This is a genomic window from Sulfitobacter sp. PR48 (assembly GCF_028807335.1).
Classification (GTDB): domain Bacteria; phylum Pseudomonadota; class Alphaproteobacteria; order Rhodobacterales; family Rhodobacteraceae; genus Sulfitobacter.
The window spans coordinates 115,344-227,643 of record NZ_JARAMM010000002.1; the positions used below are offsets into that span (position 1 = coordinate 115,344).

General features: G+C 61.3%; 110 protein-coding genes, 2 tRNA genes and 2 riboswitches (2 of these 114 only partly in view). Of the genes, 63 read left to right on the plus strand and 49 right to left on the minus strand.

Annotation, left to right across the window (positions count from 1 at the left end; genetic code table 11):
* Positions 1-1,146, minus strand: partial view of an aminotransferase class V-fold PLP-dependent enzyme gene (locus tag PVW51_RS03260; RefSeq protein ID WP_274573600.1) — the 5' portion only. Its footprint begins 126 nt before the window's first position; 1,146 of the gene's 1,272 nt are visible here — the first part of the coding sequence; it begins with the start codon at positions 1,144-1,146; the stop codon falls past the left edge of the window.
* Positions 1,147-1,279: 133 nt separating this feature from the next.
* Between PVW51_RS03260 and PVW51_RS03265 the strand changes: the two genes are divergently transcribed.
* Positions 1,280-2,125, plus strand: a complete 846-nt coding sequence (locus PVW51_RS03265) for a formate/nitrite transporter family protein (RefSeq protein WP_274573601.1) — start codon at positions 1,280-1,282, stop codon at positions 2,123-2,125.
* A 36-nt stretch (positions 2,126-2,161) separates the two neighbouring features.
* On the plus strand, positions 2,162-3,055 hold the full coding sequence (locus PVW51_RS03270; protein WP_338019738.1) for a YihY/virulence factor BrkB family protein: 894 nt from the start codon (positions 2,162-2,164) through the stop codon (positions 3,053-3,055).
* Between the two features lie 28 nt (positions 3,056-3,083).
* Here the strand turns inward: PVW51_RS03270 and PVW51_RS03275 are convergent, their stop codons facing one another.
* Positions 3,084-3,812: a Crp/Fnr family transcriptional regulator gene (locus PVW51_RS03275; protein WP_269362478.1), complete on the minus strand. Its 729-nt coding sequence runs from the start codon at positions 3,810-3,812 to the stop codon at positions 3,084-3,086.
* 88 nt (positions 3,813-3,900) lie between these two features.
* Between PVW51_RS03275 and PVW51_RS03280 the strand changes: the two genes are divergently transcribed.
* Positions 3,901-4,275, plus strand: coding sequence for a hypothetical protein (locus PVW51_RS03280; protein ID WP_274573602.1), 375 nt, complete (start codon positions 3,901-3,903; stop codon positions 4,273-4,275).
* Here the strand turns inward: PVW51_RS03280 and PVW51_RS03285 are convergent.
* The 3 genes from PVW51_RS03285 to PVW51_RS03295 all read right to left on the minus strand — a co-directional run bounded on the left by PVW51_RS03285 (position 4,232) and on the right by PVW51_RS03295 (position 5,856).
* On the minus strand, positions 4,232-4,600 hold the full coding sequence (locus PVW51_RS03285; protein WP_274573603.1) for a phage holin family protein: 369 nt from the start codon (positions 4,598-4,600) through the stop codon (positions 4,232-4,234). The two genes, PVW51_RS03280 and PVW51_RS03285, sit on opposite strands and share 44 nt — an antisense overlap.
* Positions 4,601-4,915 carry a DUF883 family protein gene (locus tag PVW51_RS03290; RefSeq protein WP_274573604.1) on the minus strand — a complete coding sequence of 105 codons (315 nt, stop codon included), beginning with the start codon at positions 4,913-4,915 and terminating at the stop codon, positions 4,601-4,603.
* 131 nt (positions 4,916-5,046) lie between these two features.
* Complete coding sequence (locus tag PVW51_RS03295) at positions 5,047-5,856, minus strand: response regulator (protein WP_269362482.1); 810 nt, start codon at positions 5,854-5,856, stop codon at positions 5,047-5,049.
* A 107-nt stretch (positions 5,857-5,963) separates the two neighbouring features.
* On the opposite strand from PVW51_RS03295, the gene PVW51_RS03300 reads away from it, so the two are divergent.
* The 4 genes from PVW51_RS03300 to PVW51_RS03315 all read left to right on the plus strand — a co-directional run bounded on the left by PVW51_RS03300 (position 5,964) and on the right by PVW51_RS03315 (position 8,645).
* Positions 5,964-6,128 carry a NepR family anti-sigma factor gene (locus PVW51_RS03300; RefSeq protein ID WP_205388149.1) on the plus strand — a complete coding sequence of 55 codons (165 nt, stop codon included), beginning with the start codon at positions 5,964-5,966 and terminating at the stop codon, positions 6,126-6,128.
* Positions 6,121-6,678 carry an RNA polymerase sigma factor gene (locus tag PVW51_RS03305; protein WP_114273925.1) on the plus strand — a complete coding sequence of 186 codons (558 nt, stop codon included), beginning with the start codon at positions 6,121-6,123 and terminating at the stop codon, positions 6,676-6,678. Before PVW51_RS03300 ends, PVW51_RS03305 begins: the two co-directional genes overlap by 8 nt.
* 2 nt (positions 6,679-6,680) lie before the next feature.
* Complete coding sequence (locus PVW51_RS03310; protein WP_274573605.1) at positions 6,681-8,399, plus strand: sensor histidine kinase; 1,719 nt, start codon at positions 6,681-6,683, stop codon at positions 8,397-8,399.
* A 108-nt stretch (positions 8,400-8,507) separates the two neighbouring features.
* On the plus strand, positions 8,508-8,645 hold the full coding sequence (locus tag PVW51_RS03315) for a hypothetical protein (protein WP_269362484.1): 138 nt from the start codon (positions 8,508-8,510) through the stop codon (positions 8,643-8,645).
* Between the two features lie 75 nt (positions 8,646-8,720).
* Here the strand turns inward: PVW51_RS03315 and PVW51_RS03320 are convergent, their stop codons facing one another.
* Positions 8,721-9,272 (minus strand): cupin domain-containing protein, encoded by a 552-nt coding sequence (locus PVW51_RS03320; RefSeq protein WP_269362485.1) that lies wholly within the window; start codon positions 9,270-9,272, stop codon positions 8,721-8,723.
* Between the two features lie 192 nt (positions 9,273-9,464).
* Between PVW51_RS03320 and gabT the strand changes: the two genes are divergently transcribed.
* Entirely contained in the window at positions 9,465-10,877 is a 1,413-nt protein-coding gene (gabT, locus tag PVW51_RS03325; protein WP_114273922.1) for a 4-aminobutyrate--2-oxoglutarate transaminase, read from the plus strand.
* A gap of 99 nt (positions 10,878-10,976) precedes the next feature.
* Here the strand turns inward: gabT and PVW51_RS03330 are convergent, their stop codons facing one another.
* Positions 10,977-12,593: an FMN-binding glutamate synthase family protein gene (locus tag PVW51_RS03330; RefSeq protein ID WP_274573606.1), complete on the minus strand. Its 1,617-nt coding sequence runs from the start codon at positions 12,591-12,593 to the stop codon at positions 10,977-10,979.
* A gap of 408 nt (positions 12,594-13,001) precedes the next feature.
* Here PVW51_RS03330 and PVW51_RS03335 point away from each other — a divergent pair, with 408 nt between their 5' ends.
* The 6 genes from PVW51_RS03335 (at position 13,002) to PVW51_RS03360 (ending at position 23,390) form a co-directional block, all read left to right on the plus strand.
* Positions 13,002-13,961: a TAXI family TRAP transporter solute-binding subunit gene (locus PVW51_RS03335; protein WP_274573607.1), complete on the plus strand. Its 960-nt coding sequence runs from the start codon at positions 13,002-13,004 to the stop codon at positions 13,959-13,961.
* Between the two features lie 113 nt (positions 13,962-14,074).
* The gene (locus PVW51_RS03340) at positions 14,075-16,825 is read left to right on the plus strand and encodes a TRAP transporter permease (RefSeq protein ID WP_269362488.1); all 2,751 of its coding nucleotides are present in this window, start codon (positions 14,075-14,077) and stop codon (positions 16,823-16,825) included.
* 163 nt (positions 16,826-16,988) lie between these two features.
* Positions 16,989-18,101, plus strand: coding sequence for a carbon-nitrogen hydrolase family protein (locus PVW51_RS03345; protein ID WP_274573608.1), 1,113 nt, complete (start codon positions 16,989-16,991; stop codon positions 18,099-18,101).
* A gap of 76 nt (positions 18,102-18,177) precedes the next feature.
* Positions 18,178-20,916: an aminotransferase class I/II-fold pyridoxal phosphate-dependent enzyme gene (locus tag PVW51_RS03350; protein WP_269362490.1), complete on the plus strand. Its 2,739-nt coding sequence runs from the start codon at positions 18,178-18,180 to the stop codon at positions 20,914-20,916.
* 17 nt (positions 20,917-20,933) lie between these two features.
* Positions 20,934-22,391 (plus strand): biotin carboxylase, encoded by a 1,458-nt coding sequence (locus PVW51_RS03355; protein WP_114273916.1) that lies wholly within the window; start codon positions 20,934-20,936, stop codon positions 22,389-22,391.
* A gap of 27 nt (positions 22,392-22,418) precedes the next feature.
* Complete coding sequence (locus PVW51_RS03360) at positions 22,419-23,390, plus strand: C45 family autoproteolytic acyltransferase/hydolase (protein ID WP_114273915.1); 972 nt, start codon at positions 22,419-22,421, stop codon at positions 23,388-23,390.
* Between the two features lie 124 nt (positions 23,391-23,514).
* On the opposite strand, the gene PVW51_RS03365 is transcribed toward PVW51_RS03360, so the two are convergent.
* Positions 23,515-24,075 (minus strand): type 1 glutamine amidotransferase domain-containing protein, encoded by a 561-nt coding sequence (locus tag PVW51_RS03365; protein ID WP_269362491.1) that lies wholly within the window; start codon positions 24,073-24,075, stop codon positions 23,515-23,517.
* 154 nt (positions 24,076-24,229) lie between these two features.
* Here PVW51_RS03365 and PVW51_RS03370 point away from each other — a divergent pair, with 154 nt between their 5' ends.
* From PVW51_RS03370 to PVW51_RS03385, 4 genes are read left to right on the plus strand one after another with little or no spacing between them, the layout of a single operon-like run.
* Entirely contained in the window at positions 24,230-24,892 is a 663-nt protein-coding gene (locus tag PVW51_RS03370) for a paraquat-inducible protein A (RefSeq protein ID WP_269362493.1), read from the plus strand.
* Positions 24,835-25,494: a paraquat-inducible protein A gene (locus PVW51_RS03375; RefSeq protein ID WP_269362494.1), complete on the plus strand. Its 660-nt coding sequence runs from the start codon at positions 24,835-24,837 to the stop codon at positions 25,492-25,494. The genes PVW51_RS03370 and PVW51_RS03375 overlap by 58 nt, the downstream gene beginning before the upstream one ends.
* Complete coding sequence (locus tag PVW51_RS03380; protein ID WP_274573609.1) at positions 25,487-27,934, plus strand: PqiB family protein; 2,448 nt, start codon at positions 25,487-25,489, stop codon at positions 27,932-27,934. The genes PVW51_RS03375 and PVW51_RS03380 overlap by 8 nt, the downstream gene beginning before the upstream one ends.
* A 3-nt stretch (positions 27,935-27,937) precedes the next feature.
* On the plus strand, positions 27,938-28,504 hold the full coding sequence (locus PVW51_RS03385; protein ID WP_274573610.1) for a PqiC family protein: 567 nt from the start codon (positions 27,938-27,940) through the stop codon (positions 28,502-28,504).
* A 48-nt stretch (positions 28,505-28,552) separates the two neighbouring features.
* Here PVW51_RS03385 and PVW51_RS03390 read toward each other — a convergent pair whose 3' ends face one another.
* From PVW51_RS03390 to PVW51_RS03425, 8 genes are all read right to left on the minus strand, one after another.
* Positions 28,553-29,536: a type II secretion system F family protein gene (locus tag PVW51_RS03390; RefSeq protein ID WP_274573611.1), complete on the minus strand. Its 984-nt coding sequence runs from the start codon at positions 29,534-29,536 to the stop codon at positions 28,553-28,555.
* An 8-nt stretch (positions 29,537-29,544) separates the two neighbouring features.
* Entirely contained in the window at positions 29,545-30,507 is a 963-nt protein-coding gene (locus PVW51_RS03395) for a type II secretion system F family protein (protein WP_274573612.1), read from the minus strand.
* Positions 30,507-31,898 carry a CpaF family protein gene (locus PVW51_RS03400; RefSeq protein WP_274573613.1) on the minus strand — a complete coding sequence of 464 codons (1,392 nt, stop codon included), beginning with the start codon at positions 31,896-31,898 and terminating at the stop codon, positions 30,507-30,509. The genes PVW51_RS03395 and PVW51_RS03400 overlap by 1 nt, the downstream gene beginning before the upstream one ends.
* Before the next feature lie 4 nt (positions 31,899-31,902).
* Entirely contained in the window at positions 31,903-33,183 is a 1,281-nt protein-coding gene (locus PVW51_RS03405; RefSeq protein ID WP_274573614.1) for an AAA family ATPase, read from the minus strand.
* Positions 33,184-33,193: 10 nt separating this feature from the next.
* Positions 33,194-33,820, minus strand: a complete 627-nt coding sequence (locus PVW51_RS03410) for a TadE/TadG family type IV pilus assembly protein (protein ID WP_274573615.1) — start codon at positions 33,818-33,820, stop codon at positions 33,194-33,196.
* Positions 33,817-34,302, minus strand: coding sequence for a TadE/TadG family type IV pilus assembly protein (locus tag PVW51_RS03415; RefSeq protein WP_274573616.1), 486 nt, complete (start codon positions 34,300-34,302; stop codon positions 33,817-33,819). Before PVW51_RS03415 ends, PVW51_RS03410 begins: the two co-directional genes overlap by 4 nt.
* Complete coding sequence (locus PVW51_RS03420) at positions 34,299-35,759, minus strand: TadE/TadG family type IV pilus assembly protein (protein WP_274573617.1); 1,461 nt, start codon at positions 35,757-35,759, stop codon at positions 34,299-34,301. The genes PVW51_RS03415 and PVW51_RS03420 overlap by 4 nt, the downstream gene beginning before the upstream one ends.
* 125 nt (positions 35,760-35,884) lie before the next feature.
* The gene (locus PVW51_RS03425; RefSeq protein ID WP_274573618.1) at positions 35,885-36,082 is read right to left on the minus strand and encodes a Flp family type IVb pilin; all 198 of its coding nucleotides are present in this window, start codon (positions 36,080-36,082) and stop codon (positions 35,885-35,887) included.
* Between the two features lie 604 nt (positions 36,083-36,686).
* Between PVW51_RS03425 and PVW51_RS03430 the strand changes: the two genes are divergently transcribed.
* On the plus strand, positions 36,687-37,271 hold the full coding sequence (locus tag PVW51_RS03430; RefSeq protein ID WP_274573619.1) for a helix-turn-helix transcriptional regulator: 585 nt from the start codon (positions 36,687-36,689) through the stop codon (positions 37,269-37,271).
* The gene (locus PVW51_RS03435) at positions 37,268-37,771 is read left to right on the plus strand and encodes an A24 family peptidase (RefSeq protein ID WP_274573620.1); all 504 of its coding nucleotides are present in this window, start codon (positions 37,268-37,270) and stop codon (positions 37,769-37,771) included. Before PVW51_RS03430 ends, PVW51_RS03435 begins: the two co-directional genes overlap by 4 nt.
* A gap of 56 nt (positions 37,772-37,827) precedes the next feature.
* On the opposite strand, the gene PVW51_RS03440 is transcribed toward PVW51_RS03435, so the two are convergent.
* Positions 37,828-38,391 (minus strand): HdeD family acid-resistance protein, encoded by a 564-nt coding sequence (locus PVW51_RS03440; RefSeq protein WP_269362516.1) that lies wholly within the window; start codon positions 38,389-38,391, stop codon positions 37,828-37,830.
* A gap of 202 nt (positions 38,392-38,593) precedes the next feature.
* On the opposite strand from PVW51_RS03440, the gene PVW51_RS03445 reads away from it, so the two are divergent.
* Positions 38,594-39,271 carry a response regulator transcription factor gene (locus tag PVW51_RS03445; RefSeq protein WP_269362517.1) on the plus strand — a complete coding sequence of 226 codons (678 nt, stop codon included), beginning with the start codon at positions 38,594-38,596 and terminating at the stop codon, positions 39,269-39,271.
* The gene (locus tag PVW51_RS03450) at positions 39,258-40,625 is read left to right on the plus strand and encodes a sensor histidine kinase (RefSeq protein ID WP_274573621.1); all 1,368 of its coding nucleotides are present in this window, start codon (positions 39,258-39,260) and stop codon (positions 40,623-40,625) included. Before PVW51_RS03445 ends, PVW51_RS03450 begins: the two co-directional genes overlap by 14 nt.
* Positions 40,626-40,678: 53 nt before the next feature.
* Here the strand turns inward: PVW51_RS03450 and PVW51_RS03455 are convergent, their stop codons facing one another.
* The 8 genes from PVW51_RS03455 to PVW51_RS03490 form a co-directional block, all read right to left on the minus strand.
* Complete coding sequence (locus tag PVW51_RS03455; RefSeq protein WP_274573622.1) at positions 40,679-42,211, minus strand: DHA2 family efflux MFS transporter permease subunit; 1,533 nt, start codon at positions 42,209-42,211, stop codon at positions 40,679-40,681.
* Entirely contained in the window at positions 42,208-43,212 is a 1,005-nt protein-coding gene (locus tag PVW51_RS03460; protein WP_274573623.1) for an HlyD family secretion protein, read from the minus strand. Before PVW51_RS03460 ends, PVW51_RS03455 begins: the two co-directional genes overlap by 4 nt.
* 76 nt (positions 43,213-43,288) lie before the next feature.
* On the minus strand, positions 43,289-43,810 hold the full coding sequence (locus tag PVW51_RS03465) for a DUF1269 domain-containing protein (protein WP_269362526.1): 522 nt from the start codon (positions 43,808-43,810) through the stop codon (positions 43,289-43,291).
* An 85-nt stretch (positions 43,811-43,895) separates the two neighbouring features.
* Positions 43,896-44,678, minus strand: coding sequence for a 3-hydroxybutyrate dehydrogenase (locus PVW51_RS03470; RefSeq protein ID WP_269362528.1), 783 nt, complete (start codon positions 44,676-44,678; stop codon positions 43,896-43,898).
* A 28-nt stretch (positions 44,679-44,706) separates the two neighbouring features.
* Positions 44,707-45,069 (minus strand): STAS/SEC14 domain-containing protein, encoded by a 363-nt coding sequence (locus tag PVW51_RS03475; RefSeq protein WP_269362530.1) that lies wholly within the window; start codon positions 45,067-45,069, stop codon positions 44,707-44,709.
* A gap of 32 nt (positions 45,070-45,101) precedes the next feature.
* Positions 45,102-45,845 carry an acetoacetate decarboxylase gene (locus PVW51_RS03480; protein WP_274573624.1) on the minus strand — a complete coding sequence of 248 codons (744 nt, stop codon included), beginning with the start codon at positions 45,843-45,845 and terminating at the stop codon, positions 45,102-45,104.
* Positions 45,842-46,972: a patatin-like phospholipase family protein gene (locus tag PVW51_RS03485; RefSeq protein ID WP_274573625.1), complete on the minus strand. Its 1,131-nt coding sequence runs from the start codon at positions 46,970-46,972 to the stop codon at positions 45,842-45,844. Before PVW51_RS03485 ends, PVW51_RS03480 begins: the two co-directional genes overlap by 4 nt.
* A 435-nt stretch (positions 46,973-47,407) precedes the next feature.
* Positions 47,408-47,493, minus strand: a tRNA-Leu gene (locus PVW51_RS03490).
* Between the two features lie 172 nt (positions 47,494-47,665).
* Here PVW51_RS03490 and PVW51_RS03495 point away from each other — a divergent pair.
* The 14 genes from PVW51_RS03495 (at position 47,666) to PVW51_RS03560 (ending at position 65,032) form a co-directional block, all read left to right on the plus strand.
* Complete coding sequence (locus PVW51_RS03495; RefSeq protein WP_269362541.1) at positions 47,666-48,652, plus strand: complex I NDUFA9 subunit family protein; 987 nt, start codon at positions 47,666-47,668, stop codon at positions 48,650-48,652.
* Positions 48,652-49,452, plus strand: coding sequence for an undecaprenyl-diphosphate phosphatase (locus tag PVW51_RS03500; protein WP_274573626.1), 801 nt, complete (start codon positions 48,652-48,654; stop codon positions 49,450-49,452). The genes PVW51_RS03495 and PVW51_RS03500 overlap by 1 nt, the downstream gene beginning before the upstream one ends.
* 157 nt (positions 49,453-49,609) lie before the next feature.
* The gene (locus tag PVW51_RS03505) at positions 49,610-51,046 is read left to right on the plus strand and encodes an NAD(P)-dependent oxidoreductase (protein ID WP_274573627.1); all 1,437 of its coding nucleotides are present in this window, start codon (positions 49,610-49,612) and stop codon (positions 51,044-51,046) included.
* A 110-nt stretch (positions 51,047-51,156) separates the two neighbouring features.
* Entirely contained in the window at positions 51,157-51,603 is a 447-nt protein-coding gene (locus PVW51_RS03510; RefSeq protein WP_274573628.1) for a GFA family protein, read from the plus strand.
* Positions 51,596-52,012, plus strand: coding sequence for a GFA family protein (locus tag PVW51_RS03515; RefSeq protein WP_274573629.1), 417 nt, complete (start codon positions 51,596-51,598; stop codon positions 52,010-52,012). The genes PVW51_RS03510 and PVW51_RS03515 overlap by 8 nt, the downstream gene beginning before the upstream one ends.
* Positions 52,009-52,680 (plus strand): hypothetical protein, encoded by a 672-nt coding sequence (locus PVW51_RS03520; protein WP_274573630.1) that lies wholly within the window; start codon positions 52,009-52,011, stop codon positions 52,678-52,680. The genes PVW51_RS03515 and PVW51_RS03520 overlap by 4 nt, the downstream gene beginning before the upstream one ends.
* Before the next feature lie 14 nt (positions 52,681-52,694).
* Positions 52,695-57,224, plus strand: a complete 4,530-nt coding sequence (gene gltB / locus PVW51_RS03525) for a glutamate synthase large subunit (RefSeq protein WP_274573631.1) — start codon at positions 52,695-52,697, stop codon at positions 57,222-57,224.
* Between the two features lie 138 nt (positions 57,225-57,362).
* A complete protein-coding gene (locus PVW51_RS03530) occupies positions 57,363-58,277 on the plus strand; it encodes a Hint domain-containing protein (protein WP_274573632.1) in 915 nt (304 codons plus the stop codon).
* Positions 58,278-58,327: 50 nt separating this feature from the next.
* The gene (locus tag PVW51_RS03535; RefSeq protein WP_269362553.1) at positions 58,328-59,029 is read left to right on the plus strand and encodes an SGNH/GDSL hydrolase family protein; all 702 of its coding nucleotides are present in this window, start codon (positions 58,328-58,330) and stop codon (positions 59,027-59,029) included.
* A 19-nt stretch (positions 59,030-59,048) separates the two neighbouring features.
* The gene (mtgA, locus tag PVW51_RS03540; RefSeq protein ID WP_274573633.1) at positions 59,049-59,780 is read left to right on the plus strand and encodes a monofunctional biosynthetic peptidoglycan transglycosylase; all 732 of its coding nucleotides are present in this window, start codon (positions 59,049-59,051) and stop codon (positions 59,778-59,780) included.
* Between the two features lie 58 nt (positions 59,781-59,838).
* The gene (fzlA, locus tag PVW51_RS03545; RefSeq protein WP_114273884.1) at positions 59,839-60,504 is read left to right on the plus strand and encodes an FtsZ-binding protein FzlA; all 666 of its coding nucleotides are present in this window, start codon (positions 59,839-59,841) and stop codon (positions 60,502-60,504) included.
* A 61-nt stretch (positions 60,505-60,565) separates the two neighbouring features.
* Positions 60,566-61,594 (plus strand): tRNA epoxyqueuosine(34) reductase QueG, encoded by a 1,029-nt coding sequence (gene queG / locus PVW51_RS03550; protein ID WP_274573634.1) that lies wholly within the window; start codon positions 60,566-60,568, stop codon positions 61,592-61,594.
* Positions 61,595-61,675: 81 nt separating this feature from the next.
* On the plus strand, positions 61,676-63,682 hold the full coding sequence (locus tag PVW51_RS03555) for a hydantoinase/oxoprolinase family protein (RefSeq protein WP_274573635.1): 2,007 nt from the start codon (positions 61,676-61,678) through the stop codon (positions 63,680-63,682).
* Between the two features lie 111 nt (positions 63,683-63,793).
* Positions 63,794-65,032 carry a SulP family inorganic anion transporter gene (locus PVW51_RS03560; RefSeq protein ID WP_338019740.1) on the plus strand — a complete coding sequence of 413 codons (1,239 nt, stop codon included), beginning with the start codon at positions 63,794-63,796 and terminating at the stop codon, positions 65,030-65,032.
* Between the two features lie 82 nt (positions 65,033-65,114).
* Here the strand turns inward: PVW51_RS03560 and msrA are convergent, their stop codons facing one another.
* Positions 65,115-65,624 (minus strand): peptide-methionine (S)-S-oxide reductase MsrA, encoded by a 510-nt coding sequence (gene msrA / locus PVW51_RS03565; RefSeq protein ID WP_274573637.1) that lies wholly within the window; start codon positions 65,622-65,624, stop codon positions 65,115-65,117.
* Positions 65,621-66,064 (minus strand): peptide-methionine (R)-S-oxide reductase MsrB, encoded by a 444-nt coding sequence (gene msrB / locus PVW51_RS03570; RefSeq protein ID WP_269362562.1) that lies wholly within the window; start codon positions 66,062-66,064, stop codon positions 65,621-65,623. Before msrB ends, msrA begins: the two co-directional genes overlap by 4 nt.
* Before the next feature lie 133 nt (positions 66,065-66,197).
* On the opposite strand from msrB, the gene PVW51_RS03575 reads away from it, so the two are divergent.
* Positions 66,198-66,716 (plus strand): glutathione peroxidase, encoded by a 519-nt coding sequence (locus PVW51_RS03575; RefSeq protein ID WP_274573639.1) that lies wholly within the window; start codon positions 66,198-66,200, stop codon positions 66,714-66,716.
* A 21-nt stretch (positions 66,717-66,737) separates the two neighbouring features.
* Positions 66,738-67,364, plus strand: a complete 627-nt coding sequence (locus PVW51_RS03580) for a class I SAM-dependent DNA methyltransferase (protein WP_274573640.1) — start codon at positions 66,738-66,740, stop codon at positions 67,362-67,364.
* 1 nt (position 67,365) lies between these two features.
* Here the strand turns inward: PVW51_RS03580 and PVW51_RS03585 are convergent, their stop codons facing one another.
* The 4 genes from PVW51_RS03585 to arsC all read right to left on the minus strand — a co-directional run bounded on the left by PVW51_RS03585 (position 67,366) and on the right by arsC (position 70,454).
* Positions 67,366-68,622, minus strand: a complete 1,257-nt coding sequence (locus PVW51_RS03585; protein ID WP_269362568.1) for a glycosyltransferase family 4 protein — start codon at positions 68,620-68,622, stop codon at positions 67,366-67,368.
* Positions 68,623-68,717: 95 nt separating this feature from the next.
* The gene (locus PVW51_RS03590; RefSeq protein ID WP_274573641.1) at positions 68,718-69,473 is read right to left on the minus strand and encodes a class II aldolase and adducin N-terminal domain-containing protein; all 756 of its coding nucleotides are present in this window, start codon (positions 69,471-69,473) and stop codon (positions 68,718-68,720) included.
* A gap of 109 nt (positions 69,474-69,582) precedes the next feature.
* Positions 69,583-70,005 carry a VOC family protein gene (locus tag PVW51_RS03595; protein WP_274573642.1) on the minus strand — a complete coding sequence of 141 codons (423 nt, stop codon included), beginning with the start codon at positions 70,003-70,005 and terminating at the stop codon, positions 69,583-69,585.
* A 29-nt stretch (positions 70,006-70,034) separates the two neighbouring features.
* A complete protein-coding gene (arsC, locus tag PVW51_RS03600) occupies positions 70,035-70,454 on the minus strand; it encodes an arsenate reductase (glutaredoxin) (protein ID WP_114273874.1) in 420 nt (139 codons plus the stop codon).
* A gap of 87 nt (positions 70,455-70,541) precedes the next feature.
* Here arsC and ade point away from each other — a divergent pair, with 87 nt between their 5' ends.
* The 3 genes from ade (at position 70,542) to PVW51_RS03615 (ending at position 74,285) form a co-directional block, all read left to right on the plus strand.
* The gene (gene ade, locus PVW51_RS03605; RefSeq protein ID WP_274573644.1) at positions 70,542-72,338 is read left to right on the plus strand and encodes an adenine deaminase; all 1,797 of its coding nucleotides are present in this window, start codon (positions 70,542-70,544) and stop codon (positions 72,336-72,338) included.
* A gap of 66 nt (positions 72,339-72,404) precedes the next feature.
* A complete protein-coding gene (locus PVW51_RS03610; RefSeq protein ID WP_269362577.1) occupies positions 72,405-73,865 on the plus strand; it encodes an AMP nucleosidase in 1,461 nt (486 codons plus the stop codon).
* A gap of 129 nt (positions 73,866-73,994) precedes the next feature.
* Positions 73,995-74,285, plus strand: a complete 291-nt coding sequence (locus tag PVW51_RS03615) for an HU family DNA-binding protein (protein WP_067297928.1) — start codon at positions 73,995-73,997, stop codon at positions 74,283-74,285.
* 55 nt (positions 74,286-74,340) lie between these two features.
* Here PVW51_RS03615 and PVW51_RS03620 read toward each other — a convergent pair whose 3' ends face one another.
* Entirely contained in the window at positions 74,341-74,709 is a 369-nt protein-coding gene (locus tag PVW51_RS03620) for an antibiotic biosynthesis monooxygenase family protein (RefSeq protein WP_274573645.1), read from the minus strand.
* Between the two features lie 102 nt (positions 74,710-74,811).
* Between PVW51_RS03620 and PVW51_RS03625 the strand changes: the two genes are divergently transcribed.
* From PVW51_RS03625 to PVW51_RS03635, 3 genes are all read left to right on the plus strand, one after another.
* Complete coding sequence (locus PVW51_RS03625; protein WP_269362580.1) at positions 74,812-75,249, plus strand: MarR family winged helix-turn-helix transcriptional regulator; 438 nt, start codon at positions 74,812-74,814, stop codon at positions 75,247-75,249.
* A 101-nt stretch (positions 75,250-75,350) separates the two neighbouring features.
* Entirely contained in the window at positions 75,351-76,220 is an 870-nt protein-coding gene (locus PVW51_RS03630) for a DMT family transporter (protein WP_114273869.1), read from the plus strand.
* A 70-nt stretch (positions 76,221-76,290) separates the two neighbouring features.
* A complete protein-coding gene (locus tag PVW51_RS03635; protein ID WP_269362581.1) occupies positions 76,291-77,286 on the plus strand; it encodes a GlxA family transcriptional regulator in 996 nt (331 codons plus the stop codon).
* A gap of 10 nt (positions 77,287-77,296) precedes the next feature.
* Here PVW51_RS03635 and PVW51_RS03640 read toward each other — a convergent pair whose 3' ends face one another.
* The gene (locus tag PVW51_RS03640) at positions 77,297-78,412 is read right to left on the minus strand and encodes a polysaccharide biosynthesis/export family protein (protein WP_269362583.1); all 1,116 of its coding nucleotides are present in this window, start codon (positions 78,410-78,412) and stop codon (positions 77,297-77,299) included.
* 176 nt (positions 78,413-78,588) lie between these two features.
* Here PVW51_RS03640 and PVW51_RS03645 point away from each other — a divergent pair, with 176 nt between their 5' ends.
* The 8 genes from PVW51_RS03645 (at position 78,589) to PVW51_RS03680 (ending at position 87,531) form a co-directional block, all read left to right on the plus strand.
* Complete coding sequence (locus PVW51_RS03645) at positions 78,589-79,443, plus strand: NAD-dependent epimerase/dehydratase family protein (RefSeq protein ID WP_274573646.1); 855 nt, start codon at positions 78,589-78,591, stop codon at positions 79,441-79,443.
* 10 nt (positions 79,444-79,453) lie between these two features.
* A complete protein-coding gene (locus PVW51_RS03650) occupies positions 79,454-80,089 on the plus strand; it encodes a sugar transferase (protein WP_269362585.1) in 636 nt (211 codons plus the stop codon).
* 198 nt (positions 80,090-80,287) lie between these two features.
* A complete protein-coding gene (locus PVW51_RS03655; RefSeq protein ID WP_274573647.1) occupies positions 80,288-82,174 on the plus strand; it encodes a polysaccharide biosynthesis protein in 1,887 nt (628 codons plus the stop codon).
* 118 nt (positions 82,175-82,292) lie between these two features.
* On the plus strand, positions 82,293-84,491 hold the full coding sequence (locus PVW51_RS03660) for a YjbH domain-containing protein (protein ID WP_274573648.1): 2,199 nt from the start codon (positions 82,293-82,295) through the stop codon (positions 84,489-84,491).
* Positions 84,488-85,189: a YjbF family lipoprotein gene (locus PVW51_RS03665; RefSeq protein ID WP_274573649.1), complete on the plus strand. Its 702-nt coding sequence runs from the start codon at positions 84,488-84,490 to the stop codon at positions 85,187-85,189. Before PVW51_RS03660 ends, PVW51_RS03665 begins: the two co-directional genes overlap by 4 nt.
* A gap of 39 nt (positions 85,190-85,228) precedes the next feature.
* The gene (locus PVW51_RS03670; protein ID WP_274573650.1) at positions 85,229-86,083 is read left to right on the plus strand and encodes an SDR family oxidoreductase; all 855 of its coding nucleotides are present in this window, start codon (positions 85,229-85,231) and stop codon (positions 86,081-86,083) included.
* On the plus strand, positions 86,073-86,681 hold the full coding sequence (locus PVW51_RS03675) for an exopolysaccharide biosynthesis protein (protein WP_269362594.1): 609 nt from the start codon (positions 86,073-86,075) through the stop codon (positions 86,679-86,681). Before PVW51_RS03670 ends, PVW51_RS03675 begins: the two co-directional genes overlap by 11 nt.
* A gap of 70 nt (positions 86,682-86,751) precedes the next feature.
* The gene (locus tag PVW51_RS03680) at positions 86,752-87,531 is read left to right on the plus strand and encodes an ion transporter (protein WP_269362596.1); all 780 of its coding nucleotides are present in this window, start codon (positions 86,752-86,754) and stop codon (positions 87,529-87,531) included.
* A 13-nt stretch (positions 87,532-87,544) separates the two neighbouring features.
* On the opposite strand, the gene dxs is transcribed toward PVW51_RS03680, so the two are convergent.
* The 5 genes from dxs to PVW51_RS03705 all read right to left on the minus strand — a co-directional run bounded on the left by dxs (position 87,545) and on the right by PVW51_RS03705 (position 91,940).
* Positions 87,545-89,473: a 1-deoxy-D-xylulose-5-phosphate synthase gene (gene dxs, locus PVW51_RS03685; RefSeq protein ID WP_274573651.1), complete on the minus strand. Its 1,929-nt coding sequence runs from the start codon at positions 89,471-89,473 to the stop codon at positions 87,545-87,547.
* Between the two features lie 14 nt (positions 89,474-89,487).
* Positions 89,488-90,354 carry a polyprenyl synthetase family protein gene (locus PVW51_RS03690; RefSeq protein ID WP_274573652.1) on the minus strand — a complete coding sequence of 289 codons (867 nt, stop codon included), beginning with the start codon at positions 90,352-90,354 and terminating at the stop codon, positions 89,488-89,490.
* Positions 90,355-90,359: 5 nt separating this feature from the next.
* The gene (locus PVW51_RS03695; protein ID WP_269362601.1) at positions 90,360-90,602 is read right to left on the minus strand and encodes an exodeoxyribonuclease VII small subunit; all 243 of its coding nucleotides are present in this window, start codon (positions 90,600-90,602) and stop codon (positions 90,360-90,362) included.
* A 127-nt stretch (positions 90,603-90,729) separates the two neighbouring features.
* Positions 90,730-91,431: a response regulator gene (locus PVW51_RS03700; RefSeq protein WP_274573653.1), complete on the minus strand. Its 702-nt coding sequence runs from the start codon at positions 91,429-91,431 to the stop codon at positions 90,730-90,732.
* Positions 91,428-91,940, minus strand: coding sequence for a MarR family winged helix-turn-helix transcriptional regulator (locus PVW51_RS03705; RefSeq protein WP_114273858.1), 513 nt, complete (start codon positions 91,938-91,940; stop codon positions 91,428-91,430). The genes PVW51_RS03700 and PVW51_RS03705 overlap by 4 nt, the downstream gene beginning before the upstream one ends.
* A gap of 147 nt (positions 91,941-92,087) precedes the next feature.
* Between PVW51_RS03705 and PVW51_RS03710 the strand changes: the two genes are divergently transcribed.
* Positions 92,088-92,957, plus strand: coding sequence for a branched-chain amino acid aminotransferase (locus PVW51_RS03710; protein ID WP_114273857.1), 870 nt, complete (start codon positions 92,088-92,090; stop codon positions 92,955-92,957).
* A gap of 45 nt (positions 92,958-93,002) precedes the next feature.
* Here PVW51_RS03710 and PVW51_RS03715 read toward each other — a convergent pair whose 3' ends face one another.
* Complete coding sequence (locus PVW51_RS03715) at positions 93,003-93,947, minus strand: cyclase family protein (RefSeq protein WP_274573654.1); 945 nt, start codon at positions 93,945-93,947, stop codon at positions 93,003-93,005.
* A 274-nt stretch (positions 93,948-94,221) separates the two neighbouring features.
* Here PVW51_RS03715 and PVW51_RS03720 point away from each other — a divergent pair, with 274 nt between their 5' ends.
* Positions 94,222-95,775, plus strand: coding sequence for an alkaline phosphatase D family protein (locus tag PVW51_RS03720; protein ID WP_269362606.1), 1,554 nt, complete (start codon positions 94,222-94,224; stop codon positions 95,773-95,775).
* Between the two features lie 46 nt (positions 95,776-95,821).
* On the opposite strand, the gene PVW51_RS03725 is transcribed toward PVW51_RS03720, so the two are convergent.
* Genes PVW51_RS03725 through aroC form a run of 4 tightly spaced genes read right to left on the minus strand, consistent with a single transcriptional unit; the run spans position 95,822 to position 99,486 of the window.
* Positions 95,822-96,595, minus strand: a complete 774-nt coding sequence (locus PVW51_RS03725; RefSeq protein ID WP_274573655.1) for an SDR family NAD(P)-dependent oxidoreductase — start codon at positions 96,593-96,595, stop codon at positions 95,822-95,824.
* A complete protein-coding gene (cobO, locus tag PVW51_RS03730) occupies positions 96,595-97,191 on the minus strand; it encodes a cob(I)yrinic acid a,c-diamide adenosyltransferase (RefSeq protein WP_274573656.1) in 597 nt (198 codons plus the stop codon). The genes PVW51_RS03725 and cobO overlap by 1 nt, the downstream gene beginning before the upstream one ends.
* A gap of 20 nt (positions 97,192-97,211) precedes the next feature.
* Positions 97,212-98,147: a DMT family transporter gene (locus PVW51_RS03735; protein WP_274573657.1), complete on the minus strand. Its 936-nt coding sequence runs from the start codon at positions 98,145-98,147 to the stop codon at positions 97,212-97,214.
* 7 nt (positions 98,148-98,154) lie between these two features.
* The gene (aroC, locus tag PVW51_RS03740) at positions 98,155-99,486 is read right to left on the minus strand and encodes a chorismate synthase (protein WP_274573658.1); all 1,332 of its coding nucleotides are present in this window, start codon (positions 99,484-99,486) and stop codon (positions 98,155-98,157) included.
* 91 nt (positions 99,487-99,577) lie between these two features.
* A riboswitch (TPP riboswitch) is annotated at positions 99,578-99,677 on the plus strand.
* A 34-nt stretch (positions 99,678-99,711) separates the two neighbouring features.
* On the opposite strand from aroC, the gene PVW51_RS03745 reads away from it, so the two are divergent.
* From PVW51_RS03745 to PVW51_RS03755, 3 genes are read left to right on the plus strand one after another with little or no spacing between them, the layout of a single operon-like run.
* Entirely contained in the window at positions 99,712-100,695 is a 984-nt protein-coding gene (locus PVW51_RS03745) for a thiamine ABC transporter substrate-binding protein (RefSeq protein WP_274573659.1), read from the plus strand.
* Positions 100,671-102,224, plus strand: a complete 1,554-nt coding sequence (locus tag PVW51_RS03750) for a thiamine/thiamine pyrophosphate ABC transporter permease ThiP (protein ID WP_274573660.1) — start codon at positions 100,671-100,673, stop codon at positions 102,222-102,224. Before PVW51_RS03745 ends, PVW51_RS03750 begins: the two co-directional genes overlap by 25 nt.
* On the plus strand, positions 102,211-102,903 hold the full coding sequence (locus tag PVW51_RS03755) for a thiamine ABC transporter ATP-binding protein (protein ID WP_274573661.1): 693 nt from the start codon (positions 102,211-102,213) through the stop codon (positions 102,901-102,903). Before PVW51_RS03750 ends, PVW51_RS03755 begins: the two co-directional genes overlap by 14 nt.
* Before the next feature lie 51 nt (positions 102,904-102,954).
* On the opposite strand, the gene PVW51_RS03760 is transcribed toward PVW51_RS03755, so the two are convergent.
* Entirely contained in the window at positions 102,955-103,404 is a 450-nt protein-coding gene (locus PVW51_RS03760) for a 6,7-dimethyl-8-ribityllumazine synthase (protein WP_269362616.1), read from the minus strand.
* 77 nt (positions 103,405-103,481) lie between these two features.
* Positions 103,482-103,634: riboswitch (FMN riboswitch) on the minus strand.
* A gap of 63 nt (positions 103,635-103,697) precedes the next feature.
* On the opposite strand from PVW51_RS03760, the gene PVW51_RS03765 reads away from it, so the two are divergent.
* The 5 genes from PVW51_RS03765 (at position 103,698) to PVW51_RS03785 (ending at position 107,936) form a co-directional block, all read left to right on the plus strand.
* Positions 103,698-104,321: an FMN-binding negative transcriptional regulator gene (locus PVW51_RS03765; RefSeq protein WP_274573662.1), complete on the plus strand. Its 624-nt coding sequence runs from the start codon at positions 103,698-103,700 to the stop codon at positions 104,319-104,321.
* A gap of 68 nt (positions 104,322-104,389) precedes the next feature.
* Positions 104,390-105,001, plus strand: coding sequence for a glutathione S-transferase (locus PVW51_RS03770; protein WP_274573663.1), 612 nt, complete (start codon positions 104,390-104,392; stop codon positions 104,999-105,001).
* Positions 105,002-105,163: 162 nt separating this feature from the next.
* The gene (gene petA, locus PVW51_RS03775; RefSeq protein WP_269362619.1) at positions 105,164-105,724 is read left to right on the plus strand and encodes a ubiquinol-cytochrome c reductase iron-sulfur subunit; all 561 of its coding nucleotides are present in this window, start codon (positions 105,164-105,166) and stop codon (positions 105,722-105,724) included.
* Positions 105,725-105,735: 11 nt separating this feature from the next.
* The gene (petB, locus tag PVW51_RS03780) at positions 105,736-107,079 is read left to right on the plus strand and encodes a cytochrome b (RefSeq protein ID WP_269362621.1); all 1,344 of its coding nucleotides are present in this window, start codon (positions 105,736-105,738) and stop codon (positions 107,077-107,079) included.
* 5 nt (positions 107,080-107,084) lie between these two features.
* Positions 107,085-107,936, plus strand: a complete 852-nt coding sequence (locus PVW51_RS03785; protein ID WP_114274420.1) for a cytochrome c1 — start codon at positions 107,085-107,087, stop codon at positions 107,934-107,936.
* Between the two features lie 604 nt (positions 107,937-108,540).
* Here PVW51_RS03785 and PVW51_RS03790 read toward each other — a convergent pair.
* The 3 genes from PVW51_RS03790 to dapF all read right to left on the minus strand — a co-directional run bounded on the left by PVW51_RS03790 (position 108,541) and on the right by dapF (position 111,377).
* Complete coding sequence (locus PVW51_RS03790; RefSeq protein WP_274573664.1) at positions 108,541-109,215, minus strand: Crp/Fnr family transcriptional regulator; 675 nt, start codon at positions 109,213-109,215, stop codon at positions 108,541-108,543.
* Between the two features lie 78 nt (positions 109,216-109,293).
* Entirely contained in the window at positions 109,294-110,547 is a 1,254-nt protein-coding gene (gene mtaB / locus PVW51_RS03795) for a tRNA (N(6)-L-threonylcarbamoyladenosine(37)-C(2))-methylthiotransferase MtaB (RefSeq protein WP_269362625.1), read from the minus strand.
* Positions 110,544-111,377: a diaminopimelate epimerase gene (gene dapF, locus PVW51_RS03800; protein WP_274573777.1), complete on the minus strand. Its 834-nt coding sequence runs from the start codon at positions 111,375-111,377 to the stop codon at positions 110,544-110,546. The genes mtaB and dapF overlap by 4 nt, the downstream gene beginning before the upstream one ends.
* Before the next feature lie 106 nt (positions 111,378-111,483).
* Here dapF and PVW51_RS03805 point away from each other — a divergent pair.
* Positions 111,484-111,559: transfer RNA gene (locus tag PVW51_RS03805), tRNA-Lys, on the plus strand.
* A gap of 4 nt (positions 111,560-111,563) precedes the next feature.
* Here the strand turns inward: PVW51_RS03805 and PVW51_RS03810 are convergent.
* Entirely contained in the window at positions 111,564-111,725 is a 162-nt protein-coding gene (locus tag PVW51_RS03810; protein ID WP_274573665.1) for a hypothetical protein, read from the minus strand.
* A 7-nt stretch (positions 111,726-111,732) separates the two neighbouring features.
* Positions 111,733-112,300, minus strand: the 3' portion of a protein-coding gene (gene dmdD, locus PVW51_RS03815) for a methylthioacryloyl-CoA hydratase (protein WP_274573666.1). 242 nt of this gene lie beyond the right edge of the window; 568 of the gene's 810 nt are visible here — the last part of the coding sequence; its start codon lies beyond the right edge, outside the window; the stop codon is at positions 111,733-111,735.

Sequence of the window (112,300 nt, forward strand, 5' to 3'; positions counted from 1 at the left end):
GACATTCCCCGAATAGTGATCGGCGCGGCGGATGTGGGTGCGGATTCCGTTGTCGTTCAAATTCGCCACGATCCGGTCGGCGGGAAGCCGGTCAAGCGCAAAGCAGACAAGTCCCTCGCGATCTTCATTTTCGGCCCCGCCCAGTATCGTGACACCCGGCAGCGAGGTAAGTCCGGGCAGGTTGCCCAAGCCATAGAGCAGGGCATCCGTCAGCGCCTTTTCATGGGCATGGATGCTGGCACCGGCAGCGATGATCCGGCTGCGGGTGTCGGTCTTGTCCGACACCTCGCCACCAAGCCAATCCAGATAGTGCACGACATCTGAAAACGTGGCGTAGGCACCGGTGTCGCGGGTGCCCATTTCCCAGTTGCCCTGAGGTCCGCCCGCAAGCGTCTCGATCTTGAGCGCGGTCAACCTGTCGGAGGCCCAGGCCACGCCATAGCCGTGCCGGGAGAACATCTTGTATGGCGAGACGACATAGCCGTCGATGTCATAGGCGGCGATGTCGACCTGCCCGTGGCTGGCGTGCTGGATGCCGTCCACGATGATGAAGGCATCCGGTGCCTTGGCGCGGATCGCCCTGGCGATGGCGGCCACATCGTTGGCAATACCTGTGACAGGCGAGGTGTGCAGGATGGTCGCCACAGTGACATCTTCGCGCATGACATCGCGATAGGCGGAGGCCGTGACCTGGCCGGTGGCGTCGTCATGCGGCACACTGAGGTATTCAACACCCGCTTGCTGCGCCCAATGCTGTGCCGCGCTGCGGGACGCGGGATGCTCGACCGTTGATCCGATCACCGCGCCGCGGTTTGCAGGCCCCATGATTGCGGTCCGTATCAGCCTGAACAGCAGTTCGGTCCCCGATTCACCGACAAAGAAGCGGCCCGAGTCTGCGTTGAAGAACAGGGCCATGTCCGCCTTGGCGTCGGTGATAACCTTTACCAGTGCGGCAGAGGCCGGGTTGTCCCGGCCCTGATTGTCCGGGATCGCAGCGAACTTTGCAGAAGTCTCCACCACGGATTTCAGGGTAAGCGCGCCGCCCGCGTTCTCGAAGAAGATGCGCGGCCCCGAGAACGGGCAGGTATCGACATGTGCAAATCTTGCACGGATTTCATCGCTAAGACGGTCGGAGTGAGGTTTCATGGATTCTTCCTTTGCTGAGCATTGTTTTGAAAGCTCCACGCGGCAGGTGCAAGAAGGCTAATTGCGCAAAGGCGCTGTCCGCATCGAAGAACTGCACTAGTTCCCACAGAAATCGGTTTAAAGGATGATCGCCATGGCGCCACTGATCCGGCATCACCCCAGTGAAAAAGAATTCGAAGACGCGGCGGAAGAGAAATCGGTCCACGAAGCGGCGGCATTGTCGCCGCGGATGATCTATGAGGTCATCCGGCGGGATGGTGAAGAGGAACTGGCCCGCACCAAGAGATCCCTGATCTGGTCAGGCATCGCCGCGGGCATGCTGATCAGCCTCTCGGTGCTGGGGGAGGCGATATTCAGGGCGCATCTGCCTGATGCGTCCTGGCGGCCACTGCTGGAGAATCTGGGCTATTCGCTGGGCTTTCTGGCCGTGATCATGGGCCGAATGCAATTGTTCACGGAAAATACCATCACGACAGTTCTGCCGATCATGCATCAAAGGTCCGTGCATTCGCTGCTCTGCATGGCGCGGCTGTGGACGATCGTGCTGACCGCGAATGTCATCGGAGCCTTTGCGGCGGCCTCGCTCTTCGTTTTTACCCCGGCCATTCCGGGCGAGACGATGGCGGCGATTGTGGCCCTGTCGGAACATGCCACCGGAATGCCCGCATCGGAAAGTTTCTGGCGCGCCATTCCCGCAGGGGTGATAGTCGCCCTCATCGTCTGGATGCTGCCGCAGGCGGACGAAGCGGCGTTTTTCCTGATACTGACGTTCACATGGCTGATCGCTGCGGGTGATTTCACGCATATTGTTGCCGGGTCCGTCGAAATGGCGGTGTTGCTGTTGCGTGGCGAGCTTGCCGGCATGCAGGCAATCTTCGGGTTTTTCGTGCCGGTTCTTGCTGGTAACATCATCGGTGGGACGATTATCTTCACCCTCGTCGCATGGGGGCAGGTGCGCGACGATGTTGAGGAAGGATAGCTTATGGGAACGCTCAAACTGCCGAGAAGTCCCCGATTGTATTGGGAGGCATTCAAGGCGAGCCTGAGCCATGTCGCGGAAAACGACCTTTCCCTTGTCTCTGCCGGCGTCGCCTTCTTTGCAATGCTGTCGTTGTTTCCGGCTCTTGCTGCTGTCATCGCCATTCTGGGGCTCATCTCGGACCCAGCCGTTGTCCTGCCGCAGCTTGAGGACATGCGCAGTTTCCTGCCCAACGATGTCTATGAGATCATAAATGGTCAGGTCACGTCGCTGATCACCGCCAGCAGCGAAACGCTGGGCTGGGCAGGGCTTTTGTCACTGTTCTTTGCCCTTTGGTCAGCACGGGCAGGTGTCGGCGCGATGATGGTCGGACTCAACAACGTCTATAAACAACGAAACCGGAACACGGCCTGGCATTATTTGCGTGCGCTCATGCTGACGGTCATGCTGGTTGTGGTTGCAATCGTCGCGATGCTGGCGCTTGTCGTGACGCCGGTTGTGTTGGCGTTCTTTCCCTTGGGTCCCTTCGGGACATTGGTGGTCGAGCTGATCCGCTGGGTGATCGCAATTGCCGTTCTGTTCGCTGGTGTCGGCGTGCTTTATCGGTTCGGCCCGAACCGGAAGGCGGCGCGGTTGCCCTGGCTGTCTGCCGGTGCCGTTCTTGCGGTTGTCGCCTGGGCGATCCTGTCTTTCGGCTTTTCCTATTACGTGGCGAATTTTGGCAATTACAATCAGGTTTACGGGTCCATCGGCGCGGTAATCGCGATGCTGATCTGGCTGTGGATCTCAAGCTTTCTGGTGTTGTTCGGGGCCTCACTGAATGCCCAGATCGAACTGCGGACCTGGGAGGATTCAACCGTCGGCCCATCCAGACCCATGGGGCAGCGTGGCGCGGTCGTGGCAGATGAAATCGTGGAAGTCTCCGAGTAGATCAGCGCCTAACCACCGGGATGTCAAATTACATGAGCGGTCTGGGCCGGAGTGCGTGAAAGGATGTCATTCCAAGCCTGGCCAGTTCTTCAGGTTGCATGATGTGCAGTGACCCGTTGCTCCAGGAAACCAACTGCGCCTCTCTCAGCTTGGCGAGCGTCTTGTTGGTGTGAACAAGGGAAAGACCCAGCGCATCGGCAAGATCACGCTGGGTATAGGGCAGCGCCATCTGATTGTTTTCGACCATGCCCAGCGCCAGACCGCGCTGGTAGACCTTTATCAGCGCCCAGGCCAGGGATTGCGTGGCAGTGCGCTGGCCCAGCGTCGCGACAGTTTCACCCAGGAAATGTTCCTCGATTGCGGCAAGCCAGGTGATGTCAAAGGCGCGGCTGGGGTGGGACCGGAAAAAGTTCCAGAATTCAGAGCGGTCGAAGACACAGAGCCGCATGCGCGTCCGCGCTTCGACGGAATGCCCCATCTTTCCCATCAGGCCGGCCTGTAGGCCAAGGAATTCTCCGGGAAATACGAAGCTCACCACCTGACGCTCCCCGTTTTCCAGCATTTTGTCGCGGATACCCATGCCTGACAAAACCGTGAACAGCTGGGGCGCATTCGATCCTTCCATCAGGATCGGCGTACCGGGGTCGATGGTCAGTTCACCGGCTTTGAATTTCTGCATGAAATCGACTTCGTCCGAGGAAAGAGCGATAAAAAGGTCCTTTTGTCTGAGCGGACAATTCTTGCATTTGGTCGCCATTCGATCACTACCTCGTTATGTCATAGTTTAATGCAGTGTAGGATGCTCTGCTGTATGTCGTGGTTTTTAGGCCGGAAGTCAGACTGCCATGTTTTACCTTGTTTACGAGCGCGACCCCTTTGTTCGCGTCGACATCTGCGAAGCGCTGGTCGGCGAATTTGAGGGCAAGCCTGTTGTGGAATGCGACACTCTGGAAAGCCTCGAACAGGGGTTGGCGGTGTATTCTGACCGGCTGCAGCAGACCTGCGTTGCCTTTGCGGTTTCGGCCGACGAGTCGGAGGCGGAACTGGAATGGCTTTCCAGGATGGCACCGGTCGGTCGTCTGGTGATCCTCGCGGATGAAATGCCTCCGGATTTCCCAAGACGTTGCGACGCCGTGTACCTGTCCAAACCCTTCAGCACGCATGGACTGATCGCCGCTATCCGCGACGGCCTTTCTGACCAGCTTGCATCCCTGACATGAACGCCAAAATGATCTGATACAGGGTGCCCTGCAGATCACCGCTCTTGTGTTGTCTTGCCAGTTCCAGCCTTTCCAGTTCCCGCCGGGCGGATCGGTTCCTGGCGGAAATCATCGCGATCATGATCAGGCCCGCCCCGAAATAGATCCCGCCGATGACCGTCGCGGCGGTCAGGGCGGTCGATACGGTTGCCAGATAAATCCAGAAAGCGGCCGTCAGAAAACCAAGGCCAACGACAAGCAACAAGGAAGCACCCAGACCAAGCACAGCGGTCTGTGCGGCCTGGGTGGCTTTCACCTGTGCTTTTTGTGCGAGGTGATCCAACATTCAGCGGCGTGCCGTCAGCAGGCCGATCAGAAACCCCGCGCCGGCGGCGATGCCGATTGCGGTCGCAGGCTGGGTGCGAATGAAATCTTCTGCCTGCTTCTGGGTTTCCTTGGCCCGTGCCTGCGCCGCACCACCCAGTTCAGACGCTTTCAATTGCGCGGTGTCGCGGACTTCGGCGGCCTTGTTCTGACTGTATGCTCCGATCGTGGAGGTCAGCGATGCAATGTCGTCTTTCAACACCTGCAACTGTTTGGAGAGGTCCTCGACCGTGACGTCACCGGCCTTGTTGTGGATTGCTTTGGTAACGTTCGACATATCATTACTCCTGTTTGATTTTGTGATCATTTGTCTGGGAGTTAACGTCGCGCGCGGCCAAATGTTCCGTGCAAAGGAAAAGCCCCGCAGAAGGCTGCAGGGCTTTTTTCATTTTTCGGTTGTCGAAACTGTCAGGCGTTGAGCGTCTCTGTCGAGGAGAAGAACATGGCCTGCGACACGGATGAAACAACCTGCTCCACCGTGTAGGGCTTGGAAATCAGGAACGCTGGTTCCGGCTTGTCACCGGTCAGCAGCCTTTCGGGGAAGGCGGTGATAAAGATCACCGGGCGGGTGCCCATCTCTGTCAGAATGTCGTTCACCGCGTCGATGCCAGATGAATTGTCCGCCAGCTGAATGTCGGCCAGGATCAGATCGGGCGGATCCTGACGGCCCAGTGCAACGGCCTCGTTCCGGGTGCGGGCCACGCCGGTGATCCGGTGACCCATCTCGGCCACGATGCTTTCGATGTCCATCGCGATGATTGCCTCATCCTCGATGATCATCACCGACCCTGTCGCGCTGTCCGCCATTTCACGGCGCGCGATCTCAACAAGCTCTTCGGCCTCTGCCTGCTCGACGCCGATGATCTGGGCAATCGCAGAAAAGGAGAAACCCTCGATGGTGTGAAGCAGCAATGCCTCGCGCGAATTGTTGGTGAGCGTCGCAAGCCGGACTTGCGCCTTGGCACGTGCACCGCTTTCGCCTTCTTCGATCGGCGCGCCCGCGCTGGCCCAGATGCCATACAATACCTTGAACAGACCCGTTCTGACATCGGTGCCGTCAAGAACGGACCGATCCGCCAGAATTGCTTCCAGCGCTGCGGCGGCGAACATGTCACCGCTCTGCTGGCTGCCGGTCATCGCGCGGGAAAATCTGCGCAGGTATGGAATGTTTTCTCCCAATTCATCACTGATGTTGCGTGGCTCATTGGCATCACTCATTTCGGCAGTCCTTTATTTAATAATTCTTGGAACCAAACGCCGCGCGCGCTGGTTAAGTTCCAGTGTGGGTATAAAATATCTATGATTAAGGTTGAAGAACCAGAGGTATGTTTGTGAAATCTGCGAAGAATGAGGATCGCGAAAGCGTTATTGATGAGAATTTGAAGAAGGTTTTCAACGAGACGCTGGAAGAGGGAATCCCGGATCGATTCAAGGACTTGCTGAGTAAGTTGAAGCAGCAAGAATCCCAGCGCGGTTCCGAAAATGACTGACAAGAGTCCCCGCGACGAGCTGGTGGAGCATCTGCCTGCCATGCGTGCATTTGCAATCAGTTTGACACGGAACGGGTCACTGGCCGACGACATGGTGCAGGACACCCTGGTGAAGGCCTGGACGAATATCGAGAAGTTCGAGCCGGGAACGAACATGCGTGCGTGGCTCTTTACCATCCTCAGGAACACCTATTATTCGTCTCGCAGAAAATCCAAACGCGAAGTTGCTGATGTCGACGGCGTGTTCACCGAAAGCCTGGCAGAGAAACCCGCACACGATGGTCACATGCAGATGAACGATTTCCGCAAGGCGCTGGGCAAGCTGAAAGTCGAACAGCGCGAAGCCTTGCTGCTGATCGGTGCCTCCGGTTTCTCTTACGAGGAAGCGGCCCAGATGTGCGGTGTTGCCGTCGGGACAATCAAAAGCAGGGTCAACCGTGCAAGGGCACAGCTGGCAGAGTTGATGGAGCATGGCGAAAACGAGTCGCTTGAAATGACGGACGATGCAACGATGTCCGTTATCTCTGCCTCCAAGGTCGCCAGTTTCTGACGATGACTTCCGGGTTCTTTTCCGGAAGCCTCCTGAAAGGGCTGGCGGTCAGGGTCCTGTTCTTCCTGTCGCTCGCCCTGATGCCTATCGGGTTGATCGCAATCGTCCAGACCTGGGAAATTTCCAGACAGAACCAGACAAGCGCGGAACTGTCATTGCTGGCGGTGACGGAACAGGCCTCATCCGCCGAGCGGCGCGTCCTGCAAGAAGCATTCGGTGCCGTGGATGCCCTGAGCGCATTGGTCAGGCTGTACCGTGATGACCCTGTGGAATGCAGCGAATTGTTTCGCGAATACCGGAATGCCACCCGCAACTATGAGGTTGTGGGCTTTGTTCAGGTGGATGGGCAAATGGAGTGTTCGTCCTCAGGTGGCACCTATGACCTTTCGGAAAGGGCCTGGTTCAAATCAGCAATGGCGAACCCGATCCGGGCCGCGACAACCGTGGATTTCGGGGCAGTGTCCCGCAAACCTGTAACGGTGGTTCAGGTGCCGGTGTACGAGGACGACGAACTGATCGGATTCATGGCAATTTCCATCCCGGCGGATGTCATCGCGTCCGAGGAAGAACCTGAACTGTCCCTCACGCCGCTGGCCATGGTTACCTTCAACGCCAAGGGCGACATACTGACCTCGGAACGGGGCATGGATGTTTCCGGCGTTGAAATGCCAGAGAACATCTCTTTGTCGGTCTTTGCCGGAACCGACACCAAGGTTTTCTTTGCCGAGAACGCCAAGGCCGTGAACCGCGCCTATGCTGTCCTGCCGATTGTACCTGACACCGTCTATGCGCTGTCTGTCTGGCCGGAAAACACGCCATTCTTGCAGATGGATCTGTCAACGCGGCTCAGCACGCTGCTGCCTGTCGCGATGTGGGCTGCGAGCCTGATCGTTGCTTTCTGGGCGCTGAACCGGCTGGCGATCCGGCATATCCGCAAACTCGGCCGCCAGATGCGACGTTTCGCGTTAAGCAGGACGCTGCCGCGTGACACGTTGTCCCCTTCCATTCCGACCGAACTGGCAGAGATGGAAACGGCGTTTGTGGCGATGGCGGAATCCATCCTGCGCGACGAGGCGACGCTGGAAGACAGCCTGCGGGAAAAGAACATTCTGCTGAAAGAAGTGCATCACAGGGTCAAGAACAACCTGCAGCTTATCTCTTCGATCATGAACATGCAGATCCGGCAGGCCAAGAGCGAGGATGCGCGTTTCGTGCTGAGGCGGCTTCAGGAACGTATTCTGAGCCTCGCGACGGTACACAAGAACCTGTACCAGGATGACAATCTGGTCCGGGTCGATGCCAAGGTGCTGCTGGAAGAGGTGATGGGGCAACTGCTGAAAGTCGGCCTGGGGCCGGGCGGGCATGTGAAGATCACCCAGGATTTCGAACGGATCAGCATTGATGCCGATGATGCCGCACCGCTGACGCTGCTCACGTCAGAGGCCATTACAAATGCATTGAAGTACCTGCCGCAGTCTTCGCATGACGCCCGTCTTGAGGCGAACCTGCGGCTGATCGGTCCCGAAGAGGCAAGGCTGACCGTCACAAATTCACTGGGTAGGGTGCCCAGCGTAACGGGCACCGGCCTTGGGTCACGCTTGATAGATGCCTTTGCCCGGCAGTTGAACGGTCAGGTCGAAGTTGAACAAACCGACAGTACCTACACTTTGAACGTCACCTTCCACGTCCCGAAAACCGCCAAACAGATATATGACTACTAAACTCGTGAGCCCGGCGTGGGCCGGACGACAGCAGTTGCAGAGCGACATGGAACCAATTGTGCCGTCGCTCCGTTTGTTCCGTGACAGAAGCTGCTGAAAGGACATGAGATGGATGCCGATCTGTTCCTTGGTGGCTTGGCCGTACTAACCCTCGCGGCAATCGTTATCGTTGCAATGACCTCGGGTGGTTCAACCATCCGGTCATTCGGATCAAAGCAGGATCCCGACGAGAAATCGCAAGGATAGAGGCGATCGAGAGACCACCAATCGAAGGAAGGAGGGTGGCGCAGCAAGACGCCGCGCCGCCCTTCGCGTTGATTATCAGAAGCTTGGCGGGGTGCAGGCGCTGACCACTTCGCAGACCTCGGTGCCGATATTCCGGAACCTGTGCGGCAGGTGGCTTTCGAAAATATAGCCATCGCCGACGTTCAGAACAGCGACGTTGCCATCCACAGTCACCTCGATTGACCCTTTGACCACAATTCCTGCCTCTTCGCCTTGATGAGACAGCGATTCCGGCCCGGTATCCGCGCCAGGCGGGTAGGTTTCATGCAGGACCTGCAGGCTGTGGTTCTCGATGTTTCCCAACTGGCGCAGAGAGACCTGGCCCGGCGATGCCGGGGCGACTTCGGTGAACTCGTCCGCGGCATAGAAGAACTTGGGCTGATCGTTGTTTTCCAGTGTCGAGAAAAACTCGGCCATGCTGATCGGGATAGCGTCCAGCAGGCTTTTCAGCGATGCCACCGACGGGCTGGTTCTGTTCATTTCGATCAGGGAGATCGTACCGTTCGTCAGGCCGGCGCGCGCGGCCAACTCCCGTTGTGACAAACCGCGCTGTTTGCGGATGGTTTTCAGTTTATGGCCGATGTCCAAGTCAGCGCCCCTTATGCTGTTTCACATGTTCTGCAAGCACCGAAAACGATGTCTGCCACAAGCAAAATCCGGCCCAGATACCGTTGGCAATCCCTTAATACGCAAATCTGTGATTGACAATTATATTAAACGGAAGGATAGCAATTTTTAAACGCGGCTCTGCGCGTTTTCAATCGAAAGGATACCTTTTCAATGTCCGATACCGCCAAGAAACCGCGCCGCAAGGTTGCCCAGAAAAAAACCACGAAGTCTGCTGCATCCGCGCAGGCCGTCGTGAAGAACATCGTTTCCGCCGCTGTTGCAGGCGCAGATGTCACCAACGCCCAGTTGATTGCACGGCGCAATGCCGCTGTTGCACGCGGCGTTGCCTCTGCCGCACCGATCTATGCCCAATACGCTGAAAATGCCGAACTGTGGGATGTGGAGGGCAACCGCTACATCGACTTCGTGGGCGGCATTGGCGTGCTGAACACCGGCCACCGTCACCCCAAGGTGATTGCGGCGGCCAAGGCGCAGGAAGATCATTACACGCATACCTCCTTTCAGGTTGTGCCTTATGGTCCCTACATCGAACTGGCTGAAAAGCTGAACGCCCTCGCCCCCGGCGATGCGCCCAAGAAGACCCTGCTGGTCACCACCGGCGCGGAAGCCGTCGAAAACGCGGTCAAGATCGCGCGTGCGGCTACCGGCCGTCCCGGCGTCATCGCCTTTACCGGCGGCTACCACGGCCGCACCCTGCTGACGCTGGGCATGACCGGCAAGGTCAGCCCCTACAAGAAGGGCGTCGGCCCCTTCCCGGCGGATGTCTTCCGCGCGCCTTTCCCCTCTGTCCGTGACGGGATCACCGTCGAGGATGCGATCACCGGGCTGAAGAACCTGTTCCTGACCGATGCAGAGCCGTCCCGCGTGGCAGCGATCATCATCGAGCCCGTGCTGGGCGAGGGGGGCTATACGCCCGTACCTTTCGAGATGATGCATCAGCTGCGCGAAATCTGCGACCAGCACGGTATCCTGCTGATCGCGGACGAGGTGCAGGCTGGCTTTGGCCGGACTGGCACATGGTTTGCAATCGAGCATTCCGGCGTTGTGCCGGACCTGATCACTGTGGCGAAATCCATGGCAGGCGGCTATCCGCTGGCGGGTGTGATCGGCCGTGCCGATGTGATGGACGCCATGGAGCCGGGCGGCCTGGGTGGCACATACGGGGGCAACCCCGTTGCCTGTGCTGCGGCGCTGGCGGCAATCGAAGCGATCGAGGACGAAGGTCTGCTGGCACGATCCACGGCGATGGGTGAAACCCTGAAAGCCCGGTTTGCCGAAATCGGTGCGCGTTCTGCCCCCTACCGTTTCTGGGACATCCGTGGTCTTGGCGCGATGATTGCCGTCGAGTTCGTTACCGATTTTGACAGTGCAAAACCGGATGCGGATTTTACCAAGCGGGTCATTGCCCATGCCCTCAAGCGTGGTCTGCTGCTGCTGAGCTGTGGCATGCATGGTAACGCGGTGCGTGTGATGGTGCCGCTGACGGCATCTGATGCGGTCGTCGAGGAAGGTCTGTCGATCTTTGAAGCGGCTGTTCAGGCGGCGCTTGCCGAAGAAGCCTGAACCTAACGGTCCTGGACTGAAACGCGCGCGGTTCGCCGCGCGCGTTTTGCGTTTGGTGTCGAATTTTTCGGACAAATCGGTCCGGAAATTCTGAACCTGCTAGTCAATGGGCGCGAAACTGTCGGCCCTTGCGCGGGCCCAGCGGGTCTTGTCCCCGTGATAATCCTCCGCGTTGTCATCCAGCAGATAGCCTTCGGGAAGATAGGCATAGACCTCGTTGCCTTCGACCATGCTCTTGTCGCCCTGTCGCAGCATCAGGTGACGGGGCAGGAACGCACTGGGATGGCTCAGGCCGGCGGCACCGGTCATTTCTGCCAGCGCCTCCATGGTGTTGCGGTGAAACCGGGCGACGCGTTCGCTCTTGTGCGTGACGTTGAGCGCGCGCATCCGGGTCTTGTCCTGTGTCGCGACACCGACAGGGCAATGATTGGTATGGCAGGCCTGCGCCTGGATGCAGCCGATGGCGAACATGAAGCCGCGCGCGGCATTGCACCAGTCCGCCCCCAGCGCCAGCGCGCGGGCGATGTCAAAGGCGGATACAACCTTGCCTGCCGCGCCGACCCTGACCTGATCGCGCAAACCTGCGCCGCGCAGGGTGTTATGGACGAATGTCAGACCTTCGATCATCGGCATGCCGACGTGGTTGGAGAATTCGACGGGCGCGGCACCGGTGCCGCCTTCGGCCCCGTCGACGACGATGAAATCGGGTACGATCCCTGTTTCCAGCATCGCCTTGACCATGCACATGAATTCCCGCCGGTGCCCGATGCACAGTTTGAAGCCGACCGGTTTGCCGCCAGACAGATCCCGCAACTGCTGCAGGAACTGCATCATCTCGATCGGGGTGTGAAACGCGGAATGGGCGGCAGGAGAGACACAATCGCTGCCCATCGGCACGCCCCGTGCCTCCGCGATCTCCGGCGTGATCTTGGAAGACGGCAACATGCCGCCGTGACCCGGTTTCGCCCCCTGGCTGAGCTTGAGTTCGATCATCTTGACCTGGTCAAGCGACGCGGTCTGGCGGAATTTTTCGGGGTCAAATGATCCATCAGCTGCGCGGCTACCGAAATAGCCCGATGCAAGTTGGTAGATAAGGTCGCCACCCCCTGCCTTGTGATACCGGCTGACCGAGCCTTCGCCGGTGTCATGGGCGAAATTGCCCAGTTTCGCCCCCGTGTTGAGCGCCTCGATTGCATTGGCAGAGAGCGATCCGAAGCTCATGGCGGAAATGTTGTAGATCGAGGCGGAATAATGTTGCTTGCAGGCGTGGCCGCCGATGGTGATCCGGAAATCGAAATCCTCGATGTGAACCGGTTGGATGGAATGGGTGATCCAGGAATAGCCGGCATCGTAGACCCGCTGGCGGGTGCCGAAGGGCCGGGCATCTTCCTGTCCCTTGGCGCGCTGATAGACCAATGACCTGTCATCCCGGCTGAAGGGTTCTTCATCCTGGTCGGATTCGATCAGGTACTGGCGAATTTCGGGCCGAATGCCTTCGAAGATAAAGCGCATGTGCCCCAGGATCGGGTAATTGCGCAGGATTGAATGTTTGGTCTGAAAGAGATCGTAAATGCCCAGAAGGCTCAGCCCGGCAAAAACGAGGAATGGCAACAGGAACCAGCCCGACCAGCTTGCGCTCAACACCAGGCTGACAAAGGAAAGGATCGCGACCGCGGCCAGGGAGGCAAAGCGGGTGTAGTCGGAAAAATCTGGCATGAATATCTGCGTCCTGCATGTACTAATCCGGGGCCATGCCAGTTTCACCGGATTGGAATTTCGTGCAAGGTCTAGTCTGGGGAAACACAGTTGCGCGTTTAATATACTAGACAAATCGCCCGGGTTCTGACCGTCGCCCTGGGTGAGCCAGGATCTATAAGTTAATTCATACAGGTAGTTAGGTGCAATAACTGCGGTTTCGTAATGCCTGCTTGAACCTAATTTCAAACGTGCCTAACGTGGAATGAGATTCCGCTAATCCGTGCCTTAGACTTTCCGCGGCATGGATCGGAGCATGGCAATGCGCATGCGCCCGAAAATTGCTCTGGGCAGTTACGGATTGCCGAGACGGTACGGTGTCCGCCGAAATCAGGCGGGCGTCGAAACAATAAAAAGGGAGTTACTTATATGAATATGTTCAAGATACTCGCACTTGCCGGGGCCGTTGCGGCCGGTACTGCGGCCACCGCACAAGAGAAGTTCATCACCATCGGGACCGGCGGTCAGACCGGTGTCTACTTTGTCGTCGGTCAGTCGATCTGCCGTCTGGTGAACCGCGGCACTGCCGATCACAATCTGAAATGCACCGCGCCCTCGACCGGCGGTTCCATCGCCAACATCAACGCCATCAAGGCGGGTGACATGGACATGGGTGTGGCCCAGTCCGACTGGCAGTTCCATGCCTACAACGGGTCCTCGCAGTTCGAAGGGGACAAGTTCGACAAGCTGCGCGCGGTGTTCTCCGTACATGGTGAACCGTTCAACGTGATCGCCCGCAACGACAGCGGCATCACCTCCTTTGACGATCTCAAGGGCAAGCGGGTCAACATCGGCAACCCCGGTTCCGGTCAGCGTGCCACGATGGAAGTCGTGATGGATGCGAAAGGCTGGACGCTGGACGACTTCGCTCTGGCCTCAGAGCTGAAGCCGGCAGAACAGGCCGCTGCGCTGGGCGACAACAAGGTTGACGCGATCATCTATACCGTTGGCCACCCCAATGGTTCGATCCAGGAAGCGGTTTCAACCATTGATGCCAGCCTTGTGCCCGTCGAAGGCCCCGAGATCGACAAGCTGATCGCGGAGAATCCCTATTACGCAGCCGCAACTGTGCCGGGCGGCATGTACAAGGGCACCGACAATGACGTGAACACCTTTGGTGTGAAGGCGACATTCGTGACCTCCGCCGATGTGGACGAAGATGTTGTTTATCAGGTGGTCAAGGCGGTCTTTGACAACTTTGACCGGTTCAAGCGTCTGCACCCCGCCTTCGAAAACCTGACCGAAGAGGAAATGATCACGGGCGGTCTGTCCGCGCCGCTGCATGACGGCGCCGCGAAGTACTACAAGGAGCGTGGCTGGATCGAATAAGCCAACCTGTTCCATGCTTTTTCCGGTGGCGGTCCTGATCGCCGCCGGAGCGCCCGAAGGGGCATATAACAAGCACCTGCGCAAATGCGGGGCTCAGACAGGGACGATCTATAATGACCAACAATGATCAGCAGCAGGCTGCCGCGGTTGAAGCCGCCGCCGATGGCCGTGGTGGATTGAGCCAGGCCGAACTGGACGAACTTGTCGCGTCCTCCGACACGGGTGGCAGGTCTGTTGGCGGGCCCATCGGCACCTTGTTGATGCTGGTCGCCCTGGCATGGTCATTGTTCCAGCTTTACATCGCATCGCCATTCGGCCTGTTCAACGACACGCTTGCCCGCTCGATCCATCTGGGCTTTGCCGTCTTTCTGGGGATCATGGCGTTCCCCGCAGCGCGGACCAAGTTCCAGGTGGCACTGGGCATCATCGTACCGCTGGCGCTGGCAGCGCTGTTCATGGTTGCGGCCAAGCAGGGTATCGCGACCTGGTGGATCCCGCTCCCGGCAATCGGGGTTGCCGCGACGGTCATACTCGGCTCTCCCAAGGATCGGGTCCCGATCTGGGAATGGGCGCTGGCCATCATCGGTGCGCTTGCTGCCTTGTATCTCTTCCTGTTCTACCGTGAAATCGCCAACCGGGTCGGCGCGCCGATCACGCAGGACTATGTGGTTGCCGTCATCGGCATTCTGATCCTGCTGGAAGCGACACGCCGCGCATTGGGGCCGGCCCTGATGATCGTGGCGTCGGTTTTCCTGCTTTATACCGTGCTTGGCCCGAACATGCCGTCGATCATCGCGCACAAGGGCAACAGCCTGTCCGAGATCGTGAACCACCAATGGATCACCACCGAAGGTGTATTTGGCATCGCGCTGGGTGTTTCCACCTCATTCGTGTTCCTGTTCGTGCTGTTCGGCTCCCTGCTGGACCGTGCCGGTGCGGGCAATTACTTCATCCAGGTTGCCTTCAGCCTGATGGGCCACATGAAGGGCGGACCGGCCAAGGCCGCTGTTGTCGCCTCTGCCATGACGGGTCTGATCTCCGGGTCGTCCATTGCCAACGTGGTGACGACCGGCACATTTACCATCCCCCTGATGAAGAAGGTCGGGTTCAGCTCCGAAAAGGCGGGTGCGGTCGAAGTTGCCTCCTCGGTCAATGGTCAGATCATGCCGCCGGTGATGGGGGCTGCGGCCTTCCTGATGGTCGAATATGTGGGCATCCCCTATTTCGATGTGGTCAAACACGCCTTCCTGCCGGCGGTGATTTCCTACATCGCCCTGGTCTACATCGTGCATCTTGAGGCGCTGAAAGCCGGCATGCAGGGTCTGCCCCGTGCCTATACGCCCAAGCCCATCGTGCAGCGCCTGATCGGCATGGCCTTTGCCATCGCGGCGATCTGTGTCCTGTCTTTCGTGGTCTACTACGGCATGGGCTGGGTCCGCCCGGCCTTCCCGGAAACGGCTTCCTACATCATCTTTGCCTTCCTCACGATCGTCTATGTTGCGCTGCTCTATGTGGCGAGCAAGGAAGAGCCGCTGAAGCTGGACGATCCGAACGACGAGGTGACAGCCCTGCCGATGCCTGGGCCGACCGCGCGCTCGGGCCTGCATTTCATCCTGCCGGTTGTCGTGCTGGTCTGGGCGCTGATGGTGGATCGGTTGTCGCCGGGTCTCTCGGCCTTCTGGGCCTCGGCCTACATGATCTTCATCCTGCTGACCCAACGTCCGCTGATGGCGATCTTCCGGGGCGAGAGCAAACTGGCGTCAGATATCAAGGACGGGTTCCTGGACCTGATCGACGGTCTGGTCACCGGCGCGCGTAACATGATCGGCATCGGCATCGCCACGGCGACCGCCGGTATCATCGTGGGCGCAGTCAGCCAGACCGGCGTCGGCTCTGCCCTGGCCGATGTGGTCGAAGTGCTTTCGGGCGGCAATATCCTTGCCATCCTGGCGCTGACCGCGGTGCTTTCGCTGATCCTCGGGATGGGGCTGCCGACCACTGCGAACTATATCGTGGTGTCCGCGCTGCTGGCACCGGTGATCGTGACCCTGGGTCAGCAGAACGGGCTGATCGTTCCGCTGATCGCCGTGCACCTGTTTGTCTTCTACTTCGGGATCATGGCGGATGTGACGCCGCCGGTCGGCCTTGCCTCCTTTGCCGCTGCAGCGGTGTCGGGCGGCGATCCGATCAAGACCGGCGTGGTCGCTTTCTTCTATTCGCTGCGCACGGCGGCGCTGCCCTTCCTGTTCATCTTCAACACCGAACTGCTGTTGATCAATGTCGGATGGGGGCAGGGCATATTCGTCTTTGTCGTGGCCACGGTTGCGATGCTGCTGTTCGCGGCGGCAACGCAGGGGTGGTTCCTGGCGAAGAACCGTTTCTACGAGACCATCGCGCTGCTGCTGGTTGCCTTTACGCTGTTCCGCCCGGGGTTCTGGATGGACATGGTATCGCCACCCTATGATGAGGTCGCACCCACCGAGATCACGCAGGCTGCGGCCGACACGCTGCCGGGCAACGATCTGCGCCTGCGTGTCGCCGGGGTCAACGATCTGGGCGATCCCATCGAATTCGTGGCGATCCTGCCCATCGGGGAGGGCGCGACAGGTGAGGAAAAGCTGGAGGCCGCGGGTCTGCTGTTCCGCGAGGATGGCGACAAGATGATCATCGACGATGTTGGTTTCGACAGCGCGGCGCAAAATGCCGGTCTGGATTGGGACCAGGAGGTGCTGCGCGTGCTCAAGCCGGTTTCGCAGCCGACGAAGTACATCATGTTCATCCCGGCGCTGTTGCTGCTGGCGCTGGTGGTCTTCCTGCAACGGGGCCGCAACGGCCGCCCCGTGCGCGGACCTCAGACGGCCTGACTGTCATCCTGGCACAGCAGTCATATCGGCCTGAGCAGGGCGTATCAGGCAGGGGTCACATCACCTGTTCCCCTTCCGCTTTGATGGGCGTAAGGGACGTGCAATCCGGTGCATTCAAGGGCCTCTCCCAGCCCTCGCACCGCCTTTCACGGAGTGACAAGTTATGACCCCATTCGCAATTGCCGGCGTACAGATGTACGTCAATGCACTGCAATCGAACGTCGATGGCATGATCCAGCGGCTCGACATCCTGATGGCACGGTTCCCCTGGACCCAGATGGTGCTGTTCTCTGAACTGGCGCCCTTTGGCCCGTTGGACCGCTTTGCCCTGCCGCCCGAAAACGAAACCATCGGCAAGTTTCAGGAAGCTGCGAAAAAGCACCGGGTCTGGCTGATACCGGGTTCCATGTTCCTCAAGAACCCGGAAGATGGCCGCGTCTACAACACGTCCGTGGTGATCAACCCGGAAGGCGAAGTCATCCGCCGTTACGCCAAGATGTTCCCGTTCAGGCCCTATGAGACCGGCATCGCCGCAGGCACCGAATTCTGTGTGTTCGATGTGCCTGAGGTGGGCCGTTTCGGCCTGTCGATCTGCTATGACATGTGGTTCCCGGAAACCACGCGCCAGCTGACCAGCCAGGGCGTCGAGGTGCTGTTGCACCCGGTGCTCACCGGCACGACGGACCGCGATGCCGAACTGGCCATCGCGCGGGCGACCGCTGCGCAGTTCCAGTGCTACATATTCGACGTGAATGGCCTGGGCGCGGGCGGCGTCGGCAAATCCTGCGTTGTCGATCCGACCTCAATGGTGCTGCACCAGTCGGCGGGGCAGGAAGACATGTTCCCGATCGAGGTCGACCTGTCCATGGTGCGCCGTCAGCGCGAGACCGGGATGAAGGGGCTGGGCCAGGTGCTGAAGTCGTTCCGTGACCGATCCACCGATTTCCCGGTCTATGACCGTGGCAGCGGGACAGATGCCTTTCTGCATACGCTTGGCCCGCTTGAGATCCCGCATCAGGGCACACGGGCGGGATTGCATGTGGATGTACCGGCCCAGCGCGTGCCGGAGGCTCCGAGCTTCAAGGGGCAGGATTCAATGTCTGCCTTTTCGCACACCCCGGGCGGTTTCGCGCCCGAACCGATGCCGAACCCTACCGCCGGAACCGCAGTTCCCGCGGCTGAATCACAAATCCCCCCGGCGGCCGCCGGGGGGGTGCCAAACCCACCTGTCAAACCTGGCATTCTGACCGGGACCGAAGAAACATCCAGCGGGTAATCCGCCATACGTTTGCCCTGGCGCAGAAGCGCCGGGGCGGAATGTCGTTGGTGACCCCGCTACAACGGAGAACACAATGCATTCCTTGAACGATTATTCCTCGGCGATCCAAATGCGCTCTGATCGGTGGAGCGCATTGAGAGAGGCGACTTCCGCCCTCACGCGCGATCCCAAACCTGCCGAAAAGAACAGGCTGACCAAGTCCGCCAGGGAGCTGTTTGCCTCGCTGGCGATGGTCGAACCTTATTGGGCCTTTCCGGGCATGGCCGCCTTCGAGCATATGCGCAGGCAGCTCGAACATGAAAAATTCGAAGATGTCGCATTTGCGATCAACCGGGTGACCCGGGCGCTGACCACAGGGGCCTACAGGCGGCGGCATATCCCGCTGGAACGCGACAGCATCGACCAGGACGAACATGACGACGAGGCCATGCTGCCGCCAGAGGCGCGCGCGCTGGCCAAGCCATATTTCGAGGTTCTGATCGTCGACAACGTGAACGAACATCAGGAACGCTGGCTCAAGGCGAACATGGCCCGCATGCGGCGCAGCGAGGACCCTTTCATCTATGAAGCGGTTGTCGTGCCAAGCATCGAGGACGCGCTGATCGCGGTGATGTTCAACCACAACATTCAGGCGATTGTCGTGCGGCCCGGTCTGACGCTGAAATCCTCGATGGATCTGCAGATCCTGACGCGCTACCTGGCCCGTGCCGGCGGGCGCAAGGAAATCAGCGCGCTGTCGCCCGAGGTCTACGGCCCCGAATTGTGCCGGATGATCGCCAAGGTGCGCCCGGAACTGGATGCTTATCTGGTCACCGAACGTTCGGTCGAAGACATCGCAGGCCTGGATCTGGGAATCTGTCGCCGGGTTTTCTACAATCAGGAAGACTTCATGGAGCTGCACCTGAACATCCTGCGGGGTGTGCAGTCGCGGAACAAATCCCCCTTCTTCACGGCGTTGGTTGAATACTCCAAGCAACCCACCGGCGTTTTTCACGCCATGCCGATCAGCCGGGGAAAGTCCATTTCCCGGTCGCACTGGATCCAGGACATGGGGGCGTTCTATGGGCCGAACATCTTCCTGGCGGAAACCTCTGCCACCTCGGGTGGGCTGGACAGCCTGTTGGAACCGCATGGACCCATCAAGGAAGCACAGGAACTTGCCGCGCGGGCATTCGGGTCAAAACAGACCTTCTTTGCCACCAACGGCACATCGACCTGCAACAAGATCGTTGTGCAGGCGCTGATCAAGCCCGGTGATATCGTCCTGGTCGACCGCGACTGCCACAAGTCGCACCATTACGGCATGGTGCTGGCGGGCGCGCAGGTCTGCTATCTGGATAGCTACCCGCTCAACAAATACTCGATGTATGGCGCGGTGCCGCTGCATGACATCAAGCGGCAATTGCTCGAACTGAAGGCCGCGGGCAAGCTGGACAAGGTGCGCATGCTGCTTTTGACCAACTGCACCTTTGACGGGCTGGTCTATAACGTCGAACGCGTGATGGAGGAATGTCTGGCGATCAAGCCTGACCTGATCTTCCTCTGGGACGAGGCATGGTTCGCCTTTGCCCGTTTCAGCCCGACGTACCGGCAGCGGACGGCGATGAATGCCGCCAACGTGCTGCGTGAAAAGCTGCGCTCTGACGAGCATGCGCAGCAATATGCAGCCCAGCAGGCAAAGCTGGAGAATGCCGATGTCGAGAAATTGCTGAAAACCCGTCTGATCCCGCCACCCAATGCGCGGGTGCGGGCCTATGCCACGCAGTCCACGCACAAGACGCTGACCTCGTTGCGGCAAGGGTCGATGATTCACGTCAACGATCAGGACTTCAAAGGCGAAGTGGAGCAATCCTTCCACGAAGCCTATATGACGCATACCTCGACCTCGCCCAACTACCAGATCATCGCGTCGCTGGATGTGGGCCGGCGACAGGTCGAACTGGAAGGCTTTGAATTTGTCCAGCGACAGGTCGAAGCCGCGATGTCGATGCGCCGGGCCATTTCCGAGCATCCTCTGTTAACCAAATATTTCAAGATTTTGACGGCCGGGGACATGATCCCGGAAGCCCACCGCGAAAGCGGCGTGACCAGCTATTTCGACACCCAGCAAGGCTGGACCGATATGTGGGATTGCTGGGAGAACGACGAATTCGCCCTTGATCCCACGCGGGTGACACTGGCGGTCGGCGGCACGGGCTGGGACGGTGACACGTTCAAGACCGAGATCCTGATGGATAAATACGGCATCCAGATCAACAAGACCTCGCGCAATACCGTGTTGTTCATGACCAATATTGGCACCACGCGGTCCTCTGTCGCCTATCTGATCGAGGTTTTGGTGGAGATCGCCAAGAGCCTGGATGAGCGTCTGGATGATGCCAGCCGGATGGAGCGTCTGTCCTTCGACAAGCGGGTCACCAACCTGATGGAGCATTACCCGCCGCTGCCTGACTTCAGCCGCTTCCACGATGCCTTCCGCGCTGCGCAGGACACGCCGGAGGGGGATATCCGCACGGCGTATTACCTCAGCTACGACGATGAGAACTGCGACTACCTTGAGCTTGATGGCTCGCTCAAGGATGCGATGAAAGAGGGCAAGACGCTGGTCTCCGCCAGCTTCATCATCCCCTATCCACCGGGTTTCCCGATCCTTGTCCCCGGACAGGTGATCTCTGAGGAAATTCTTGATTTCATGCGCGCTTTGGATGTCAGCGAAATCCATGGCTACCGGCCCGATCTGGGCCTGCGTGTGTTTACCCAAAAGGCATTGGATGGCGTCAGCGCCAACCGGCTTGCTGCAACTTCGGACTAAGGAAAAGGACCAATACCATGGCTACTATTCTCAAGAATATCTCTGAAATCCGCCGGTTCTTTCACCGGAACGAAGACCCCGTCTATTTCATCTCGGCGACGAACTTCAACCTTCTGGGCCTGGACGAATGGGTGAAGAATTTCAAATACATCTGCTATATTGACTGCTACGGCGGCAAGCACCCGAACGTGTTCTGCCCTTCCGAGCAGCCGCATGCGGAATTCCAGTCCATCGAAGACATCAACAACTACCTGTTGCAGCACAAGGAAGTCATCGACTTCATCAAGCGGCGTGGCGGCAAGCCCAAGTTCGTTTTCCTGATGTTCGACGAGGAAACCGAACGCCTTTCCAAGGAGCTGGGCGCGACGGTCTGGTTCCCGAAAGCCAAGCTGCGCACCGCGATGGACAACAAGATCGAGACCGTCCGCATCGGCAACAAGGCCGGGGTGCCATCGGTGCCCAACGCCTTGTCGGAGGTGAAGGACTACGACCACCTCAAGAAGATCTGCGAGAAGGAAAACCTGGGCCACGACCTGGTGCTGCAATCGGCCTTTGGCGACAGTGGGCACACGACGTTCTTCATCAAGTCCGAAGCCGATTTCCGCCGCCACGAGAGCGAGATCGTGGGCCAGGGCGAGATCAAGATCATGAAGCGGATCGACTGCCGTGGATCGGCGATCGAGGCCTGCGCCACCAAGGAGGGCACGATCGTCGGCCCGCTGATGACGGAACTGGTCGGTTTCAAGGAACTGACCCCCTATCGCGGCGGCTGGTGTGGCAACGAGATCCTCGCCACTGCGTTCCCGCCCAAGGTGCGGGAGAAGGCGCGGGACCTGACCTTCAAATTCGGTGAGCAGCTGCGGAAGGAAGGCTATCGCGGTTATTTCGAACTCGATTTCCTGATCGACAAGAAGACCGGCGATCTTTGGCTGGGCGAGTTGAATCCACGCATCACCGGCGCGTCCTCGATGACGAACCACGCTGCCTTTGCCCATGCGGATGCGCCTTTGTTCCTGTTCCACCTTCTTGAATTTTCCAAGAAGAAGTTCGACCTTGATGTGGATGAGCTGAACAGCCGCTGGGCCGATCCGGAGATGATCGACGGCTGGTCGCAGATGGTGATCAAACATACCGAAGACAGTGTGGACATCTGCACGGCGTCGCCGGAAACCGGCATCTACAAGATGCTGGAAGACGGGCGCGTGGTCTTTGACCGCTTCGACTATCACCGGCGTGCCGTCGAATCGGAGAACGAGGCCTTCTTCCTGCGCATCCTGCAACCCGGCGATTATCGTTACGAAGGAGCGGATATCGGCATCCTCGTGACGCGTGGCCGGTCGATGACAAAAAGTTTCCAGTTGAACGAGCGCGCGAAAAAGTGGATTCACGGGATCAAAAGCGGCGTGGACGGCAAACCCCTGCCGACCGCCCAGGCCGGTCCGGAACTGTCAGACCCGGCTTTCAAGATCCTGTAATGTAACTTTCACCCCTGAAAGGCTGCGATGTACTGGCGCGCACTTGATATCGAAATGCCCGGATCGAAATGGTCCGGGCTTTTCGCCGAATATTGGCCTGACTACCGTAACTGGTGGCTCAAGGAAGGTGCGTCTGCCCGGCCGACCTATTCGGAGTGCAGGCGCGCCCTGGGTCAACATATGCCCGAGATGCTGCCGCTTTACGACGACCTTTGCGCGCTTGCGGGCGGTGGCGACAATGCCGCGCGGTTTCTCAGCTTCTACAACCCGCCGCCTTACCTTTCGGGCTGTTCGCAGGCGATCTGGGCCGGCAAGGAGCCGGTCATGGTGCGCAACTATGACTACAACCCGAATGCATTTGACCAGCTGGTCCTGCGGACCAACTGGCAGGGCCGCAGGGTCATGGGAACCTCGGACGGGCTTTGGGGGCTGGTCGATGGCGTGAACGATGCCGGGCTGGCAATTTCGCTCACCTTCGGTGGCCGGCGGATTGTCGGGCAGGGCTTTGGCGTGCCGCTGATCCTGCGCTATGTCCTGCAGACCTGTACAACCACGGATGAGGCGACGGCGGTTCTGGCGCGGGTGCCCACCCATATGAGCTATAATGTGACCGTGCTGGACAGGAAGCGTAAGTATGCGACCGCCATGATGGGCCCGGACCGCGAGGCGCTGATCACCCGCGCAGCCGTGGCAACAAACCATCAGGAGAACGTGGAATGGGTCAGCCATGCCAGGTTCACGGCAACGGTCGAACGCGAGCGGTTCCTGCTGCAACGCCTGCGGCTGCACAAGGATCCCGAAGAGAAATTCATCAATGCATTTCTGAAGCCGCCGCTTTATTCGACGGCCTTCAATGCCGGGTTCGGCACGCTTTATACGGCGGTCTACCGGCCGCGGAAGCGCGAAATGGAGCTGCGTTGGCCCGGCACGACCTGGGCGTTGTCGCTGAGTGATTTCACCGAAGGCGCGCGCGAAGTGCTTTTGCCGGGCGCCGCGTGACCCGCCGGAAAGCGCGCTGACAGACCTCTGGCAAAGGTTCACAGACGCTTTTAACCAGAAATGGCCCCGCCCAAGGTGGAGCGGGGCCATGGTCGCAGGGCTCAGCCTCCGGGGTTACGCAGGTCTATGCCGCCTTGCGCTCGTGTTTGCCTTCCTCGATTTCTTCGACGATCTTGGCGACGAAAGCGTCCAGGTCGCCGGGCTGGCGGCTGGTCACGATGCCCTGATCGGCAACGACTTCGCTGTCTTCCCAAAGCGCACCGGCATTTTTCATGTCGGTGGATATTGACCCATAGGACGTTGCCTTGCGGCCTTTGATGATACCGGCCTCGATTAGCAGCCAGGGTGCGTGACATATGGCGGCAACCACTTTGCCGGCGTCGGCGAAGTCTCGGATCAGTTTCACGGCATCATGATTGACCCGCAGCAGATCGGGGTTGATCTGGCCGCCGGGCAGGACAATCGCATCGTAGCTCTGGATATCCACGTCCGAGAGGGCAAGATCGGCGGGCACCGTATTGCCCCAGTCATCTGCATCCCAACCCTTGATGTCCGCGCCGTCCGGTGTCGCCACATGAACCGTGGCGCCTTTCGCCCGCAGGTCATCACGCGGCTTCTCCAGTTCGGATTGTTCAAAACCATTGGTGGCCAGGATCAGGATGCTGGCGTTGTTGATCTGTGTCATTTGGTGAATCCTCGATTGAGTGGCGTTTCGCCGTAAGAACGCCCGCAACTGGCTGTTGTTCCACCATGGCGCGAGGGGCGGCAGAAAACCGCACCTGACATCTGTCGTGAAAATAGGCGTGTAATGCCGCCAAACCTTCCTATATCAATCGCTTATGAAGGACACAGTCGAACCCATGACGCGCACGCCGCTGGACGAACTGATTGTTTGTCCGCAATGCGACGCCGTCTATCACCTCAAACGGCCCCGCGTGGGAGAGCGTGCGCAGTGCCAGCGATGCCATAAGGTATTGATTGCGCCCAGGAAGAACGCCGGGCTGCGCATTATTGCCGTCGCGCTTGCGGTTCTGGTCCTAATCATCGGGGCGGCCGTGTTTCCCTTTCTGTCGATTGATGCGGCGGGCACGCAAAATGCTGTTTCGGTGCTGGATGCGGCGCTGGCCTTTTCCGGTGGACCGATGATCTTTCTGTCGCTGGCCACGGCGGGGCTGATCATCATCGTGCCGCTGCTGCGCGCCTGCCTCACGCTTTATGTCCTTGTGCCCGTGGTGCTGGACCGCGACCCGGCCCCGCATGCCATGCAGGCGTTCCGCCTGTCAGAGGCGCTGCGCCCCTGGTCCATGGCAGAGATTTTCGCGATCGGCTGTGCGGTTGCGCTGGTCAAGGTTTCGGATCTGGCCCATGTCGGATTTGGCCCCGCTTTCTGGATGTTCGGCATCCTCGTTGTGCTTGTCATCGCGCAGGACAGCTTTATGTGTAAATGGTCTGTATGGAACTCACTGGAAAACCCCAGAACGTCGTCAGCGCCAAGGACCTGAACCTTGTTGCCTGCACACGATGCGCGAAGGTCTGGCCGGTTTCGGCCAGCACATGCGGGCGTTGTGGTCACAAGCTGGTGTCGCGCGATTCCCAAAGCCTGAGCCGCGTCTGGGCGCTGTGGGTGATCGGGTTCATGTGCTACATCCCCGCCAACATCTTTCCGATGCTGAAAACCCGCACCCTGTTTCAGGAGGAGGACAGCACCATCATCGGCGGCGCGGTCGAACTGGCGCATTACGGCAACTTCGGAATCGCGGCGATCATCATCTTCGCCTCCGTCTTTATCCCGCTGGGGAAATTCTGGGCGGTGGCCTATCTTGCGATCAGCATCAAGGCCGGTTCCCGGATCAGCATGAACCGCCGGCAGATGATGTATGAGGTGGTCGAATACATCGGTCGCTGGTCGATGATCGACATATTTGTCGTTGCGATTATGTCCGCATTGGTGCAACTCAAGACACTGGCGTCCATAAATCCCGGCCCGGCGAGCATATTTTTTGCATTGTCGGTGATTTTCACGATGCTGTCAGCGCAAGCTTTCGATTCCCGGTTGATCTGGGATGCGCAAGTCAAGGATGGGGGTCCAGGACGCGATGAATGACGAGTTGCCGGATGTATCGGTATCACCTGTGCGCAAGGTTTTTTTCAGCGGTGCGTCCTTTATCTGGATCCTGCCGATCCTGGCACTGGTGGTTGCACTGGGTGTTGCCTGGCAATCCTACAATGCCCGTGGTCCGCTGATCATCGTCGAGTTCGAGAATGGCGCAGGTATCAAGGCAGGCGAAACAGAGCTGAAATACCGCGACATCACGGTGGGCAAAGTCGAAAACGTCGGCTTTACCGAAGGTCTGGGAAAAGTGGTCGCCTCCATCCGTGTGGACAAGGACGTGGCACCCTATATCGACAGTTCCTCGGTGTTCTGGATTGTCCAGCCCGAGGTGACGGCCCAGGGCATTACCGGGCTGTCCACGGTGCTGAGCGGCGTGCATATCGAAGGGTCATGGGATGACCAGATCGGTACGTCGACGGAACGGTTTGTCGGCGCGGCAGAGCCGCCGCTGATCCGGTCGGGCCAGGCGGGGCTTGAAATTGCCTTTCGCACCGTGGCCAATGGCCAGCTGACCGACAACGCGCCGATCCTGTTCAAGGGGATCGAAGTTGGTCGCGTCGGACGTGCCAAGATTGCTCCGCGCGGCAATTACGCCATCGTCGAGGCGCTGATATTCGAAGAACACAGATCACTTGTGAATGAAAATACGCGGTTCTGGGATGCCTCCGGGTTCAGTGTTAACATCGGCCCCTCAGGCGCCGAGATCGACTTTTCTTCGCTGGCTACCCTTGTTGGCGGCGGCGTCACTTTCGACACTTTCGTCTCTGGCGGCGGCCGGGTGCAGGATGGGTCCGTGTTCGAGATTTACCCGGATAAGGAATCCGCGCGCAATTCGCTTTTCAATGCGTCCGAGGTCGATCCGCTGAAACTGAGCGTGGTCTTTGAGGACAATATATCCGGCCTTGCGGTCGGGGCGCCGGTTGAAATGTCGGGCCTCAAAATTGGCGAGGTTGAGGCCTTGTCAGGTGTCGTGGACTACGATGTCTATGGCGACAGCCGGGTCCGTCTGAGCGTGAATATCTCGGTCCAGCCGGCGCGATTGGGCCTGCCCGGGGAGGTGACGGCGCAAACCGCTCTGGCCTTCCTCAAAGAGCGTGTGGCCACCGGCCTGCGAGCGCGGCTTGCATCAGCAAGCCTGCTGACCGGCGGGCTCAAGATCGAATTCGTGGATGTGCCGGACGCAACCGAAGCGCAGCTTGTCAGCGAAAACGGGATGTCGCCGCAGATGCCGACCACCGAAAGTGAAGTGTCGGATGCCGCTGCGACGGTTGAAGGGGTGTTTAACCGCATCAACAGCCTGCCGATCGAGGAGTTGCTGAATTCTGCGATCACCTTCCTCGACTCTGCCGAGGCGCTGGTTTCCGATCAGGCCCTGCGCGAAACACCGCAGGATGTACGCAACCTGCTGGCCGAAATTCAGGGCCTTGTCGCTTCTGAAGACGTGCGCAATATTCCGGTGGCCCTGAACGCAACTCTCAAGCGGATCGAGACTCTGGTTGCCGAGCTGGAGGAACAGCAGCTGTCGGCCAAGCTGGTCGCTGCCATCGACACGGTTGCCGATACCGCGGATTCGGTTTCCACGTCGATTGAAGGGGTTCCCGACCTGATCAACGACATTCGTGCCGTGGCACAGAAGGCCGAAGCGCTGAAGGTAGAAGAACTGATCACCGAAGTGACCGCATTGGTCGATACGGCAGAGGCTGTTATCGGATCGGAAGAAGCCGCAGCGCTGCCTGTTGCCCTGAAAGATGCGGTGGATCAGGTGAACGCGACCTTGAAGGAGCTGCGTGACGGCGGTGCGGTTCGTGATCTGAACCAGACGCTTGCCTCTGCCCGTCAGGCCGCCGCCAATGTCGCAACGGCAACGAACGACCTGCCGGAGATTTCCGCCAAGATCAGCAAGGTTCTGGATGATGCGGCCAAGGCAACCGATGCGGTCAATTCTTCCGTGGCCGGTGTGCCGCAGCTGATTGCCCGGTTCGAGGCGGTTGCGAACAAGGCCGAGTCTCTGGAAGTCGAAGAACTGCTGTCCGAGCTCACAACCCTGACGCGGACGGCGGATGAGCTGATCGGTACCGAAGACGCCAAGGCGCTGCCGGGATCGTTGAAGCGGGCGCTGGACGAGGTCAACTATACCTTGCAAGAACTGCGTGAAGGCGGGGCGATCAACAATGTGAACCAGACATTGGCCTCCGCACGGAATGCAGCGGACAATATCGCAGTGACGGCACGGGACCTGCCGCAGATCATGGAACGGTTGACAGGGTTGTTTGCCCAGGCCAGCCGGACCATCCAGGGCTATGACAAGGGCGATCAACTGAGCCGCACGGCCCAGGATACGCTGCGCGACATTCAAAAGGCTGCCGATGCGCTGACCTCGCTGGCGCGGGCGATTGAACGTAACCCCAATTCTCTTTTGCTGGGAAGATAACAGATGGTATTTGTACAACGCGCACTGGGCTTCGGCCTGATCCTGATCCTGGCAGCCTGTGGTGGCAATGCGACCCGCTTTGCGGTCAATACCCCCGCAGTGACGCAAAGTGAGCGCATTGCCTTTGCCTCTGTCGAAGTGCGCGATGTCTCTTTGCCCAGCTATGCCGCATCTGATGAAATCGCTGTTCAGGCCGCAGACGGGACGCTTACCAGCTCCTCTGATGTCCTTTGGGCCGATGCGCCGGAGCGCGCGATCGCGCTGGAGCTGAGCCAGAACCTTGCCCGGATGACGGGGCGCCGCATCGCATCGGAACCCTGGCCCTTCCAGGCCTTTCCCGATGCACGGCTTGAGGTGCGTTTTGCCGATCTGGTGGCCATGTCTTCGGGATCATTCCGCGCGTCGGGGCAGTATTTCGTCGCCGTGCTGGACGGCGGGCGGGAACGCTCCGGGTTGTTCGACCTGAGCGTGGCTTTCGATCCGGCCGGTGGCCCGGGGGCCATCGCCGCAGCGCGGGGGCAGCTGATCCTGGATCTTGCACGTTTCATCGCGCGCGACGGGATGAAATAGGGTTTTTCCCGGAAAGAGACCCGGCCATCGACGGTCTGTATTGAACGATCAGTAGATCGCCATGTAGCGGATGATGATTGGTGTCAGGGTGATCAGAAACAGCGCCGGCAGCATCAGCACCGACATCACGCCGGACATCTGGACAGGAAGCTTGTTGGCCTTCTCCTGCGCCGCCAGTTCGCGCATCTGGCGCATCTCGATGGCATATGTCTTGAGCGCAGTCGTCAGGCTGGTGCCGAACTGCAGGGATTGGGCGATCACCAGGGCAAAGGAGCGCGCCTCGTCAATGCCCATCCGTTCGGCCATGTCGAACAGGGCGCTTTCCCGGTCCCGCCCGGCCTGAATTTCAAGTTGAAGCAGCAGAAATTCATAGGCAATTTCCGGGGCCACGCCCCCCAGCTCGTTGCCGACACGGTTGATTGCAGCGTCAAAACCCAGCCCCGCCTCGACCGAAATCTGCACGAGATCCAGAGCGTTGGGGAAAGCCTTGGAGATCTTGTCCTTGCGGGCCTTGATCCGGGAATAGAGCCACATGCCCGGCCCATAGAAACCGACACCCGCCCCGATGGCGGCAACCTGCAAAAGCCGGAGTTTCGAGGTCGCTTCGATCTTGTCGGCGAGGAACAGGGGCAACAGGCCGCCCTGCGCCAGAAAGATCGCGGCAAAGACGGCGACCGGCGGGGCCAGGGCAAGGCACAGCCGCACAAAGAAGAAAATCTCGACTGAATCCGCACGCTCGAAGCCGACCTTGGCAAGTTGAAACCGGATTTGCGCCCGTTCGGAGGGATCTTCGGGTATCAGTGCCTTTTTCAGCCCGCGCGGGGCGGATTCCTTGCCCTTGGTTAGGGTTGATTTGCCTTCGTTCATGGCTGCGGACAGGCTGCGCATCCGCGCCGCTGAATGATCGCGGGTCTGGATCAGGCCATAGGCGGCAAACAACAGCATCGCAAACCCCCCGAGCGCGGCGAGCATGATCAGCGTCTGCGGTGACCCATACAGGGTTGCGTCGGTGAGGGTGGATGCGGTCAGCATGAGATGCCCTAAATCTTGAAGGTTACGAGTTTGCGCAGTGCCAGAAAATTGGCCAGGACAAGGGCAATGATGGTTATGGCGATGGGCTGGTACATCGGGTCGTCACTGATTGCGCCATAGTAGTCCGGTGCCGTGTAAGATGTGATACCGTAGATCAGCACAGGCAACGCCGAGAGCACATAGGCCGACATGCGCCCCTCGGAAGAGATCGCCTTGACGCGGCGCCGCATCACGATGCGGTCGCGGACGACCTTGGCAAGCGTGCCCAGCATATCGGCCAGGTTGCCGCCCGTGCCGTGCTGGATGCGGATCGAAACGGCCAGATATTCGACATCCTCCTGGCCCACGCGATCCGCGAGATCGGTGAAGGCATCGGTCAAGTAGTCGCCATGGCTGACCTGTTCGGCCAGTTGGCGGAATTCGGCACCAATCGGGTCCGGCATGGTCCGTCCGACATTGGCGATGGTGGCGCTGACCGGATGGCCAATCCGCAGCCCGCGCATCATCAGGTCAAGCGCATCGGGCAATTGGTGGGTCAGGGCATCGACCCGTTTCGCATGGCGTTTCTGCAGAAAGGATTTCACCATGAACACCGAGGCGATGACCCCGGCGGGATAGGCCACAACTGCGCTCAACCGCAGTGACAGTGCAAAGCCCAGCCCCAGGGCCAGCACCGCGATTGCGACCAGGATAAGGGGCTCCTTGCCTTCCAGCCCCGCGCGGCGCACCAGAAGGGCCGGATCACCGATCAGCGGAATGGACCGGCCGGTGGGCCGCCGGATTTGTTTGCGAACCATGGCCTCGGCGATGCCATGGCCTGTCCTGGGACGCATCTTTTTCAGCCGCTTTGCCGCGGTCCGCTCCTGTGCATTCTCTGGGGCAAAGATCATCCTGAACGCCACGATTGCCAGCAGCAGGATGCCTGCACCGGCCAGATACCAGATCAGCGTCAGAGAGCTGTCGATGGGCATCATGCCACCTCGTCCATCATCGAAAAGGCATCGGTCGCCAGTTTGACACCGGAAGACATCAGCGCCTCAAAGCAGCGGGGGCGGACACCTGTCGCCATCATCCGACCTTTGACATTGCCGTCGTCATCGACACCCATCTTCTTGAAAACGAAAATGTCCTGCATCATCACGGTGTCGCCTTCGAGGCCGACAATCTCCGAGATGCTGGTGACCTTGCGGCGCCCGTCCGACAGGCGGTTCAGCTGCAAGACCAGCTGCAGGCCGGCAGCAATCTGCGACCGGACCGCCTGCATCGGAAAATCGCCGCCGACCATGGTGACCATCTGTTCCAACCGGCTGATCGCATCGCGGGCGGTGTTGGCGTGGATCGTGGTCATCGACCCGTCATGGCCCGTGTTCATCGCCTGCAACATGTCAAAGGCTTCATTGCCGCGGACCTCGCCGACCATGATCCGGTCCGGGCGCATCCGCAGCGCGTTGATCAGCAGATCCCGCTGGGTGATGCGGCCCGTGCCTTCGGCATTTGCCGGGCGGGTTTCAAGGCGGACGACATGTTCCTGCTGCAACTGCAGTTCGGCTGCGTCTTCGATTGTCACCATCCGGTGGCGCGGGTCGATGAACGCGGACAATGCATTCAGCATCGTTGTCTTGCCCGATCCGGTGCCGCCCGAGATCAAGATATTCATGCGGCCCTTCACGGCGGCTTCCAGGAACAGCGCTGCGGGTTTGGACAGCGCACCATGCTCCAGCAGCTTGTCCATGTGCAGCGGGGTGCGGGAGAACTTGCGGATCGACAGGCTTGGCCCGTCGATGGCGCAGGGGCGGATGATCGCGTTCACGCGGCTGCCGTCCTCAAGACGGGCATCAACCCAGGGCTGGCTTTCGTCGATGCGGCGACCCACGCTTGATACGATCTTGTCAATGATCCGCAGCAGGTGGCGCTCGTCCCGGAAATGCACATCCGTCCGTTCCAGCAGACCGCGCCGTTCGACAAAGACCTTGTCGGTGCCGTTGACGAGAATATCGCTGATCGTGGGGTCTGCCAGCAGCGGTTCCAGCGGGCCCAGGCCCAGCACTTCGTCCAGCAGTTCATCCATCAGCGCCTGGAAGGCGGCGGATGGCATCTGCTGGCCCCGGTCCTGCAGGAACTGCGCGGAAAGACCGGAGATTTCATGCCGCAGATCGGATTTGCTGACCTTATCCAATACGGTCAGGTTCAACTGCTCCAGCAGCAAGGTGTGAAGTTCGGTTTTCAAGCCATTGTTCGGGTCCGCAACCGGCCTTGCCACGGGCCGTTCCTCGGGCTCGGGGCGCGGTTGGCGCGATGCCGGTGCGGCGGAAGGCGGTGTTGTCTTGGCGGGCCTGGAGGAGGCGTTGAAGGATTTGAACATTTGCTTATCCTTTCCGGGTGGCGGCAAAGAGCGTTTTGTGCAGGCCTGCCATCGCCTTGGCCGGTGCGGAGCGTTTGGCGCTGGTGATCAGTGGCGTGCCAAGGTCAATGGCGCGCTTGGCCGCGCGGGCATCGGTGGGTATCCAATAGAGCAGCGGGCGACCGATCAGCTGCGCCGCTTCCTTTTGTGCTTCGCTGGTGACCAGCGGTTTTTTCTCAAAGTTCATCACAACCTTGATCGGCAGGGTCATATGTTCTTCGGCGATCAGGTTGATCAGCCGACGCGTCCGCTTGACCGAGGGCAGGGACATATCCGCAACCACCAGAACGCGGGATGCGTTGGCCAGAACCGGATCCATCCAGTCGACAATCGTTTGCGGCATGTCGATGATGACATGATCATAACGGGACCTGAGCGCGCTCATCAGGGTGATCATGTCCTCGGGGCCGATTGCCGAAAGCGGCGCAAAGATATCGGGTGCGGTCAGCACATCGACCCCACTTGCGTGGCGCACCATCGCCTTGTCCAGGAAGGCGGCGTCAGGCGTGGCATTGCCCTGGACAAATCGGGCCGCTTCTTCGGAATCGGGCAGGTCCAGCATCAGGGCGATGGCACCGTTCTGAATATCCAGATCAACCAATGCGGTCTTGCCTGCTTCGCTGCCCTTGGCGAGGGATGCTGCGAGGTTGACCGCGATGGTTGATGCGCCCGCCCCCCCGCGGGCCCGCAACATGACGGTCACGTCACCGTGGCCCTTTGCGATCATGTGAGGGGCCGCTTCGGTTTCGGCCGGGGCAGAAGCAGTCGGCGCGATTGCCGGTGTTTCGGGTGCGGGGGTTGCCGCCTGCGGCTCCGGTTCGGCTGTCGGATCGGTCTGCTGCAGTTTCATCACCAGCAGATCCTGCACACCGGCGTCTTTCAGCGCCGCCCGGGTGTCGTCCGCCAATGCGCGGGTGGATACGGCGATGAACTGCGGCACCGTAAGGATGTCCTGCATTCTTGCCAGGGCGGCAATATCCGCCTCCGGGTCGTCGCTGACCTCAAAGGCGATGATGTCGATCTTGCCCAGATCCATTTCAACGGACCGAAGCACGGAAGCCAGATCCCCCTGCACAATTGTTCCGTCCACGCCTGGGTCCTGCCCCATCTCATCGCTCAGGTTCTGGCCCAGCTCGGGGGTCTGAACGGCGATGATAACCTTCGTGCGATGCGCATGTCCCAGGCTGCTCTGCTCCGCGACGGCGGCTGCAACCTGTTGTTCGATGTCATGATGGGCGATGGTCATGGGAGGATTCCTAGTTAATGGATTCTGCGGGCAGGGATGCGCTCATGGCGGGAAAGGTGAACCCTTCCCCCAGCGTGCTGCCGCTGGAATTGCTGGCGAAATCCGCCAGCGCGCCGAGGGGCGAAATGAAATCGAACCGAAGCGAGGCCAGTTCGACAGTGACAATCGGCGTATAGGCCGCCGCAACGCGGTTGAGGCTGCGATCATAAGTGTAGCTGAAGCGCAGGTTTTCAGGCTTTGCGGTGTTGGGCAGCAGCGGTCTGACCCGGCTCCAGATCAACTGCGCGGTCGGATTGTCCAGCGAGCCATTGCAGGAAATGGTGCCGACATCCTGGCACAGACCGGTGCGGGCGGTGCAGGAGGTCCCGTTGGGCAGGTCCAGCGACACGACGCCGACCAGCCCGCGCTGATTGACCCGTGGCACATCCGGGCAGGCGGGCGCGCGCACAACGGCCATCCGCACCGCTTTCTCTGTCGCCTTTTCCGCCATCACGTTGGAAAACCCCAGACGGGCAAAGTCGATCAATGCGAAAATCATGAAGATGAAGATGCTCAGCACCACGGCGAATTCGACCAGCGTCGCGCCCTCCTCTTCGCGGGCGAACCGGGGCAGGTTTATCCTGGCAAGCAGTCTCAAAGGCCCAGGATCCTTGTGCTGTCCGTGACCTGTGCATTGACGGATTTCGCGGTGATGCCCGCCAGTTTGAACAGCGAGGCGAAGGGCACGCCGATCTGCAGGCTGGCGCTGACGGTGGCCACGCCGGTGATGCCACCCCGAAAGCCGGAATTCTGACAGCTCAGGCTGGCGCTGACACCGCTGATAGAGACAGCGCGGGGAAACATGCCTTCGCCCGACTGGCTGGTGCGCACGATCTCGGTCAGCTTGTCGTCCCAGACACTGATCGAGCCGCCGTTCAGGCACACGTCATGATCCACGACCCGGCTGAGGTAGCGGGTTGCGTCGCGCACGCCGGTGATCGTGGTCTGGTAGGACCAATAGGTGCGCGTGCCCTCGACACAGAGGCCGACGCACAGGAACAAAGTGGGCAGGAGCATCGCAAATTCGACCAGCGCCGCGCCGTTTTCATCGCGCCAGAAGCTGTGGAGGCTGCGGATCATTCAACCAACCTCACCACATCGACAACTTCGGTATCCAGGTTCCCGCCACCGCAGTTTCCACCAAGGCAGGCGGTAATTTCTACGTTGAGCAATCCGTTTTCGGCAGGACCAAGGGTGAAGACCTCAAAGAATTGCTGCACCGGTGGCACGGTCACGGCGGCATCCAGCTCTGCCGACAGGCAATCAATGCCTGCCACAACCATCAAACGGCGTTTGATGTCCTTGTTTGCTTGGGGGGCGCACATGCGGGGCTCGGATGCGATGCCACCCAACAGGCCGCCGACAGCACCCAGCAGGGGGGTGCCTTCCATTTCTATGGCAGCTTCGATTTCAGCCTGGTAGAACTCAAACCGCGTCTGCGCCTCTGGGTGGGGGTCTTCGCCGCCGTAATGCGCTTCGATATAGGCGGTGCGCCCGGCATCCCAGACGCCGTTTCCCTGCACTGAACACCCGCCCGTGGCAAGGCAATCGTCGGTCGGAAGGCCGATGTCGTCATTGCCAAGGCCAAGCAGGTTGCCCACCGGCAGGCAGAGCCCGGCTGCGTTCAGCAGACCGGTCAGCACATTGGGCGCGGCGCTGAAGTTGGGGTTGTTCTGGAAACCCGACGCGATACCGCTGAACTTGTCGAACCGTGTGTTGATAGCATCGGCCAGATCATTGGCGGAAACATCGGCGGTGATATGCAACCCACCGCCACCGGCGCAGGCTGTTTCAGGCTGACGCGCGGCCAGCAGGCAAGCGGCAAGGCTCTTGCCCAGGAGGCCCGCACAGATTTGCAGCCCGTCGAGGGAATCAGTCAAAGTGTGCACCGCTCTGAGCTGGCCGGGGATCAGGCGGCTGACGTTCACGTCCAGCTTGACCTCCAGTGTCTTGCCGATGTTGGAGGCGGCGTCGAAATCGACGGCGGGCAGGCACATGGCGACAGGGGCCACGTTGCAGGCCTCAAGCGAAAATCCCGCGACCCCGCTGGCGGAAGCGCTGCTGTCGGGTGTTTCTTCACCGGTGAGGGAGCTGAAGGCGGCTGTAACGGCGGCCCTGACATCACGGTCGCGGATACGGGCTTCGACAAAGCGGGCGGCATAGCTGTTGGTGGTTTCGAGCGCGGCTGAGCGCTGGAACTTGCCGTCTGAGCCGGGTTTGTAGAACACCAGCGTCACGTCATTTGCGAAATCCAGCGCGCGTGCGCCGTCGCCAAAGGTCTGCGAATCGCTGATCAGGCTGGAAGCGGCTGAAGTGGCACGGGCAATCGAATCGGCTTTTCCATCAAGCTCTGCGGCTGCGGCAAGGCTGACGCTGTCAGCATAGGATTGCAGTTCGGATTGGGTTGCCGCCAGGCGGCCCACGTCAAAGATCAGGCCGAAGAAGCCCAGAATCATGACGACGCAAACGGCCCAAAGCAAAAGCACGCCCCCGTGCTCGTTCTTGCGAAAGCGTTGGAGTGTCGCAGCCGGAGTCATTGGGAGGCACCTTCGTTAAATCGTTAAACATTCCTTACGGAAGGGGTGGGGCGCGCCAATCCGGGCGGAAACTGACCGTGATTGGCGCGACTCGTAAATATCGTCAGGTTGGAAGCGTATTGTCGTTAGTCCGACGTAGGTGCAGGCTCGTTCAAGGCATCCTTCGCCTCGCTGAACTTGGAATTGACATCGCCACCCAGTGTCAGCAGGGCGCCAGCACCGACGCTGACGGCGATGCCCAGTGCGATACCGTATTCAACAAGGGTCGCGCCTTCGTCACAGCTTTGCAGCCGGGCGATCAGTTTTTTCAGGGTATTCGTCATCTACTTGGTTCCTTTAAAAGTGGCCGAAACTGGCCGAAATCATTATGGCCCGCGGTCCATTTGGGCCGTCGATGAAAGGATATTTACCCAAGCTTATTGGTTAACACATCGTTCAGGACGATGAGTGTTCAAGGCCATTTCGGGGCTGTTCTGCCCAGAATGGGGTGATTTCGCGTTCCAATAGGGGCCTGCGGTGCAAGGAAACCACGATACTATATAAGCAGCAGAATTGCCGACTTTTACGGGCGCACCTTCCCAATTTTCGCCACATTCTGATGGTCGATGGGGCAAACACCCCGTCTAACGTCAGGTCGGGGGACAAATGCCGGAGACCGCAATGCACAGGTATAACGTCAAGGACCGAACCGATCTCGTCCCTTTTCACGGCGCGACGGATACGCAAATTCGGATTGCCTGCAGTTTCGGACTGCTCAACGATTGGCACGCAGCGATTTCAGGGAACGCGCCTCTTGGTGATGTGATCGACGTTCTCACGCGCCTGCTTTCGGCCCGCAACATTTCTTTTTATCGCTACAAGGATGACCGGGCCATACACATCGCGGCATCCGCACGACAGGGTGAGGTATCTGGCCCGGAAAAGAGCATGGGCACCCTGACAAAATACCTGCGCGCCACCCGGACCGCGTCAATTGTGCCAGGAACGATCCTGACGCTGAGCGAGCTCAGACAGGAGGCGGGCTTTGCCCAAAGCGACGCAGCTGCCGAATGGGATGCGCGCAAGAATATCCTTGATGTCGCTCTTGTGGTTCTCGCAGATCAACCCGGTCAGCTGGATGTGTTCGAGATCATGTACGACGCCGTACCTGTCACCAGCCCGGAAGTGCCGGTAACGCTGCTTGCGATGGCGCTGGCCGAAGCATGGACCCTGCGCGCGCCGGGGCTGATTACCAGAATAATCCTGTCAAACACCCGGAGCCGTGCATCGGTGACACAGGCTGCCGCCTCCAGCATATTGAGCAGCAACAATCCCTGCGGTCTGAGCCGGGCGGAACAGCGGGTCTGCCAGTTGCTGGTGACCGGGAAAAAGGCAAAGGACATTGGTGAAACACTGCGCCTTTCTGTTCCCACGGTGCGGACACATCTGCGCAACATTTACTCCAAAACCCAGACCGGCGGTCAGGTCGATCTGATCGCGTTGGTGAACGATCCGCAGGGGCTTCTCGAATGACGGCGCTGGCGAATATGGAGATCCCGGTGGCCTGGCTGGTGGCGCCCTTGCTGATTGCGGTTATCCTTTACGATCTGCGACTGATGCGCATTCCCAACGTGCTGGTGGGATTGTTCCTGATCGTTGCACTCGTCAGCCTGCCGCTGACGGAACCCCTGTCTGAAATCCTGTGGCGGTTGCTGGCGGCGCTGGCCGTGTTCGGGGCGGGGCTGGCGCTGTTTGCTGCGCGGTTGATGGGCGGCGGTGACGTGAAACTGATGGCGGCGCTGACATTGCTGATCCCGACAGCGGCACTACCGGTCTTTGGATTGCTGTTTTCGGTTGGAATTGTGCTGGGCGTTCTGGGGCTGATGGTCATGCGGCGGCTGGCGGACAGGAACCAAACCCGCTGGCACAGCTTGCGTGAACACGGACGGTTTCCCCTGGGGTTGAGCATCGGTATGGCCGGTCTGGTTTTTGCAACCTTCGGGGAAAAGCTGACGCTGGCCTTCGGCGCCTGACCCTGGCTGCTTACCTCATTGATAAGGGGATCAAAGACAGCGAAACGAAAGCCGCTTCACCGGGAAAATCGGGTCAGGGTCGCCCTGGACACGAGAAGCATGGCAATGCCTGTGGCGAAAAAGTTCAGCCCGGTGAGAAAGCCGAGGACCCATCGGGCTGTCGAAGGCCATTGCAGCATGATGACGATGCCCAGAATGAAGGAACAGGCGCCGCTAGCCACGATCCATTGCCATTTTTCGAGCTGACCGCTCATCCTGAGCCCCAGCAGGACGGACAACACCCCCTCAAGGATAAAAACACCGACGAGGATCGCGGTGATGAAGGATGCGCCCCAGCCCGGAACCAGGACAAATAGCAATCCGGTGCCTGCAACCACTGCAAATCCGACAGCGACGATCCGCCATTCGGAAAAGGCCTTGAAAGACCGGGCGAACAGCAGACCGGCCAGCCCCCACAACAGCATCAGCCAGGCGATAAATTCCTCGACCAGCACCGTCGCGACGGAAGGCAGGACAATCGCCAGCGTCCCGAGAACGGCAAAAACCAGTCCGACGGCGCGGAACCGGTTTCGCATTCTCGCGATTTCAGATTTGTGCAGCGCTGAAATATCGGTCGCCATCTTTAGTGATCCTTGCTTTCCACTGGTTTCGGGATGGATAGCTGACCAGATACGACCGCGGTTCGCCTCCAGCTTTGTGCCAATCTTACTTTTTTGTCAGAAAGGCCCCGCAGTCTTGTTTATCTGCCCGACTGCCCCGATGATCGGGAGGTTGAACATGATCTGTCAGCCGAAATCGGTTGCGGCTGGGTAAGGGACCGCCATGAAGATATTGCTGGCAGAGGACGACGCCGAGATTGCGAAATTCGTGATTGCCGGGATGGAAGAAAACGGCCACAGCGTCGACCACGTGACCGATGGGCGCGATGCGCTGAGCTATCTTTTGTACAATGAATGCGACGTTGCCGTGCTGGACAGGATGATGCCGGGCATGGATGGCCTGTCCGCGCTCAAGGCAATGCGGGCAGCAGGAAAATCGCTGCCTGTGCTCATGTTGACCGCGCTTGGTGATGTCGACAGCCGGGTAGAGGGCTTGCAATCGGGAGCCGATGACTACCTCGCAAAACCGTTTCATTTCTCGGAACTGATGGCGCGGGTCATGTCGCTGACCCGGCGCAGAACCGATCATGCGGCCCAGACTGAACTTGTCGTCCATGACCTGACTCTCGATCTGCTGACCCGAACAGCCCGAAGGCAGGATCAGAACATTGAACTGCAGGCCAAGGAATTCGCCATGCTGGAAATCCTGATGCGCAATTCCGGTCGTGTGGTGACGCGCACGATGCTGCTTGAGAAGGTCTGGAACTTCAACTTCGATCCCAACACCAGCGTTGTGGAAACACATATGAGCAGGCTGCGGTCCAAGGTGGACAAACCTTTTGACACCGCGTTGATCCATACCATTCGCAATGCGGGATATTCGATGCATGGACCGCGGTAACATCTTCTCCGGCGGCGCGTTTCGCGTCACGGTCTATGCGACCTCGACACTTCTGACTGTCTTCGTACTGACCGGCATTGTCGGATACCGCTACCTGCAACAGGCGCAATACGAACACGCGCGGAACTGGGCACAACCGGTGATCGGGATGTTTCAGAACCTCTATGCAGAAGGTGGCGATGCCGCTGTTGCCGAACGAGTCCAGCATATGGCCGACTGGCAGGATCCGGCGAGCCGCTTGCTCAGCATATACCGCGAGTCCGGCGACGTCATTGGCGGTGCATTCAAGCTCAGGATCGCCCCGCAAAGCTGGCATGTCCGGTCCATCGTTCCCGAGGAGGACAGTGGTCAATCCAGTGAATATTATTTGCAGTCGGTCAAGATCGGCACGCATACCTTTGTCGTTGGCGAAGATCTGACACCGCTTGTCCGGATCGAGGCGATCTTCATCCGGACCTTGATGATCATCGGCAGTTTCCTCGCGGCCTGTTTTGTGGCTTTGGGGTATTTTGCCAGCAGGGCCACCCAGATAAAACTGGAGCACATGGGCAGGGCTTTGCGGCGGTTTGCCGATGGCGATACAGCGATACGCCTGCCCGTTACCACAGCCAACGATCAGATCGACAGGGTTGCACAGACCATGAATGGCCAGCTTGAGCGTGTGTCCACGCTTCTGTTCGAAACCCAGGCCAGTGCCACCTCCATCGCACATGATCTCAAACGCCCCCTGGGCCGCGCGGTGCTGAGCGTGGAGAGGGCATTTGATGCCGCGGAGAGGGGAGAGGCACCGCAGGCCGCCTTGGAAGACGTTCAGGCCGAATTGTCCAACCTCAACGCCGTGTTCGAAGCCATTCTGCGGATCTCACGCATTGATGCAGGCCATGGTGCGCGATTGCGCGATGACATCGATCTTGTTGCCCTCGTGAAAGACCTTGCAGAGACCTTCGAGGTGGTCGCCGAGGAAAGCGGCCAGTCGTTCAAGCTGGTCCTGCCCGAAGGGGACACCCTGTTTCAGCGGGGTGACCTGGGCATGCTGACCCAGATGTTGGCGAACCTGTTGCAGAACGCGGTCAATCACGGGCCGCCGGGCAATTGCATTTGTCTCGCCCTTCTGGACGACCCGGCGGGGCCGATCCTTGAGGTCAGCGACACGGGCCCCGGCATTCCCGAAGCGGATCGTGCCCGGATTTTTGACGCTTTCTATCGCGCCGAATTATCCCGCAGCACACCGGGCAACGGCCTGGGGCTGACATTGGTGAAAAGCGTGGCGGATCGCCATGGCGCGCGGATCACCTTATCTGACAACGCGCCCGGGCTGCGGCTTTCCGTTCAGTTTCCCCGGTCGGCGCGCTGATCCCGCCGGTGCGCCTGCAAGGCGTCAGTCAGGCGCGGTTGCCATCCGATCCTTCAATGCACCGGGGCATTTGCCGCGCCCGCCCTGGGCCTCTGCATGATCAGGATGACCGGCAATATCAAGAATGCAGCCCAGCCTGTCAGCGTAAAGGCGTCCTGAAAAGCCAGCATGCTGGCCTGCGCCATGACCTGTCCCGAAAGCTGCGCCGCGCCCATCTGGGAATTTACATCCAGTCCAAGGGGGGCAAGCCAGGACAGGACGTTGGGGTTGAAGGGCGTGATCCCCGCGCTCAGCGTGGCCCAATGTACCTGGGTTCGCGCCGCGACCTGCCAACCGATGATGGCGATCCCGATGGAAGATCCCAGCGACCGGGTCACGCCATAGATGCCGGATGCTTCGTCCTGCTTGTCGGGTCCGATGTTCTGGAATGCGAGCGTGGACATGGGCACAAAGAACAGGCCCATCCCGAGCCCGGCCACGACCCCCGGTGTCGCCAGATCCCAGAAGCCGGCGTTCAGGTTCACCGAACCCAGCATCAGGTTGCCGTATCCCGTCAGCACCAGCCCGGCTGCCACCAGAAGACGGGGGTCAAAGCGGTTGACCAGCACCGCCCCGGTGAAAACCATGGAGAACCCGGCCGCCAGCCCGCGCGGCATGAAGAGATAACCGGCATCAAGGACCGGATAGCCCAGCAACCCCTGCACGAACAGCGGCAGCACGGCAATGGTGCCGAACATCGCCACACCGAAGCCCATGATCGCCATGTTCGCCCCGGCAAAGCTGCGGTCCCTGAGCAGGGAAAAGTCGATGATGTTTGTCTTCAGGCCCCAGCCCCGAACAAAGAAGAATGCACCGGAAAACGCGGCGACAAAGGCACAGATCTGGATCAGCGGCGACGCGAACCAGTCGCGCGATTGCCCCTGATCCAGCATCAGTTGCAAGGCGCCGATGGCAAAGACCATCAACCCCAGCCCGATCCAGTCAATCCGGACGTGCCTGGTGTCTTCCTTTTTCAGCTCGCCTGACAACATCAGCAGCGCGAAGGCGGCAATCGGCAGGTTCACATAGAACACCGCACGCCAGGAGAAAGTCTCGGTCAGGATGGCTCCCAGCGTCGGGCCCAGGACCGGGGCGACCACCACGCCCAGGCCAAACAGCGCCATGGCCTGGCCGCGTTTCTCGCGCGGGAAGTTGTCGAACAGGATCGATTGCGACAACGGGATCAGGAAGGCGCCGAAAAGCCCCTGGCCCAGGCGGCAGAACACGATCATCTCGACGCTTTGCGACAGCCCGCAAAGACCGGAGAAGGTCATGAACCCCAGGATCGCCGTGGTGATCAGCCGCCTGCGGCCGAACATGCGCACGAAGAAGCCGGTCAGCGGCATGACCACGACAGAGGCCACGATATAGCTGGTAAGGATCCAGACAGTCTGGTCGTTGGTGATGCCGAATGCCGCCTTCATATGCGGCAGGGCGACGTTCACGATGGTGCTGTCCAGAACCTCCAGCACAGCAGTCAGGACCACCGCGAGGATGATCGGCCAGCGTGCCGCCTGCACAGGTGTAGAGATGTCCGCGGCGCTCATTGTCCGGCTTCGTCGGCAGAGGTATCGACAGTTGCGGTGACACTTGCACCGACCCGCAATTGAACCGCAGGATTCCCGGGCTTGCCCTCCAGCGATATGCGCACCGGGAACCGTTGGGTCACCTTGACCCAGTTCCCGGTCGCGTTTTCAGGCGGCAACAGGGAAAAGACCGCGCCGGATCCTGCGCCGATGCTCTCGATCTTACCGCTCAGCCTGGTGTCCGGATACATGTCGATGGAAATCGAAACCGGCTGACCGGGACGGATGCGCATGAGGTCCGTTTCCTTGAAGTTGCCATCGACCCACCAATGGCCATCCTCAACGATGGAAAACAGCGGCTGTCCGGCTGCCACCACCTGTCCCGGCCGAAGCGTGATATTCGCCACCCAGCCGTCGACAGGTGCCGTCACCGTTGCATGGTCCAGAGCGATCTGCGCTTGTGTCAGCTGCCCCAGGGCCGCGCGCACCACAGCATTTCTGTCACCCGGCTCACCGGCCTGCGAACGCGCTGCTGCAAGTGCCGATTGCGCTGCCTGAAGTGTCGCGGTGGCCTGATCCAGTGCGGTGGATGCCTGGTCTAGCGCGGCCTGTGATACATCGCCCTTTTCAAACAGGGTTTTCTGCCGGTCATGACTGGTCTGGGCTTCATCCCGTGCCGTCTGCGCGCCTGCCACACGCGCCTGGGCGCCGAGGACATCGGCACTGGTGGAGCCTGCATTGCGCCGCGCCTGGTCATAATTGGCCTGCGCTGTTTCAACCGCGGCCTGCAACTGCGCGGTGTCGAGTTTGAAGATCAGATCGCCTGCTCTGACATATTTGTTCTCGCCGGTGGAAACCTCGGTCACGCGCCCGGAAACCTGCGGTGCAATGGTCAGGATATTGGCCCGCAGATAGGCATCGTCGGTGCTGGGGTAGATCAGCCCGTTCTGGTACCGCCAATACAGGCCACCCCCGGCGATCACGGCGGCAATGGCAAGTCCGATCAGTTTGAAATTCTTCATGTGGCAGGCTTTCGGATGGATGTTGGCGGCGGCAGGGTTTGTCGGCCTGCCGCCGCGTGATCAAGTCAGCAACAGGTCATGCGGCTGCGCTCTGATCCTTGTGGATTTCGGCATGCGCCTTGTTGAAGGCGCGGCGCAGGTGGTCTTCGGCGCTGGTGTCGAGGTTGGTGCGCAGGATATGCCCGCCCTTCATCCCCAGCCGGGTGATCACCTTGTCGGAGGCTTCGGTGCGCATCATCATGAACAGCGCGGCCTGGCCCGGTTTGAGCACATGGGCGACGTCCTTCATGAAGTCATCGTTGAGCCCATAGTCGGTCAATGCGCCGGACAACGCCCCGGCCCCGGCACCCACAGCGAGACCCAGAAGCGGGTTGAAGAACAAAAACCCGATCAGGACGCCCCAGAATGCGCCGCCCGTGGCCCCGACCGTCCACATGTTCACCATTTGGTTGAGTTTGACATGGCCGTCACTGTCCGCCGTCGCGACAACGGCATCGGCCACATCGACGAGATATTCTTTCGACATGCCGAAAAGCTCTTTGCGCGCGGCTTCGGCCTGTTCAGGTGTTTCATACCCGATTACAACAAGTTCAGACATTTGATTTCCTTTCGGTTTTCCTGGGTTCCTGGTTGATGCCGGAGGTCGGCTTGCGATGCCGGCCCCGGGATGGGTGTTGACCGGTTCAGGTCATCGACCAGCCATGGCTGACGTTCAGCGACTGACCGGTCAGGGCGTTGGTTTCAAAGGCCGCGAACATCCAGGCAACCTCGGCCACATCCTCGACGGTGGTGAATTCGGTATCCACGGTCTCGCCCAGCATGACCTTGCTGACGACCTCCTCTTCGGAGATGCCAAGGTCTCTCGCCTGTTCGGGGATCTGCTTTTCCACCAGCGGTGTCTTGACGAAGCCGGGGCAGATCACGTTGGCGCGCACACCCTTGTCGCCGCCTTCCTTGGCAATCACCCGGGCGAGGCCGAGCAGGCCGTGCTTCGCGGTGACATAGGCCGACTTGAGCGCCGAGGCCTCCTTGGAATGGACCGAGCCCATGAAGATGATCGATCCGGACCCTTTCTTGTACATATGCGGGATGCAGGCCCTGGAGGTCAGGAAGGCGCCGTCGAGGTGGATCGACAGCAGCTTTTTCCATTCGTCGAAGGGAAAGTCCTGGATCGGGTGAACGATCTGGATGCCCGCGTTGGACACCAGCACATCCACCCCGCCCCATTCCTCGACGACCCTGGCCACGCCCGCGTTGACCTGTTTCTCATCGGTCACGTTCATTTCGACGGCCATCGCCTTGCCGGGGCCGGTCTTGGTAAGGTCATCGGCGGTCTTTTGCGCCGCATCCAGTTTCAGGTCGGCGATCACCACACGCGCGCCGTCGGCGATATATCGTTTCGCGATTTGCAGGCCGATGCCGCTGGCACCGCCGGTGATGATGCAGACTTTGTCCTTGAGGTTCATGATTTGAGTCCTTTCGGTTGCAAGTTGTTCAGTTGGCGGCCCAGGCCAGCGCCTCTGCGCGCCGGGTCAGGTCAAAGAATTTCACTTGGGCGGGCATGAAGGGGGCAAAGGCCCGTACCGTGCCCTTGATCCAGGCGTGATCGGTCACGAGGGCGATCTTTTCAAAATCGCACCAGTGTTCGAGCCCCAGCGCCGCGTCATCCAAAGCGGCATGGGCGGTGAAGCCTTCGAATTCGGGGCCGATTTCAAGGACCAGCCGCGCCTTGCCCTGTTCTGCGACCATCTTGTCCACGGCGGGGGTCAGGACGGTCTTGTAATCTGCGTCCTCGATCTTGCCGATGGCTTTGACAGCGATGAGGTTTTGAGATGTCGGTTGAATGTGCTCCAGCATGGGAAGCGCTCCTTTCTTGTTGATTGCGGGGATCAGGATTCGGTCAGGTAGTCGTGCACGACCTCGCCCAGCCCCAGTGTCAGATCGGCCACCAGATGCACCGCGCTGCCGACCTCAAGCACCGGCAGGTCGGCCACGGGGGCGAGTGCATGGGCGTGCAGGTCCAGTGCTGCGGGACCTTCCCATGCGCCTTTCAGCGTGATGTCGGTCATGTAGTAGCGGACCAGTTCGCAGATGCGTGGCGTGCAATCGACGTGGGGGATGATCTTGAGAAGGAAGCTGGGCGTGGTCAGGCTTTGCATCACCGCGTCATGGTCCAGCGCGTGATGCTTGTAACCCATGGTGCCGGTGGCCACCCGTACCGACCCCATGTCCAGCGTGCCCACCAGGGTTTCGCTTTCGACGCGCAGCGCGGGTTCGGCCAGCTTCTTGGGAAAGCCCCAGATCTCGCGGCCCCCAGCGATGGGCGCATCGTCATTCAGGTACATGCCGTGCACGTATCCGCCCTTTTCGCCCTTGTAGCTGACCGGGATCACCTGCCCGGATTCGGTGTAGTCGCCAAAGCCGGTTGAATCGGGCATCCGGATGAATTCGAACTTGACCAGCGGGTCGGTGATCTCAAGCGGCTCGGGCACCACGTCGCGCAGGGCGTCCATGTCGGTGCGGTAGGTGATGATCAGGAATTCACGGTTCACGAAACGGTAGGGACCGCGCGGATACGACGGGCTGGTCAGTGGCATGGAGAATGCCCGGGCGGTGACGTCGGAGATTTTCATTTCGATTTTCCTTTGCTGGTGGTTTCAGCTGCACCAAGGTCGAACACCTGCAAACCGTCCTGGCCGATCTTGCGTGCCTTCCAGGTCTTGTGATTCAGGGTGACCTCCACGTCCTCGTGGCCTTCGTTCCAGTGTTGCGTCATCGAAAGCCGGGAGAATTCGTAGTCCTTGGCACCGCCTTCAAAGCTCTGCTTGCGGTGGATCAGCTCGACCAGCGTGATCGGGCAGTCCGGCCCGGTTGCCTGCAATGTCTTCAGGTCCGGGTCGTCTTTCAGTTCCTTCGGGAGCCGCGCCGCAAGCCGGTTCGCCGCCATGCGCAGGTTGTGCAACTGACGATAGCGGTCCGTGGTCAGGCGGGTGCGGCTGGAATAGCGGATATCCTTCTCACGCTGGCCAACGTCCAACATGGTCGTCGGCACCGCGTCCCTTGCGCTGAACAGGTCGATCTGGAAAATCAGGGCCGGATCGCCGGACCCCAGATTATCCATGATGAATTGTAACGGGGTGTTCGAAACCAGGCCCCCGTCCCAGTAGAAGTGGCCGTCAATCTCTACAGGCGGGAAACCCGGTGGCAGGGCACCGCTTGCCATGATGTGCTCTGGCTTGATCTCCATCCTGGCGCTGTCAAAATATGCAAAGTTTGCTGTTTCGACGTCGACAGTTCCCACGCTCAGGCGCGGGCCTTTTGCATTGAGATAATCGAAGTCGACAAATTCGAGCAACGTTTCGCGCAATGGCGAGGTGTCATAGACGCTGATCGCCGGATGGGCGGAAATCGGAAAGAAAGCGGCGGGCCACCGTGGTTTGAAGAACCCCGGCACGCCGGTCGCCATGACATTCATCGCAGCGGCCTCGCCGTAGAACATGCGCGAAAACGGCGCTGCCAACATCGGTGCCGTGCTCAGCCGCGATGTCACCCTGTCCCAGAAACCGGTGAGGGCACCCAGACGGTCCTTGGGCGGATTCCCGCAGATCAGCGCGGCGTTGATCGCGCCGATCGAAATGCCGGCAACCCAGTCCGGGCCCAGCCCCGCCGCCGCAAGCGCCTCGTAGGCACCAGCCTGATAAGCGCCCAGCGCACCGCCGCCCTGCAAGACAAGAGCGATATTTTCCCTGATTTCAGACATCGTATTAGACCTCCGGTACCTCGCCAGATCGTTTCTGGCGTTCCGTGGCCTTACATATATGCAGGGCATGGCGCGCAGGAGTTGTGCGAAACTTACTTCTTTGTAAGGTTTGGATTTTCAGGGGTCTCGGGGTGCAAACGCCTGACCGAGGCGTTGATCAACTGGCGTCAGAAGACGATATCTGTCCGTTCCCTTTGGCTGGATCGCGGCGGCAACAAACAGCTGGGGCAAGCCACATCGGCAGCGTGCATGGCGTTCATCCTGCGATTCTCGGGTCTTTTGCCGCAGCAACAGCAATCAGGCTGATCGGATTCCTTTGGGGATCGGCCATCGGCCATGCTGCCGCCGTGCCCCGGGCGAAAACGGTGGCAAAGCGGCAGACCGCCCCTGCTTGAGCGATAAGCCGGAGTGCTACCAGAATGTTGTCTGAGGATTTGGTGCCCAGGAGAGGACTCGAACCTCCACACCGTTGCCAGTACTAGCACCTGAAGCTAGCGCGTCTACCATTCCGCCACCTGGGCAGGTCACGTGAGCGCTGCATGTAAGGGGGCAACGGGCGGGTGTCAATTGCATTCTGGCATGAAATTGAACTTTGCGGGGTTCTGCCGGGGGTGGCTGGTGATTGCGCCTTGTCCGAGGATGGGGGTATCGTTAAACCGGCTAAGTGAATTTGATCGCGCGAGGTGCTTTATCATGTCCAGGCTGGTTACGATCTACGGCGGTTCCGGGTTTATCGGGCGCTATATCGCGCGCCGCATGGCAAAGGCAGGCTGGCGCGTCCGCGTTGCTGTGCGCAATCCCAATGAGGCCATCTTTGTCCGTCCCTACGGTGTTGTCGGGCAGGTGGAGCCGGTCCTGTGCAACATTCGCGATGACGCCTCCGTGCGCGCCGCGATGCAGGGGGCCGAGGCGGTAGTGAACTGCGTGGGCATCCTTGTCGAAAAGGGCCGTAACAGGTTCGATCCCGTGCAGGCGGAAGGTGCCGCGCGGGTGGCTCGGCTTGCCGCCGAGGAAGGCGTCGCGCGGATGGTGCAGATTTCCGCCATTGGGGCGGATGCCGATGCGCCCAGCGACTATGCCGCCAGCAAGGGCGAAGGCGAAATGGCCGTGCAGAAGTACATGCCCGATGCGGTTATCCTGCGGCCGTCGATTGTTTTCGGGCCCGAGGATGACTTTTTCAACCGTTTCGCGGGCATGGCGCGAAACAGCCCGGTATTGCCCGTTGTCGGCCAGGACATTCGGTTTCAGCCGGTCTATGTCGACGATGTCGCACAGGCTGCCGTGTTGGGTGTGATGGGCAAGGCGGAGGGCGGCATCTACGAACTGGGCGGGCCCGAGGTCGATACCTTCAGGGGTCTGATGGGGCGGATGCTGGATGTGATCCACCGCCGCCGGCTGATTCTGAACCTGCCGAACTGGATCGCGCGGATCATGGCCGGGGGCTTTGACCTGCTGCAATCCATCACGCTGGGGCTGTTCACCAACCGGATGATCACCCGCGACCAGATCAGGAATCTTGCCAAGGACAATGTCGTGTCCGACGGCGCTAAAACCTTTGCCGATCTGGGGATCAAGCCGGTCTCCATGGCATCTGTCCTGCCTGACTACCTGTGGCGCTTCCGCCCGTCGGGCCAGTATGACGCGATCAAGGATTCCGCCCGCAATCTGCGCAACAGCTGATGGATATCACAATCGTTGCGGCCTTTCTGGGCCTGCTGGAAGGGTTGACGGAGTTCATTCCCGTGTCTTCGACCGGCCATCTGTTGCTTGCCGGGCATTTTCTGGGATTCGAGAGCGCCGGCAAGACCTTTGAGGTGGTGATACAGCTCGGGGCGGTATTGGCGATCCTGACGCTTTATGCGGCGCGCCTGTGGGCGGTATTTGCCGCCGCACCCAGTGATCCGGCGGCGCGGCGGTTCATCCTGTCGGTGCTGGTGGCCTTTCTGCCTGCCGTGGTGATTGGTGTGATTGCCCATGATTTCATCAAGACGGTGCTTTTCGAGACACCGATGCTGATCGCGGTCATGCTGGTTCTGGGGGGGATCGTGCTGCTGTTCGTGGACCGGATCGCGCCGGAACCCCGGCACGAGGATGCCATGGCCTTTCCCCTGTCGATGGCACTGAAAATCGGATTCATTCAATGTCTTGCCATGATTCCGGGCACTTCGCGGTCAGGGGCCACCATCGTGGGCGCGTTGATGTTGGGGGCCAGCAAGCGGGCAGCGGCAGAATTTTCGTTCTTCTTGTCGATGCCGACCATGGCCGGGGCCTTTGCCTATGACCTTTACAAGAATCGGGACGTGTTGGATGCTTCGGCCATGGGCGAGATCGCCGTTGGCTTTGTAATGGCGTTTATCGCGGCTGTGCTCGTGGTGCGCTGGCTGTTGGACTACGTGAGCAGGCATGGCTATGCGCTGTTCGGCTGGTGGCGAATCATTGTCGGGCTGGGTGCGATTGCTGCGTTGTGGGCGGGTTACTGACGGTTAGGTCCGGATCGGAACTAATTTGAGGTGATATTTGCCGGAAAATCGCGAGCAGGGCTCAGAAACTGATATATAGGTCAGCATATCTGACTTTATTTCCAATTTGTGCTAGGATAGAGGGAAGGTCTCGCAGTAATTCTGGAAGGGCATGATCATGGCAGAGCAGCCGATGCTGAAATTCGTGAATATCGAACGGGACATGCCCGAGAAACGTCCGCCCAATCTGCGCCGGACAGATTTCAACGAGATTTATGCAGAATACGCGGATGCCAAGGCCAAGGAGCAATCCAGCCGCTGCAGCCAATGCGGCGTGCCCTATTGCCAGTCTCATTGCCCCCTGCACAACAATATCCCGGACTGGCTGCGCCTGACCGCCGAGGGGCGGTTGCAGGAAGCTTATGAAGTCAGCCAGGCGACCAACACCTTTCCCGAAATCTGCGGCCGCATCTGCCCGCAGGACCGTCTGTGCGAAGGCAATTGCGTGATCGAGCAATCCGGCCATGGCACCGTCACCATCGGCTCGGTCGAGAAATACATCACGGACACCGCCTGGGAGGAAGGCTGGGTCCAGCCGATCAAACCGGGCAGGGAGCGCCCCGAGAGCGTGGGCATCATCGGCGCAGGCCCCGGCGGTCTGGCGGCGGCGGATGTGCTGCGCCGGGCCGGTGTGCAGGTGACGGTCTATGACCGTTATGACCGTGCAGGCGGGCTGCTGACCTATGGCATCCCCGGCTTCAAGCTGGAGAAGGACGTGGTGATGCGCCGCAACGATCAGCTGGCGCAGGGTGGGGTCAATTTCGAGCTGAACTGCAATGTCGGCGTGGACATCTCCTTTGCCGATATCCGGGACAGGCATGATGCCGTCATCATTGCCACCGGTGTCTACAAGACGCGGGAAATTCAGGCACCCGGTAGTGGCGTGCCCGGGCTGGAGCGGGCCATTGATTTCCTGACCGCCAGCAACCGCAAGAGCTTTGGCGATGCGGTGGAGGATTTCGACAGCGGGCGGCTGAATGCCTCCGGCAAGAAGGTCGTGGTGATCGGCGGCGGCGACACGGCGATGGATTGTGTGCGGACCTCGATCCGGCAGGGTGCGACCTCGGTCAAATGTCTTTATCGCCGGGACCGGGCCAACATGCCGGGCAGCCAGCGCGAAGTGGCCAATGCCGAGGAAGAGGGGGTCGTTTTCGAATGGCTCTCGGCGCCCAAGGGCTTTGTCGGCGATCCGGTGACCGGCGTGATGGTGCAGAAGATGCGCCTGGGCCAGCCCGACGCGACAGGCCGCCAGGCCCCCGAGCTGATCGAGGGTTCGGATTATGTCGAAGAGGCCGATCTGGTGATCATGGCGCTGGGGTTCGAGCCCGAAGACCTGCCAAGCCTCTGGGGCGAGGCCGATCTGCCGGTAAACCGCTGGGGGACGATCAAGGCGGATTACGTGTCCGGGCAGACCGCGCTCGACGGGGTCTATGCGGTGGGCGACATCGTGCGCGGCGCGAGTCTGGTTGTCTGGGCAATCAAGGACGGACGCGACTGTGCGGAGGCGATCCTGAAGCGGCTGGATCAGGGCGCGACCGCGGTCGCTGCGGAGTAGGAAAGCAGCAGGCACAACCTTTGCACCATCTGTGCTCAGGCGGTACACCGCTGCGGTGACATCGGAAACACGACAGGTCCGCAAATCAGACCTGTATGGGATCAGGGAGAATGACAATGCCGAGCGACGTGATCAGCGGTCAGTGCCTCTGTGGGGCGGTGAAGATCACCGTGACCAACCCGTCGGGTTGGGTCGGCGTCTGCCATTGTGCCATGTGCCAGCGGTGGAGCGGATCGGTCTTCGCCAGCTTCCCCGCCGCGCCCGATACGGTGACGGTCAGCGGACCGGTCAAGGTTCATGCATCGTCCCAGCTGGCGGAACGCGCCTTCTGCGGTACCTGCGGGTCACATCTGTGGATGCGCGACCGCGAAGAGACCGCCGAATACGATCTGATGCCGGGTCTTTTCGAGGCGGCAAAAGACTGGCCGCTGCGCAGCGAAATCTATTGCGACGAGGCCCCGGCGGCCTTTTCGCTGGAAGGCGATCACCGCAAGGCCACGGCAGAGCAGTATCGTGCAAAATATCCCCGCGCGCAGGAGGTGACCGACAATGTCTGAAATCAGCGGCCAATGCCTGTGCGGCGCGGTTCGTGTGACCGCGCGCACAGAAGACCCGATCCTGCGGGCCTGCCACTGCGACATGTGCCGCAGGCATACCTCCGGCGCGTTCTTTTCCATCGAAACACTGCCCGGCAGCGTTGAAGTGTCTGGTGACGCTTCGGTCTATCGGTCCTCCGAATGGGCGCAGCGCGGGTTCTGTAGCACCTGCGGGTCGACCCTTTGGTATGAGACTCTCCATGACGGGCGCCGCAACCTGGCGGCGGGCCTGTTTGCGGATGGCGGCGGCGCGCCGCTGAAGATGGAATTCTTTGCCGATATGTGTCCGCAGGGCTACCGGCTGGCGGGGGACCACAAGCGCCTGAGCACCGAGGAAACCATCGCGATGTTCAGCGGAGGCGATGCATGATGCGCGCCCTTGCCCTGATCCTGCTGGCCGGCCCGGCGGCTGCCGGTACATTCACCCCGCCGCAGGGCTGCACCGCGCATCTTACCGTGCAGACCCGCAGTTGCGTGGTGGAGCATCTGTGGACCTGTGCTGCCGATGCCCCCGGTCTGCAATGGCGTGGCGAGATCGACCAGCGCGGGTTGGTCTATGTCGGTCAGATCGACGCAGAGGCGCAATGGGTCCAGTCGTTCTTCCTGACCAGCGGGGAGCGGGAAAGCCTGATCACCCCGGCGACAGATCCGGCGAGCCTGAGTGGCCTGTTGCAAAGCGGGCTGGATACCTATGACTTCAGCCTCGACACGGCGGAGGGCCCGCACCGGGTGGTCGGGTTCGACCGCATTGCGGAGCGCAACGTCATGATTGATGGCGAGCGGCTGCACCGCACCGAATATTCCATCCGCAAGACAGATGCGGATGGCGCGATGATCTACGAGGCCGAAGGGTCGGAGTTCGTGTCGGAAACCCATGGCAGGTTCTTTTCCGGCACCGGCGATGTGACCCGCCCCGATACGACGTTTTCCTATGACAGCCGGCCTGTCGATTTTATCTATCCCGGTCAGAAAGGTTTTCTGTCCGATACCCCCCTTTTTGGCTGTGACGCGCTTGCGGCCAGCTTTGTGAGCGAATGAAAGGATCCGATACCATGATCTATGATGAAAAATGGGCCGAGGACATGGCCGCCAAGCGTGCGTATCTGGCCGAGAACGGGCTTTACAGCGAAGCCGAGGAGCATTCCTCCTGCGGTGTGGGTCTGGTGGTCAATATCGACGGGTCCAAGTCGCGCGCGGTGGTGGAGAACGGTATCAAGGCGCTCAAGGCGATCTGGCACCGGGGCGCCGTGGATGCGGACGGGATGACAGGCGATGGCGCGGGTATCCATGTGCAGATCCCGGTGCCGTTCTTTTACGATCAGGTGCAGCGCACCGGCCATACCCCGCGCGAGAACGAGCTGATTGCCGTGGGCCAGGTGTTCCTGCCGCGCACGAACTTCAGCGCGCAGGAGACCTGCCGGACCATCGTGGAAGCCGAAGTGCTGCGCATGGGCTATTACATCTATGGCTGGCGGCATGTGCCGGTGGATATTTCGGTGCTGGGTGAAAAGGCCAATGCGACCCGCCCGGAGATCGAGCAGATCCTGATTTCCAACGCCAAGGGCGTGGACGAGGAAACCTTTGAGCGGGAGCTTTACGTGATCCGCCGCCGGGTGGAAAAGGCCGTGATCGCGGCACAGGTGCCGAATTTCTACATCGCGTCGATGTCCTGCCGCAGCATCATCTACAAGGGGATGATGCTGGCCGAGCAGGTGGCGGAATTCTATCCCGACCTGAAGGATGAAAGGTTCATTTCCGCCTTTGCGATCTACCACCAGCGCTATTCCACCAACACTTTCCCGCAGTGGTGGCTGGCCCAGCCCTTCCGCATGCTGGCCCATAACGGCGAGATCAACACGCTTCGCGGCAACATGAACTGGATGAAGAGCCACGAGATCAGGATGGCCTCTGCCGCCTTTGGGGAAATGGCGGATGAGATCAAGCCGATCGTCGCGGCGGGGTCCAGCGACAGTGCGGCGCTGGATTCGGTGTTCGAGGTGCTGGTGCGGGCCGGGCGCTCTGCGCCGATGGCCAAGACCATGCTGGTGCCTGAAAGCTGGTCCAAACAGGCCGTGGAACTGCCCCAGGCCTGGCGCGACATGTATTCCTATTGCAACTCGGTGATGGAGCCCTGGGACGGCCCGGCAGCATTGGCGATGACCGATGGCCGCTGGGTCTGTGCGGGACTTGACCGGAACGGTCTGCGCCCGATGCGCTATGTGGTGACAAGCAACGGCATGCTGATCGCAGGGTCCGAGGCGGGGATGATTCCGCTGGACGAGGCCAATGTGGTGCGCAAGGGCGCGCTGGGGCCGGGACAGCTGATTTCCGTCGATATGAAGAAGGGCAAGCTTTACGGCGATGCCCAGATCAAGAACAAGCTGGCCGCGGCTTTGCCGTTTGGCGAGTGGGTCGGCAAGATCGTGGAACTGGACGAGCCGCTTGCGCAGGTGACCGAAAAGCCGGTCTTTACCGGCAATGAACTGCGCCGGCGGCAGGTGGCTGCGGGCTATTCCATCGAGGATCTTGAGCAGATCCTGGCGCCGATGGCCGAGGACGGCAAGGAGGCGCTGGCCTCGATGGGTGATGACACGCCCTCTGCCGTGCTGTCGAACCAGTACCGGCCGCTGAGCCATTTCTTCCGCCAGAACTTCAGCCAGGTGACCAACCCGCCGATTGACTCCCTGCGCGAATACCGGGTGATGAGCCTGAAGACGCGGTTCGGGAACCTCAAGAACGTGCTGGACGAGGACAGCAGCCAGACCGAGATCCTGGTGCTGGACAGCCCCTTTGTCGGCAATGCGCAGTTCGACGCATTGTTCAGCCATTTCAACGCGGACGTGGTGACTATCGATTGTTCCTTCGCCCCGGGTGAGGGCAGCCTCAGCGCGGGCCTGAAACGCATCCGGGCAGAGGCGGAAGACGCCGTGCGTTCCGGTTCGGGGCATCTGGTGCTGACCGATCACCTGAGCGGCAAGGACAGGGTCGCCATGCCGATGATCCTGGCCACCTCGGCGGTACACAGCCATCTGACCCGTCAGGGGCTGCGGACCTTTACATCGCTGAACGTGCGGTCGGCGGAATGTGTGGACCCGCATTACTTTGCCGTACTGATCGGCTGCGGTGCGACCGTGGTCAACGCCTACCTGGCAGAGGATTCGCTGGCCGACCGGATCGAGCGCGGCCTGCTGGACATCTCGCTGACCACCGCAATCGCGCGCTATCGCAATGCGATTGACCAGGGGCTGCTCAAGATCATGGCGAAGATGGGCATCAGTGTGGTGTCCTCCTATCGCGGCGGTCTGAACTTCGAGGCCGTGGGCCTGTCCCGGGCCATGTGCGCGGAGTATTTCCCCGGCATGACCAGCCGGATCAGCGGCATCGGCGTGACCGGTATCCAGCGCAAGTCCGAAGAGGTCCATGCGCGGGGCTGGTCGGGCGATGGCAGCGTTCTGCCCATCGGCGGCTTCTACAAGGCGCGCAAATCCGGCGAGACCCACGCCTGGGAAGCCTCTTCCATGCATATGCTGCAGATGGCCTGCAACAAGGCATCCTATCAGATGTGGCAGCAATATTCGGCCAAGATGAAGTCGAACCCGCCGATTCACCTGCGCGATCTGCTCGACATCAAGCCCCTGGGCGCACCGATCGGGCTGGAAGAGGTGGAAAGCATCACGTCGATCCGCAAGCGCTTCGTGACGCCGGGCATGTCGCTGGGCGCGCTCAGCCCTGAGGCGCACAAGACGCTGAACGTGGCGATGAACCGGATCGGGGCAAAATCGGATTCGGGCGAAGGTGGCGAGGATCCGGCGCATTTCGTGCCGGAACCCAATGGCGACAACCCTTCGGCCAAGATCAAGCAGGTGGCGTCCGGGCGTTTCGGCGTCACGGCGGAATACCTGAACCAGTGCGAAGAACTGGAGATCAAGGTGGCGCAGGGGGCCAAGCCCGGCGAAGGCGGTCAGTTGCCGGGGATGAAGGTCACCGACCTGATCGCGCGGCTGCGGCATTCGACCAAGGGGGTCACGCTGATTTCCCCGCCGCCGCACCACGACATCTATTCGATCGAGGACCTGGCGCAGCTGATCTATGACCTCAAGCAGATCAACCCGCGCTGCAAGGTGACGGTGAAACTGGTGGCCTCAAGCGGTGTCGGCACGATTGCCGCCGGCGTGGCCAAGGCCAAGGCGGACATCATCCTGATCTCGGGCCACAATGGCGGCACCGGGGCATCCCCCGCGACCAGTATCAAATATGCGGGTCTGCCCTGGGAAATGGGCCTGACCGAGGCGCATCAGGTGCTGTCGATGAACAACCTGCGCGACCGCGTGACCCTGCGAACCGATGGCGGGCTGCGCACCGGGCGTGACATCGTCATGGCGGCGATGATGGGGGCCGAGGAATATGGCATCGGCACCGCCGCGCTGATTGCCATGGGCTGCATCATGGTCCGCCAGTGCCAGTCCAACACCTGTCCGGTGGGCGTCTGCACCCAGGACGAGGCGCTGCGTGGAAGGTTCACCGGTAATGCCGACAAGGTGGTCAACCTGATCACCTTCTACGCGCAGGAAGTGCGCGAGATCCTGGCAAGCCTCGGGGCGCGCAGCCTGGACGAGGTGATCGGGCGTGCCGATCTGCTGGCGCAGGTCAGCCGCGGCTCCGCGCATCTGGACGACCTGGACCTCAACCCGCTGTTGATCGCGGTCGATGGGGCGCAGCACAATGTCTATGACCGGGACAAGCCCCGGCAGGCGGTGCTGGACACATTGGACGCCCAGATCGTGCGCGATGCGGCGCGGTTCCTTGAGGATGGCGAGAAGATGCAATTGTCATATGCGGTGCAGAACACGCACAGGACCGTGGGCACCCGCGTTTCCAGCCATATCATCAAGAAGTTCGGCATGCGCAACAAGCTGCAGGCGGATCACCTGACGGTGAAACTGACCGGATCGGCCGGGCAGTCGCTGGGCGCATTTGCAGCCAAGGGCCTGAAGCTCGAAGTATCGGGCGATGCCAATGATTATGTCGGCAAGGGCCTGTCGGGCGGCACGATCGTGGTCCGGCCCAACATGGCCAGCCCGATCGTGGCCTCGGAGAATACGATCATCGGCAATACCGTGCTTTACGGGGCGACATCCGGCTATCTGTTTGCGGCCGGTCGCGCCGGTGAGCGCTTTGCCGTGCGGAACTCCGGTGCGAAAGTGGTGATCGAGGGCTGCGGCAGCAACGGTTGCGAATATATGACCGGTGGTGTCGCGGTGATCCTGGGCGAGATCGGCGCGAATTTCGGGGCCGGGATGACCGGGGGTATGGCCTATCTTTATGACCCTGAAAATACCGTCAAGGCGTTGATGAACCGGGAGACGATTGTGACCTGCCCGGTCACGGTCGACCACTGGCTGGGCGAGCTGGAAGAGCTGCTGGAGCGTCATCTGGAGGAAACCCAAAGCCGCAAGGCAGAGGAGATCCTGCAGCATTGGGACACCGAAAAGCACAACTTTATCCAGGTTTGCCCAAAGGAGATGCTGGCGCATCTGCCCGCGCCGCTGAGCCTGGACAAGGCAGCCGTCCCCGCCGAATGAGGCTGTGAAATGCCGCGCGCCCCGCTTTGAATTGGGGCGCGCGGACCCTTTATTAGGTCATAATTGACTAAAATCCGGTCATAATGAGACCTGATTTTCCGGCGATACACAAAGCCCGCAAGAGCCGAAGGTGTATCCATGCCCGCATCCTATCAGGACCAGTTTTTCACCGTCGATCCCGGCGCCGCACCGCCCGTGGGCACGCCGCTGACCTTCCAGCTGGTGACGTTCACCGATCAGAATGACGATGGTCTGATCCGCAACAACTCGGGCGATACGTTCAACGGCACGGCGATCACCGATGTCTGGGTGGGCGATACGCTGACCATCCGGTTGCCGGACAATTCCACGGTGACATATACCGGCGTGACCTTCTACCTCGCTTCCGGCGCCCCGGTCTTTACTCCGACAGACGGGCAGGTCTTGCAGAACGGGACCTTCGTTTCCTCCACCTTCGTCACCAACAGCACACAGACGCCGGTGGGCAGTTTCGGCCCCACATGTTTTACGCCCGGCACGATGATCCGGACACCTGGGGGGCTGCGGGCCATCGAGACCCTGGAGATCGGAGATCAGGTCGAGACGCTGGACCACGGCGCACAGCCGATCCGTCAGATTCTGGCGGACAGGTTTCGGGCGGCGGGCGATGTCGCACCGATCCGCTTTGCGCTTGGGGCCATCGGAAACACGGCACCTCTGCTGGTGTCACCGCAGCACCGGATACTTGTGTCCGGGTGGCGGGCGGAATTGTACTTTGGCCAGGATGAAGTGCTGGTTGCGGCCAAACATCTGGTCAACGGAGATACCGTGCGGCAGGTGTCCGGCGGTGTGGTGACCTATGTCCATCTTGTCTTTGACCGCCATCAGATCATTTTTGGTCAGGGCATCCCATCGGAAAGCTGTCTGCCCGCCTATGCGCTGGATGCGGCAGGGACGGCGGCACAGGCGGAGTTGCTGGCGCTTTTCCCCGACCAGATTGCAGGTCCGGCGGATGACGGGCGTGCCGTGCGCAGGGTTCTGCGGCGGGCAGAGGCGCAGATGATCGCCGCCTGAACCGACACCCCCACCCTTTACCTCGGGCCGGGGCAGGCTAGCTGCCTTGCATGATGATCAGACTGCTTTCCCTTTTCCTTCTGGCTGTTGCATTGCTGACGGCCTGCACCGACGCGACCCGGCGTGGCGGCGGGGACATTCTGGTTCTGGGCGATTCCGTCATGGCCTGGAACGGCGGCAGCGATGCCGCGATTCCCGATGCGATGCAGGCGGCACTGGGCCGCAATGTGGTCAGCAAGGCGGTGCCGGGGGCCCAGTTCGACAATGACTCCGGTCTTGCCGGGGCGGTGGGCTTTGACATCAGGCGGCAGTTTCCCGGCGGGCGGTGGAACTGGATCGTGATCAACGGCGGCGCGAATGATCTGGGGTCCGACTGTGGTTGCGGCGCTTGCGCCGGGGTTGTGGACAGGCTGATCGGGGCAGACGGGATGTCCGGTGCGATTCCGGCTTTTGTCAGCAGGCTTCGGGCAGAAAGTGGCGCGCGGATCCTGTGGATGGGCTATTACGCGGGCAACGGCAAAGGGTCGTTCAACGGCTGTCGCGACGATCTGGTGCGGATGGAAACACGCCTTGCGCGGTTTGCCAATGCCAGCCCCCATGTCCTGTTCGTGGATTCCGAGGATGTGATCGACCCGACCGAACCGGGGAACTACGCCGCGGACAACACCCATCCATCGGCCCGGGCCTCGGCGCTGATCGGGGCCTACCTGGCGCGGCAGATTGCACAAGCGGGGCGTTCACAAAACCCCTGAGCCCCCCTATAGCTGGGGGATGGCCCGCGCATCGAAAACCACGCTGAAAAAGACCACGTCAAAGCCGCCCGCCCGGCGCTCGTTCAAAAAGCGGGTGACGCGGCTGGTGCTGCGGGCGATATCGGCGGTGTTTCTGCTGGTGGTGTTCCTGGTGGTGCTGGGCGCGGTGATCAATCCGCCGACGACAGCCTATATGTTCTCTGAAAGCCGTCGGCTGGGCGGGGTCAAGCAGACCTGGGTGTCCCTGGACAGGATGGCCCCCGTGATGGCGCGGTCTGCCGTGGCGGCAGAGGATGCGAATTTCTGTCAGCACTGGGGGTTCGACATGATCGCGATCCGCAAGGCGATTGCGGCGGGGTCGAACCGGGGCGCATCGACGATCAGCCAGCAGACGGTCAAGAACGTCTATCTGTGGCATGGCCGCACCTGGCTGCGCAAAGCCATGGAAGCGCTGATCACCCCGGTGATGGAGGCAGTCTGGTCCAAGCGGCGGATTGTCGAGGTTTATCTGAACATTGCCGAATTCGACGAGGGTGTCTTCGGGGTCGAAGCTGCGGCGCAGCATTATTTTGGTGTCCCGGCCTCCGATCTGTCTGCAACCCAGGCCGCACGGCTGGCGGCGATCCTGCCCGCGCCCAAGAAGAGGTCCGCGGCAAAGCCCAGTGATTATGTTCTCAAACGCGCCCGGCAGGTGCGCGACGGGGCGGCAACGATCCGCAATGACGGACGTTCGGCCTGTTTCGAGAGTTGAAAACCACCGGGATTAGGGGCATGGATGGCTCCACTCCTTTATTATCCGAAAGCTGAGTATGGCCCGTCTGTTTCACGTCCCGCTATCGCCTTTTTGCCGCAAGGTCCGCCTGAGCCTCGCCGAAAAGAAGATCGAGGTGGAACTGGTCGAGGAACGTTATTGGGAACAGGACCCCGATTTCATGCGGCGCAATCCGGCAGGCAAGGTGCCGGTGCTGCGGCTCGACGGGATCATGATGGCCGAGAGTGCTGCGATCTGCGAATATATCGAGGAAACCCGCCCCGAGCCGCCGCTGATGCCCGTCGACCCGGTGCAGCGGCTTGAAGTGCGGCGGCTGGTGAGCTGGTTCGATGACAAGTTTCACCGCGAAGTGACCTCCAAACTGCTTTATGAGCGGGTCAACAAGAAGGTGATGAAACAGGGTTACCCGGACAGCACCAACGTCAAGGCGGGTGCCAAGGCGATCAAGTACCATCTGGACTACATGGCCTGGCTGCTGGACCATCGCCGCTGGCTGGCGGGCGATGTGATGACCCTGGCGGATTTCGCCGCGGCGGCGCATCTGTCGTCTTTGGATTATATTTCGGACGTGGACTGGAACCGCAGTGATGTGGTCAAGGACTGGTATGCCAAGATCAAGTCGCGGCCTGCGTTCCGCGCCTTGCTGGCGGATCAGGTGCCCGGTTTCCCGCCTCCGAAACATTACAACGACCTGGATTTTTAAGCCGCGCCCCGGGGGGCTTTTTGCCCCCCGGACCCCCCGCGGATATTTGAGGCCAAAAAGAATGGACCTGAAGGCGAAGCTGGTGGCAGAGGCGCTGCGCGAGGGGTTCGTCTCCGCGCGGATCTGCAGGCCCGATGCCGTGCCTGAGGTGCCGGGGCGGCTGCAGGCCTTTGTCGAGGCGGGATATCACGGGCAGATGGGCTGGATGGCCGAGCGGATGCACTGGCGCGGCAACCCTGCGGCGCTTTGGCCGGAGGCGCGGTCGGTGATCATGCTGGCAGAAAGCTATGCGCCGGAGCAGGACCCGCTGGCGGTGCTGGAGCACCCGGAAAAGGCGGCGATTTCGGTCTATGCCCAGGGGCGCGATTATCATGATATTGTCAAGAAACGGCTCAAACGGCTGGCGCGCTGGCTGATCGCGCAGGAGCCTTGCGAGGTGAAAGTCTTTGTCGATACCGCCCCGGTGCCGGAAAAGGCCCTGGCGCAGGCCGCCGGGCTGGGCTGGCAGGGCAAACATACCAACCTGTTGAGCCGGGACTGGGGGAACTGGGCCTTTCTGGGGTCGGTATTCACCACACTGGACCTGCCGGTGGATGCGCCGGAGGCTGACCATTGCGGGTCTTGCCGGGCCTGTCTGGATATCTGTCCGACAGGTGCCTTTCCCGCCCCTTACCGTTTGGATGCGCGACGCTGCATTTCCTATCTGACGATCGAGCACAAGGGCCCGGTGGACCTTGAACTGCGCGGCCTGATGGGCAACCGCATCTATGGCTGCGACGATTGCCTTGCGGTCTGTCCCTGGAACAAGTTCGCCGTCGCCGCCAGCGATCTGCGCTATCACGGGCCAGAGGTGCGCGCGGCGGATCTTGTGGCGCTGGCGGCGCTTGACGACGCTGCCTTTCGCGCGCGTTTTTCAGGTTCGGCGATCAAGCGGATCGGGCGGGACCGGTTTGTACGCAACGTGCTTTACGCCATCGGGAACTCTGGCCTGCCCGAATTGCGGCAGGCTGCGCAGGCATTGTGCGAGGACGCGGATGCCACGGTGGCCGATGCTGCGCGCTGGGCGGTTGCGCGTCTGGAGTCTGCGTAGGATTAACGCGGCCTGAGCCCTGGGGTATGGACCACGGCGCGGGGTCAGGTACACCGTTAGCGGAACAGAGTGGAGACCGGCATGGCGTTGCTGTTGGGCGTGGACACGGGCGGAACTTATACGGATGCGGTGCTGATCCGCGATGATGAGGTGGTGGTCGCCTCGGCCAAGTCGCTGACCACCCGGCATGACCTGGCCGAAGGGATTGGCGGTGCCGTCCGTGCGGTGCTTGCCTCGGCCGACATCGCGCCGTCGGAGATTTCGCTGGCGTCGCTGTCGACCACACTTGCCACCAATGCGCTGGTAGAGGGGCAGGGCGGGCGCGTTGCGCTGATCTATATCGGTTTCCGAGAGCGGGATCTTGAGGCGCATGGGCTGTCCGACGCTTTGAAGGGGGATCCGGCCATCGTGCTGGCGGGTGGTCATGATCACGCTGGCGCGGAAGTGCAGGCGCTGGACGAGGCGGGGCTGATCGCCTTTCTGGAGCGTCATCGGCAGGATGTCAGCGGCTTTGCCGTGGCCGGTCAGTTTGCCACCCGGAACCCGGCGCATGAACTGCGGGCGGCGGAACTGGTGGCGCAGGTGACCGGGCGGCCGGTTTCGGCCTCGCATCAGTTGTCGGCAAAGCTGAACGGCCCCAAGCGCGCGATGACGGCTGTGTTGAATGCGCGGCTGATCGGGATGATCGACCGGCTGATCGGTCGCGCCGAGGATGAGCTGAAGTCGCTGGGGATCACCTCGCCCATGATGGTCGTGCGGGGCGATGGTGCGCTGATTTCCAGCGCCCAGGCCCGCGAGCGCCCGATCGAGACAATCCTGAGCGGGCCTGCCGCCTCTATCGTGGGGGCGCGCTGGCTGACCGGGGCTGAACTGGCACTGGTCAGCGACATCGGGGGGACAACGACGGATGTGGCGCTGTTGCGCGGCGGCAGGCCGGCGATTGACCCGGCGGGGGCGCGGGTCGGCCCCTATCGCACGATGGTCGAGGCAGTGGCGATGCGCACCACCGGTCTGGGCGGCGACAGCGAGGTGCATTTCATCAGCGAGGGGCTGCGCGGCGGCGTCACGCTGGGGCCGCGCCGGTTGTTGCCGGTGTCACTGGTGGCGGTCGATGCGCCGGAAGTGGTTCATGATGCGCTGGATGCGCAGTTGCGGGCGGTGACGCCGGGCGAACATGACGCGCGGTTTGTGCGGGCGGTGCCCGGCCAGACCACAGAGGGGCTGGGCCTGCGCGAGGCGGCCTTGCTGGAGCGGATCGGGGCCGGGGTGCATCCCCTTGGCGACGTGTTGCGTGCGCGGATCGAGCAGGGTGCGCTGAAGCGGCTGGTGGAGCGGGGGCTGGTGCAGATTGCGGGGGTCACGCCCTCTGATGCCAGCCACGTGCTGGGCCGGGTGCTGGAGTGGGACAGCACCGCCGCGCGCAAGGCGTTGCAATTGTTCGGGCGCAGGCGGACCGGGGCGGGCGATGTGCTGTCCAACAGCGCCGAGGATGTGGCGCAGATGATCGTGGACCGGCTGACCCATCAGACCTGTCTGGCGCTTCTCGAAACCGCGTTTGCCGAGGAAGATACGGTTTTCGGGATCGCGCCGGAGGTGCTGGCGCAACATGTGTTGATGCAACGCGGCATGGCGGGGCATCGCGGGCTGGTGCGGTTGCAGACCGGGCTGGATGTGCCGGTGATCGGCTTGGGGGCCTCTGCCGCGAGTTATTATCCGGCGGTGGGTGCGCGGCTGGGTTGCGAGATGATTCTGCCGGAGCATGCCGGTGTCGCCAATGCCATCGGGGCGGTGGTGGGGCGCGTGACGATGCGTCAGAGCGGCACCGTGACGGCACCCAGCGAGGGGAAGTACCGGGTGCATCTGGTGGAGGGGCCGCAGGACTTTGGCGATCAGCATGCGGCACTGGACCGTCTGGAAGAGGTCCTGCGCGGCCATGCGATGGCGGATGCGCAGGCGGCGGGTGCCGCTGACATCCAGATTTCCGTGAACCGCGACATTCGCACCGCAGGTGTCGAGGCGCGCGAAGTGTTCATCGAAGCGGTGGTGACGGTGGAGGCCTCTGGGCGGCCAAGGGTGGCGGAGGGTTGACCCCCGGGCGTGCCTGCCCTGCGGGCGCGGCAATCTGGCGCTCTGCTTTTGAATGACAACAGATTGCCTGAGCCCTAACCTCTGCTCATGAAACCGAAGATACTGACGACAATGCGGGGTTATACGGGGTCGCTTCTGATTCAGGATGCGATTGCGGGCGTGACCGTTGCGATGGTGGCGCTGCCCCTGAGCCTTGCCATCGCGATTGCCTCCGGCGCTGATCCGGCGAAAGGGCTGGTGACCGCCATTGTCGCCGGCTTCCTGATCTCGCTGCTGGGCGGGAGCCGGGTTCAGATCGGTGGCCCGACTGGGGCGTTCATCGTCGTCGTGTTCGGGGTGATCGCGGAACATGGCTATGACGGGTTGGTCATGGCCACCTTCATGGCCGGTTTGATCCTGCTGGTGGCCGGATATTTCCGGGCCGGGGTCCTGATCCGGCATATTCCGGAGCCTGTGATCAACGGGTTCACCATCGGCATTGCCATCATCATCGCGACCAGTCAGCTCAAGGATCTTTTCGGGCTGGATGTGGCGGGGGTTCCTGCGGCGTTTCTTGCGAAGCTGGAGGTGCTCTGGGGGGCTGGCCCGAGCTTTTCCGCCGCTTCGGCGCTGATCGGGTGTGTCACGATGGTGCTGATCGTGCTTTTCCGCCGGGCGGCGCCAAAACTACCGGGGTTGATCGTCGCGGTTGCCTGCACGTCCGCATGTGTGGCGATCCTCGACCTGCCGGTGGAGACCATTCGGTCGCAGTTCGGGGAGTTGCCGAGTGCCCCGGCTTGGCCGACACTGCCTGTCGTGGGATTTGACAGGGTGATCGAGCTGCTGCCCTCGGCTGTCATCATCGCGTTTCTGGCCGGTGTGGAATCGCTGCTGTCCGCCATGGTGGCCGACAGGATGATTTCCGGGCATCACCGCCCCAATGCAGAGCTGCTGGCCCAGGGGGCCGCAAACATCGGATCCTCCTTCTTTGGCGGGTTGCCCGCAACCGGGGCAATCGCGCGGACGGCCACGAACATTAGGGCGGGCGGCAAGACACCGGTGGCCGGTCTGATCCATGCGGTGACGATTCTGGTTGTCATGCTGCTGGCATCGCGGCTGGTCGGATACATGGCGATGCCCGCGCTTGCCGGGCTGTTGATCCTGACCGCCTGGAACATGAGCGAGCCCCAGAAGTGGCGGGGCTATCTGTCTGCCCGGAAATCCGATGTTTTCCTGCTGTTCCTGACCCTGGTGCTGACGGTGCTCGCTGATCTGACGGTTGCCATCGGGGTCGGCGTTGCCCTGGGCCTGGCCTTCAGACTGCAACGCAGCAACAGCGCCGCGTCAGACTGGTCCGAGCCGGATCGCTAGATCAAAACGGTAATAACCTGGCGGCACGGCCAGCAGGCCCGGGATGGTTCCCGGGTCTGTCGGCCTGAATTGTGATCGCGGTCTATTCCGCTGCGGCGCGTTTGGGCAGGACCCAATCGGCGCGGGGGAAGTGGCAGGTATAGCCGTTCGGGATGCGCTCCAGGTAATCCTGATGCTCCGGCTCGGCCTCCCAGAAATCGCTGACGGGTTCGACCTCGGTCACGACCTTGCCGGGCCAGATGCCAGAGGCCTCGACGTCGGCAATCGTCTCCAGCGCGGTCTCTTTCTGGGCCTCGTTGACGTAGTAGATCGCCGAGCGATAGCTCATCCCGCGGTCGTTGCCCTGCCGGTTCAGCGTGGTGGGGTCGTGAATCTGAAAGAAGAACTCCAGCAGCGCGCGATAGGATGTCTTGTCCGGGTCGAAGATGATCTCGATCCCCTCGGCATGGGTGCCGTGATTGCGATAGGTTGCATTGGGCACATCGCCGCCCGTGTAGCCCACCCGGGTCGAAACCACACCGGGCCGTTTGCGGATCAGGTCCTGCATGCCCCAGAAACATCCGCCTGCCAGTACTGCGCGTTCGGTACTCATGCCACGTCCTCCACCTGGTCAAGGTAATCACCGTATCCCTCGGCCTCCATGTCGTCGCGGTGGACGAAGCGGAGCGAGGCGGAATTGATGCAATAGCGCAGGCCGCCGCGGTCGCGGGGGCCGTCAGGGAACACATGGCCAAGGTGGCTGTCACCATGTTTGGACCGCACCTCGGTCCGGACCATGCCGAGCGTGACGTCGCGGTGTTCGGTCACATTGTCGATGGGTTTGGTGAAGCTGGGCCAGCCGCAGCCGCTTTCGTATTTGTCGGCGCTGGCGAACAGGGGTTCGCCTGACACGATGTCAACGTAGATGCCCGGCTCCTTGTTGCCCAGCAGCTTGCCAGTGCCGGGGCGTTCCGTGCCGCTTTCCTGTGTGACATAGAATTCTTCCGCACTAAGTGCTGCAATGGCGTCGGGGTTTTTGGTGTAGGTTGGCATGCAATCCCTCCGTGAAACTCTCAGTGCAATAGATGGTGTTTTCGCGCAAGAATGAAAGGGTTTACCGTTCCGTGCAACTCAATGTGATCCCGCGCCGTGTCTGATGGTGCAGATTGCTGAACGGAGAATGATCATGCGGTGGTTCCTGGCTTTGATCCTGAGTGCGACGCTGGCGCAGGCGGCGCCGCGCGATGTGGTGTTTTCGAATATCGACGGGGGTGAACACCGGTTCAGCCAATGGGCCGGACAGCCGGTGCTGGTGGTGAACACCGCGTCGCAATGCGGCTACACCGGGCAATATGACGGGTTGCAGGCGCTTTACGACCGCTACAGGGCGCGCGGGCTGGTTGTGCTGGCGGTGCCCTCCGATGATTTCAATCAGGAGCTGGCAAGCGCGGCGGAGGTCAAGGAATTCTGCGAGGTTTCCTTTGGTCTTGACCTGCCGATGACCGACATCACCCCGGTTCGGGGCAGCAAGGCGCATCCGTTCTACCGGGCGGTGAAGACCGAGACGGGGTTTGAGCCGCGCTGGAACTTCAACAAGGTTCTGATCGGGCCGGATGGCCGGGTGGCTGGTACATGGGGCGCGCCGGTAAAGCCGGAATCCCCCGCGATTGTCGGTGCGATTGAGGCATTGTTAAAGTCGCGGTAGGGTCGTGAAAAAGGAGTGTTCATGACCGATCCCGACCTTGAAAAGGCCTATGCGCTGCAGACACCTGACGACAACCGCAAGCTCTATGCCGATTGGGCCGACAGCTATGACAGCGGATTTGCCAGGGAGATGGATTATCAGTTGCCGCGTATGGTGGCGCTGATCCTGGCCGAGACCTATCAGGGGGCGGGGCCGGTGCTGGACCTTGGTGCAGGCACCGGGCTGATCGCGGATCACATGCTGATGCGCGGAACGATGGCAATTGATGCGCTGGATATCTCGCCGCAGATGCTGGCCACGGCCGCCTCCAAGGGCCATTACCGCCGGACGATCGAGGCGGATCTGACCGGGCCGCTGGATATTCCTGATGCGACCTATGATGCGGTGGTCAGCTCAGGCACCTTTACCCATGGGCATGTGGGGCCGGATGCGCTGGACGAGGTCATCAGGATCGCCCGTCCCGGTGCGGCTTTTGTGCTGACCATCAACGCCGAACATTTCGAGGCACGCGGTTTTGCGGCGAAATTCGAGCAATTGGCGCCGGCCATCGCGGAGGTGGAGCACCGGCTGGTCAATATCTACGGGGGCAAGGCGGCCAAGGAACACCGCGACGACCAGGCGAGTATCGCCATTTTCCGGAAGCGTTAACTCAGCTCCCCGGCATTCTGATCTGTTTGTCCAAAGGCACCAGCGCATTGATCTGCGCGATGTGTTCCGGCAGGCATTTGGTGAGGAAATCATATTCCTTCACCACGTGGTCCCGCGCTGCCTTGCCGATATGGGCATAATCCTGCGGGTTGGCCAGCACCTTGACCACCTGTGCCGCCACCGCGTCGGGATCGAAGAAATCGACCAGCAGGCCGGTTTCGTTGTGGGTGATCGCCTCGCGGACCGGGGCCACATCCGATGCCACGATGGTGGCCCCCATCGACATGGATTCCAGCAGCGACCAGGACAGCACAAAAGGCATGGTCAGGTAGATGTGGCACCGGCTGAGCTGGATCATCTTCTGGTACAGGGGGTAGGGGATATTGCCCAGGAAATGGACGCGGTCCCAGTCGAGGTTCTTGCCCACCTCTGCTTCCATCTCGGCGCGCAGCCCGCCGGGGTGCTGGCTTTTGCCGCCGTAGGAGACGTCGTTGCCGCCGACGATCAGGATGCGGGCCTCCGGGCGTTCGCGCAGGATGCGCGGCAGGGAGCGCATGAAGATGTGAAACCCCCTTGTGCGTTCGAGGTTGCGGGACACATAGGTCACCACCTCGTCCTTGCGGGTGAGTTCGCGGGACAGCCGCCCCAGGCCAAGGCTGACATCGGGGTCGGGCCGCAATTTGTCGGTGCGGATCCCGTCGTGGCAGACATACATCCGGTCATGAAAGCTGCGCGGGAAACGGTCGCGCTGCCAGTAGGTGGGGCAATGGCCCAGGTCGACGGTTTCGATATTGGCCAGCGGCACGGCATTGCGCGCATGCATCATGAAGGGGGCGTGATCCGATATGGGTTCATCGGGGTCAAAGCCGACGGAACCGCCTGTGAGGTTATAGTAATATTCAAAAAAGCCGATGATCGGCACATCCGCCCAGATCTGTTTGAAGAAGGTCAGTTCGCCCCAGCCAACGTGACCGACCACGATGTCGGGCCTGAAGCCTTCCTGCAGTTCGATCCGGCGGGCGGCCACCGCTGCGCCAAAGCCCGCGCCGGTGGCTTCCTCCCAGACACGCGACAGGCCATAGGCGTCTTTCGCCGGGGTGCGGTGGGTCTGGTACTTGCGGGTCTCGACCCCCGGCAGGTCTGGCGCGTTCTTGCGCTGCGTCAGGAAATAGATGCGGTGCTCGCCGGTCGCCGCCAGCCATTGCACAAGTTCGCGATACTGGCCGGGCATGTTCTGGTGGACGAAAAGGATGTTCATGTGCGGGCCCTGTCAGCGCGTGATTTCAGGCAGATAACCAAAGCCGGGCGGCAATGGCAACGCGTGCGGCATCGCTGTGGCTGACAGGGCAGATGTTACCGCGCGTAATCGGACCCTTCCGAGTCAAGGATCGCCTTGAGTTCGGTCAGGTGCCGCGCATCCTGTTCGGGATAGTTTTCAAGTTCCTGCGCGGTCTTTTCCGCGATGTCATCCGGGATGCGGCGCAGCGGCATGCCGGTTTGCAGGGCCTTGATATAGGTCTCTGCCGCACGCTCGAAATAGTAGAGGCGGTTGAACGTCTCGGCCACCGTCTCGCCAATCACCATGACCCCGTGCGACCCCATGACCATGACCTTGTGTTTCGGATCTGACAGAAGGGCGGCGCAGCGGTCGCCTTCGTCCTCAAAGGCAAGGCCGCCGTAATCCTCGTCGATCACGATACGGTTGTAGAAGGTGCAACAATTCTGGTCGATGGGGGGCAGGCGGCTGTCCTGCAGGCAGGCCAGAACCGTGGCGTGGATGGAATGGACATGCATCACGCAGCGCGCGTGGGCGCAGGCGCGATGGACGCCGCCGTGCAGGCCCCAGGCCGTGGGGTCCGGTGCGTTCGGCCCCGACAGGGTTTCGGGATCATTGGCGTCAATCAGCAAAAGGTCACTGGCCTTGACCCGCGAAAAATGCACCTGATTGGGATTCATCAGGAATTGCGTGCCGGCATCATCCACGGCGAGAGAGAAATGGTTCGCAACCCCCTCGTGCATGTTCAGCCTTGCAGTCCAGCGAAAAGCGGCGGCGAGGTCCACGCGTTCCTGCCAGTAATCCATGTTCGGTTTCATTTGGGTAACGGTCATGATGCGGCTCCTTCGGGCTGACACTAGACGATGACACAGATTTTCCAAGGCCCGGCCCGGCAGGTCATCTCGTTTGTGATCCGCGCCTCGGAAAAAGGCGGCGTTCTGGTCAGGTCAGCGGTCGGCTGGGCACCCAGGCATAGCCGTTTTCGCACAGAATATAGGCTTCGCGCAGGCCGTGGGGTTTGTCGGTGGGGGCCTGCAGGACGGTGCCGCCCGCTGTCTCTGCCTTGCCGCAGCTGGCTTCGGGGTCGCTGTCATAGAGCCTGATCTCGATGCCGCCGCCGCGCGGGGGGCTTTCGGGCAACAGGCCCAGCAGCGGATTGCTGTGATAGGTGCCATCGCTGTGCAATTGGAACACCTGATTGCCGTAGGTCATGATCGCAAAGTCAGCGGTGGGCTGAAAAGCCTTCATGCCGAAAACCTGTTCCAGGAAGGAGACCTGCCGCGCCACATCGCGCACCAGCAGGTTCAGTCCAAGTCCGCGCAGGGAAGCACCGAAATCTTCCGGGGTAATGTCGTCGTAGTTCATGGTGCCCTGCCGGTTGTTGCCCGAACAGTCTAGGCGCGGTTGCCTTGGGCGTCTATCAGCAAGTCCCCGTCTTCCTTGTGGTAGGGGCCCTTGGGCCAGGTCGGCAACAGGTCGAGTACGGTTTCGGAGGGGCGGCACAGCCGGACGCCCTGCGGGCAGGCGACGATGGGGCGGTTGACCAGCACGGGATGGGTCAGCATCGCCTCCAGCAGGGTGTCGTCGCTGACGTCGGGGTCAAGCAGCCCAAGCTCCGCCGCCGGGCTTTTGCTGGTGCGCAGGGCGGTGCGCGGCGTCAGCCCCGCCGCCGCAAAAAGCGCCAGAAGCTGGCCACGGGTCCAGCCGGTATCGAGATAGGGGATGACTTCGGGCTGATAGCCCGCGTCGCGGATGATCTGCAGCACGTTGCGCGATGTGCCGCAGTCGGGGTTATGAAAGATCACGATGTCCATTCGGCCTGCATAGGCGGGTAATATGACAGTTTCAAGAAACCCGGCGTCGCCCCTTGCACGCGGTCGCGATTCTTGATCCATTACGCCATGACGCAAGATATTTTTCCATCATGGCCCGATAGCGCCGCGCAACTGGTCGGTGTAGCCGCCGGTCGCGCCCCTGCCGACACGATCATCCGGGGGGGTGTCTGGGTCAATGTCCATACCCGCGAAACCCTGGCCGACCATGACATTGCCATCGTGGCGGGGCGGATCGCCTTTGTCGGACCGGATGCAGGGCATTGCCGGGGCGCGCACACGCGGATCATCGAGGCCGAAGGCCGCTACATGATCCCCGGTCTTTGCGACGGACATATGCATATCGAATCCGGGATGCTGACCCCGGCGGAATTTGCCCGCGCCGTGATCCCGCATGGCACCACCTCGATGTTCACCGACCCGCATGAGATCGCCAATGTGCTGGGACTGGCCGGCGTGCGCATGATGCATGACGAGGCGCTGATGCAGCCGGTCAACATCTTCACCCAGATGCCCTCCTGCGCGCCCTCTGCGCCGGGAATGGAAACCACGGGTTTCGAGATCAGCGCTGAGGATGTGGCCGAGGCAATGGCCTGGCCCGGCATCATCGGGCTGGGCGAGATGATGAACTTTCCCGGGGTGTCCAATGCCGACCCCCAGATGCTGGCCGAGATCGCAGCAACCCAGCGGGCGGGCAAGACGGTGGGCGGGCATTATGCCTCGCCCGATCTTGGCCCGGCCTTTGCGGCCTATGTGGCGGGCGGGCCTGCGGATGATCACGAAGGCACCTGCGAGGCGGATGCGGTGGCGCGGATGCGGCAGGGCATGCGCTCGATGATCCGGCTGGGCAGCGCCTGGTATGATGTGGAAAGCCAGATCACCGCGATCACGGAAAAGGGGCTGGATTCGCGCAACATGATCCTGTGCACCGACGATTGCCACTCCGGCACGCTGGTCAATGACGGGCATATGAACCGGGTGGTGCGCCATGCCATTGAGTGCGGTTGCGACCCACTGGTGGCGCTGCAGATGGCAACGATCAACACGGCAACGCATTTCGGGCTGGAGCGTGAGATCGGGTCGATCACGCCGGGGCGGCGGGCCGATGTGATCCTGACGTCGGATCTGAAGACCCTGCCCATCGAACTGGTGATTGCGCGGGGGCAGATCGTGGCGCAGGACGGCGTATGCCTGACCGAATGCCCGCATTTTGACTGGCCGCAAGAGGCCCGGAAGACGGTGAAAATGGCACGTGATCTGGTGGGCGATGATTTCGCCATTCCCGCGCCGGAGGGGGCCAATGGTGTCACCGCCAATGTGATCGGCGTGGTCGAAAACCAGGCCCCCACCAAGGCGCTGCAGTTCGAGCTGCCGGTGACGGAAGGCCGGGTTCAGGCCACCGGCGAAGTCTGCCAGATTGCGCTGGTCGAACGGCACCGGGCGACGGGCGGCGTGGTCAATGCCTTTGTCTCGGGCTTTGGCTATGAGGGGCGGATGGCGATGGCCTCGACCGTGGCCCACGACAGCCACCACATGATCGTGGTGGGCACCGATGCCAGCCAGATGGCGCTGGCGGCGAACCGGCTGCGCGGCGTCGGCGGCGGCATCGTGATCTTTCGCGACGGGCAGGAGCTGGCGCTGGTGGAACTGCCCATCGCGGGCCTGATGTCGGACAGCCCGGCAGCGGAGGTTGCGGCAAAGACCCAGGCGATGATGCAGGCCATGCGCGACTGCGGCTGCAAACTGAACAATGCCTATATGCAGCATTCCCTGCTGGCGCTGGTGGTGATCCCCGAGTTGAGGATCTCTGACCTGGGGCTGGTGGACGTGCGCAGATTTGAATTTACCGATGTGATCGTGTCGTAACATCGCGCAGCTATCACGCCGGGAAACGAGGGCAGGACCGCCCCAAAAACAAAAGAAGGAACCGATATGAAACTGAAAACACCAGATACCCCGAAGGCCGAGGCCTTTACCGATGCCACCGCAGCCGTGGACAGGCTGACAGCACTTTATAATCAGGCAACGGCCTTTCTGCGCGACAGCTTTGAAACCGTGACACAGGCAGCGGAGGACGGCACCCGCATTCGCGCCTATTACCCCGAGGTGCGGTTCACCACCTCAAGCTATGCGCATGTGGACAGCCGGCTTTCGTTTGGCCATGTGTCCTCGCCGGGCACATTTTCGGCAACGATCACGCGGCCGGACCTGTTCCGGCACTACCTGATCCAGCAGATCGGCCTGCTGATCGAGAACCACGGCCAGCCGGTTGTCATCGGCACCTCGGACACGCCGATCCCGATCCATTTCGCGGTCACCTCGGAAACTGCCATCAACCTGCCGCAGGAAGGGGCGGGCAATTTCATCCTGCGCGATGTCTTTGACGTGCCGGACCTGAGCACGACAAACGATGATATCGTGAACGGCACCTTCGTCGAAACCGACGGGGTGCGCCCGCTGGCACCCTTTACCGCGCAGCGCGTGGATTATTCGCTGGCGCGTCTGGCGCATTACACCGCCACCGCCCCCGAACATTTCCAATGCCATGTCATGTTCACCAACTACCAGTTCTACGTGACCGAGTTCGAAGCCTTTGCCCGCGCGCAGCTGAACGACCCGGACAGCGGCTATACCTCCTTTGTCAGCACCGGAAACGTGGAGATCACGGATGGCGACACAGCCATTCCGGATACGATCAAGACGCCGCAGATGCCCACCTATCACCTCAAGCGGGCGGACGGGTCGGGGATCACGCTGGTCAACATCGGTGTCGGCCCGTCCAACGCCAAGACGGCAACCGATCACATCGCGGTGTTGCGGCCCCATGCCTGGCTGATGGTCGGCCATTGCGCCGGGCTGCGCAACACCCAGGCGCTGGGCGATTTCGTGCTAGCCCATGCCTATCTGCGCGAAGACCATGTTCTGGACGATGACCTGCCGATCTGGGTGCCGATCCCGGCGCTGGCGGAAATCCAGATCGCGCTGGAAAAGGCCGTGGCCGAAGTGACCCAGCTTGAAGGCTATGAGCTGAAGCGGATCATGCGGACCGGCACCGTTGCCACCATCGACAACCGCAACTGGGAGCTGCGCGACCAGTCCGGCCCGGTGCAGCGGCTCAGCCAGTCGCGATCCATCGCGCTGGACATGGAAAGCGCAACCATTGCCGCGAACGGTTTCCGGTTCAGGGTGCCCTATGGCACGCTTTTGTGCGTTTCGGACAAGCCGCTGCATGGCGAATTGAAACTGCCCGGCATGGCGTCAGACTTCTACAAGACACAGGTTTCACGGCATCTGATGATCGGAATCCGGGCCATGGAAACGCTGCGAAGCACCCCCCTGGAGCGGATTCACAGCCGGAAATTGCGGTCATTTGACGAAACGGCCTTCCTTTGACGGCGAAAAACCGCGAAAAAGCGAAGAAAATAAGGATTTTCGACCTACAACGCGTTGTGTTGCCCCACAACATAACGTTACATTCTGCACACGAGGCCCCAAATTCGGGCAGTCTAAGGAGATAAGAACATGGCAACCAAACCAATGACAAAGACTCAGCTCGTCGCCGCGCTGGCGGAACAGATGGGTTCTGACAAGAAATCGGCAGGCGCCGCACTGGAAGCAGTCTGCGACCTGATCACCAAGGAAGTGTCCGCAGGCGGCGCAGTGACCCTGCCCGGCGTCGGCAAGATCTATTGCCGCGAACGCCCCGAGCGTATGGTGCGCAACCCCGCCACCGGCGAACAATTCAAGAAAGACGCGGACAAGGTGGTCAAGATGACCATCGCGAAAGCGCTTAAGGACAGCGTGAACGGCTAAGCCGTCACCTTACGCTGACTTGAACAATTGACTGGGCCGCCTTCGGGCGGCTCTTTCAGTTTTCAGGGTCCTGTCGCAGCATGCGATAGAGCATCGGGTGAAACTTCAGCCCCTGGACCTTGGGCGTCTCAGCTTCCTTCAGTGCCTTGGCCGCTGCCTGGAAATGCGCCGGGCTTTCCCATTCGGCGATATTGACCAGTCGGAATGTCGCGCCTTCATCGAGGGCGGTGTGCAGGCTGGTGGCGATATAGCCCGGCTGGGCCTTCATCACATCACGGGCGGCTTCCCACATGGCGACGGTTTCTTCATAGCGCTCTTCGGGCACTTCAAAGACGTTGATGAGTGTAACGGTCTGCTGCGCCATGGCGGCACCTCCTGCGATCAGTATGGCTGTGGTGAGGGCGGGTGGAATCAATCGGAACATGTGATTTCTCCTGATTTGAATAGCATGCTATGTATATTGGCCTGATGGTCTGGTCAAGGGTTTTGTATAGCATGCTGTTGAAATTCCGGTTAGGGTCTCCTCATGTCGCACTTCAAGGACCAATCGGCCGGTTATCTGGTCAATCATCTTGCCCGCCTCATGGAGCAGGCGCTGGCCGAAGCGATCAGCCCTCTGGGCCTGTCGCCGGGGCAGTTTCCCACCCTTCTCGCCCTCTGGGAACGGGACGGGCGGACACAGGCTGAACTGGTCCGGGAGGTGGACGTGGAACAGGCGACGCTGGCGCTGACACTCAAACGGATGGAGAGGGACGGGTTGATCCGGCGCAAGCCGAACCCCGATGATTCCCGCTCGCGACTGATCTACCTGACACCCCATGCAAAGGCGTTGGAAGAGCGCGCACTCGCCCTGGCGGCCGGGGTAAACGACCGCGCGCTGGCAGATCTGGATGACAAGGAGGTGCCGCATTTTCTTTCCCTTGCAGCGCGCATGATCCAGACCTTGCGCAAAGGGTCCGATTGATTTCTGGCCATTGCCTTGCCTGATTGTTACAGGATGCAGAGGCGCAGGCACACGGTTGCCCTTCCCTGAAGTGATCCGAGGCAGTTACGTAAAGGCAGAACATGGATATTCGCGCAATTCTGGCGGGTCTGGTCTTTGTCGTGATGTGGTCCTCGGCCTTTTCCTCTGCCCGGATCATCGTCGAATATGCATCGCCGCTCTGGGCGCTTTCGGTGCGCTATCTGATTTCCGGCCTGATTGGCGTGGGAATCGCGCTTGCGCTGGGCCAAAGCTGGCGGCTGACCCCGGCGCAATGGCGGGCGACGATTGTTTTCGGTGTCTTGCAGAACGCGACCTACCTGGGCCTGAACTTTGTCGCCATGCAGACCGTCGAAGCGTCTCTGGCCGCGATCATTGCCTCAACCATGCCCCTGTTGGTCGGCTTTGCCGCCTGGGCCTTTCTGGGCGAACGGTTGCGGCCGCTGGGGGTGGCGGGGCTGCTGGCCGGGGTGGTCGGCGTGTTCATCATCATGAGCGCCCGGCTGAGCGGTGGCGTGGACCTGACCGGCGTCCTGCTTTGCGGCCTGGGCGTGATGGCGCTGACGGCAGCGACGCTGCTGGTGCGCGGCGCGACCTCGGGCGGGAATTTCCTGATGATCGTGGGCCTGCAGATGCTGGCGGGTTGTGTTGCGCTGGCGCTGGCGGCGCTGCTGTTCGAGACGCCGCGTCTGGACCCCAGCTGGCCGCTGTTCTTTGCCTTCGTCTATACCTGTTTCGTACCGGGGTTGGCCGCGACGATGATCTGGTTCTGGCTGGTCAATCGACTGGGGGCAACACGGGCGGCGACCTTTCATTTCCTCAACCCGTTCTTTGGGGTCGCCATTGCGGCGCTGCTGCTGTCCGAGCCGCTGGGCGCAAGTGACATCCTGGGTGTCCTGATCGTGGCGCTGGGCATTCTGGCGGTGCAGATTTCGCGGCAAAAAAAGCAATAAGTGTCGTAAGCGGCATCTGCTGTCGCAGATCTTATCGCGCGGCGCTCAGGGCCGGGCCCAAGATGAGGCCATGTCGGTTGAACCTGATCCATTGCCGCGTTCCTATGCGTTCTTGTTGATACCCGGCTTTTCAACGCTTGGCTTTGCCTGTGCCTTGGATTGCCTGTCACTTGCCAATCATCATCCTTCGGGCAGGCGGTTCTATTCATGGCGTCTGTTGTCCGAAAAGGGGCAGCCCGTCGCGGCCTATAACGGGGTGCAGGTGAATGTGGATGCGGGGCTGGTCGAACTGGACCGGCGCGAGACGCTGATCGTTTGCGCGGGCGAAAATGCAGGGGCGGGCAGTTCGCGGGCCGTGCTGGACTGGCTGCGGCGCCAGACGCGCAAGGGTATGGATTTCGGGGCCCTGTCCTCCGGCACCTATACGCTGGCGCTGGCGGGGCTGATCGGCGGCAAGCGTGTGACGACCCATTGGGAGTACAAGACCGCCCTGACGGAGATGCTGCCCGATGTCATCATGCAGGACACGCTCTATTCCGTGGATGGCCGGATCTTTACCTCGGCAGGCGGGGCGGCTTCGATGGACATGATGCTGCACCGGGTCCAGGCAGACTATGGGGAGGACCTGGCCGCATGGGTGGCTGACCAGATGGTATATTCCCTGCCGCGCCCGGAAAACCACGCGCAGCGCAGGTCGCTGCAACCCCGTGCCGATGTGCGAAATCCAAAGTTGCTGCTGGCCTTGCAGCTGATGCAGGCAAATCTCGAAGAGCCGCTACGCCCGGACGAGATCGCCGAACTGGTCAAACTGTCGAGCCGCCAGCTGGAGCGGCTGTTCGCGCGGTATCTGAACACGTCGCCCAAGCGCTATTACCTGCAGCTGCGGCTGGAGAAGGCGCGCCATCTCTTGCGGCAAACCGGGCTGAGCGTGACGGAAGTCTGCGTGGCCTGCGGTTTCCGGTCGCTTTCGCATTTCTCGAAAAGCTACCGGGCCACATTTGGCATCCCGCCCGGCGCGCAGTCGGTGGACGGCAAGGCGTTCTGGCAGCCCTCCGGTCAGACCTGAGCCGGTCTGATCAGTTCGAAGAAAGGTTGCTGGCGGTGTTCACCACACCAAAGACCGATCCGACCAGCCCAAGAACGGTACGTGTATCGGTCAGGTTCGATTCGGTCGCCAGAACCAGATCGCCGGACTGGATCATGAAGTTCCGCGCCGAGAAAAGACCGTCAGAGGAGGTCAGGTCGATGGTGAAGACCACCCGCTGCTTGCGCGGTCCCCGCACGCCGGCACTGACGGCCGAAGCGGGATACTCGCGCAGGACAAGAATGCCGCGCGGGTCGGCGCGGGCATCGTTGACGCCGCCGATGATGGCCAGGGCATCCAGTGCGGACACCTGGTCGCGGTTGAAGTCGTGCTGCGCCTCGCGCCCGGCGGCACCCAGCGACAGGAAGTAACGCCTGTCAGCCTCGACGATCACCTTGTCACCGCCTTGCAGACGGGTGTCGAGATGGGGGTTTTCGTAAAGCGTGCTGACCGATGTCGCATAGATATTGCTGCCGCGTACCAGCTTCACCTGAGGGTTATCCAGCGCCGCGCTGACACCGCCCCCGGCCGAAATTGCGGCCAGAACGGTGAAATTCTGGTCCGGCAACAGGATATTGCCCGGCTTGCTCACGCCCCCGACAAGGTCGATGGAGTTGCCGCGACCTTCGGCCATCGAAAGCTGCACCTGCGCCGAGGGGACAATCGCCTCAAGCTGTCGCTGGATCAACTGACGGGCGCTGTCGGGGGTCCGTCCCGATACCTGCACCTTGCCGATGTAAGGCACGAAGACGGAGCCGCTTTCGGACACGCGGATGTTGGGCAGAGTTGCAACCCGTTGTTCGTTCGAGGTCAACAGGGAATTGTCGCCGCTGTCCCAGACCAGGATGGCAAGCTCATCTCCGGGGCGGATGATCTGCGCGTTAGAACCGCGGCTGTTTCCGATCCAGGCATGTCTCTTTTCACCAACGCTGGGCCAGTGCTGCACGCTGGGCAGAAAGGCGCGGGTCACCGGATAGACCGCGATGTCAGAAGTTGGCGAATCCGCGTTGCGGGTGATTTCGTTCTGTACGGCAGCGCCGCGCGGAAGTTGGGAGCAGGCGGAAAGTGCCACTGCGAGGAAGACGCCAAAACACCGTTTTACAGTCATGCGCATTATTCTACTCTGCTCACTTCTTGTGATCCCGCAGACCGGGGCTCAATGTTCCCATACGCAATGACGCGGCTGTTGAAAAGCACGGCGGTATAAAAAAGGGTCGCGATTGGATATCTGTTTCGGGCAAGATACCGGCTGTAAGGTACAGGTCAACGATTTCGGGCGGGACGATGCGAAATAGCGGGGTATTGCTGCTTGGGGCATCCGGGCGTCTTGGCAGAATGGTGCAGGCCTTCTGGTCGGCAGAGACCGACCTGATATGTCACAGCAGGTCTGTGCGACCGGGATATGTCAGTTTCGACCCGCTTTCGGATGCCGAGGCGCTTTGCACAGCGATGGAAGGGCGGCGTGCGGTGTTGTGCCTTTCGGGGATCACACCGGCACATGCAGCCGCCAGCGGAAATCCGCTCTCTCTCAATGCGGCATTGGCGCTTGCCGCCGTCCGCGCGGCGGGCCGGGCGGGGGTGCCACGGCTTCTGCTGGCCTCTTCCGCGGCTGTTTACGGCGCCGCCCGGGTTCCACTGAGCGAAGACATGATCTGTGAACCGGCTTCGGAATACGGACAGGCAAAGCTGGAGATGGAAAGGGATGGCTTTGCCACTGCCAGAGACTGCGGTCAGGCGGTGACGATGTTACGTATCGGCAATGTCGCCGGGGCCGATGCGATCCTTGGCGGCTGGAGGGAGGGCATGCAGCTTGATGTTCTGCCTGACGGGACGACACCCGCGCGCAGCTATATCGGGCCGGCAAGCCTTTCCCGTGCGATACATCGTCTATGCACCGCGGACGACCTGCCCGGGATTGTGAATGTCGCGGCACCCGGCGTGGTCCATATGGGTGCGCTGCTGGATGCCGCCGGTCGGGCCTGGACTGCCCGCGAAGCCGGACCTGCGGCAATCGCGCGGGTGGAGCTGGAAACGAAGCGACTTGAAAAGCTTGTCGAATTCGCGCCTAACGCGGGACAGGCGCAGGGCCTTGTCGCGGAATGGCGGGCCTACCTGGCGCAACCCGACAGTTCACAGTGAAGGCGATCGAATGACCTGGCGCAAACGTATTTTCGATCTGTTCTTTGCCTCTTTGCTGGTGGTGATCCTTGGGCCGGTCCTGATCTGGCTGCTGATCTATCTGCTGATCAAGGAAGGCCGCCCGCTGTTCTTTGTGGCAGAGCGGATGAAGGGGCTGGATGAACCGTTCAATCTTTGGAAGCTGAGGACGATGACGGTGGTTGACAGCGATCAGGGCGTGTCCGGGGGCAATAAATCATCCCGGATCACGGAAACGGGTGCCTGGTTGCGGGCCAAGCGGCTGGATGAGTTCCCGCAGCTTTGGAATATCCTCAGGGGGGACCTGAGCTTTGTCGGGCCGCGCCCGCCCCTGCGGGAATATGTCGAGCGCTTTCCCGAGATCTATGGCGAGGTACTGAAATCGCGGCCCGGCGTGACCGGCCTGGCCACGATCCGGTTCCACAAGCACGAGGAGCGTCTGCTTGCACGTTGCGAGACCGCTGCGGAAACCGATGATGTCTACTGCCGAATCTGTGTCCCCAGAAAGGCGCGGCTGGACCTCATTTACCGGGAGAATCAGTCGACGTGTTATGATTTTGACTTGGTATTCCAGACCATCGGTAACTTATTCAGGCGCAAAGGTAGGCCAAAAACCGCCAATAAATAAGGCATTTTGCCTTTATAGGTGCATTTGACGGCAACCTGTTGGAAACCGGACTGTGATTGTTGGCGGAGATCGTGTAATAAAACTCCTGTTTTTGAACAAAAATTTGCCGGGGGATCACCACGCTGCCAATGACGGTCGCGCGCTGTAACCCATGTGTATCTGATATATTTCCACCTGGGTGAGGGCGACTTTAACTCTATGCTGAACCTGATCAAATCCTTTTCCAAGCGCCAGAAGCGCGGCATTTTGCTGACCCTCGATTCCATTCTGGTCGTATTTTCCATCATGTTTGCCATCGTGGCGCAGGCGCTGCCGGGCGGGCTTGTGGCGAACATGATCGCCTATATTCCGGTCCTGCCCTATGTGCTGCTGGTCGGCATCGGCGTTTCCATGTGGCTGGGTGTCTGTGCGATCCAGTTGAACTCCTATGAAACCGCGGCAATCGGGATGACCGGCGTGTTCGCGATGTTCCTCGCCATCACGTCGATTGTCGTGTCGAACATTCTGGGTCTTGGCATGCCGCTGGGTGTCCATCTGGTGTTTGGTGCGGCGTTCTTTTCTTCCGTGGTGATCAGCCGGGCGGTCTTGTTGCAGCTGGTGCTGGCGATTTACCGCCGCTCCACTTCGCGGTGCCGGGTTCTGATCTACGGCGCGGGCACCACCGGAACGCAGCTGGTGTCGGCGCTGCGCGGGCATGAGAACATCGAGCCGGTTGCTTTTGTGGATGACAACGCGGCCATTCAGGGCCTCAGCGTGGCGCAGCTGCCGGTGTACAATCCCCTGCGGATTGCCGAGGTCGCGCGGGAAAAGAAAATCGACCGGGTGCTTCTGGCGGTCCCCTCGCTGAGCCTGCCAAAGCAGGCCCAGATTGCCCGCCGGCTCGAAAAGATGGGGCTGGAGGTGCAGACCCTGCCATCCTTTGCCCAGCTTATCGGAGAAGAGGCGCTGGTCGACAAGCTGACCCCGCTGTCGGCGCACCGCTTCCTGAACCGGGATGAAGTGGATGACACGATCAGCGAAACCACCGCCTGTTATACGCAGAAGGTGATCCTTGTATCCGGTGCCGGCGGGTCCATCGGCGCAGAACTGTGCCGTCAGGCGCTGGACCGTCGCCCGACAAAGCTGGTTCTTTTCGAACTGAGCGAATTTGCGCTTTACAACGCGGACATGGAACTGCGCCAATTGTCAGAAGGCCGCGCGATCGAGATCGTGCCGGTTCTTGGCTCCATCACCGATGCGCGGCAGGTCCGCAAGGTCATGACGGAGCACAATGTTCAGGTGGTCCTTCATGCGGCAGCCTACAAACATGTTCCGCTGGTCGAGGCCAATCCGCTTTCCGGACTGGTCAACAATGTCTTCGGGACCCAGACACTGGCCGAACAGGCGGCGAAGGCCGGGGTGGAACGGTTCATCCTGATTTCCAGTGACAAGGCGGTGCGGCCCACCAACATCATGGGGGCCTCCAAGCGGCTGGCCGAACTGGTGATACAGGACATGGCGCGCCGGTCTGCGAACAAGTCGGGCGGAACGATCTTTTCGATGGTACGCTTTGGCAACGTGCTCGGCTCCTCCGGTTCCGTTGTGCCACTGTTTCAGGACCAGTTGAGCCGGGGCGGTCCGCTGACGGTGACCGACAAGCTGGTGGAACGGTATTTCATGACCGTTCAGGAGGCGGTGAGGCTGGTTCTGCAGGCAGGTGCCATGGCACAGGGCGGAGAAGTATTCGTGCTGGACATGGGCAAGCCTGTTTCCATCTTTCAGCTTGCCCGCCAGGTCATCGAAAGCGCGGGCTATACCCTGCGTGACGAAGACAACCCGGATGGTGACATCGAGATCGAGTTCACGGGCCTGCGCGCCGGTGAGAAAATGGTCGAGGAGCTGACCCTGTCCGGAGAGCGGTTCCCGACCCAGCATCCCAAGATTTTCGCAACCCGAGAAGAGGGGCTTTCGGAGATCGAGATCGCATCGGCGACCCGGCGCCTGCGCGAAGCTTTCGTTGCATCGAACGAGGACATGGCCCGGGGGGTCGTGATGCGCTGGGTCGAAGGCTATGCCAAACATGCGCGCGAGCGGAAAACCTCCTGAATATGTCGCAGTAATGTCTCTATCCCCTTGTGGCTGTCCCAGCCTGCGGGGGAATGGTTGATTTCTGGGAGTGTGGTTGGCAGAACCAGCTAAGGTGTCTCAGAAAGAGGACAACAGCGTGTCGCAGGTAAACGGGAAAGCCACTACAGGGGCCTGGCGGTCTGCGCCGGTCAGGGGAACCTGCCTTGCGCTCTCCATCTCGGCCGGAATGCTGGCGCAGCCGGTCCTTGCCGATGACACCTATGATATCTTCGCTGTCCCGGATCGGCCGACGCTGAATTTCTACGGCTCTCCCGGTCTGATCGACATGCCGACTGGCGAGGTCCTGCCCGACGGGCAGATCACGGTCGGCGTCTCCAACTTTGGCGGGATCACCCGTACCACGCTGACCTTCCAGGCCACACCGCGCCTTTCGGCCAGTTTCCGGTACGTCGGCATCCAGGACTGGAACACCGACGGCTTTGAAACCTATCGCGACCGCAGTTTCGACCTGCGCTACCAGGTGCGCAAGGAAGGCCGGATCTGGCCCGCCATCACGGTCGGCCTGCAGGATTTCGCGGGCACCGGTATCTATGCCGGTGAATATGTCGTGGCGACCAAGACCTTTGACAATATCGGCAGCATTCCCGGCGCCTTCAAGGTGACGGCGGGTCTGGGCTGGGGCCGGTTGGGCAGCTCAGGCGCCATCGGTGCGCCCTTTGGTGGGCCGCGCCCCGCATTCGACGCCCAAAGCCGCGGCGGCAGCCCGTCTTTCGATCAGTGGTTCCGTGGCGATGCCGCCCCCTTTGCCGGGGTTGAATGGCAGATCAACGACCGCTGGGGGCTGAAGGCGGAATACAGTTCCGATGCCTATGAGGCCGAAACGGTCACGCGCAGTGTCTTTACCCGCAAGTCCCGTTTCAACTTTGGCGCAGAATACCAGTATTCGGACCGGTTGCGGTTCGGGGCTTATTATCTTTACGGTTCCGAATTCGGCTTCAACGCGCAGTTGCAGTTCAACCCGAAACAACCGCCAACCCCGACACGGGTGCTGCCGACCGCTCCGATCGAGCCACGCCCAAGCCGGGCAGCGCAGCCGCAGGCCTATGACACCGCCTGGTCGCAATACCAGAATGCGGCGCAGACCATGCGTGACAGGCTGAAGCCGGTTCTGGAAGATTACGGGCTGACCCTTGTATCGCTGAAGGTCTCGGCGTCGAGCGCGGAACTGCGGATGCGCAACGGGACCTATCGTGCCATGTCCGTTGCAATCGGGCGCGCTGCGCGGGCGATGGCGCAGGTCCTGCCCGCCTCTGTCGAGACGTTCCGCATCGTGCCGATGCAGGAGGGGCTGGCGCAATCGGCGGTGATCATGCGCCGGTCCGATCTGGAAGCGCTTGAATTTGACCCGCAGGCCGCAGATGCCCTGCTGGCGGTGACCGGATTCGGTGCCGCGACGCCCGATCTGCCGGGTGCGGCGGTCAATGCCGATCTTTATCCCGACTTCTCCTGGTCGTTCGGACCCTATGCCGATCCGAGTTATTTCGACCCCGACAATCCGGTGCGTGTCGATGCCGGCCTGAGGGCGGATTTCAAGTACCGCCCGGCACCGGGCTGGGAAATCGGCGGTCTGGTCAAACACCGCCTGTTCGGCAACGTCGGTGACAGCGCAAGGCTCAGCAACTCGCAGCTGGCGCGGGTACGGACCGACGGCATCCTTTACGCGCGGGCCGGTGACACCAGCCTTGAGAACCTCTATGTCCTGCGCCAGTGGAAACCCGGCAACGATGTCTATGCCCGGGTGACCGCTGGTTACCTCGAACGGATGTTCGGCGGGATCTCTGCCGAGGTCCTTTGGAAGCCGGTGGCAAGCCGTCTGGCGCTGGGAGTCGAGGCAAATTACGTCAAGCAGCGCGATTACGGCGGCCTGGGTTTCCAAAGCTACGGCGTCGCCACCGGTCATGCCTCGGCCTATTATGATTTTGGCGGTGGTTACCTGGGGCAGGTCGATGTGGGTCGTTACCTGGCAGGTGATGTCGGTGGCACGGTGACCGTGACCCGCGAATTCTCGAACGGCTGGCGCATCGGCGGGTTCTTTACCCTTACAAACGTCTCCTCGGCCGAGTTTGGCGAAGGGTCATTCGACAAGGGCATCAACCTGACCATCCCGGTCAGCTGGTTCCTGGGCACCCCCGGCACGCGGACGGTCAATACCACCATCCGGCCGATCCAGCGGGACGGTGGCGCGCGTCTGAATGTTCCGGGAAGGCTCTATGAACAGGTCCGGTCGGGCCATCGCGATGCAATCGAGAGCGAATGGTCGAGGGTTTGGGAATGATGCGTGCGATCTCTTTGATGGTGATGGTCTCTGCCCTTGCCCTTGCGGGGTGCAGCAGCAACCCCAACGGCGGTGATCCTGCCCTTGCCGCGTCCCGGGCATTGTTCGATTCGATCAAGTCCAGGGCTGCAGGCGCCGGTGCCCCCGCTGGCCCGCCCATTCGCATCGACGTGACCCGCAAGCAGTTGAACCAGACCCCCGGTCCGGTGATGCAGGTGATCCCCGACAATACGCAGGCGCAGGATTTCCTGCGCTTGATTGCCCGCCGCGACGATAGCAATCCCGGCACAATCGAGGTCTGGCAGTCGTCGGATGATGCGCAGGTGATCCTGCGCAACGGCGTTCTGGTGGGCACCAAGGGGCTGGGCGGCGACATACGCTCTGCCGAGGCGGAGGCAGCCTTTGCCGGGTTTGACGGGCAGGGTGGGGGCGGTCAGCGCCTGATCACCATCGACCGCACGAACGGGACAGCGCAGACGGTCGCTTTCTCCTGCGACATGACCCAATTGGGGCGCGAAACCATCCAGATCGTGGATCAGCGGATCTCAACCTACCGGATGCGCGAAGATTGTTCCAATGGTCAGGCCAGTTTCACCAATGAGTACTGGGTGGAAACCGGCAGCGGCCGGATGCGCAAGTCCCGGCAATGGGCCGGGCCGACCTTTGGCTATATCGACTTCCTGCGCCTTCAGGGCTGAGCCCTTGTTCTGACGCGGGTTCGGGTGCAGGTTGCGCAGATGGACAACACCCTTCTTTCACTTGGTCACGGCTATTCCGCGCGGGCGCTGGCGGCGCGCCTGATCCCGCAGGGCTGGCGGGTCATCGGCACGACCCGCAGTGCGGAGAAACAGGATGAAATTGCCCGCACCGGTGTGGAACCGCTGTTGTGGCCGGGCACCGATCTGCGCCCGCTTCTGCAAGAGGTCCGGCATGTCCTGGTGTCGGCGGGGCCGGGGCCCGACGGTGACCCGGTGCTGGCAGCACTTGGCCCTGACATCGCGGCAATTGCGCCACGCCTGCGCTGGCTGGGGTATCTGTCGACCACCGGCGTTTACGGCGATCACAAGGGCGCTTGGGTGGACGAGCAGACACCCCTGACCCCCGCCACAAAGCGCGGTCAGGCACGGGTAGAGGCCGAAGCTGCCTGGCAGGCGATCCCTGACCTGCCGCTGCACATTTTCCGGCTGGCGGGGATCTATGGACCGGGCAGGGGCCCCTTTGCCAAGGTGCGCCGTGGCACCGCCCGGCGCATCATCAAAAAGGGGCAGGTGTTTTCGCGTATCCATGTGGAAGACATCGCGCAGGCGCTGGTCCTGTCAATCGCCCGGCCCGATCCGGGCGCGATCTATAACCTGTGCGATGACGACCCGGCACCGCCGCAGGACGTGATCGGCCATGCAGCGGAGCTTCTGGGCCTGCCGCTGCCCCCGGCAGAGGATTTCGAGACGGCGGAAATGACGCCCATGGCGCGCAGTTTCTACGCCGAGAGCAAGAAGGTGCGGAACGATCACGCAAAGCAGGCGTTAGGCTGGGACCCCCAATTCCCGAACTACCGCACCGGACTCGCTGCAATGCTCAAGAATGACATCTGATCCTGAAACCGCCGATACAGACGACAAGAACCAAACGCTAAGTCATCTTCTGGACGGCATGGATCATGCTGCGCGCCGCGATACCGTGTCGGTGCAGGATGTGCTGACCGAATTCGGCGACCGCACCATCACGCCCTTCATCCTGCTGATCGGGGTTCTGCTGGTGTCCCCGATCTCCGGCATTCCCGGCATGCCCACCATCGCCGCGTCGATCATCGTGATCATGGCGGTGCAGGCCTTGTCCGGACGCCGCCGCCTGTGGCTGCCCGATTTCCTGCTGCGCCGCACCATCGCGAGCGGCAAGCTGCGCAAGGCCGTTTCCTGGATGCGCAAACCCTGTGCCTTTCTGGACAGGCATTCCCACCAGCGCCTGATGTTCCTGACCCGTGGGCCGATGCGCTGGGTCACTCTGGCGGCCTGCGCCGTGATCCCGCTGGGCTGGCCGCCGCTTGAGGTGCTGCCCATGGTGTCCTCCATCGGCGGTGGAACCGTCGCCCTGCTGGCCTATGGCCTGTACACCAAAGACGGTGTTTACGTGCTTTTGGGCTACATCATGATCGCCATATCGGCGGGTGCCATCCTGTCGTTCTGGCCGTGACGCTTCGTCCCTTGTTCGCATCGTGACCAGGCTCCATATAGGGTCCAAAGATTGAGGCAGGCCGCAGAAAATGAACTTGAAATCCTTTGTCGAAGCACCGCGTTTCAGCAGTTTCATCATGGGCGTCATCATCTTCAACGCGATTCTGCTGGGGCTGGAAACCTCACAGGTTGCGATGGCCCATGCAGGTGGGCTGATCGTGTTGCTGGACAAGCTCTGCCTGGCGGTCTTCGTCGTCGAACTGCTGCTTAAACTCGTCGTTCACCGCTTCCGGTTTTTCCGTGATGGCTGGAACATCTTCGATTTCGTGATTGTCGGTGTCTCGCTGGTTCCGGCGGCGCAGGGTTTCAGCGCGCTGCGGGCCCTGCGTATCCTGCGGGTGCTGCGGCTGGTCTCTGCCGCGCCGCGCCTGCGCCGGGTGGTCGAGGGGTTCATCACCGCCCTGCCGGGCATGGCATCCGTCTTTTCCCTGATGGCGCTGATCTTTTACATCGGTGCGGTCATCGCGACCAAGCTCTTTGCCTACAGCTTTCCCGAATGGTTCGGCACCCTGGGCCGATCCGGCTATTCCCTGTTCCAGATCATGACCCTGGAAAGCTGGTCCATGGGCATCGTCCGCCCGGTGATGGAGGTCTATCCGCTGGCATGGCTGTTCTTCATCCCCTTCATCATGGTGACGACATTCGCGGTCGTGAACCTGCTGGTCGGTCTGATCGTGAACTCCATGCAGGACGCCCACCACGAGGAAGAGAATGCCGAAACCGGTGCCTACCGGGACAGCGTAAACGAGCGCCTGATCGCGATCGAGGAACGCCTTGACCGGTTGCTGGAGCAGCAGAAGGCCAAGTAGCTGCTGCGCGGCCTCAGGCCCGCTGCACTCCGATCCGGGTCACGCCCAGAACATCCAGTACCTTGGCCTCGATCTGTTCGGCGTTCATGCCCGCAACCGCATACATATCTGCCGGTGAGGCCTGGTCGATGAAGATGTCGGGCAAGACCATGGAGCGGTATTTCAGCCCCTTGTCAAAGACACCTTCCTCCGCCAGCAATTGCGCCACATGGCTGCCGAAACCACCCACGGCACCTTCCTCGATGGTGATCAGCGCCTCGTGATCCGCCGCCAGGGACAGGATCAGGTCGCGGTCCAGCGGTTTGGCGAAACGTGCGTCGGCGATGGTGGGGGTGATCCCCTTGGCCGCCAGCGCCTCGGCGGCTTTTTCGACCTCGGCCAGCCGGGTGCCGAAGGACAGCAGCGCCACGCGGCTGCCCTGCCGGATCATCCGGCCCTTGCCGATCTCAAGTGGTTTGCCGCGCTCCGGCATGTCCACGCCGTTGCCCTCGCCACGGGGAAAACGAAAGGCGATGGGTCCGTCGTCATGGGCAGCCGCCGTGGCGACCATGTGTTTCAGCTCCGCCTCGTCCGCGGCGGCCATGACGACAAAGCCGGGCAGGTTGGCAAGGTAGGCCACATCGAATGCGCCCGCATGAGTCGCCCCGTCAGCCCCCACCAGACCCGCGCGGTCGATGGCAAAGCGGACCGGCAGGCGCTGGATCGCCACGTCATGCACCACCTGGTCGTACCCGCGTTGCAGGAAGGTCGAATACATCGTGCAGAAGGGCCGCATCCCGCCGGCGGCAAGCGCGGCAGAAAAGGTCACCCCATGCTGTTCGGCGATGCCCACGTCAAAGCAGCGCGACGGATAGCGTTCGGCGAAAAGGTTCAGCCCGGTGCCATCCGGCATCGCAGCGGTCACGGCGCAGATCTTGTCGTCCTCTGCCGCTTCCTCCAACAGGGTCTTGGCAAAGACCGAGGTATAGGAGGGCGCGTTGGAAGGTGCCTTTTTCTGTTCGCCGGTGACGACATTGAACCTGGACACGCCGTGCCCCTTGTCCCGCGCGTTTTCCGCAGGGGCGTATCCCTTGCCCTTCTTGGTCAGCACATGGATCAGGATCGGCCCCGTCGCCCGTGCCCTGACCGTGCGCAGCACCGGCAGCAACTGGTTCATGTCATGCCCGTCGATGGGGCCGAGATAGGAAAAGCCCAGCTGTTCGAACAGGGTGCCGCCCACAGCCATGCCCTTGAGCATGTCCTTGGCGCGTCTCGCGCCCTCACGGAACGGATAGGGCAGCAGGCTGACCGCGCCCTTGGCCGCCGCCTTGAAATCCTGGAACGGTTCTTCGGCATAAAGGCGGCTGAGATAGCTGGACATCGCGCCCACCGGCGGGGCGATGGACATCTCGTTGTCGTTGAGGATCACGATCAGGCGCTTTTTCAGGTGACCTGCGTTGTTCATCGCCTCATAGGCCATACCGGCCGACATCGCCCCGTCGCCGATCACTGCAATCGCATCGCCCAGACCTTCGGGCACCACACCGCCCAGATCACGCGCCACGGCAAAGCCGAGCGCCGCGCTGATCGAGGTCGAACTATGCGCCGCGCCAAAGGGGTCATAGGGAGATTCGCTGCGCTTGGTGAACCCGCTCAGCCCGTCCTTCTGCCGCAGGGTGCGGATGCGGTCACGCCGCTCCGTCAGGATCTTGTGCGGATAGCACTGGTGGCCCACGTCCCAGATGATCTTGTCACGGGGGGTGTCAAAGACCGCGTGCAATGCGACCGTCAGCTCAACCACGCCCAGCCCGGCGCCCAGGTGTCCGCCTGTTTCGGAGACGGCAGAGACGGTCTCGGCCCGGACCTCGCGGGCAAGCTGAATGAGCTGGGTATCGGTCAGCCCGTGCATGTCAGCCGGGCGCTTGATCTTGTCCAGCAGCGGTGTGGCGGGTTGGTCAGGCATGTCTGCCCCCTCTGTCAATTCCTGCGGGTGACGGCAAAACGCGCGGCGTCCCGCAGCGTCTCGGCGTCTTTGCCATATACGTCAAGCGCATCACAGGCTGATTGCACCAGATCCTGTGCACGCTGTCTGGCTTCTTCAAGGCCCAGCAGGGACACGAATGTGGCCTTGCCTGCCCTGGCATCCTTGCCGGTGGCCTTGCCGACGGTAGCGGCATCACCCTCGATGTCCAGAATGTCATCTGCGATCTGAAAGGCAAGGCCAAGCGCGCCGGAATAGGCCGCCAGCGGTGCGGCATCTGCGCCCGCCATCCGCGGCCCGGCCATGGCGGACCAGCCGAACAGCGCGCCGGTCTTGCCCTGCTGCAAGGCGGTGATCTGATCAAGCGTGAGCGGAGACAGGGCTGTTTCCGCCGCGATATCCAGTGCCTGGCCCAGCACCATGCCCCGCGCGCCGGCAGCCTGGGCGAGGGTGCGCGCCAGTGTCATGCGGGCGCTGTCATTGCCCGCATCGGGATGGGTGACCAGTTCGAAGGCCAGGGATTGCAGCGCATCACCGGCCAGAACGGCTGTCGCCTCGTTCCAGGCGACATGCACCGTCGGCGCGCCGCGCCGCAGATCATCGTCATCCATGCAGGGCAGATCGTCATGTACCAGACTATAGGCATGCAGCGCTTCGATCGCAGTGGCAGGCCAGATCGCTTGCTCGGGGGATATCCCGTGCAGCCGGGCCGATTCCAGCACCAGAAATCCGCGCAAGCATTTGCCGCCACGGGTGGCATGACCCATCGCCTGGACAAAAGGCAGATCGTCAAATGACCCCAACACCCGCTCAAAGTGCTGTGCCACGGCATCCGCCGCCTCGGAGAGCCTGCTTTGGAACACCGCTGCTACAGGCCTTCGACCGCCTTGACACCGGTGGGGTTGCCATCGCCATCCAGCGTGATTGCGGCGACCTTTTCCTCGGCTTCTTTCAGCTTTGCCTCGCAGCGGGCTTTCAGGGCGGCGCCGCGCTCATAGAGCGCGATGCTCTCGTCCAGCGCGACATCGCCACGCTCCAGCTGGCCCAGGACCTTCTCCAACTCCGCCATGGCGGTTTCAAAACTCATTTCTTCAACGGGTGTGTCGGACATCGGTGCCTCACTGATCATAGGTTGCGGCACAATAGCGATGATCGCCGATGGCTGCCAGCCATGCCCCCGCTTCTTTTTGGCAAAATATTCCGGGGGCACACAGCCCCGGCGGTTTGCAACAAGTGCGTCAGTCAGGGGCCAGCATGTAGCCCGCGCCGCGCACTGTCTGCAGGTATTGCGGCTGCTTGGGGTTCACCTCGATCTTGCGCCGCAGCCGGGTGATCTGCACATCCACCGCGCGTTCCTGGGCCTGACCCCGGTCACGGCCCAGTTCCTCGACCAGGCGTGCACGGCTCATCGGTTCGCCGGGCTGAGCGGCAAAAATCCGCATCAGCTGCACCTCAGTCGCCGTCAGCCGGACCAGCTCGTCGCCCTGCCACAGCTCGCCGCGCTCCATGTCGTAGCGGTTGTGGCCCAGCGAAAGAACCTTGGGCGCGGTATCCTCCGGCCGGGTCTCGGGCATCCGGCGCAGGATCGCGTTGATCCGCAGCAGCAACTCCTTCGGCTCGAACGGCTTGGCGAGGTAATCATCCGCCCCCGCCTCCAGCCCTTCGATCCGGTTCCCGGTCTCGCCCTTGGCCGTCAGCAGCAGGATCGGGGTCTGCCGGGTTTCGCGCAGCGAGGCCGTGAGGGTAAGACCGTCCTCGCCGGGCATCATCACGTCCAGCACGATCAGGTCGAAATCCAGCCCCGACAGGATGCGCCGCGCATGGGCGGCGTCCCGCGCGGCGGTCACCAGGAATCCGTGCCGCATCAGGAATTTCTTCAGCAGGGTGCGAATGCGTTCATCGTCATCGACGATCAGCAGATGGGCGTCCATGACGGTCATCCCCCGGTCTCGCGCAGCCGCGCATAGCTTGCACGCATCTCTGGGTCCATCATCGCCTCCAACACCTTGCGGAACCCTGCGACCGCTTCTGGCCCCGCTTCCCTGAAGGCAGCCCGCAACCGGGCGCGCTGCGCATCGGACAACTGCCGTTCCAGGGCCTTGCCTGCGTCGGTCAGGTGCAGATGGCGTTCACGTTTATCGTTCCGTCCTACCTTGCTTTCCACCAGACCATCCGCGATCAGGGTCCGCAACACACGGTTCAGTGACTGTTTCGTAACGCCAAGGATGTTCAGCAGGTTGTTCACCGTGGTGCCCGGCGCCCGGTTGATGAAGTGGATCGCCCGGTGATGCGCCCGGCCATAGGCCAGATCCATCAGAATTCGGTCGGGATCGGCGGTGAAGCCGCGATAGGCGAAGAACATCGCCTCGCTCCCCTGGCGCAGTTGTTCGTCCGTCAGAAACAGCAGGTTCTCGCCACCGATCCCTGTTGGGGCGCGTCCGTCCGCCATGATGTACCTCTTTGCCTTTGAGGGGGCATATTACGTCAGCCTTGTTGACACTCCAAGAGCGAAACGATAGTCATCCACAACTTTCACGACATAAAGTGTCCGACGCGGGCCTTGTCGCGCAACATTATTCAATCAAGGGGTGAAAAAATGGTAGGTGCCTATGATGACCGGGATGGTCACATCTGGATGGATGGCAAGATGGTCGATTGGCGCCAGGCCAATGTGCATATCCTGACCCATGCGATGCATTATGCCTCTTCCGTCTTCGAGGGGGAGCGTGCTTATGGCGGCAAGATCTTCAAGAGCCGCGCCCATTCGGAACGTTTGAAACGCTCTGCCGAGATGATTGATTTCGAAATTCCGTACTCCGTGGACGAGATCGAGGCCGCCAAGGCCGAGGTTCTGAAAGTATCCGGTCTGACGGATGCCTATGTCCGTGCGGTGGCCTGGCGCGGCGCGGGCGACGACATGGGCGTCGCTTCGGCCCGCAACCCTGTCCGTCTGGCGATTGCCGCCTGGGAATGGGGCGCCTATTACGGCGATGCCAAGATGAAGGGCGCAAAGCTCGATATCTCCAAATGGAAACGTCCCAGCCCCGAGACGATCCCCGTCCATGCCAAGGCGGCGGGCCTTTACATGATCTGCACCATGTCCAAACACGCGGCTGAGGCCAAAGGATGCTCCGACGCCTTGTTCATGGATTATCGGGGCTACGTGGCCGAGGCGACGGGTGCCAACATCTTTTTCGTCAAGGACGGCGAGGTGCATACGCCTGACGCGGATTGCTTCCTTAACGGGATCACGCGCCAGACGGTGATCGGAATGCTCAAGGACAAGGGCATTGCGGTGCATGAGCGCCATATCATGCCGGAAGAGCTGGAAGGCTTCGAACAATGCTGGCTGACCGGCACGGCAGCCGAAGTGACCCCGGTAGGCCAGATCGGCGATTATACCTTTGAGGTCGGCGCGATGACCCGCGATATCGCGGAAAGCTACGAAAAGCTGGTCCGCAGCTGAGATAGCCCAAAGCAGAGGCGGGACCCCGGGGTCCCGCCCACAGGTTCAGTACAGCGCGACAGGATTGACCATTGCCTGCACCGTTCCCTTGATCCGGGGCTGGCCCAGCACAAACATGAACTCGTTCACCCCATCACGCAGCAGCGGGCCGACATTCATGGTTTCCAGAATATAGATCCCGTTGTCCTTGAGCAGGGTGACATGGCCGTAGAACACCTTGTCTCCTTCTGCGGCGGGGATCGCGTCCAGCCCCCAGGTGTCCGCGCCCACCGCCATCGGGTTGAGCGAGGCGAGATAGACCGCGCCTTCGTTGGTCAGGCCGGGTTCGGCGCTGCCCCATAGCATCGGGTCGCTTTCCAGCATCCCTTCGGTCCAGCCGGTGTGAAACAGGATGATGTCGCCCTCACCCATGGTGACACCCTGTGCCTCGGCGGCGGCCTTGATTTCTGTCGATCCGAAGTGTTCCCCGGCTTCCATGACCTCCTTGCCGAGGTGTTTCGCCATGTCGATGATCACAGCCCGCCCGACCAGTGGCGGCACATCATGGGTGCCCAGTTTGGTCAGGCCGGTGATGGCGGAAATCTCCTTTTCGTCGAGGCAGTTGTAGTAATGCCCGCCTTCGCCCAGATGCCCCAGCCCATCCAGTTGCGAGCCGATGCCGATCCAGGTTTGCAGGATATCATCGTTGTAGTTGCCCTCGTAGCCGAAGCTGGTCAGCTTCTGCCCGCCCTGCTGGTTGGGTTGCACCACCTGCAGGTTCAGCGACCGGGGCGGAAAGGCCGGCGTGTCCGGGCCGATGGTGATGCCCAGCGGCATGGATTTGCCCTGTTTGATCAGTTTGGCCGCCTCCAGCGTGCGTTCCGGCGTCACCAGGTTGGCGGAACCGATCGTGTCATCCGCACCCCATTTCGAAGGCGCGCAATCCTGCGCGAAACTCGCAGTCGCCCCCAGCACCAGCGCGGCCAGTGTCACGGTCATCATTCTTGGCATGGTTTCCTCCCTAGGATTAGGGGCCTCGGGCGAGATTCGCCCGGGCCCTGCGCAAAGGTTACACGAAATTTCCCCAATCACGGGAATCCCCGGCGAATTGGCCCGGGCTGAAACCGGCAGGTGCAGGGCGGTTACCCGCAGGGACCCCGGTGGGAACGGATGTGTCGGTTGCTGTCATGAAACCTTGAAAAACTTGTCACGAAACTGTCGGCAGACCGTTACGCGACTGCGGTTTGAGTGGCGCAGAATTCATCCAGACAGGGAAAACCCATCCATGACCAGACTCCTGCGCCCCACCCGCCGCTCCGTGCTGGCGGGGTCCGCCGCCTTTGCCGCAACTCTTGCAATGCCCGCAATCAGCCGCGCGTCCTCCCGGCCCGTATTCACCCATGGCGTTCAGTCAGGGGATGTGGACACGAATTCCGGTATGATCTGGACCCGCACCGACCGCCCCTCGCGGGTGATGGTCGAGGTTTCGACCACGGAGAGCTTTGCCAATGCACGTCAGCTGCCCAGCATGGACGCGGTGCCGGGGCATGACATGGCGGTCAAGCGGTTGCTGCAGGACCTGCCGAGCGACCAGGATATCTTTTACCGGTTCACCGCCGCCGATCTGACCGACCTCAACGTGACCTCCGAACCCCTGGTGGGGCGGTTCCGCACTGCGCCGACCGCACGCCGTGATGTGCGTTTTGCCTGGTCGGGCGACACGGCCGGTCAGGGCTGGGGCATCGACGCGGATGGCATGCGCACCTATGCGACGATGGCGCGCCATACGCCTGATTTCTTCCTGCATTCCGGCGACACGATCTATGCCGATGGCCCGATGCAGGACGAGGTCGACCTGCCCGACGGTGGTAAGTGGAAGAACGTGGTTCTGCCCGATGAAAAGCGCAAGGTTGCCGAAACGCTGGACGAATATCGCGGCCAGTGGAAATACAACATGCTGGACGAACATGTGCGTGCATTGAACGCGCAGGTGCCGACCTTCATGCAGTGGGACGACCATGAGGTCGTCAACAACTGGTCGGCGTCCAAGGACCTGACCGCCGATGACCGCTATACCGAGAAATCCGTGCATGTCCTGGCGGCCCGTGCCGCCCAGGCGTTCCACGAGATGACGCCGCTGCGGATCACCCCGGCAGAGCCGAACCGCGTTTACCGCAAGATCAACTATGGTCCGATGCTCGACGTGTTCTTTCTGGACCTGCGCAGCTACCGTGGCCCGAACGGTGCATCGCAGGAAAGCGAGATCAACGCGGACAGCACGATCCTGGGTTCCGAACAGATGGCATGGCTCAAGCGGGAGCTGACCAACTCCACCGCCACCTGGAAGGTGATCGCCTGCGACATGCCGATTGGTCTGGTTGTACCCGATGGCGAAAAGATCGAAGGCGTGGCCAACAAGAACGACGGCGCACCAGGCGGTCGCGAGCTGGAAATCGCGGAACTGCTGCGCTTCATCAAGAATGCGCGGGTGCAGAACACCGTCTGGTTCACCGCTGACGTGCATTACACCGCGGCGCATTACTACAACCCCGACAAAGCGCAGTTCCAGGACTTTGAACCGTTCTGGGAATTCGTCTCGGGGCCGCTGCATGCGGGCACGTTCGGGCCGAATGCGCTGGACGCGACCTTCGGGCCGGAGCTGAAGTTCGTGAAAGCCCCCGCAGAGGGTCAGGTGAACCTGCCGCCCAGCGCCGGCTTGCAGTTCTTTGGCCTCGTGGACATTGACGCGCAGACCCAGCAGATGACGGTGCGTCTGATGGACCGCGCAGACACCGAGCTTTACTCGGTCACGCTCGACCCCAAGGGCGCGTCGATCTGAGTATTCGATCCGCGATACCAGATGGGGCGGGCCGGTTTGGCCTGCCCTATTTGCGCAGCGCAGGCAGGCCGACGCCCGTGCTTTCGAAACCGCCGTCAGAGGCGATGACCTGCCCGGTGACATAGCTGGCTTTCTCCGAGCACAGAAATACGATGACTTCGGCGATCTCGCGCTCCGTGCCGTAGCGGTTCAGCGGAATCGCGTCATGGTAGGCGTCGATGATGTCCTGGGTATGCACGGCCATCGCCAGTTTGGTGCGCACCGGGCCCGGGCAGACGCAATTGGCGCGGATGCCGTATTCACCCAGTTCCGCCGCCTGCTGTTTGGTCAGCTGGATCACCGCGGCCTTGGAGGTGCCATAGGCGACCCGAAGGGTAGAGGCGCGCAACCCCGAGATCGACGCGATGTTGACCAGGGTGCCCTTTGACTCCTTCAGCGCGGGGGTGACCGCCTGCGACATCAGGAAAACACCGTCTAGGTTGGTTTCCATCACCCGGCGCCACCGGGCGAAATCGGTCTGTTCGATCGGGCCGAAATCGGCCACGCCCGCGTTGTTCACCAGCGCGTCGATCCGCCCGAAACGCGACAGCACATCCGCGACGGTCCGGTCCACGGCGCCAGGGTCCGACACGTCGCAGACAAAGGCGCTGGCCGCCTGTCCAAGGTCGGCGGCTGCCTTTTGCAATGCGTCCGCATCGCGGTCCAATGTCGCGACCAGCCAGCCCTCTTCGATGAAGAGCCTTGCGGTGGCCAGCCCGATTCCCCGTGCAGCGCCGGTAACCAGCGCAACCTTCTGGGCCTTGCTCTGCTCTGCGGGCATCAGAAATCGACGCCCTTCTGCGCCTTGATCCCGGCCTTGAAGGGGTGTTTCACCTCGGTCATTTCGGTGACCAGATCGGCGTATTCGCACAGCTCCGGCTTGGCGTCGCGCCCGGTCAGGATCACGCCGGTGCGCTTGTCGCGCGCCTCCAGCCCTGCGATGACCTGTTCGACCGACAGGTATTCATAGCGCATGGCGATGTTGATCTCGTCCAGCACAACCAGATCGTAGTCGCCGCTTTCCATCATCTCGCGCGCCTTGGCAAAGGCGGCCTGAGCGGCGGCGATGTCGCGTTCCTTGTCTTGCGTATCCCAGGTGAAGCCTTCGCCCATGGTGTGCCAGTCGACGCCGCCCAAACGGTCAAAGAACAGTCGCTCGCCGGTTTTCCACTTGCCCTTGATGAACTGGACAACACCAACGCGCTGTTTCCATCCCAGCGCCCGCAGGACCACGCCGAAGGCGGATGACGACTTGCCCTTGCCCGCGCCGGTATGGACCAGCACCAGACCCATTTCCGGGTCCTGCAGTTCGGCCACCTTCTTGCGCTGTTCGGTCTGACGCTCCTGCATCTTTTCCTTGTGGGACTGGTCGGTCATGGCACTCTCCTTTTACGGGGTCAGGACTTGGGGTCGGACACGGCGCGCACCTTGCTGCGGTCCATGCCGAGCTGGTGTTCGCGCCAGATGACGAGGACACCGGCGCAGATCACCAGCGCGGCCCCCGCCAGCATCATGATCGTGGGCAGTTCGCCAAAGATGACATAGCCCAGAACAATTGCGAAAAGCATCGAGGTATAATCATAGGGTGCCAGCATCGACACCGATCCAAAGCGGTAGGACGAGGTGACGAGGATCTGGGCAACACCGCCCACCAGCCCTGCCATCACCAGCAGCGCTGCAGTCTGGCTGGTCGGGACCACCCAGCCAAAGGGCATGGTAAGCAGCGATAGCACGGTTGCGGTGGCGGAAAAGTAGAAGACGATGGCAGCGGTATGTTCGTTCTGCACCAGCTGGCGCAGATGCACCTGTACGAGGCTGCGCATCATCGTGGCACCGAGGATCAGCATGGCGCCGATGGTGGCCATATGGTCGAGCTGTGAACTGCCAAAGCGGGGCCACAGGATGATGACCACGCCAATCAATCCCACCGCCACGGCGCTGATGCGCAGCAGGCGAATGCGCTCGCCCAGCATCACGGCGGCCAGCACCACGGTGAAGATCGGCGTGGCGAAACCGATGGCTGTGACTTCGGGCAGGGGCAGCAGGCCGAGCCCGGCAAAGGTCAGGCCCATTGCGGTGGTCCCGAAGAGCCCGCGCCAGACGTGGCCCATGGGGTTCCTGGCCTTGAGCCCGATCTTCAACTGCCCGCGCTGGGCCAGCCAGATCAGTATGATCGGGATCGCAAAGAGCGAGCGGAAAAAGACCTGCTCACCCGGCGGGATCTCGTCCGAGGTGGACTTGATGATCGCCGACATGCAGGTGAACAGAAAGATTGCGGTGATCTTGAGTGCAACCCCGAGCGCGGGTCTTTCGGAAAAGTCTTCTACCTTCATGAATGGCTCATGCGTCCGGGCCGATGATGCCGCGATTCTCGCCCACCTGTCCCCGGTGCAGCAGCATGTGGTCAAGCAGTACACAGGCCATCATCGCCTCGCCCACCGGAACCGCCCGGATGCCGACACAGGGGTCGTGGCGGCCCTTGGTGATGATCTCGGTTTCCTCGCCGGTCTTGGTGATGGTCTTGCGCGTCGTCAGGATGCTGGAGGTCGGTTTCACCGCGAAACGCACCACGATGTCCTGCCCGGTGCTGATCCCGCCGAGGATGCCACCCGCGTGGTTGGAAGAATATCTCGGCTCCGCCCGCTTCACGATCGGCAGGCCGCCATTTGCGATCATGCGTTTGTTCAGCGCCTTGCGCGTGACCTGAAGCGTCATGCCGCCCTCGGCCTCGGTGAAATGGAACAGATCCTTCACCTTGAACCAGCGTTCCTTGTCGTTCTCGTTCTGAGGTCGGATGATATATGTTCCCGTGGAGTCCAGTCTGGCACCTTTGAAAAAGATCTCGACGATGTCTTCGGATGCAGGGGGTGCAAATATCTCATCCGCGTTCAGCTCGCCGGTCAGCATCGCCGCCGACATGCCCTCGCCGATCTCCACGCCTTTGACCGCGTTGATGCTCATCATCGCGGCGGCCAGGTCGGTATCCAGCTTGCCATAGACCGGCGCACCAAGGCCCGCGGGTACGCCACGCGCCACGACCTCGATGATCGCGCCGACGCTGCTGCCCGATTTGCGCAGACCGTCGAGGTATTCCGCCCAATCGCTTGCGGCCCTGGCGTCGGGCACCCAGAAGGGGTTTTGTTCGATCTGGTTCCAGTCAAAGGCATCGCGGTCGATCTTGTGCGGGCCCATCTGCACCATGTAGCCGGTGATTTGCACCTGGGGCGCAATTGCCTTGATCGCCTCGCGGGCCAGACCGCCCGCCGCAACCCGGCTCGCGGTTTCGCGGGCAGAGGACCGGCCGCCGCCGCGATAGTCGCGTACGCCGTATTTCTGGAAATAGGTGATGTCGGCATGGCCCGGGCGGAACTTGTCCTTGATGTCGCCGTAATCCTTTGACCGCTGGTCGGTATTCTCGATCATCAGCTGCACGGGCGTGCCGGTCGTGACGCCTTCGAACACGCCGGACAGGATGCGGACCTCGTCCGCCTCGCGGCGCTGGGTGGTGTATTTGTTCTGGCCCGGTTTCCGTTTGTCCAGCCAGTGCTGGATCATCGCCGCATCCACCGGCACGCCGGGGGGGCAGCCGTCAACCGTGGCGCCAAGCGCGGGCCCGTGGCTTTCGCCCCATGTGGTGACACGAAAAAGGTGGCCAAAGCTGTTGATCGACATAGGGACGCTCCTTTGCTGACCCTGTTACCGGGCGTGCAAAGGGGCCTCAAGGGATTTCGCCTTGCAAGTCGGGTAAGAGCGTCCTAGCTCTTGATGCACCTCGGGGGGCCCAATCGGGCTGAGATTGCGCAAGCTGACCCGTTGAACCTGAACCGGTTAACACCGGCGGAGGGAAGGTCTGGACATCCATCCAACGCTTTCTGACGCCGCATGATGGAGGATGCCATGAGACATCTCACTTTTGCTGCTTTAGCGACACTTGCCGCAACCGCCGCGCAGGCCGAGACGCCTGTGCTGACAGTCTATGCCGGCGATTATTTCACATCCGAATGGGGCCCCGGCCCGGTCATCGAGGCGGAATTTGAAAAGATCTGCGATTGCGATCTGCAATTCTCGACCGGCGATCTGCTGCCGCGCCTGCTGCTGGAGGGCAAGCGGACCAAGGCAGATGTGGTGATCGGCCTGACCTCGGACGTGACGGCCAAGGCGCGGGCAACCGGGCTTTTTGCGCCGCACGGTCAGGACAACAGCGCGCTGACGCTGCCGATCGAATGGACGGATGATGTGTTCCTGCCCTTCAACTACGGGCATACCGCCTTTGTCTTTGATGACACGCGCATGGAAAACCCGCCCGCGACCTTCGACGATCTGCTGAACATGCCTGATGACGTCAAGATCGTGATCCAGGACCCGCGCACATCCATTTCCGGCCTCGCGCTGGTGCTGTGGGTCGAGGCGGTTTATGGCGACAAGGCGCAGGAAGCCTGGGGCAAGCTGGCACCGAAAATCCTGACGGTGACGAAGGATTGGTCGACCTCCTACGGGATGTTCACCGATGGTGAGGCGGACATGGTGCTGAGCTATACCACTTCGCCCGCCTATCACATGTTTGCCGAGGAAGACTTTACCAAACATGCCGCGCTCTTTCCGGAGGGGCATTATTTCATGGTCGAAACCGTGGCCAAGGTGGCAGATACGGATGTGCCGGAACTGGCGGATCAGTTCATGGGCTTCGTGATGTCCGAAACCTTCCAGAAACTGATCCCGGCCGCCAACTGGTCGCTGCCCTCGGCCCTGCCGCAGGACCAGTGGCCGGACGGCTGGGCCAAGCTGGATCTGCCGGAAAAGGTGCTGTTCTACGATGAGACCGAAGCCGCCGCCGTGCAGGAGAAAGCGATCGAGGCATGGCGCAGCGCGCTGACCCAGTAACGCGCATTGCGGGCATGACCGCCGCCGGTTTGACGGTGGCGGTTGTGCTGGCGGCCTGTGTCGGGATTGTCTCGCGTGCGGAACCGGGGGGATTTGGCCCCGGCGACGGTGCCGCGATCCGGTTCACGGTCATGCAAGCGCTGCTGTCTGCCGGGTTTTCCGTTGTGCTGGCGGTGCCGCTTGCGCGGGCACTGGCGCGGCGGCAGTTCTTCGGGCATGGCATGTTGGTGATGCTGCTGGGGGTGCCCTTTATCCTGCCGGTGATTGTCGCCGTGATCGGCTTGCTGGCGGTGTTTGGCCGGAATGGCATGCTGAATACCGTGCTTGGTGCCATGGGCCTGCCGGAACTGTCGATCTATGGGTTGCACGGTGTGGTGCTGGCGCATGTCTTTTTCAACCTGCCCCTCGCCACGCGGCTGCTGCTGCAGGGGTGGCAATCCATCCCGGCAGAGCGATTCCGGCTGGTGGCGCAGCTTGATCTGAGCCCCCGCGCCGTGGCGCGAACGCTGGAATGGCCGCTGCTGCGCCAGGTCGTGCCGGGGGCCTTTGCGCTGATCTTTGTCATCTGCCTGACCAGTTTTGCCGTGGCGCTGACCCTGGGCGGGGGGCCAAGGGCCACAACCATCGAACTCGCCATCTATCAGACCTTCCGCTACGATTTCGACCTGACGCGCGCGGCGTTGCTGTCGCTGGTTCAGCTGGTTGTTGCCGGCGGCGCGGCGATGGTGGCGCTGTGGTTCATCCCTTCTGTGGGCATTGGCGGCGGGCTGGACCGGGTGCCGCGCCGGTGGGATGCGCGCGGCGGCATCCAGCGCTGGGGCGATGTTGCATTGATCCTGCTGGGCGCGGCCTTTCTGCTTCTGCCACTGGGGGCAGTTGTGCTGAGGGGCGTTGCCGGGCTGCCGATGATGCCGACTTCGGTCTGGCAGGCGGCGGGGGCGTCACTGGGCGTGGCCATGCTGAGCATCGTGGTTTTGCTGGCGCTGGCACTGCCCATGGCGGGCTGGATCGCCGGCAGGGCGTCAGGTGGGGTGGAGGCCATCGGCCTGTTTGGCCTGTCCGCCTCGCCGCTGATGATCGGGACGGGGTGGTTCATCCTGCTCAACCCGGTGGTGGACCCGGTGGCATTGGCGCTGCCGGTGACGGCGCTGGTGAATGCACTGATGGCCTTGCCCTTTGCGCTGCGGATCCTGGTGCCGCGCCTGCGGGACACGTTGCGTGAATACGGCCGGTTGAGTGCTTCGCTGCAGATGCGTGGCTGGTCGCTCTGGCGTTGGGTGATCCTGCCGCGCCTGCGGCCTCAGGTCGGCTTTGCGGCGGGGCTGACGGGGGCGCTGTCGATCGGGGATCTGGGCGTGATTGCGCTTTTTGCCGATCCGGACCGCGCCACCTTGCCTTTGCAGATGTACCGACTGATGGGGTCCTACCAGATGCAGGCGGCCGCCGGCGCGGCGGTGCTGCTGCTGGTCATGGCGCTGGGCGTGTTCTGGATTTGCGACAGGGGAGGGCGCTGGCATGCTGCGGATTGAGAAGGTGGAAATCACGCTGGGCAGTTTTCGGCTGTCCGCTGACATGACGCTTGAGCAGGGTCGGAAATATGCGGTGATCGGCCCTTCGGGCGCGGGAAAATCGACGCTGCTGGGGGCGCTGGGCGGGTTCGTGCCGCTGACGGCAGGGCGGTTGATCTGGCAGGGGCAGGACATCACGCAAGCGGCCCCGGGCGCACGGCCCATGACGATGTTGTTTCAGGACAACAACCTGTTTCCGCACCTGAGCGTGACGCAGAATGTCGGGTTGGGGATCAACCCCGATATGCGGCTGAGCGCGGAGGACCGCAGCCGGGTGACGCAGGCGCTGGAGCGGGTGGGGCTGAGCGCATATGCGGACAAGCGGCCCGGCGCGCTGTCCGGCGGGCAGCAGGGCCGTGTAGCGCTGGCGCGCGTGCTGGTGCAGGCACGGCCGCTTCTGTTGCTGGACGAACCCTTTGCTGCCTTGGGACCGGCGCTGCGCAACGAGATGCTGGATCTGGTGCAGGACCTTGTGGCGGAAACGGGGGCGGCACTGATCATGGTGACCCATGCGCCCGATGATGTGCGCCGGATCGCGGATGAGGTGATCTTTGTCGCGGGCGGCGTGGCAGAGGCACCGCAACCGGCGGCGGCACTGATGGACAACCCGCCGCCGGAATTGAGGGATTACCTGGGCTGAAGGTGCCGGAATTTTCGAAAATTCCGGTCCGATCTTTTCAAAAAGATCGGGTTACGCCGGGATCGGTTCCAGGGCCTCAAGCATGCCCAGCGCCGCTTTTGCGGCTTCTTTTCCCTTGAGCACGAAGTGGTCCCGATAGATGGCATTGTGATGTGCGGTTTCCTGATACTGGTGCGGTGTCAGGGACACGGACAGCACAGGCACACCGGTTTCAAGCCCCACGCGCATCAGCCCGTCCACCACCGCAGCGGCGACAAAGTCGTGCCGGTAGATGCCACCATCCACGACGAAGGCGGCACAGGCGATGGCGGCATAGCGGTCCTGCCGGGCCAGTTTCTGCGCCATGAGCGGCATTTCGAACGCGCCGGGCACGTCGAAGACATCGACCCGGTCGGCGGGAATGATTTCGGTAAAGCCGTCAAGCGCGCGGTCCACGATATCGGCGTGCCACGCAGCTTTGACAAAGGCGAAGCGGGCGGGGCGTTGATAGCCAAGTGTCATATGTGATCTCCTTCTGGTCCAGACACGTCCACCCAAGGCGATCACGACAACAACAGGGGCTGGTGGCCCCCTTGCCTTCGCATTCTCTTCCATCCGGACTGTGACCGTCGGCTCTGGACTTTGACCAGATCTGCTGACCCGGTGCCGCCCGAAGGTGGCACCGGCGCTCGCGGGCTCGGGATTGCTCCCCTACCGCCGGTGGGGAATTTCGCCCCGCCCTGAGAATAGGCTTATGTTGCCAAGCCGCAGAATTGTCTGCAAGTAGGAATCGTTGCGTGACGAAGGGGAATACGATGCATCCGAATCCGGTTTTCCATGATGCCGATACCGACCGGAATATCGCCTTTGCGCGGGACAGGGGATTTGGTGTTCTGGCGGCGCAGGGGGAAGGTGCCCCGATGCTCAGCCATGTGCCCTTTCTGATCAGCGAGGATGGCGCGCTGGTTGAGCTGCATCTGGTGCGTTCGAACCCGATTGCCCGCGCGCTCAAGACCCCGCTTGACGTGACAATCGCCGTTTCCGGGGGCGATTCATATGTCTCGCCCGATTGGTATGGTGTGCCCGATCAGGTGCCGACGTGGAATTACGTCGCCATCCATCTGACCGGAACGCTGGAGGTTCGGCCCGCCGGCGAGCTGCGCGATCTTCTGGACCGTCAGTCGGCAGCCTATGAAGAGCGTCTGCTTCCCAAGGCACCCTGGAAAACGGACAAGATGACGCCGGAGGTCATGGATAAGCTCATGCGGATGATCGTGCCGTGCCGGATGCAGATCACCGGCGTGGACGGCACCTGGAAACTGAGCCAGAACAAGCCCGATGCGGTGCGTGAGGCGGCGGCGGAGCATTTGGCAGGCTATGGATTCGGCAGTGAGGTGGAGGTGCTGGCCGCGCAGATGCGGGCAGACCGCAACAAATAGCGCGCCGCAGGTCATTGCCTGTCACCACAGCGCCTGTGATACTGCCCCAAAGCGACAGGAGATCCGCCATGAAACTCGCCTATTCACCCACTTCGCCCTATGTCCGCAAGGTTATGGTTTTGCTGCATGAAACCGGTCAGCTTGACGATGTCGCGCTGGAAACCATGCACACCACGCCGGTCGAGCCGGACAGCGCGCTCTTGCCGCAGAACCCGCTGGGGAAGGTGCCCGCGCTGGAGCGTCCGGAGGGGCCGACGCTGTACGACAGCCGGGTGATCTGCGCTTATCTGGATGATCGCGCGGGCGGCAAGCTTTATGGCACCGGATCGCGGCATTGGGATACCTTGACCCTTGAGGCAACGGCGGACGGTATTCTGGATGCAGCGCTTTTGATGGTCTATGAAGGCCGGCTTCGGCCTGAAAACGCGCAGATGCCCGAGTGGATCGAAGCGCAGTGGAACAAGGTTGACCGGGCGCTGACCGCGTTGAATGCCCGCTGGATGAGCCATCTGAGCGGCCCGCTGGACATGGGCCAGATCGCGGTCGCCTGCGCTTTGGGTTATGTGGAGTTTCGTCATGCTGCGCGCGGCTGGCGGCGCGGCAAGGATGCGCTTTCGGAGTGGTTCAACGGGTTCGAATCGCGTCCTTCGATGCAGGCAACCAGGCCGCCTGAGGCCTGAATCGGCGGCATTGGCAGGAATAATTCCCTGCCTGCGACGGTTTGCGCGCCTTTGCCATCTGGACGGACGCGCGCCAGCCCGCTAGACAGCGCGATGAAGTCAGGGGGCTGAACCGCCCCCGGTATGTCCAATGGCCTCTGTGCCAAGAAGTGGAGTAGAGCCGTGTCCAACGCAGAAGATCACGCAGGCACCCGGAGGGATTTCCTGTATTACGCAACCGCTGGCACAGGTGCCGTCGCCGTTGGCGCGGCTGTCTGGCCTCTGGTGAACCAGATGAACCCCTCTGCCGATGTTCTGGCGCTGTCGTCTATCCGCGTTGATGTGAGCGGGATCGCAGAAGGAACGCAGCTGACAGTCAAATGGCTGGGCAAGCCCGTGTTCATCCGTCGGCGCACCGAGAAAGAGATTGAAGAGGCACGTGCCGTCAATGTCAGCGACCTGCCGGATCAGAATGCCGAAAACGCGAATATTGCGGCGAATGCGCCTGCAACCGACGAAAACCGCGCGCTGGACGAAACCGGCGAATGGCTGGTCATGATGGGTGTTTGTACGCACCTTGGCTGCGTGCCCCTGGGCAATGCCGGTGATTTCGACGGCTGGTTCTGCCCGTGCCACGGATCGCATTACGACACTGCCGGACGCATCCGCAAAGGGCCCGCACCGCGCAACCTGCCGGTGCCCGTCGCCGAATTCGTGGACGCGTCCACGATCAAACTGGGTTAAGGGAGAACTCGATGTCTGGAATTCCTCACGACCACTACGAGCCGAAGTCCGGCGCAGAAAAGTGGCTTGCCCGCCGCCTGCCCGTTGTTGGTCTGCTCTATGACACATTGATGATCCCCACGCCCAAGAACCTGAACTGGATGTGGATCTGGGGCATCGTCCTGACCTTCTGCCTGGCGTTGCAGATTGTCACCGGCATCGTGCTGGTCATGCACTATACACCGCATGTCGATCTGGCGTTCAGCTCGGTCGAGCACATCATGCGCGACGTGAACGGCGGCTATATGCTGCGCTACCTGCATGCGAACGGCGCCTCGCTGTTCTTTGTAGCTGTCTATGCGCATATTTTCCGGGGGCTCTACTATGGCTCCTACAAGGCCCCGCGCGAGATCACCTGGATCATCGGCATGCTGATCTATCTGCTGATGATGGCCACCGGCTTCATGGGTTATGTGCTGCCCTGGGGGCAAATGTCCTTCTGGGGCGCGACAGTGATCACCGGCCTGTTCGGCGCGATTCCCTTTGTGGGCGAGTCGCTGCAGACCTTCCTGCTGGGCGGACCTGCCGTGGACAATGCCACGCTGAACCGCTTCTTCTCGCTGCACTACCTGCTGCCCTTCGTGATTGCGGGCCTCGTGATCGTGCACATCTGGGCCTTCCACTCCACCGGCAACAACAACCCCACGGGTGTTGAAGTGCGCCGCGGGTCCAAGGAAGAGGCGCAGAAGGACACGCTGCCGTTCTGGCCCTATTTCGTGATCAAGGACCTCTTCGCACTTGCGGTGATTCTGGCGGTGTTCTTTGCCATCGTCGGCTTCATGCCCAACTACCTGGGCCACCCCGATAACTATATCGAGGCGAACCCGCTGGCGACGCCTGCGCATATCGTTCCTGAATGGTACTTCCTGCCGTTCTACGCGATCCTGCGGGCCTTTACCTCTGACGTCTGGGTTGTGCAAATCGCGTCCTTCGTGACCGGTGGCATCATCGACGCCAAGTTCTTTGGCGTGCTGGCGATGTTCGGTGCAATCGCGGTGATGGCACTGGTGCCGTGGCTGGACACATCCAGCGTCCGTTCCGGCCGCTATCGTCCGATGTTCAAGTGGTGGTTCGCGCTGCTGGTGATCGATTTCTTTGCCCTGATGTGGCTGGGGGCGATGCCTGCGGAAGAACCCTATGCGTCCTTCTCGCTGATCGCATCGGCATACTGGTTCGCGTACTTCCTGGTGATCCTGCCGCTGCTTGGCGTGATCGAGAAACCGCTGCCGCAACCGGCGACGATCGAAGAAGACTTCGACGCCCATTACGCGCCCAAGGCCGGTGGCTCGAAAGCCGCTGCGAAACCGGCGCAATGACGGAGATGACAATGATCAAGAAACTGACCCTCTCCGCCCTTGTGGCACTTGGCCTTGGCACCACCGGTGCCCTGGCCGCCGGCGGCGAAGCCCATGTCGAGGATTTCGACTTTTCCTTCGAAGGGCCTTTTGGCGCCTATGACGTGAACCAGTTGCAGCGCGGCCTGCAGATCTACACGGAAATCTGTTCGGCCTGTCACGGGCTGAAATTCGTCCCGATCCGCACACTTGCGGACGACGGCGGACCCAGCATGCCCGAAGATCAGGTGCGCGAATACGCCAAGCAGTTCGAAGTGTTCGACCCGGAACTGGATGATTTCCGCGAAGCGACTCCGGTGGATCACTTCCCGGCCTCGTCTTTGGACAATGCGCCCGACCTGTCGCTGATGGCCAAGAAGCGCGCCGGTTTCCATGGTCCTTACGGTCTTGGCATCAACCAGTTCTTCAAAGGGATTGGCGGGCCGGAGTACATCGCTTCCCTGCTGACCGGATACGAGGAAGCGCCGGATTGCGCACCCGAGGATTTCCCCGGTTCCTACAACAAGGTGTTCGCCGCAGGCGGTATCCCCGATTCCTGCCGTGATGAAGAAGGTCATTCGACCGTCACGGGCAGCTGGATTGCCATGGCACCGCCGCTGGCGGGTGATGACGTGGAGTTCGCGGACGGTCACGAAGCAGACGTCCATCACGAAGCCATGGATGTGGCGGCCTTCCTGATGTGGACGGCAGAACCCAAGATGATGGCCCGTAAACAGGCCGGTTTTGCGGGTGTGATCTTCCTGACCCTGCTGGCGGTTCTTCTGTACCTGACGAACAAGCGTCTCTGGGCTTCGGTCAAATACAAGCGCGAAGACTGATCCAGCGCGCGGCGACTTGCTAAAAAGCCCTCCCGACTGTTGCGGTCGGGAGGGCTTTTGCTTTCCGGGGGCCCTCATAATGGGTGAGGTGCCCGGAAAACGGGGACAGATACAATACCGGAGCCGGGTCAGTGGCACAGACCACCCTTGGGCAGATACGCACGGCTTAGCCGCCCTCTCTGCAACCTGATCCAGAACTTTTCTAACTTTGCCCTGCAATGCGCCGATGAATAAGGCGATCGAGGAACCAGAGCAGCGTCGTTACTATGGTTCCAACCTAAATCTTGACGTAACGGCAGTCTGTGATCTGGGTCACACAAGCTGAAAAAGTTGGATTCTAGGTCGTGTTGACATTCATTTTCGCCCACCCGCGCGAGACGGATTTTGCCGCTGGTGCCCTGATGTGAGCGCGGCAATGTGATCATTGGAAGCGAACATCCGGGATGGCAGAGGCAAAATCCGCCGCGCCCCGCAGGGGTTTCGCCAAAATTGCCCATTTCTGCGTTAAGAGAGCTTGAAATAGCTGGCTATTCCTGCGCTCTCTTGCCTGGAACTGAGCAATTTTGGACTGAAACGGGTGGGCGACAATGAATGTCAACACGACCTAGATTTCGTTGATATCGGCGAGGTCTCTCAGCGCGTCGCGATTCAACAGGCGCAGCCCGCCACGGGAGGCGCTGACAATGCCACTGCGTCCCCATCTCGAAAGGATCTTTGAAACCGCTTCGCGGCTCGCGCCCGCGAATTCGGCCAGCTCTGTCTGGGACAGGATCAGCAATGGTTCGGGATCAGAGATATGGGAGGTCAGATGCAGGACCTTCTTGGCCAGGCGGGCGGGCAGGGGCAGGAAGACCTGTTCTGACAGCTGATAGCCCATCCAGCGCATCCGCTTTCCGGCAAGCCGCAGCATGTCGATCCCGAAATCGGGAGAGCGTTGCAAGGCCGTCATCGCATCGGCATTGCGGATGCCCAGAACACGGGATTGCTCCAGCGCGGTGACAGTTGCCGTGCGCGGGCCGGGGTCGAAGAGGGCAATCTCTCCGAAGACCGCGCCAGGGTGCATCACATCCAGCGAGAGTTTGCGCCCCCCCACCGAAATAACGCTGAATTCCAGCGCGCCTTCAAGGATCGCAAAGAGGGTATCGCCGGGGTCTCCATGCTCGAACAGGACCTCACCGGCGCGCAGGGTTGTTTCCGTCGCGAGCGCGGCCATCGTCTCCCTGAGTGCCGGGGAGGCCTCTGCCAGAAAACCGCAATCAAATAGATGTTGATCTTTCATATGCCCCCGCCGCCTTTGCGGGGAAACTACAGCAATTCAATCAGAAATTGTACTGAAAGTCGCGGGGCGATTGCCAATTCAGGCGATCAGCGCGTTCCGAGATTTTCCGGTTACTTTGGCCGTGACAATCGCGCCCTCGACCTGCGGCGTATCGAAATGGACTTCGGTGAATTGTTCGGTGCGGCCCATGGTCGGGCTTTCCATCAGGATATGGTGGGTCTGGCCGACTTGCTGTTGCAAATGGCGCTGGACCTGCGCCTCACCAGCGGCACGCAGGCGGGCGGCGCGCTCCTTGATCGTGCGGCCGTTGACCGCCGGCATCCGCGCAGCCGGGGTGCCGGGGCGGGCGGAATAAGGAAAGACATGCAGCCATGTCAGATCGCATTCATCAACCATGCGCAGGGCATTGTCGAACATCGCTTCCGTTTCGGTCGGAAAGCCCGCGATGATATCTGCGCCAAAGGTCATGTCAGGGCGCAGCCTGCGCGCCTCGTTGCAGAAAGCGATGGCGTCATCGCGCAGGTGCCGCCGTTTCATCCGTTTCAGGATCATGTCATCGCCATGTTGCAGGCTGAGGTGCAGATGGGGCATCAGGCGGGGTTCGGTCGCGATGGCGGCCATCAGGTTGTCATCCACCTCGATGGAATCGATGGAACTGATCCTGAGGCGCGGCAGATCCGGGACCAGCCTGAGGATGCGCATGACCAGATCGCCCAGACGCGGTGCCGCCGGAAGGTCCGCGCCCCATGAGGTCAGGTCGACGCCGGTCAGAACCACCTCGTTGAACCCCTTGTCCACCAGCCGCTTGATCTGATCCACGACGACCCCTGCCGGGACGGAACGTGAATTGCCCCGGCCATAGGGAATGATGCAAAAGGTACAGCGATGGTCGCAGCCGTTCTGCACCTGCACATAGGCGCGACTGCGAGTCCCGAATCCGTCGATCAGGTGCCCGGCAGTTTCAGTCACGGACATGATGTCGTCGACCTGAACCGATTCCGTCTCTCCGATGAAGTCCGCAGCGAGGCCCTGCCAGGTGCCCGGCTGCATTTTTTCGGTGTTGCCGATGACTGCATCAACCTCGGCCATGCTGGCAAAGGTATCGGGTTCGGTTTGGGCCGCACATCCGGTGACGATCAGACGGGCATCGGGATGGGCCTTGCGCAGCTTGCGGATGTCCTGGCGCGCCTTGCGCACAGCCTCTGCCGTGACAGCGCAGGTGTTGACCACAACGGCATTGGCCAGACCGGCCTGTCCGGCAAGGTCCTTCATCGCCTCAACTTCATAGGCGTTCAGGCGGCAGCCGTGGTTGGAAAAGACCGGGGCGTTCATGCGATGCTGTCCAGGAATGCGGATGTCAGGGTGCCGGAAAAGACATGTACGGTCGGGCCGGTCATCCACACGCCGTCCTCGCGCCAGTCTATGTGCAGGGTGCCACCGTCGAGGTCGATCTGCACCTTGCGTCCCGTCAGGCCGCGCCGCGCTGCGGCGACCGCACAGGCGCAGGAGGATGAGCCGGAGGCCCATGTCACCCCCACACCGCGTTCCCAGACCCGCATGCGGATGTGGTCCGGCCCCACCACCTGCGCGACCTGCACATTGGTGCGTTGCGGATAAAGCGGGTGGTGTTCTATCGCCGGGCCGAAAGTTTCAAGCTCAACCGCGCCAGCATCCTCGACAAAGAAGGTGCAATGCGGGTTGCCCATACCGGTCGCTGTCGGCGCGCCGTCTATGGGCAAGGCCAGCGTGTCCATCTCCTGCGCCAGCGGCACCTCGTGCCACAGCAGTTGCGGCTGGCCCATGTTGACCGATGTGATGCCGCCACCCTGATCCTCGGCGTAAAGATCGCCGCGGTCGGTTGTCAGGTGCAGGCGGGCTTCACCCGTTTCATCCATCAGATAGCGGGCGATACAGCGTGTCGCGTTGCCGCAGGCCGCCGATAGCGATCCGTCGGCATTGTAAAAGGTCAGATGCGCGTCGCCGGTTCCTTTGGAAATCACGGCAAGCTGGTCAAAGCCGACGCCGAAATGGCGATCTCCGATGGCTTTTGCCATGCCGGGCGTCATCTGAGTTGCCAGCGTGCGCGCGTCGACAACAACGAAATCGTTGCCAAGCCCGTGCATTTTCATGAAGGGCAAACCGGATGTCGTATCATTGCACATTTCGCGCATATAACCCCGCCTGCCTGACTAATCCAGCGGACAGCTGAAGAATCGTGGATTAAGGGCTTGACCCCCCTCGCTCACCTTTCTAGATACGCGTCCTAGTGGGCCGTTAGCTCAGTTGGTAGAGCAACTGACTTTTAATCAGTAGGTCGTTGGTTCGAACCCAACACGGCTCACCACTTTTCACAAATTATCCTTTCCCTGTTTGGGTTTGGTGCCGGATTTGACGAACCTCTCCGGAAGGTTCGCCAAATTGCGTGCGCCATTGGGGCAGGCGATCAGTTTCGCGGCGGCGGAATCGGCGATGCCTTCCCGGCCAGCCTCCCCGAGGGCAAAGCTGATCACGCCTGACTTAGCTGTTGGGCCGTACACGGGCCGCGGTCTTGTTGGCGAAGGCTTCGAGACGCGCGCGCGCGGCCGACTGGGTGTTGACGATTCCGCCCACGAAGGCTTCGGCAAAGGCGGCGTCCAGACCGGACATGTTGTTCATGTGGCTGACTGCCGAGCAGATCGCGAAGTTCGTCAGCGGCAGATTCTGCGCGACCTTTTCCGCCAGTTCCATCGCCTTGGCAAAGCTGCCCCCGTCTTCGGTGATATATTGCGCCAGACCCAGATCGACGGATTCTTGCCCCTGGTAGACGCGCCCGGTCAGGATCATGTCGATCATCCGGTACTTGCCGATCATGTCCGACACCCGGATCGTTGCGCCGCCGCCGGTAAAGATCCCGCGCTGGCCTTCGGGAAGGGCAAAATAGGTGCCCGGGTCGATCACCCGCACATGGGCGGCGCTGGCCAGTTCCAGCCCGCCGCCGACAACCGCGCCCTGCAGCGCGGCAATGATCGGCACGCCGCCATATTCCATCTTGTTGAAGGCCTCGTGCCAGCGCAGGCAGACATGCATGAAATCATCGGGGCTGCGG

Bases quoted from the DNA above. Each gene is read 5' to 3' on its own strand.
- PVW51_RS03360 (WP_114273915.1), top strand. From the start codon at position 22,419: ATGTACTGGCGCGCACTTGATATCGAAATGCCCGGATCGAAATGGTCC.
- petB (WP_269362621.1), top strand. From the start codon at position 105,736: ATGTCTGGAATTCCTCACGACCACTACGAGCCGAAGTCCGGCGCAGAA.
- PVW51_RS03575 (WP_274573639.1), top strand. From the start codon at position 66,198: ATGCGGTGGTTCCTGGCTTTGATCCTGAGTGCGACGCTGGCGCAGGCG.
- PVW51_RS03440 (WP_269362516.1), bottom strand. From the start codon at position 38,391: ATGGCGACCGATATTTCAGCGCTGCACAAATCTGAAATCGCGAGAATG.
- PVW51_RS03745 (WP_274573659.1), top strand. From the start codon at position 99,712: ATGAGACATCTCACTTTTGCTGCTTTAGCGACACTTGCCGCAACCGCC.
- PVW51_RS03725 (WP_274573655.1), bottom strand. From the start codon at position 96,595: ATGCCCGCAGAGCAGAGCAAGGCCCAGAAGGTTGCGCTGGTTACCGGC.
- PVW51_RS03265 (WP_274573601.1), top strand. From the start codon at position 1,280: ATGGCGCCACTGATCCGGCATCACCCCAGTGAAAAAGAATTCGAAGAC.
- fzlA (WP_114273884.1), top strand. From the start codon at position 59,839: ATGGCCCGTCTGTTTCACGTCCCGCTATCGCCTTTTTGCCGCAAGGTC.
- PVW51_RS03290 (WP_274573604.1), bottom strand. From the start codon at position 4,915: ATGTCGAACGTTACCAAAGCAATCCACAACAAGGCCGGTGACGTCACG.
- PVW51_RS03480 (WP_274573624.1), bottom strand. From the start codon at position 45,845: ATGAAAATCTCCGACGTCACCGCCCGGGCATTCTCCATGCCACTGACC.
- dapF (WP_274573777.1), bottom strand. From the start codon at position 111,377: ATGTGCAATGATACGACATCCGGTTTGCCCTTCATGAAAATGCACGGG.
- PVW51_RS03365 (WP_269362491.1), bottom strand. From the start codon at position 24,075: ATGACACAGATCAACAACGCCAGCATCCTGATCCTGGCCACCAATGGT.
- msrA (WP_274573637.1), bottom strand. From the start codon at position 65,624: ATGAGTACCGAACGCGCAGTACTGGCAGGCGGATGTTTCTGGGGCATG.
- PVW51_RS03505 (WP_274573627.1), top strand. From the start codon at position 49,610: ATGGCAGAGCAGCCGATGCTGAAATTCGTGAATATCGAACGGGACATG.
- PVW51_RS03275 (WP_269362478.1), bottom strand. From the start codon at position 3,812: ATGGCGACCAAATGCAAGAATTGTCCGCTCAGACAAAAGGACCTTTTT.
- PVW51_RS03680 (WP_269362596.1), top strand. From the start codon at position 86,752: ATGAACTTGAAATCCTTTGTCGAAGCACCGCGTTTCAGCAGTTTCATC.
- PVW51_RS03375 (WP_269362494.1), top strand. From the start codon at position 24,835: ATGGTCTGTATGGAACTCACTGGAAAACCCCAGAACGTCGTCAGCGCC.
- PVW51_RS03620 (WP_274573645.1), bottom strand. From the start codon at position 74,709: ATGTTCCGATTGATTCCACCCGCCCTCACCACAGCCATACTGATCGCA.
- ade (WP_274573644.1), top strand. From the start codon at position 70,542: ATGACGCAAGATATTTTTCCATCATGGCCCGATAGCGCCGCGCAACTG.
- PVW51_RS03305 (WP_114273925.1), top strand. From the start codon at position 6,121: ATGACTGACAAGAGTCCCCGCGACGAGCTGGTGGAGCATCTGCCTGCC.
- PVW51_RS03515 (WP_274573629.1), top strand. From the start codon at position 51,596: ATGTCTGAAATCAGCGGCCAATGCCTGTGCGGCGCGGTTCGTGTGACC.
- PVW51_RS03495 (WP_269362541.1), top strand. From the start codon at position 47,666: ATGTCCAGGCTGGTTACGATCTACGGCGGTTCCGGGTTTATCGGGCGC.
- mtaB (WP_269362625.1), bottom strand. From the start codon at position 110,547: ATGAACGCCCCGGTCTTTTCCAACCACGGCTGCCGCCTGAACGCCTAT.
- PVW51_RS03765 (WP_274573662.1), top strand. From the start codon at position 103,698: ATGCATCCGAATCCGGTTTTCCATGATGCCGATACCGACCGGAATATC.
- mtgA (WP_274573633.1), top strand. From the start codon at position 59,049: ATGGCCCGCGCATCGAAAACCACGCTGAAAAAGACCACGTCAAAGCCG.
- PVW51_RS03510 (WP_274573628.1), top strand. From the start codon at position 51,157: ATGACAATGCCGAGCGACGTGATCAGCGGTCAGTGCCTCTGTGGGGCG.
- PVW51_RS03420 (WP_274573617.1), bottom strand. From the start codon at position 35,759: ATGACTCCGGCTGCGACACTCCAACGCTTTCGCAAGAACGAGCACGGG.
- PVW51_RS03635 (WP_269362581.1), top strand. From the start codon at position 76,291: ATGTCGGTTGAACCTGATCCATTGCCGCGTTCCTATGCGTTCTTGTTG.
- PVW51_RS03790 (WP_274573664.1), bottom strand. From the start codon at position 109,215: ATGAAAGATCAACATCTATTTGATTGCGGTTTTCTGGCAGAGGCCTCC.
- PVW51_RS03770 (WP_274573663.1), top strand. From the start codon at position 104,390: ATGAAACTCGCCTATTCACCCACTTCGCCCTATGTCCGCAAGGTTATG.
- PVW51_RS03415 (WP_274573616.1), bottom strand. From the start codon at position 34,302: ATGATCCGCAGCCTCCACAGCTTCTGGCGCGATGAAAACGGCGCGGCG.
- queG (WP_274573634.1), top strand. From the start codon at position 60,566: ATGGACCTGAAGGCGAAGCTGGTGGCAGAGGCGCTGCGCGAGGGGTTC.
- PVW51_RS03590 (WP_274573641.1), bottom strand. From the start codon at position 69,473: ATGACCGTTACCCAAATGAAACCGAACATGGATTACTGGCAGGAACGC.
- PVW51_RS03455 (WP_274573622.1), bottom strand. From the start codon at position 42,211: ATGAGCGCCGCGGACATCTCTACACCTGTGCAGGCGGCACGCTGGCCG.
- PVW51_RS03340 (WP_269362488.1), top strand. From the start codon at position 14,075: ATGACCAACAATGATCAGCAGCAGGCTGCCGCGGTTGAAGCCGCCGCC.
- PVW51_RS03580 (WP_274573640.1), top strand. From the start codon at position 66,738: ATGACCGATCCCGACCTTGAAAAGGCCTATGCGCTGCAGACACCTGAC.
- PVW51_RS03345 (WP_274573608.1), top strand. From the start codon at position 16,989: ATGACCCCATTCGCAATTGCCGGCGTACAGATGTACGTCAATGCACTG.
- PVW51_RS03485 (WP_274573625.1), bottom strand. From the start codon at position 46,972: ATGTCTGAAATCAGGGAAAATATCGCTCTTGTCTTGCAGGGCGGCGGT.
- cobO (WP_274573656.1), bottom strand. From the start codon at position 97,191: ATGACCGACCAGTCCCACAAGGAAAAGATGCAGGAGCGTCAGACCGAA.
- PVW51_RS03640 (WP_269362583.1), bottom strand. From the start codon at position 78,412: ATGACTGTAAAACGGTGTTTTGGCGTCTTCCTCGCAGTGGCACTTTCC.
- PVW51_RS03530 (WP_274573632.1), top strand. From the start codon at position 57,363: ATGCCCGCATCCTATCAGGACCAGTTTTTCACCGTCGATCCCGGCGCC.
- PVW51_RS03705 (WP_114273858.1), bottom strand. From the start codon at position 91,940: ATGGCGGACGGACGCGCCCCAACAGGGATCGGTGGCGAGAACCTGCTG.
- PVW51_RS03405 (WP_274573614.1), bottom strand. From the start codon at position 33,183: ATGACCATCGCCCATCATGACATCGAACAACAGGTTGCAGCCGCCGTC.
- gabT (WP_114273922.1), top strand. From the start codon at position 9,465: ATGTCCGATACCGCCAAGAAACCGCGCCGCAAGGTTGCCCAGAAAAAA.
- PVW51_RS03760 (WP_269362616.1), bottom strand. From the start codon at position 103,404: ATGACACTTGGCTATCAACGCCCCGCCCGCTTCGCCTTTGTCAAAGCT.
- PVW51_RS03355 (WP_114273916.1), top strand. From the start codon at position 20,934: ATGGCTACTATTCTCAAGAATATCTCTGAAATCCGCCGGTTCTTTCAC.
- PVW51_RS03330 (WP_274573606.1), bottom strand. From the start codon at position 12,593: ATGCCAGATTTTTCCGACTACACCCGCTTTGCCTCCCTGGCCGCGGTC.
- PVW51_RS03755 (WP_274573661.1), top strand. From the start codon at position 102,211: ATGCTGCGGATTGAGAAGGTGGAAATCACGCTGGGCAGTTTTCGGCTG.
- PVW51_RS03785 (WP_114274420.1), top strand. From the start codon at position 107,085: ATGACAATGATCAAGAAACTGACCCTCTCCGCCCTTGTGGCACTTGGC.
- PVW51_RS03450 (WP_274573621.1), top strand. From the start codon at position 39,258: ATGGACCGCGGTAACATCTTCTCCGGCGGCGCGTTTCGCGTCACGGTC.
- PVW51_RS03310 (WP_274573605.1), top strand. From the start codon at position 6,681: ATGACTTCCGGGTTCTTTTCCGGAAGCCTCCTGAAAGGGCTGGCGGTC.
- PVW51_RS03280 (WP_274573602.1), top strand. From the start codon at position 3,901: ATGTTTTACCTTGTTTACGAGCGCGACCCCTTTGTTCGCGTCGACATC.
- PVW51_RS03615 (WP_067297928.1), top strand. From the start codon at position 73,995: ATGGCAACCAAACCAATGACAAAGACTCAGCTCGTCGCCGCGCTGGCG.
- PVW51_RS03315 (WP_269362484.1), top strand. From the start codon at position 8,508: ATGGATGCCGATCTGTTCCTTGGTGGCTTGGCCGTACTAACCCTCGCG.
- PVW51_RS03710 (WP_114273857.1), top strand. From the start codon at position 92,088: ATGGTAGGTGCCTATGATGACCGGGATGGTCACATCTGGATGGATGGC.
- arsC (WP_114273874.1), bottom strand. From the start codon at position 70,454: ATGGACATCGTGATCTTTCATAACCCCGACTGCGGCACATCGCGCAAC.
- PVW51_RS03430 (WP_274573619.1), top strand. From the start codon at position 36,687: ATGGGCACCCTGACAAAATACCTGCGCGCCACCCGGACCGCGTCAATT.
- PVW51_RS03560 (WP_338019740.1), top strand. From the start codon at position 63,794: ATGCGGGGTTATACGGGGTCGCTTCTGATTCAGGATGCGATTGCGGGC.
- PVW51_RS03520 (WP_274573630.1), top strand. From the start codon at position 52,009: ATGATGCGCGCCCTTGCCCTGATCCTGCTGGCCGGCCCGGCGGCTGCC.
- PVW51_RS03655 (WP_274573647.1), top strand. From the start codon at position 80,288: ATGCTGAACCTGATCAAATCCTTTTCCAAGCGCCAGAAGCGCGGCATT.
- PVW51_RS03500 (WP_274573626.1), top strand. From the start codon at position 48,652: ATGGATATCACAATCGTTGCGGCCTTTCTGGGCCTGCTGGAAGGGTTG.
- PVW51_RS03435 (WP_274573620.1), top strand. From the start codon at position 37,268: ATGACGGCGCTGGCGAATATGGAGATCCCGGTGGCCTGGCTGGTGGCG.
- PVW51_RS03595 (WP_274573642.1), bottom strand. From the start codon at position 70,005: ATGAACTACGACGACATTACCCCGGAAGATTTCGGTGCTTCCCTGCGC.
- PVW51_RS03735 (WP_274573657.1), bottom strand. From the start codon at position 98,147: ATGAAGGTAGAAGACTTTTCCGAAAGACCCGCGCTCGGGGTTGCACTC.
- PVW51_RS03665 (WP_274573649.1), top strand. From the start codon at position 84,488: ATGATGCGTGCGATCTCTTTGATGGTGATGGTCTCTGCCCTTGCCCTT.
- PVW51_RS03695 (WP_269362601.1), bottom strand. From the start codon at position 90,602: ATGTCCGACACACCCGTTGAAGAAATGAGTTTTGAAACCGCCATGGCG.
- PVW51_RS03470 (WP_269362528.1), bottom strand. From the start codon at position 44,678: ATGAACCTCAAGGACAAAGTCTGCATCATCACCGGCGGTGCCAGCGGC.
- PVW51_RS03380 (WP_274573609.1), top strand. From the start codon at position 25,487: ATGAATGACGAGTTGCCGGATGTATCGGTATCACCTGTGCGCAAGGTT.
- PVW51_RS03295 (WP_269362482.1), bottom strand. From the start codon at position 5,856: ATGAGTGATGCCAATGAGCCACGCAACATCAGTGATGAATTGGGAGAA.
- PVW51_RS03555 (WP_274573635.1), top strand. From the start codon at position 61,676: ATGGCGTTGCTGTTGGGCGTGGACACGGGCGGAACTTATACGGATGCG.
- PVW51_RS03465 (WP_269362526.1), bottom strand. From the start codon at position 43,810: ATGTCTGAACTTGTTGTAATCGGGTATGAAACACCTGAACAGGCCGAA.
- PVW51_RS03370 (WP_269362493.1), top strand. From the start codon at position 24,230: ATGAAGGACACAGTCGAACCCATGACGCGCACGCCGCTGGACGAACTG.
- PVW51_RS03475 (WP_269362530.1), bottom strand. From the start codon at position 45,069: ATGCTGGAGCACATTCAACCGACATCTCAAAACCTCATCGCTGTCAAA.
- PVW51_RS03720 (WP_269362606.1), top strand. From the start codon at position 94,222: ATGACCAGACTCCTGCGCCCCACCCGCCGCTCCGTGCTGGCGGGGTCC.
- PVW51_RS03395 (WP_274573612.1), bottom strand. From the start codon at position 30,507: ATGCCCATCGACAGCTCTCTGACGCTGATCTGGTATCTGGCCGGTGCA.
- PVW51_RS03535 (WP_269362553.1), top strand. From the start codon at position 58,328: ATGATGATCAGACTGCTTTCCCTTTTCCTTCTGGCTGTTGCATTGCTG.
- PVW51_RS03675 (WP_269362594.1), top strand. From the start codon at position 86,073: ATGACATCTGATCCTGAAACCGCCGATACAGACGACAAGAACCAAACG.
- PVW51_RS03630 (WP_114273869.1), top strand. From the start codon at position 75,351: ATGGATATTCGCGCAATTCTGGCGGGTCTGGTCTTTGTCGTGATGTGG.
- dxs (WP_274573651.1), bottom strand. From the start codon at position 89,473: ATGCCTGACCAACCCGCCACACCGCTGCTGGACAAGATCAAGCGCCCG.
- PVW51_RS03625 (WP_269362580.1), top strand. From the start codon at position 74,812: ATGTCGCACTTCAAGGACCAATCGGCCGGTTATCTGGTCAATCATCTT.
- msrB (WP_269362562.1), bottom strand. From the start codon at position 66,064: ATGCCAACCTACACCAAAAACCCCGACGCCATTGCAGCACTTAGTGCG.
- PVW51_RS03285 (WP_274573603.1), bottom strand. From the start codon at position 4,600: ATGTTGGATCACCTCGCACAAAAAGCACAGGTGAAAGCCACCCAGGCC.
- PVW51_RS03585 (WP_269362568.1), bottom strand. From the start codon at position 68,622: ATGAACATCCTTTTCGTCCACCAGAACATGCCCGGCCAGTATCGCGAA.
- PVW51_RS03425 (WP_274573618.1), bottom strand. From the start codon at position 36,082: ATGACGAATACCCTGAAAAAACTGATCGCCCGGCTGCAAAGCTGTGAC.
- PVW51_RS03390 (WP_274573611.1), bottom strand. From the start codon at position 29,536: ATGCTGACCGCATCCACCCTCACCGACGCAACCCTGTATGGGTCACCG.
- PVW51_RS03400 (WP_274573613.1), bottom strand. From the start codon at position 31,898: ATGTTCAAATCCTTCAACGCCTCCTCCAGGCCCGCCAAGACAACACCG.
- PVW51_RS03645 (WP_274573646.1), top strand. From the start codon at position 78,589: ATGCGAAATAGCGGGGTATTGCTGCTTGGGGCATCCGGGCGTCTTGGC.
- PVW51_RS03715 (WP_274573654.1), bottom strand. From the start codon at position 93,947: ATGCCAAGAATGATGACCGTGACACTGGCCGCGCTGGTGCTGGGGGCG.
- PVW51_RS03385 (WP_274573610.1), top strand. From the start codon at position 27,938: ATGGTATTTGTACAACGCGCACTGGGCTTCGGCCTGATCCTGATCCTG.
- gltB (WP_274573631.1), top strand. From the start codon at position 52,695: ATGATCTATGATGAAAAATGGGCCGAGGACATGGCCGCCAAGCGTGCG.
- PVW51_RS03445 (WP_269362517.1), top strand. From the start codon at position 38,594: ATGAAGATATTGCTGGCAGAGGACGACGCCGAGATTGCGAAATTCGTG.
- PVW51_RS03335 (WP_274573607.1), top strand. From the start codon at position 13,002: ATGAATATGTTCAAGATACTCGCACTTGCCGGGGCCGTTGCGGCCGGT.
- aroC (WP_274573658.1), bottom strand. From the start codon at position 99,486: ATGTCGATCAACAGCTTTGGCCACCTTTTTCGTGTCACCACATGGGGC.
- PVW51_RS03460 (WP_274573623.1), bottom strand. From the start codon at position 43,212: ATGAAGAATTTCAAACTGATCGGACTTGCCATTGCCGCCGTGATCGCC.
- PVW51_RS03300 (WP_205388149.1), top strand. From the start codon at position 5,964: ATGTTTGTGAAATCTGCGAAGAATGAGGATCGCGAAAGCGTTATTGAT.
- PVW51_RS03750 (WP_274573660.1), top strand. From the start codon at position 100,671: ATGGCGCAGCGCGCTGACCCAGTAACGCGCATTGCGGGCATGACCGCC.
- PVW51_RS03350 (WP_269362490.1), top strand. From the start codon at position 18,178: ATGCATTCCTTGAACGATTATTCCTCGGCGATCCAAATGCGCTCTGAT.
- PVW51_RS03670 (WP_274573650.1), top strand. From the start codon at position 85,229: ATGGACAACACCCTTCTTTCACTTGGTCACGGCTATTCCGCGCGGGCG.
- PVW51_RS03610 (WP_269362577.1), top strand. From the start codon at position 72,405: ATGAAACTGAAAACACCAGATACCCCGAAGGCCGAGGCCTTTACCGAT.
- PVW51_RS03700 (WP_274573653.1), bottom strand. From the start codon at position 91,431: ATGACCGTCATGGACGCCCATCTGCTGATCGTCGATGACGATGAACGC.
- PVW51_RS03650 (WP_269362585.1), top strand. From the start codon at position 79,454: ATGACCTGGCGCAAACGTATTTTCGATCTGTTCTTTGCCTCTTTGCTG.